89 protein-coding genes and 2 pseudogenes (2 of these 91 only partly in view) are annotated in these 115,343 nt (G+C 37.1%); 40 read left to right on the top strand and 51 right to left on the bottom strand.

Annotated elements, in window-relative coordinates; all coding sequences use genetic code 11:
- From FB2170_RS13505 to FB2170_RS13470, 8 genes and pseudogenes are all read right to left on the bottom strand, one after another.
- A pseudogene (locus FB2170_RS13505) lies at positions 1-662 on the bottom strand (DNA translocase FtsK 4TM domain-containing protein); it reaches 1,716 nt to the left of the window's first position.
- Positions 663-724: 62 nt separating this feature from the next.
- Positions 725-1,090 carry a diacylglycerol kinase gene (locus FB2170_RS13500; protein WP_013307131.1) on the bottom strand — a complete coding sequence of 122 codons (366 nt, stop codon included), beginning with the start codon at positions 1,088-1,090 and terminating at the stop codon, positions 725-727.
- A complete protein-coding gene (gene tpx / locus FB2170_RS13495; protein ID WP_013307130.1) occupies positions 1,083-1,589 on the bottom strand; it encodes a thiol peroxidase in 507 nt (168 codons plus the stop codon). The genes FB2170_RS13500 and tpx overlap by 8 nt, the downstream gene beginning before the upstream one ends.
- Positions 1,590-1,708: 119 nt before the next feature.
- The gene (locus FB2170_RS13490) at positions 1,709-1,966 is read right to left on the bottom strand and encodes a DUF6952 family protein (RefSeq protein WP_013307129.1); all 258 of its coding nucleotides are present in this window, start codon (positions 1,964-1,966) and stop codon (positions 1,709-1,711) included.
- Positions 1,947-2,261, bottom strand: a complete 315-nt coding sequence (locus tag FB2170_RS13485; protein ID WP_013307128.1) for a thioredoxin family protein — start codon at positions 2,259-2,261, stop codon at positions 1,947-1,949. Before FB2170_RS13485 ends, FB2170_RS13490 begins: the two co-directional genes overlap by 20 nt.
- A gap of 81 nt (positions 2,262-2,342) precedes the next feature.
- Positions 2,343-2,987: a peroxiredoxin gene (locus FB2170_RS13480; RefSeq protein WP_013307127.1), complete on the bottom strand. Its 645-nt coding sequence runs from the start codon at positions 2,985-2,987 to the stop codon at positions 2,343-2,345.
- Between the two features lie 242 nt (positions 2,988-3,229).
- Positions 3,230-4,711 carry a Na+/H+ antiporter NhaC gene (gene nhaC / locus FB2170_RS13475; protein ID WP_013307126.1) on the bottom strand — a complete coding sequence of 494 codons (1,482 nt, stop codon included), beginning with the start codon at positions 4,709-4,711 and terminating at the stop codon, positions 3,230-3,232.
- Positions 4,712-4,783: 72 nt separating this feature from the next.
- Positions 4,784-6,004 carry an aminotransferase class I/II-fold pyridoxal phosphate-dependent enzyme gene (locus FB2170_RS13470; protein WP_013307125.1) on the bottom strand — a complete coding sequence of 407 codons (1,221 nt, stop codon included), beginning with the start codon at positions 6,002-6,004 and terminating at the stop codon, positions 4,784-4,786.
- Between the two features lie 155 nt (positions 6,005-6,159).
- On the opposite strand from FB2170_RS13470, the gene FB2170_RS13465 reads away from it, so the two are divergent.
- Positions 6,160-6,618, top strand: a complete 459-nt coding sequence (locus FB2170_RS13465; protein WP_013307124.1) for an Lrp/AsnC family transcriptional regulator — start codon at positions 6,160-6,162, stop codon at positions 6,616-6,618.
- A 49-nt stretch (positions 6,619-6,667) separates the two neighbouring features.
- The gene (gene lpdA, locus FB2170_RS13460; RefSeq protein WP_013307123.1) at positions 6,668-8,074 is read left to right on the top strand and encodes a dihydrolipoyl dehydrogenase; all 1,407 of its coding nucleotides are present in this window, start codon (positions 6,668-6,670) and stop codon (positions 8,072-8,074) included.
- Between the two features lie 70 nt (positions 8,075-8,144).
- Here the strand turns inward: lpdA and FB2170_RS13455 are convergent, their stop codons facing one another.
- Entirely contained in the window at positions 8,145-9,326 is a 1,182-nt protein-coding gene (locus FB2170_RS13455; protein ID WP_013307122.1) for an acyltransferase family protein, read from the bottom strand.
- 164 nt (positions 9,327-9,490) lie between these two features.
- On the opposite strand from FB2170_RS13455, the gene FB2170_RS13450 reads away from it, so the two are divergent.
- The 14 genes and pseudogenes from FB2170_RS13450 (at position 9,491) to FB2170_RS13385 (ending at position 32,324) form a co-directional block, all read left to right on the top strand.
- Positions 9,491-10,024, top strand: a complete 534-nt coding sequence (locus FB2170_RS13450; protein ID WP_013307121.1) for an NADPH-dependent FMN reductase — start codon at positions 9,491-9,493, stop codon at positions 10,022-10,024.
- Between the two features lie 4 nt (positions 10,025-10,028).
- Positions 10,029-11,336: an anthranilate synthase component I family protein gene (locus FB2170_RS13445; protein WP_013307120.1), complete on the top strand. Its 1,308-nt coding sequence runs from the start codon at positions 10,029-10,031 to the stop codon at positions 11,334-11,336.
- 29 nt (positions 11,337-11,365) lie between these two features.
- Complete coding sequence (locus FB2170_RS13440; RefSeq protein WP_013307119.1) at positions 11,366-12,190, top strand: alpha/beta hydrolase; 825 nt, start codon at positions 11,366-11,368, stop codon at positions 12,188-12,190.
- Between the two features lie 13 nt (positions 12,191-12,203).
- Positions 12,204-13,508, top strand: a complete 1,305-nt coding sequence (gene tilS / locus FB2170_RS13435) for a tRNA lysidine(34) synthetase TilS (protein WP_013307118.1) — start codon at positions 12,204-12,206, stop codon at positions 13,506-13,508.
- Positions 13,508-15,483: pseudogene (locus FB2170_RS13430) on the top strand (cytochrome c biogenesis protein CcdA). The gene tilS and the pseudogene FB2170_RS13430 overlap by 1 nt, the downstream one beginning before the upstream one ends.
- 98 nt (positions 15,484-15,581) lie before the next feature.
- A complete protein-coding gene (locus FB2170_RS13425) occupies positions 15,582-17,972 on the top strand; it encodes a penicillin acylase family protein (RefSeq protein ID WP_013307117.1) in 2,391 nt (796 codons plus the stop codon).
- 221 nt (positions 17,973-18,193) lie between these two features.
- Positions 18,194-18,961 carry a hypothetical protein gene (locus FB2170_RS13420; RefSeq protein ID WP_013307116.1) on the top strand — a complete coding sequence of 256 codons (768 nt, stop codon included), beginning with the start codon at positions 18,194-18,196 and terminating at the stop codon, positions 18,959-18,961.
- Complete coding sequence (locus tag FB2170_RS13415; RefSeq protein WP_013307115.1) at positions 18,958-21,699, top strand: carboxypeptidase-like regulatory domain-containing protein; 2,742 nt, start codon at positions 18,958-18,960, stop codon at positions 21,697-21,699. The genes FB2170_RS13420 and FB2170_RS13415 overlap by 4 nt, the downstream gene beginning before the upstream one ends.
- An 11-nt stretch (positions 21,700-21,710) precedes the next feature.
- The gene (locus FB2170_RS13410; protein ID WP_041632868.1) at positions 21,711-22,889 is read left to right on the top strand and encodes a DUF4249 domain-containing protein; all 1,179 of its coding nucleotides are present in this window, start codon (positions 21,711-21,713) and stop codon (positions 22,887-22,889) included.
- A gap of 12 nt (positions 22,890-22,901) precedes the next feature.
- Entirely contained in the window at positions 22,902-24,683 is a 1,782-nt protein-coding gene (locus FB2170_RS13405; RefSeq protein ID WP_013307113.1) for a hypothetical protein, read from the top strand.
- A 170-nt stretch (positions 24,684-24,853) separates the two neighbouring features.
- A complete protein-coding gene (locus FB2170_RS13400) occupies positions 24,854-27,631 on the top strand; it encodes a TonB-dependent receptor (protein ID WP_237701134.1) in 2,778 nt (925 codons plus the stop codon).
- Between the two features lie 21 nt (positions 27,632-27,652).
- The gene (locus FB2170_RS13395) at positions 27,653-28,936 is read left to right on the top strand and encodes a DUF4249 domain-containing protein (protein ID WP_158306096.1); all 1,284 of its coding nucleotides are present in this window, start codon (positions 27,653-27,655) and stop codon (positions 28,934-28,936) included.
- Between the two features lie 13 nt (positions 28,937-28,949).
- Positions 28,950-30,716: a hypothetical protein gene (locus FB2170_RS13390; protein WP_013307110.1), complete on the top strand. Its 1,767-nt coding sequence runs from the start codon at positions 28,950-28,952 to the stop codon at positions 30,714-30,716.
- A gap of 72 nt (positions 30,717-30,788) precedes the next feature.
- Entirely contained in the window at positions 30,789-32,324 is a 1,536-nt protein-coding gene (locus tag FB2170_RS13385) for a YifB family Mg chelatase-like AAA ATPase (RefSeq protein ID WP_013307109.1), read from the top strand.
- Between the two features lie 110 nt (positions 32,325-32,434).
- Here the strand turns inward: FB2170_RS13385 and FB2170_RS13380 are convergent, their stop codons facing one another.
- The 3 genes from FB2170_RS13380 to FB2170_RS17075 all read right to left on the bottom strand — a co-directional run bounded on the left by FB2170_RS13380 (position 32,435) and on the right by FB2170_RS17075 (position 34,727).
- Positions 32,435-32,974 (bottom strand): DUF4440 domain-containing protein, encoded by a 540-nt coding sequence (locus FB2170_RS13380; protein ID WP_013307108.1) that lies wholly within the window; start codon positions 32,972-32,974, stop codon positions 32,435-32,437.
- Between the two features lie 268 nt (positions 32,975-33,242).
- Positions 33,243-33,986 carry a DUF6090 family protein gene (locus FB2170_RS13375; protein ID WP_013307107.1) on the bottom strand — a complete coding sequence of 248 codons (744 nt, stop codon included), beginning with the start codon at positions 33,984-33,986 and terminating at the stop codon, positions 33,243-33,245.
- Positions 33,987-34,727: a DUF6090 family protein gene (locus FB2170_RS17075; RefSeq protein ID WP_013307106.1), complete on the bottom strand. Its 741-nt coding sequence runs from the start codon at positions 34,725-34,727 to the stop codon at positions 33,987-33,989. It abuts the gene before it with no gap.
- Between the two features lie 226 nt (positions 34,728-34,953).
- Here FB2170_RS17075 and FB2170_RS13365 point away from each other — a divergent pair, with 226 nt between their 5' ends.
- Positions 34,954-35,820: a DUF2911 domain-containing protein gene (locus tag FB2170_RS13365; protein WP_158306095.1), complete on the top strand. Its 867-nt coding sequence runs from the start codon at positions 34,954-34,956 to the stop codon at positions 35,818-35,820.
- Positions 35,821-36,106: 286 nt separating this feature from the next.
- Here FB2170_RS13365 and FB2170_RS13360 read toward each other — a convergent pair whose 3' ends face one another.
- The 3 genes from FB2170_RS13360 to FB2170_RS13350 all read right to left on the bottom strand — a co-directional run bounded on the left by FB2170_RS13360 (position 36,107) and on the right by FB2170_RS13350 (position 38,333).
- Positions 36,107-37,222, bottom strand: coding sequence for a pyridoxal phosphate-dependent aminotransferase (locus tag FB2170_RS13360; RefSeq protein WP_013307104.1), 1,116 nt, complete (start codon positions 37,220-37,222; stop codon positions 36,107-36,109).
- Between the two features lie 65 nt (positions 37,223-37,287).
- Entirely contained in the window at positions 37,288-37,851 is a 564-nt protein-coding gene (locus FB2170_RS13355) for a hypothetical protein (protein WP_148232112.1), read from the bottom strand.
- Between the two features lie 38 nt (positions 37,852-37,889).
- The gene (locus FB2170_RS13350; RefSeq protein ID WP_041632865.1) at positions 37,890-38,333 is read right to left on the bottom strand and encodes a hypothetical protein; all 444 of its coding nucleotides are present in this window, start codon (positions 38,331-38,333) and stop codon (positions 37,890-37,892) included.
- A gap of 242 nt (positions 38,334-38,575) precedes the next feature.
- Between FB2170_RS13350 and FB2170_RS13345 the strand changes: the two genes are divergently transcribed.
- From FB2170_RS13345 to FB2170_RS13325, 5 genes are read left to right on the top strand one after another with little or no spacing between them, the layout of a single operon-like run.
- A complete protein-coding gene (locus FB2170_RS13345; RefSeq protein WP_013307101.1) occupies positions 38,576-39,676 on the top strand; it encodes a DUF2891 domain-containing protein in 1,101 nt (366 codons plus the stop codon).
- 1 nt (position 39,677) lies between these two features.
- Positions 39,678-40,871 (top strand): Nramp family divalent metal transporter, encoded by a 1,194-nt coding sequence (locus FB2170_RS13340; protein ID WP_013307100.1) that lies wholly within the window; start codon positions 39,678-39,680, stop codon positions 40,869-40,871.
- Positions 40,872-41,615: a 5-oxoprolinase subunit PxpA gene (gene pxpA / locus FB2170_RS13335; RefSeq protein WP_013307099.1), complete on the top strand. Its 744-nt coding sequence runs from the start codon at positions 40,872-40,874 to the stop codon at positions 41,613-41,615.
- A complete protein-coding gene (gene pxpB, locus FB2170_RS13330) occupies positions 41,612-42,349 on the top strand; it encodes a 5-oxoprolinase subunit PxpB (protein ID WP_013307098.1) in 738 nt (245 codons plus the stop codon). Before pxpA ends, pxpB begins: the two co-directional genes overlap by 4 nt.
- Positions 42,342-43,181 (top strand): biotin-dependent carboxyltransferase family protein, encoded by an 840-nt coding sequence (locus tag FB2170_RS13325; protein ID WP_013307097.1) that lies wholly within the window; start codon positions 42,342-42,344, stop codon positions 43,179-43,181. The genes pxpB and FB2170_RS13325 overlap by 8 nt, the downstream gene beginning before the upstream one ends.
- Here FB2170_RS13325 and FB2170_RS13320 read toward each other — a convergent pair.
- From FB2170_RS13320 to FB2170_RS13285, 8 genes are all read right to left on the bottom strand, one after another.
- Positions 43,178-43,906: a nitroreductase family protein gene (locus FB2170_RS13320; protein WP_013307096.1), complete on the bottom strand. Its 729-nt coding sequence runs from the start codon at positions 43,904-43,906 to the stop codon at positions 43,178-43,180. The two genes, FB2170_RS13325 and FB2170_RS13320, sit on opposite strands and share 4 nt — an antisense overlap.
- Positions 43,907-43,910: 4 nt before the next feature.
- Positions 43,911-45,275: an aldehyde dehydrogenase gene (locus FB2170_RS13315; protein WP_013307095.1), complete on the bottom strand. Its 1,365-nt coding sequence runs from the start codon at positions 45,273-45,275 to the stop codon at positions 43,911-43,913.
- Positions 45,276-45,376: 101 nt separating this feature from the next.
- Positions 45,377-46,282, bottom strand: a complete 906-nt coding sequence (locus FB2170_RS13310) for a PKD domain-containing protein (protein WP_013307094.1) — start codon at positions 46,280-46,282, stop codon at positions 45,377-45,379.
- Positions 46,283-46,309: 27 nt separating this feature from the next.
- Complete coding sequence (locus FB2170_RS13305) at positions 46,310-47,782, bottom strand: SusD/RagB family nutrient-binding outer membrane lipoprotein (protein ID WP_013307093.1); 1,473 nt, start codon at positions 47,780-47,782, stop codon at positions 46,310-46,312.
- 11 nt (positions 47,783-47,793) lie between these two features.
- Complete coding sequence (locus FB2170_RS13300) at positions 47,794-50,880, bottom strand: SusC/RagA family TonB-linked outer membrane protein (protein WP_013307092.1); 3,087 nt, start codon at positions 50,878-50,880, stop codon at positions 47,794-47,796.
- A gap of 38 nt (positions 50,881-50,918) precedes the next feature.
- Positions 50,919-52,427: a parallel beta-helix domain-containing protein gene (locus tag FB2170_RS13295; RefSeq protein ID WP_013307091.1), complete on the bottom strand. Its 1,509-nt coding sequence runs from the start codon at positions 52,425-52,427 to the stop codon at positions 50,919-50,921.
- Positions 52,428-52,445: 18 nt separating this feature from the next.
- Positions 52,446-53,633 (bottom strand): cytochrome-c peroxidase, encoded by a 1,188-nt coding sequence (locus FB2170_RS13290; RefSeq protein WP_013307090.1) that lies wholly within the window; start codon positions 53,631-53,633, stop codon positions 52,446-52,448.
- 169 nt (positions 53,634-53,802) lie between these two features.
- A complete protein-coding gene (locus FB2170_RS13285) occupies positions 53,803-54,654 on the bottom strand; it encodes a LytTR family DNA-binding domain-containing protein (protein WP_013307089.1) in 852 nt (283 codons plus the stop codon).
- A 561-nt stretch (positions 54,655-55,215) separates the two neighbouring features.
- Here FB2170_RS13285 and ilvD point away from each other — a divergent pair.
- From ilvD to FB2170_RS13255, 6 genes are all read left to right on the top strand, one after another.
- Positions 55,216-56,892, top strand: a complete 1,677-nt coding sequence (gene ilvD / locus FB2170_RS13280; RefSeq protein WP_013307087.1) for a dihydroxy-acid dehydratase — start codon at positions 55,216-55,218, stop codon at positions 56,890-56,892.
- A gap of 75 nt (positions 56,893-56,967) precedes the next feature.
- Positions 56,968-58,701, top strand: coding sequence for a biosynthetic-type acetolactate synthase large subunit (ilvB, locus tag FB2170_RS13275; protein WP_013307086.1), 1,734 nt, complete (start codon positions 56,968-56,970; stop codon positions 58,699-58,701).
- Between the two features lie 71 nt (positions 58,702-58,772).
- Positions 58,773-59,303, top strand: coding sequence for an acetolactate synthase small subunit (gene ilvN, locus FB2170_RS13270; RefSeq protein WP_041633234.1), 531 nt, complete (start codon positions 58,773-58,775; stop codon positions 59,301-59,303).
- Between the two features lie 26 nt (positions 59,304-59,329).
- Positions 59,330-60,805, top strand: a complete 1,476-nt coding sequence (gene ilvC / locus FB2170_RS13265; RefSeq protein ID WP_013307084.1) for a ketol-acid reductoisomerase — start codon at positions 59,330-59,332, stop codon at positions 60,803-60,805.
- A 64-nt stretch (positions 60,806-60,869) separates the two neighbouring features.
- Positions 60,870-62,120, top strand: a complete 1,251-nt coding sequence (gene ilvA / locus FB2170_RS13260) for a threonine ammonia-lyase IlvA (RefSeq protein ID WP_013307083.1) — start codon at positions 60,870-60,872, stop codon at positions 62,118-62,120.
- A 125-nt stretch (positions 62,121-62,245) separates the two neighbouring features.
- Entirely contained in the window at positions 62,246-63,823 is a 1,578-nt protein-coding gene (locus tag FB2170_RS13255; protein WP_013307082.1) for an NADP-dependent glyceraldehyde-3-phosphate dehydrogenase, read from the top strand.
- 194 nt (positions 63,824-64,017) lie between these two features.
- On the opposite strand, the gene FB2170_RS13250 is transcribed toward FB2170_RS13255, so the two are convergent.
- The 7 genes from FB2170_RS13250 to FB2170_RS13220 all read right to left on the bottom strand — a co-directional run bounded on the left by FB2170_RS13250 (position 64,018) and on the right by FB2170_RS13220 (position 73,110).
- A complete protein-coding gene (locus FB2170_RS13250) occupies positions 64,018-65,031 on the bottom strand; it encodes a DUF2806 domain-containing protein (RefSeq protein WP_013307081.1) in 1,014 nt (337 codons plus the stop codon).
- Positions 65,032-65,295: 264 nt separating this feature from the next.
- Positions 65,296-66,453, bottom strand: coding sequence for a CotH kinase family protein (locus tag FB2170_RS13245; RefSeq protein WP_013307080.1), 1,158 nt, complete (start codon positions 66,451-66,453; stop codon positions 65,296-65,298).
- A gap of 203 nt (positions 66,454-66,656) precedes the next feature.
- On the bottom strand, positions 66,657-67,712 hold the full coding sequence (gene leuB, locus FB2170_RS13240; RefSeq protein WP_013307079.1) for a 3-isopropylmalate dehydrogenase: 1,056 nt from the start codon (positions 67,710-67,712) through the stop codon (positions 66,657-66,659).
- Positions 67,713-67,733: 21 nt separating this feature from the next.
- Positions 67,734-69,248: an alpha-isopropylmalate synthase regulatory domain-containing protein gene (locus FB2170_RS13235; RefSeq protein ID WP_041632862.1), complete on the bottom strand. Its 1,515-nt coding sequence runs from the start codon at positions 69,246-69,248 to the stop codon at positions 67,734-67,736.
- A 21-nt stretch (positions 69,249-69,269) separates the two neighbouring features.
- Positions 69,270-69,866 (bottom strand): 3-isopropylmalate dehydratase small subunit, encoded by a 597-nt coding sequence (gene leuD, locus FB2170_RS13230; RefSeq protein ID WP_013307077.1) that lies wholly within the window; start codon positions 69,864-69,866, stop codon positions 69,270-69,272.
- Positions 69,867-69,962: 96 nt separating this feature from the next.
- Positions 69,963-71,366, bottom strand: coding sequence for a 3-isopropylmalate dehydratase large subunit (leuC, locus tag FB2170_RS13225; protein WP_013307076.1), 1,404 nt, complete (start codon positions 71,364-71,366; stop codon positions 69,963-69,965).
- 157 nt (positions 71,367-71,523) lie between these two features.
- Entirely contained in the window at positions 71,524-73,110 is a 1,587-nt protein-coding gene (locus FB2170_RS13220) for a serine hydrolase domain-containing protein (protein ID WP_041632861.1), read from the bottom strand.
- Positions 73,111-73,280: 170 nt separating this feature from the next.
- On the opposite strand from FB2170_RS13220, the gene FB2170_RS13215 reads away from it, so the two are divergent.
- Complete coding sequence (locus FB2170_RS13215; RefSeq protein WP_041632860.1) at positions 73,281-74,390, top strand: DUF2911 domain-containing protein; 1,110 nt, start codon at positions 73,281-73,283, stop codon at positions 74,388-74,390.
- Between the two features lie 55 nt (positions 74,391-74,445).
- On the opposite strand, the gene recG is transcribed toward FB2170_RS13215, so the two are convergent.
- A complete protein-coding gene (gene recG, locus FB2170_RS13210; RefSeq protein WP_013307073.1) occupies positions 74,446-76,551 on the bottom strand; it encodes an ATP-dependent DNA helicase RecG in 2,106 nt (701 codons plus the stop codon).
- An 81-nt stretch (positions 76,552-76,632) separates the two neighbouring features.
- Between recG and FB2170_RS13205 the strand changes: the two genes are divergently transcribed.
- Together FB2170_RS13205 and FB2170_RS13200 are read left to right on the top strand one after the other, a co-directional pair.
- Positions 76,633-78,723 carry a M1 family metallopeptidase gene (locus FB2170_RS13205; protein ID WP_013307072.1) on the top strand — a complete coding sequence of 697 codons (2,091 nt, stop codon included), beginning with the start codon at positions 76,633-76,635 and terminating at the stop codon, positions 78,721-78,723.
- A complete protein-coding gene (locus FB2170_RS13200) occupies positions 78,720-79,634 on the top strand; it encodes a patatin family protein (protein ID WP_013307071.1) in 915 nt (304 codons plus the stop codon). The genes FB2170_RS13205 and FB2170_RS13200 overlap by 4 nt, the downstream gene beginning before the upstream one ends.
- 35 nt (positions 79,635-79,669) lie before the next feature.
- Here the strand turns inward: FB2170_RS13200 and FB2170_RS13195 are convergent, their stop codons facing one another.
- The 5 genes from FB2170_RS13195 to FB2170_RS13175 form a co-directional block, all read right to left on the bottom strand.
- Positions 79,670-80,188, bottom strand: coding sequence for a hypothetical protein (locus FB2170_RS13195; RefSeq protein ID WP_013307070.1), 519 nt, complete (start codon positions 80,186-80,188; stop codon positions 79,670-79,672).
- 83 nt (positions 80,189-80,271) lie between these two features.
- Positions 80,272-81,048, bottom strand: a complete 777-nt coding sequence (locus FB2170_RS13190; RefSeq protein ID WP_013307069.1) for a hypothetical protein — start codon at positions 81,046-81,048, stop codon at positions 80,272-80,274.
- Positions 81,049-81,101: 53 nt separating this feature from the next.
- Positions 81,102-82,676, bottom strand: coding sequence for an FMN-binding glutamate synthase family protein (locus FB2170_RS13185; protein WP_013307068.1), 1,575 nt, complete (start codon positions 82,674-82,676; stop codon positions 81,102-81,104).
- Positions 82,677-82,764: 88 nt separating this feature from the next.
- The gene (locus tag FB2170_RS13180) at positions 82,765-84,039 is read right to left on the bottom strand and encodes an amidohydrolase (protein ID WP_013307067.1); all 1,275 of its coding nucleotides are present in this window, start codon (positions 84,037-84,039) and stop codon (positions 82,765-82,767) included.
- 11 nt (positions 84,040-84,050) lie between these two features.
- Positions 84,051-84,593 carry a DsrE family protein gene (locus FB2170_RS13175; protein ID WP_013307066.1) on the bottom strand — a complete coding sequence of 181 codons (543 nt, stop codon included), beginning with the start codon at positions 84,591-84,593 and terminating at the stop codon, positions 84,051-84,053.
- A 129-nt stretch (positions 84,594-84,722) separates the two neighbouring features.
- On the opposite strand from FB2170_RS13175, the gene FB2170_RS13170 reads away from it, so the two are divergent.
- Both FB2170_RS13170 and FB2170_RS13165 read left to right on the top strand, forming a co-directional pair.
- Positions 84,723-87,053, top strand: a complete 2,331-nt coding sequence (locus FB2170_RS13170; protein WP_041633232.1) for an ATP-dependent helicase — start codon at positions 84,723-84,725, stop codon at positions 87,051-87,053.
- Positions 87,054-87,063: 10 nt separating this feature from the next.
- On the top strand, positions 87,064-87,684 hold the full coding sequence (locus FB2170_RS13165; RefSeq protein ID WP_013307064.1) for an L-threonylcarbamoyladenylate synthase: 621 nt from the start codon (positions 87,064-87,066) through the stop codon (positions 87,682-87,684).
- Between the two features lie 59 nt (positions 87,685-87,743).
- On the opposite strand, the gene FB2170_RS13160 is transcribed toward FB2170_RS13165, so the two are convergent.
- From FB2170_RS13160 to FB2170_RS13150, 3 genes are all read right to left on the bottom strand, one after another.
- Positions 87,744-88,595 (bottom strand): OmpA family protein, encoded by an 852-nt coding sequence (locus tag FB2170_RS13160; RefSeq protein WP_013307063.1) that lies wholly within the window; start codon positions 88,593-88,595, stop codon positions 87,744-87,746.
- Positions 88,596-88,702: 107 nt separating this feature from the next.
- Positions 88,703-89,704, bottom strand: coding sequence for a glycosyltransferase family 2 protein (locus tag FB2170_RS13155; RefSeq protein ID WP_013307062.1), 1,002 nt, complete (start codon positions 89,702-89,704; stop codon positions 88,703-88,705).
- A gap of 12 nt (positions 89,705-89,716) precedes the next feature.
- Entirely contained in the window at positions 89,717-90,163 is a 447-nt protein-coding gene (locus FB2170_RS13150) for a type I restriction enzyme HsdR N-terminal domain-containing protein (RefSeq protein ID WP_013307061.1), read from the bottom strand.
- A 26-nt stretch (positions 90,164-90,189) separates the two neighbouring features.
- On the opposite strand from FB2170_RS13150, the gene holA reads away from it, so the two are divergent.
- Positions 90,190-91,191 carry a DNA polymerase III subunit delta gene (gene holA, locus FB2170_RS13145; RefSeq protein ID WP_013307060.1) on the top strand — a complete coding sequence of 334 codons (1,002 nt, stop codon included), beginning with the start codon at positions 90,190-90,192 and terminating at the stop codon, positions 91,189-91,191.
- Here holA and FB2170_RS13140 read toward each other — a convergent pair whose 3' ends face one another.
- The gene (locus FB2170_RS13140; RefSeq protein ID WP_013307059.1) at positions 91,192-91,704 is read right to left on the bottom strand and encodes a DoxX family protein; all 513 of its coding nucleotides are present in this window, start codon (positions 91,702-91,704) and stop codon (positions 91,192-91,194) included.
- On the opposite strand from FB2170_RS13140, the gene FB2170_RS13135 reads away from it, so the two are divergent.
- Positions 91,703-94,483: a M16 family metallopeptidase gene (locus FB2170_RS13135; protein ID WP_013307058.1), complete on the top strand. Its 2,781-nt coding sequence runs from the start codon at positions 91,703-91,705 to the stop codon at positions 94,481-94,483. The genes FB2170_RS13140 and FB2170_RS13135 overlap by 2 nt on opposite strands.
- A gap of 57 nt (positions 94,484-94,540) precedes the next feature.
- On the opposite strand, the gene FB2170_RS13130 is transcribed toward FB2170_RS13135, so the two are convergent.
- The 4 genes from FB2170_RS13130 to uvrA all read right to left on the bottom strand — a co-directional run bounded on the left by FB2170_RS13130 (position 94,541) and on the right by uvrA (position 103,563).
- On the bottom strand, positions 94,541-96,952 hold the full coding sequence (locus FB2170_RS13130; protein WP_013307057.1) for a thiamine pyrophosphate-dependent enzyme: 2,412 nt from the start codon (positions 96,950-96,952) through the stop codon (positions 94,541-94,543).
- A 162-nt stretch (positions 96,953-97,114) separates the two neighbouring features.
- Positions 97,115-99,955, bottom strand: a complete 2,841-nt coding sequence (locus tag FB2170_RS13125; RefSeq protein ID WP_013307056.1) for an aminopeptidase N — start codon at positions 99,953-99,955, stop codon at positions 97,115-97,117.
- 9 nt (positions 99,956-99,964) lie between these two features.
- Positions 99,965-100,651, bottom strand: a complete 687-nt coding sequence (locus tag FB2170_RS13120) for a TIGR00730 family Rossman fold protein (protein WP_013307055.1) — start codon at positions 100,649-100,651, stop codon at positions 99,965-99,967.
- Positions 100,652-100,725: 74 nt separating this feature from the next.
- Complete coding sequence (uvrA, locus tag FB2170_RS13115; RefSeq protein WP_013307054.1) at positions 100,726-103,563, bottom strand: excinuclease ABC subunit UvrA; 2,838 nt, start codon at positions 103,561-103,563, stop codon at positions 100,726-100,728.
- Positions 103,564-103,676: 113 nt separating this feature from the next.
- Between uvrA and FB2170_RS13110 the strand changes: the two genes are divergently transcribed.
- Positions 103,677-104,204: a hypothetical protein gene (locus FB2170_RS13110; RefSeq protein ID WP_013307053.1), complete on the top strand. Its 528-nt coding sequence runs from the start codon at positions 103,677-103,679 to the stop codon at positions 104,202-104,204.
- Positions 104,205-104,208: 4 nt separating this feature from the next.
- On the opposite strand, the gene FB2170_RS13105 is transcribed toward FB2170_RS13110, so the two are convergent.
- Positions 104,209-104,868: a TIGR03915 family putative DNA repair protein gene (locus tag FB2170_RS13105; protein WP_013307052.1), complete on the bottom strand. Its 660-nt coding sequence runs from the start codon at positions 104,866-104,868 to the stop codon at positions 104,209-104,211.
- Positions 104,869-104,874: 6 nt separating this feature from the next.
- On the bottom strand, positions 104,875-105,060 hold the full coding sequence (locus FB2170_RS13100; RefSeq protein WP_013307051.1) for a hypothetical protein: 186 nt from the start codon (positions 105,058-105,060) through the stop codon (positions 104,875-104,877).
- A gap of 97 nt (positions 105,061-105,157) precedes the next feature.
- Between FB2170_RS13100 and FB2170_RS13095 the strand changes: the two genes are divergently transcribed.
- Complete coding sequence (locus tag FB2170_RS13095; protein ID WP_041633229.1) at positions 105,158-105,922, top strand: XRE family transcriptional regulator; 765 nt, start codon at positions 105,158-105,160, stop codon at positions 105,920-105,922.
- Here the strand turns inward: FB2170_RS13095 and FB2170_RS13090 are convergent.
- A complete protein-coding gene (locus FB2170_RS13090; protein ID WP_041632859.1) occupies positions 105,919-106,344 on the bottom strand; it encodes a GNAT family N-acetyltransferase in 426 nt (141 codons plus the stop codon). The two genes, FB2170_RS13095 and FB2170_RS13090, sit on opposite strands and share 4 nt — an antisense overlap.
- A 153-nt stretch (positions 106,345-106,497) precedes the next feature.
- Between FB2170_RS13090 and FB2170_RS13085 the strand changes: the two genes are divergently transcribed.
- A complete protein-coding gene (locus FB2170_RS13085; RefSeq protein ID WP_013307048.1) occupies positions 106,498-107,520 on the top strand; it encodes a substrate-binding periplasmic protein in 1,023 nt (340 codons plus the stop codon).
- 93 nt (positions 107,521-107,613) lie between these two features.
- Here FB2170_RS13085 and FB2170_RS13080 read toward each other — a convergent pair whose 3' ends face one another.
- The 4 genes from FB2170_RS13080 to FB2170_RS13065 all read right to left on the bottom strand — a co-directional run bounded on the left by FB2170_RS13080 (position 107,614) and on the right by FB2170_RS13065 (position 113,360).
- A complete protein-coding gene (locus FB2170_RS13080) occupies positions 107,614-109,404 on the bottom strand; it encodes a serine hydrolase (RefSeq protein WP_013307047.1) in 1,791 nt (596 codons plus the stop codon).
- Positions 109,405-109,542: 138 nt separating this feature from the next.
- Positions 109,543-110,391, bottom strand: a complete 849-nt coding sequence (locus FB2170_RS13075; protein ID WP_013307046.1) for a DNA alkylation repair protein — start codon at positions 110,389-110,391, stop codon at positions 109,543-109,545.
- A 96-nt stretch (positions 110,392-110,487) separates the two neighbouring features.
- Positions 110,488-111,165, bottom strand: coding sequence for a lysoplasmalogenase (locus tag FB2170_RS13070; protein WP_013307045.1), 678 nt, complete (start codon positions 111,163-111,165; stop codon positions 110,488-110,490).
- Positions 111,165-113,360, bottom strand: coding sequence for an amino acid permease (locus tag FB2170_RS13065; RefSeq protein WP_013307044.1), 2,196 nt, complete (start codon positions 113,358-113,360; stop codon positions 111,165-111,167). The genes FB2170_RS13070 and FB2170_RS13065 overlap by 1 nt, the downstream gene beginning before the upstream one ends.
- A gap of 185 nt (positions 113,361-113,545) precedes the next feature.
- On the opposite strand from FB2170_RS13065, the gene FB2170_RS13060 reads away from it, so the two are divergent.
- Both FB2170_RS13060 and FB2170_RS13055 read left to right on the top strand, forming a co-directional pair.
- A complete protein-coding gene (locus tag FB2170_RS13060; protein ID WP_013307043.1) occupies positions 113,546-114,859 on the top strand; it encodes a Gfo/Idh/MocA family protein in 1,314 nt (437 codons plus the stop codon).
- 13 nt (positions 114,860-114,872) lie between these two features.
- On the top strand, positions 114,873-115,343 hold the 5' portion of the coding sequence (locus FB2170_RS13055; protein WP_041632857.1) for a DUF1080 domain-containing protein. It continues 285 nt past the right edge of the window; the window shows 471 of its 756 coding nt (coding positions 1-471); the start codon lies at positions 114,873-114,875; the stop codon falls past the right edge of the window.

Raw genomic sequence — 115,343 nt, 5'->3', positions numbered from 1 at the left:
GAATTATCCTCTTTATCAAATTCAATGGTAGAACCTATGTCTGCAGATTTCTTCTTGAATTCAGAAGCAATAGATTCTTTTTTAGTTTTGAAAAATTCAAAAATAGCATCTGGTGTAAATTGAAATAATCTAACCAATATGAAAATCAAACCAAATAAGAGTAGCAGTAAAACACCTATTTTGCCAGCATAATCCTGTAGAAAATCATTCATTTCATAACCTACAAGGCCACCTAATAGGGGTTTATCGATGGCAAAGAAACCTAAGGTAATAGATATCCAAATTAAAAACACAAGTCCCCAGATCCACTTTTTAAGTAAACCTTGTTTTGTTAGACTTAGAAACATATAAAGGCCCGTGTAGAACAATAAAAAAGGAAAGATAAGAGAGGCCAATCCAAAACCTTTGTACATAAAGAAATGACTTACACTCGCACCAAACTTATTTAATAGGTTTTTGGCTTGTTCATTGCGATTGGCGAATTCAGATAATAAGCTTTGATCATCTTGCCAAGTAAAGTAAAAGGAGATAAAAGAAAAGAACAAAGCGACACTAAAAAGCATCAAAAGGCTTCCTAGTATAATTTTGTTTTGTTTGGATAATTTTAAAGAAAACCCCTTTTTTGTGGTCTTGGATCTTGACTTTCTCCTTTTTTTTGCCATTAATTGATGAATTCTAGGGGCAAAAATACAAATTTACTATCTATGCCAAAGTCATGAATGTTTTAAAAAATCTTGGGTATATAGATGATGAGGCCAATTATGCTTGCAGCTATCGATACCAGCATTACGGCTCCCGCGGAAATATCTTTTATAAAACCGATTTTTTCTTCGAATTCTGGGTGCACGAAATCACATAACTTTTCAATTGCCGTATTTAGACCTTCGATGCCCATTACCATGGCAATGGCAAAAATCTGGACAATCCATTCAGCAGTGGATATATCAAAATAGAATCCGCCGGCGGTAACTATCAAAGCAATAAAAACTTGAATTTTTATACTTGCTTCGGTTCTAACTAAGAGAATTGCTCCTTTTAGGGCATAGCCCACACCGCGGATTCTATTTTGTAAAAAAGATTCCTTAGGCATCCATCAATGCTTCTAGAGCAGCTTTGTAGTTCGGCTCTTCAACGGTTTCAGTCACCTGCTCTGTATACACTACATTGCCATTTTCATTCACAACCACCACTGATCTTGAAAGTAGACCTTGCAATGGGCCATCTGTTAATTCAACTTGATATGATTTGCCAAAATTACCATCTTTATAATCTGATAGCATTACCACATTTTCAATTCCTTCAGCGCCACAGAAACGAGTTTGCGCAAATGGTAAATCTTTTGAAATGCAGAGAACAATTGTGTTTTCCAATTCGGCAGCTTCTTCATTGAATTGCCTTACAGAAGCAGCACAAGTACCAGTGTCGATACTTGGGAATATATTTAGAACCAATTTTCTACCTTCATAATCAGATAAAGACCGTGAAGATAAATCAGTCATTGTAAGATCAAACGCAGGTGCAGAACTCCCAACTGATGGTAAGTTGCCTATTGTATGTATTTCATTTCCTTTAAGTGTAACGGTAGCCATAATGTTCAGTTTTAAATGAAATGTGAAATTAAAAAATTTAAGATTGATATGTGAAGATTATCCAATAAAAAAGTCCATACTTTTTGGGTATGGGACTTTCTTAACTTTTAAACGATTGGTTAAGAATCAATAGATCCTACAACCCGTTGCATAAATTCCTTCAATGCATCTTTCTTGTTCTTTCCATCTTTTATGGCTTTATTGACTTCAAGTGCACCGTACATGTTGGAAATTAATTCTCCAATAACATCCAGTTCCTCATCTTTTAAAGACGGCACTTCGGTGAGGGCTTCCAAAGTCTCAACTGTCTCAATGATGAAGTCCTCATCATTCTCTTCTATAAAACCTGTTAGGTGTTTAATTACTGGTAACTTCACTGATCAATTCTTTTAAAACATCATATTTGTTAGTCTGGACTTGATTTTTGAATTCTCCGCCCGTGAAAATGGCAAATGTTGGAAGATTATCCACTTTGGCCAATTTTCTGGATTCTGAAAATTTCTCAGCATCCGCCAACACGAAAGTCATATCTTTATTCAAAGTTGACTCTTTTTTGAATTTGGGTTTCATGATTCGACAATTACCACACCAAGATGCTGAATATTGTACTATTACGTTTTTATTTTCAGCAATGATTTCATTCAAATTATCTTTTTCTAATTCTAGAAGCATACTATTTGATTTTAACGGATGAAAGAATAGGGAATTGGCAATCGATTATATGAACCAACCGATTGCCAAACCGCTTTATTGTTAATTGGAATGTGTAGCTAAATAATCAGCAACACCTTTCCTATCGGCGGTCATTGCATCTTTACCTTCTTCCCAGTTGGCTGGGCAAACCTCTCCTTTTTCTTGAACGTGTGTATACGCATCGATCAAGCGCATATATTCGTTTACATTTCTTCCAAGTGGCATATGGTTGATGCCCTCATGAAAAACTGTTCCTTCTTCATCAATCAAATAAGTTGCGCGATAAGTAACATTATCACCATCGACAGTTACAACACCTGTTTCCTCATCATATCTTTCATTAGTGATATCCAAAATGCCCAAAGTAGAAGCAAGGTTTCTATTGCTATCTGCCAATAGGGGATAGGTGACACCTTCAATACCTCCATTATCCTTGGCTGTGTTCAACCATGCAAAGTGAACTTCAGCTGTATCACAAGACGCACCGATTACTATGGTATTTCTATTTTCAAATTCTTTTAAGGAAGCTTGGAAAGCACGTAACTCGGTAGGACAAACGAATGTGAAATCCTTTGGATACCAAAAAAGCAATACTTTTTTGTTATTCTTTTGGGCTTCTTCCAAAACATTAAGTTTAAAAGTATCTCCCATTTCATTCATTGCGTTAACCTCTAGGTTTGGAAATTTTTTCCCTACAAATGCCATATATTATTTTATTTAAAGTTTATTAATTCTAACACAAAATTACACCACAAAAGATATATAATGGTAAGTGTTAATTAGTAAATTCAATGGATATATAACTATTGTAAATACTTAAAAAGAAAAGTGGTTTTCTTTGTGAAAATAGAAAATAGAACTAAAGAAAAATGTTTGGCTGATAAAATATCGCAGCTATAGTTGTCAATTTAATAACTTCGGATTTTAAACAAAATATGAAATCAGATTTATGCTTCTTTGACGAGCTGTTTGATTTTTATATTCAGAGCAGCAAAAAGTAAAGTCATGAACGGACTTAACCAGTTAAATATGGCATAGAGGAAGTAGTCAGCTACACTAACACCGAGCACTCCGCTGTGGTATGCTCCACAAGTGTTCCAAGGAATCAACACTGAAGTGACTGTACCCGAATCTTCAAGTGTACGGCTCAAATTTTCTGGGGCAAGACCTCTATCCGCGTAAGCTTGTGAGAACATTTTTCCTGGAACCACTATTGCCAAATATTGATCAGAAGCTGTAACATTCAATGCAAGGCAACTCCCCACCGTACTTGCAAAAAGTCCAAAGGTTGTTTTTGCCATACTCAAAAGCGATTTTGTAATTCTGGACAATGCACCTATGCCATCCATAATACCACCAAAAACCATAGCACATACAATAAGCCATATAGTACTTAACATACCCTCCATTCCCTTTCCGGTAAACAGGTCGTTCAATGCAGGATTATCTGTTGCTATTTGTGTTTTTACAGTAATTGCTCTTAAAATACCTTTGTAACCTGATTCAAAGTTTAATTCTTTGGTTCCCGTAAGTCCCGCAACAATTTCAGGTTGAAATATCAAAGCAAATACCGCTCCCAATAAAGTGCCTATAAGCAATGCCGCCAAAGGTGGCGTTTTCTTAATAATCAATAATATTACCACAACCGGGACAATGAACAACCAGCCATTAACATTAAAGGTGGTATCTATTGAATTCAAGATGGACTGTGTATCTGCTGTTCCTGAACTTTCTATCGTAAAACCCAATATTATGAAAACAATCAAGGTGACTGAAATTGTTGGAATGGTAGTGATTGACATATATTTTATATGATCAAACAATTCACCACCCGCCATGGCAGGCGCTAGATTTGTTGTATCACTCATTGGTGATAATTTATCACCAAAATACGCTCCTGAAAGTACCGCACCTGCGGTCATTCCGAGTGAAATACCCAATGCTTCCCCTATACCGATCAGTGCGATTCCCACTGTTGCAGCCGTTGTCCAGCTACTGCCTGTCGCTATTGAAATAATGGCACAAATAACCACACATGCGGCTAAAAATATAGTTGGATTTAGGATTTGCAATCCGTAATAAATCATGGCCGGAATGATTCCACTAACAAGCCAGGTACCAGCCAAGGCACCTACCATTAATAAAATCAATAAAGCTCCCGTGGTCGATTTTACGTTTTCGGCCACTTCAGCCAGCATTTGTTTATAAGAAACTTTTTTTGAGAAACCAACTATTGCCGCCACGGCACCACCAAGTAAAAGAATAAACTGGTTAGATCCACCAATGGCTTCATCTCCAAAAACATAAACGTTATATGCAAGCATTCCAACAAGTGCAAAAACTGGGATTAATGCTTCCCAGATACTTAGCTCCTTATTTTCAACAATATGCTCGTTTTGTCTATGGGCATTGGGTTTTAGTTTTGGCATTGGTTCAATTTTGGTTTGTTCGTAATATTACGATTTTACCAACAGTCCTGCAAACCTCCCAATTAATCAAGACTAAAGTGCGGATGCCTTGCTATTTAGAATATTTAGTTCAAACATGCATTCTTTCATAATTTCATAAGTTCGGTGTATATCGTTATCCAATCCAATAGAAAAACGAATTAATCCATCCGTAAGCCCCATTTCCTCTTGTTCCTCCAGCGGGATTTCAGAAGAAGTTGATGTTCCAGGAGCACTGAAGAGTGTTTTATAAAAACCTAGACTAACAGCCAAATAACCCAATTTTTTCTTTTGCATGAGCTCCATTAGAGCGTTTGCATTTTCCAAAGAACCAACATCAATAGTCAATAACCCACCGTAGCCGTACTCATGGTTCATAAGTCTTTTTATAGTTTCATGGCCAGGGTGCGATTTTAGTCCTGGGTAAACAACCCTTAAACCATCTTTTTCAAAATTTTGAGCTAAATACTGGGCATTTTCACTGTGCTTCTTCATACGAATATGCAGAGTGCGCATGTTTTTTAAGATTGATGCCGCCCTAAGGCTATCCAAGGTACTGCCAAGGAGCATTCCAGCACCGTTGTTTACATCTTTTAACCCCAAACAAAAATCAGTAGTACTACATACCACTCCAGCAACGCAATCACTTGTACCATTAATGAATTTGGTAAGACTATGAATAACTATTTCTGCTCCAAGTTTGGCTGGGGAAATTGACAAGGGAGAGAACGTATTGTCAACAACCAATGGAATACCATGTTTCTTTGCTAATTTAGATAAAGCCTCAAGGTCGGCGATTTCCAAAAGCGGATTACTTACCGATTCGCAATAGATCATTTTAGTTTTAGAGGTAATGGCTTTTTCAACAGACTCAACCTTAGTTATATCTACAAAAGAGGTCTTGATGTTGAATTTTTTCAGAAAGTTTTTCATAAAAGCATAGGTGCCACCATAAATCGTGCGGCTACTTACTATATGGTCATCAGAATCACAAAGTTGCATAATAACTGCGGATATGGCGCCCATTCCACTTGCGGTAACATTTGCCGTTTCAGTACCCTCCAAGGCTGCTAAGGCTTCACCCAAATATAAATTTGAGGGAGAAGAATGCCTGGTGTATAAATAGCAACCTTCTGTGTTCCCTTCAAAAGTGTCGAACATTGTTTTGGCCGATAAAAATGTATAGGTTGATGAATCAGAAATGGATGGATTTACACCTCCATATTCTCCAAAATATTGAAGATCCTGTAAGTTATCTGACGCTTTATTCTTCATAATACTTATGTTTTACACACTAAAATTAATAATTGGTTGTTTTATAATCAATATTAATTAGATAATATAGACAATAAATCTAAAATTATAATATATTGTAGATTATTAAACTAAAAGAGTTATTTAATGTTCATTAACAGCGAAAGATATTCAGTATGGGTTTTGATGAAATAGATATTAAACTATTGACCTTTTTACAGGAGGATAGTAAGAAGACAACCAAGGAATATGCAAATTACTTAAATCTTTCTGTAACAGCGGTTTACGAGCGTATAAAAAGATTGGAAAAAACCAATGTGATTACCAATTATGTTGCTTTGGTAGATAAGAAGAAAGTTGATAAGGCATTCGTGGTTCTTTGCCATGTTAAATTGATTCAGCATGCCAAAGAGTACGTTTTACAATTCGAGAAAGAGGTGCTTAAGTTACAGGAGGTTGTGGAGTGTTACCATACCAGTGGGGACTATGACTATATTTTAAAGATATATGTAAGAGATATGCAGGCCTACAGAGATTTTATGGTCACCAAACTTACTGCATTGAATCACATTGGGAGTACCCAAAGTTCATTTGTAATAAATGAAGTCAAGCATACTACCAGAATACCTATTTAAAACCGGAAAATAATACTAATTTTGTGGGTCAATAAAATCAATTGTTACTATGACTCAATATGATGTAGCCGTAATTGGCTCAGGACCCGGCGGATATGTTGCCGCAATTCGTTGTGCCCAATTAGGAATGAAAACTGCTATCATTGAAAAATACAGCACATTAGGCGGTACATGTCTTAATGTTGGTTGTATTCCTTCCAAAGCTTTGTTGGATTCTTCACATCATTACGAAGATGCGGTTAAACATTTTGAAGACCATGGTATTGAAATTCCTGGGGAAATAAAGGTGAATCTTCAAAAAATGATTGCCCGTAAACAGGGTGTGGTCGATATGACCACCAAGGGAATCCAATTTTTGATGGATAAAAATAAAATTGATGTTTATGAGGGTCTTGGAAGCTTTAAAGATGCAACCCATATAAACATTGCAAAAAATGATGGTGAGACTGAAACTATTGAGGCCAAGAAAACAATAATTGCGACTGGGTCAAAACCGTCGACCTTGCCATTTATTACATTGGATAAAGAGAGGGTGATAACTTCTACTGAGGCATTGAAGCTTAATGAGATACCAAAACATATGATTGTTATTGGTGGTGGTGTTATAGGGTTAGAGCTAGGCCAGGTTTACAAACGTCTTGGAGCGGATGTTTCGGTTGTTGAATTTATGGATAGAATTATTCCGACAATGGATGCTGGTTTGTCCAAGGAATTAATGAAGAGCATGAAAAAGCAAAAGGTGAAGTTCCACCTTTCCCATAAAGTTAAATCTGTTGAAAGAAAAGGTGACGAGGTAATAGTTAAGGCCGATAATAAAAAAGGGGAAGAAGTTACCTTAAAAGGTGATTATTGCTTGGTTTCTGTTGGGCGACGTCCTTTTACCGATGGATTGAATGCCGAGGCTGCCGGAGTTAAATTGGATGATAGGGGTCGAGTAGAGGTAAACAATCACTTGCAAACCAACGTGCCCAATATTTTTGCAATTGGTGATGTGGTTCGCGGTGCAATGCTGGCGCATAAAGCAGAGGAAGAAGGTACGATGGTTGCTGAGTATATGGCTGGCCAAAAACCTCATATAGATTATAATCTTATTCCTGGAGTTGTTTACACGTGGCCAGAAGTTGCTGCCGTTGGTAAAACTGAAGAAGAATTGAAAGAAGCAGGAATTAACTATAAGACAGGGCAGTTTCCAATGCGCGCGTTAGGACGTTCACGAGCAAGTATGGATGTTGATGGATTTGTGAAAATCCTTGCTGATGCTACTACAGATGAAGTTTTGGGAGTTCATATGATCGGTGCTCGCTGTGCCGATTTGATAAGTGAAGCTGTTACAGCGATGGAGTTCCGTGCTTCTGCGGAAGATATTGCAAGAATGAGCCATGCACACCCAACGTATTCAGAGGCTGTAAAAGAAGCTGCACTCGCAGCAACTGAAAATAGGGCATTACATATTTAAGATATGTATTACGCATAACGAAAACCCCGTATCCTTGGATACGGGGTTTTTTTTATTTCCAGTAGTTCGTTTATTTAACTATGCCCAGCAGACGTATAAATTTAACCACAAGTTCCTTTATTGACTTTTGAAGATATACGAACAAGGGCTCGAGGTTTTGGATGATGAATTTAGATCCTGTCGTAAAAGAACTTTTAATTGCTATTTTATTCTTATCATACTGTAGTGCTGCAAAAGAACAAACAATCATGAAAGCCATAGCCCCAAAAATTGCTACTTGAGGGTTTAATTCATGATTAAAGAAACGGTATAGTCCCAATCCAGTAAAACTCCCATATAATATGATGAAATGGATAATATAGATAGACAATGTACTTTGACCTATTTTTAAAACTGTTGAGTTGGTCATAAAGCTTCGAAATAACATGAATACTGCGAATACCAAAAAGACATCTCCTAATCGAATGAACAAGAAATTGTTCATAGCAATTGATTCAAATACTTGAATTCCTGTTAATCCTGAAAGCTCTAAAAGGAAACTTGAGGAAAAGAAAATCAATGTCAATCCAACTAAAAGACAGAGCGTAATGGCGTATTCATAAAGATATTTGTGATTCTTGTAACGAGTAAACAACACCGCCATGAAGGCACCAAAAGTTGTATAGCCAAACCAAGGAATTATGGTGAAAACTGAGCCGTTGGTTTTTGTGAAATAATTGGCAATTGCCTGGGGTAGTAGCCCAAAAGACCACTCATTGTAAACCGGTTCAAAAAGAAAAAGAACAGCGGTTGCCATAATCAACAAAGAAGGTAATGCAGATTTTGAAATTTTTTGTGACAACAAATAAATTCCTATTATCCCCAGCAGAGAAAGCCCGATACAATGTAAGACATCAACCAAATAAAAGGCATCATATACATGACCTTTTAAGATGCCAAACAGGTTTGTTCGTAACAAATAACCAATGAATATAAGTTGCAAACCTCTTTTAATACCTTTCTTAACTCTAGGGTTTTTCAATCCATTTTGCGGAACCCGTATAAGTAAAAAGGTGAATATAAATCCCGATACCGTAAAGAATACAGGTGCGGTAATTCCCCTAAAATATTTCCAGATACTAAAAGTGAGGTTCGAATTATCTCTAAAAGCCGTATCCAACAACCCATCAATAAAATGACCTTGCAACATCATGAGAATAGCCCATGCTCGCATAGCATCAATAAAAAATAATCTGGCTGTTTTCTTTTTCAAAGGTTGTTTAAGTTTCTAATTGAATTTTATTCAAACATCTATCAAGTTGTATATACCTGAAAAACAATACGTTTGGATGTTTTGCGCTGCAAAATTATATAAAATACTCGCATAACGAGGTATTTTAGGGTATTTTCGTTGAACACAACCCATTAAACGTAATTATGGCTTCTATATTGGCTTTTGCAGGAAGCAATTCCTCGACATCTGTAAACTTCAAATTGGTGAAATATACCACATCGTTGGTCGATGGTCATGATATTGAACTTTTAAATATGGCGAACCAAACATTTCCTATGTATGGAGAAGATCGTGAAAAGCAATTGGGGTTTCCAGAAGCCTTGGAAGAACTTAAGAAAAAGATTGTGGACTGTAATGCTTTGATACTAGCGGTAAATGAGCACAATAGTGGGCCTTCTGCCTATTTTAAAAATGTTTTGGATTGGTTGTCCAGGGCAGATAGAAACTATTTAGAAAACACCAAGATGTTTTTGTTATCCACATCACCAGGCAAGAGAGGGGCGATAAGCGCCCTTGAATATGTAATGGATGCGTTGCCAAGAGTTGGAGGGGAAATCAGTGCTACATTTACACTACCTTCTTTTTACGATAATTTTGTTGAGGAGAAAGGTATAACTAACAATGAACTGAAAGAAGCGCACATTACCTCTTTGGAAAAATTCATCTCTGAATTATAATAAATTGCGCACAAAACTTTCTTTTGAGGTAGCCAATATATTTGTTTTCAAAGAACAGCTTCTCAATTGGTCACAGCAATATCATGAAACGGTTTGGTTAGATAGTAACTCCCACACAGAATCGTATAGTTCTTTTGATGCAATTTTGGCAGTTGATGCTTTGACCGTTTTACAGACTGATACTGAAAACGCTTTTGAAAATCTAAAGGAATACCAGTCCGAAACGAAAGATTGGATCTTTGGATATCTTACTTATGATCTAAAAAATGATGTAGAAGTTTTGTCATCCACTAATTACGATGGACTTAATTTTCCTGAGCTCTTTTTTTTTCAACCTAAAAAGATTATTAGAGTAAAAGGCAATCAGGTAGAATTTATCTATTTGAATATGGTCAATGATGAGATAGAGGGGGATTTTATTACCATCGAAAATCATACTTCAAATTACATTGAATCTGACCTGGTCACCCATGACATCCGTATTAAAATGAGAATTTTCAAGGATGAATATTTTCGAGGAGCTGAGGAAATGCTAAAACGTATTCATCGTGGTGATATATATGAAGCTAACTTCTGTCAAGAATTTTATGCAGAACGTACGGTTATTGATCCGTTGAGAACTTATGAAAATCTCAACGCTATTTCAAATGCTCCTTTCTCAACGTTCTTAAAACTGGACGACAAATACCTAATGTGTACCTCACCGGAACGCTATTTACGAAAACAGGGAAACAAAATTATTTCACAACCTATTAAAGGCACAGCAAAGAGATCTAGTAATGTTATAGAGGACGAAGAGCTAAAGGATGCACTTAAAACCAACCCTAAGGAACGTTCTGAGAACATTATGATTGTAGATTTGGTCCGAAATGATTTATCTAAAAGCGCATTAAAAGGTTCAGTAAAAGTTGAGGAGCTATGTGAGATTTATTCTTATGAACAGGTACATCAAATGGTATCAACAGTTGCAAGTCAGGTTTCTGAAAACAAAAACCCAGTTGAAATAATAAAAGAAACTTTCCCTATGGGAAGTATGACCGGAGCACCTAAAGTTTCGGCAATGCAGATAATTGAAGAGATTGAATCTTTTAAGCGAGGGCTTTACAGTGGTGCAGTTGGCTACTTTACACCTGACAATGATTTTGATTTTAATGTGGTCATTAGAAGTATTTTATATAATCAAAGCAACAAATATGTTTCCTATGCTGTTGGTAGTGCCTTAACCTCGAAGGCTTCACCTGAGTTTGAATATGAGGAGTGTTTGCTAAAGGCGAAGGCTATGCGAGAGGTTTTGGAAAGCTCAAACAGTTGAAAGCTTGATTTAAAAATTAAATTTGAAATATGAAATTCCAACGAATTGATTTAGAATTTAATACTACAAAAATCCACGCGGGATACTTTCAACCTGATGAAACCAAAGGTGTTGTAATATTGGTACATGGCTTCGGGGAGCATTCTGGGCGCTATGAAGAATATGTTATCCCAATGTTGCTAAAAACAGGATTTGCAGTGGTTGTTTATGACAATTTTGGTCATGGCCAGACCGAAGGTAATAAAGGGCACTGCCCTAGTTATATGGCTTTATTGCAATTATTGGGTTTAGTACAGGAAAAAGCCAATTCTCTATTCCCTAATAAAGCACAATTTTTATACGGTCATAGTATGGGTGGTAATTTGGTTTTAAACCATGCGCTGAGGAATAAAACCAATATAAAAGGCATTATTGCAACGAGTCCGTATTTGAGGTTGGCGTTTCAACCTCCGAAATGGAAAATGATTCTCGGAAAAGCTATGCTAAACGTTTGGCCTTCTTTGACATTACCGTCTGGCTTGGATCCAAGCGGAATTTCAAGAATACCGATGGAAGTTGAAAAATATAAGTCAGACCCGTTGGTTCATGACAAAGTAAGCCCTATGTTTTCTTTTCCAATTATTGACGCAGGGGAATGGGCAATTCAAAACGCTTCAAACTTAAATTCCAATACCCTTTTGTTACACGGCACAGGGGATCCTATTATAGATTTTACGGGTACTGAGGAATTTCATGAAAATTGTGAGGTCACGACCTTAAAACTAATTGATGAAGGGTATCATGAACTGCACAATGATATTTGTCGGGAAGAAGTGCTGAATGTAATTCAGAATTGGCTGAGGCAACAACTTTAAGTATTTTTGCATTGTGCTGAATGAATTTAGAGAACATATTGAAAACCACTTTCCAGAATTACTTCAAAGTAGATTTTTATTGGCCTGTAGTGGTGGATTGGACAGCGTAGTTTTAGCTCATCTATGCTCAGAGCTTGGACTGGATTTTTCATTGGCACATTGTAATTTCAAGCTACGTGATATTGAAAGTGATAAGGACGAAAGATTTGTCAAGGAATTGGCAGAGATTTTGAAGGTGCCTTGTTTTGTAATATGTTTTGACACCCTTGAATATGCTAACGAGCAAGGTGTATCAATTCAGATGGCTGCTAGAAAAATGCGTTACGAGTGGTTTAAGAGCCTAAAGAAGCAACATAGTATTAAAACTTTAGTGACCGCACATCATGCAGATGATAATATAGAGACATTCCTAATAAATCTTTCGCGAGGAACCGGAATAAAAGGGTTAACGGGAATTCCGTCTAAAACAAACGAAATATCAAGACCGCTGCTTGCATTTTCAAGACTGCAGATCATGGAGTACGCCAAACAGAGTAATATCGAATGGCGTGAGGATCAAAGCAATAAAGAAACTAAGTACCTTCGTAATAAGATAAGGCATGAAATTGTGCCACGATTAAAAGAACTCCACCCTACTTTCAGTAACAATTTTCGTATTACCCAAAAGTATTTGAGGCAGGCTTCAGACATTTCCGATGGTCATTTAAACCAAGTTAAGGCGAAGCTCTTTACGATTGAAGGAGAACTTATTCGTATTCCCATTGAGCCTTTGAAGGTCTTAAAGCCCTTGGATGCTTATTTATATGGACTTTTTAATGAATATGGGTTTACAGAGTGGGAAGATGTGAAACTTCTTTTAAATGCAATGAGTGGCAAGACCATTTATTCCAAAACCCATAGATTGGTAAAAGATAGGGATGAACTTTTGCTAAGTGGCTCCATGGATAAGGTTGAATTCAATTACGAAATTGATGAATCTACGGATCATATTGACGTACCTATAAGTTTATCAATTGTTAGTGTCAACAATATTGAAGAGACCAACGCTAGTGTACTATATGTAGATAAAGAAACGTTAAAGTATCCATTGGTGTTAAGAAAATGGCAAAAAGGCGACTATTTTTATCCTTTTGGCATGGTTGGTCGAAAAAAAGTGTCCAAGTACTTTAAAGACGAGAAGCTGAGCCTCATTGAAAAGGATAGCCAGTGGTTGTTATGTTCATCGCAGGATATAATTTGGGTAGTTGGGAGACGGGCCGATGATCGGTTTAGAGTTACCAGTAAAACAAAGAAAGCAGTAAAAATAATATTGAATTAATGAAGCATCTTTTTGTATTTATAATATTGATATTCAGTAGTATATCTATGTTTTCTCAGGATGATGACAACCCAGTGTTGTGGTCGCAAGAAGTCAATGAGATTTCTGAAACCGAATATGAACTTGTCATACGGGGAAAGATATTTGAAGGGTGGCATGTGTATTCTCAATTTACAGCAGACGGTGGTTCTTTGCCCAGTGAGTTCACTTACGAAAAGAATGGGGTTGATTATGAATTGGTCGGTGGTACCCAAGAAAGTCAGACCCAAACGGAATACAGCGATATTTTTGAGGTTGACGAAACGTTTTTTAAAAAGAACGTGGTTTTTAAGCAACGTGTTAAATTGTTGAATACAGAGGTACGTCAAATAGACGTTAACCTTTTTTATCAAGTATGTAAGGAAGTCTGTATCGCGGTTGATAAAGATTTTCACTTTGCTCTGGATGGCGGCGAGGCCGTAACAGTGATTAAGACAGTGACGATCGAAGCTTGGCAATGGGTGATGCGTTAAAAATAAACCTTAAGAACAAAGAGATTTTAAATACCGGTAATGAAAGTTCAAATGGTAAGTCATCATTGTGGGTTGTATTTGGACTAGGCTTTTTAGGGGGATTAATTGCTTTATTGACACCCTGTGTTTTTCCCATGATTCCTTTGACGGTTTCTTTCTTTACCAAACAAACGGGAAATAAGTCGAAGGGTATTTTCAATGCTATTTTATATGGTTTCTTTATTGTATTAATATACTTTTTGTTGAGCCTTCCCTTTCATATTTTCGATTCGGTCGACTCGCAGATATTGAATACCATTGCGACCAATATTTGGCTGAATTTGTTCTTTTTCATCATATTCGTGTTTTTTGCTTTTTCCTTTTTTGGGTATTACGAATTGACCTTACCCAGTTCTTGGGCAAATAAAATGGATGCTGCCTCGACGAAGGTAGGAGGGGGCATAGGCATCTTTTTTATGGCGGTTACTCTGGCCATAGTTTCATTTTCCTGTACAGGTCCCATATTAGGTGGTTTGTTGGGTAGTACGACTTTAGCTGAAGGAGAAGTGGCCTATAACCTCTCAGCTGGTATGACAGGCTTTGGAGTAGCTTTGGCATTGCCCTTTGCCTTATTCGCGATGTTCCCAGCTTGGTTAAATTCCCTCCCTAAATCAGGTGGGTGGATGACCACCGTTAAAGTAGTGCTGGGGTTCTTGGAATTGGCACTTGCATTCAAGTTCCTTTCCAATGCCGATTTGGTTGGCAATTGGGGTATTTTCAAAAGAGAGATTTTCTTGGGTATTTGGATTTTACTTTTTGTGCTGCTCACGCTCTATCTTTTCGGTGTTTTTAGATTTAAACACGATGGGCCTAAACAAAAGTTGTCTGCGGGTAGAAAAATTACGGGAATTGTAAGCTTTGCCTTTACTATATATTTAGTTCTAGGACTTACCAACATAACTAATCTTAAGTTGTTGAGTGGTTTTCCACCACCGGATTTTTATAGTGTCTTTGAGACGGAAAGTGATTGCCCATTGGGGATCGATTGTTATAAAGATTTTGAAGAAGGTGTCACCTATGCAAAATCTGTCAATAAACCCATTCTTCTCGATTTTACCGGTTGGGCCTGTGTTAATTGCCGAAAGATGGAGGAAAATGTATGGAGCGAATCTGATATTTATCCATTGCTAAAAGAAGATTATGTACTGATTTCACTTTATATAGATGATCGTAAAGAACTTTCATCAGAAGAACAATTTGATTTTAAATTCGATTCAGGTCGTGTCAAGAGTATTAAGACCATAGGGGAGAAGTGGGGTACTTTCCAGACAATAAATTTTAATTCGGCTTCACAACCCTATTATGTGCTGTTATCACCTGATTTAGAGGTGTTGAACAGTGCAATGCAAAGTGCGGACAGTGAAGAATATAGAAATTGGTTAATGAAGGGGTTAGAGAATTATAATAATTTATCAATAAAATGATAAGGGTCAAACACGGACTAACAATAAAAGCACCTTTCGAGGTGCTTTTTTTATCTTTCAAATAGTTCTATCTTTCGATTTGAACCCAAACCAAAAGAATGAAGAAGTTTAAGAAAATTGGACTGATCCTGTTAGTAATATTGGCAATTGTTGTTGTAATTGCAGGTGTTTCAATAAATAGTTTGGCACCGACTTATGAAGGCCAGAAAGACCTTAGCGGTTTATCAAGTGAATCTGAGGTATATTTTGATACCTATGGTGTTCCCCACATTTATGCCCAGAACGAGACAGATGCCTTTAGGACCCTTGGATATGTTCATGCACAAGACCGTTTATGGCAAATGGAGGTATTACGAAGAATTGGGACAGGAAGGCTATCGGAAGTGTTTGGCAGCAAAATGTTGAATACAGATAAGTTCTTTTTATCGCTTGGGATTGATGAAGCTACGAAAACAACTGTATCCCAATTAAATGAAAATAGTCCAATGGTTAGGTTATCGCAAGCCTATTTAGATGGTGTTAACGAATTCGTTAGAGAAGGTGCGACACCTGTTGAGTTTTATTTAACTGGTCTAGAAAAAGAACCCTTCGAATTAGAGGATATTTATAATACGGTGGGTTACATGGCTTTTAGTTTTGCGATGGCACACAAAACCGACCCATTAATTTCGAATATAAAAGATAAACTTGGCGCAGCATATTTGGAGGATTTGGAAATTGATGTTGATACCAAAACCGAATGGATACAAAATCATAAAGAACAAAAATCTGATTCTATACTTAACGATATTACTGCTATGGTCTCAGATGCCCTTGGTGAGCTGTCCTTACCTTTATTTGAAGGAAGTAATAGTTGGGTTATAGCACCAGAGAAGACAAAAAACGGGAAAGTGATTTTTGCGAATGATCCTCATATTGGATTCTCACAACCTTCTGTATGGTATGAAGCCCATATCAGTACACCTAACTATGAAAAATATGGCTATCATCTTGGTGGGGTGCCATTTCCGTTGCTTGCGCATGATCGTAAATTGGCCTACGGAATGACAATGTTCGAAAATGATGATGTTGATTTCTTTTATGAGGAAACACATCCAACCGAAAAAGAAAAATATAAGGGTAAAAATGGATGGGCTGCTTATGAAACGGTAACAAAAAAAATTAAGATAAAAGATTCCATTGAATATGAATTTAGCTATAAAAAAACTGAACATGGACCAATATTAAATGGAATCGCCGATCAAATAAAGGGAGAAAGGCCAATCTCGATGTGGTGGGTTTACACGCAAAGAGAGAACAATGTAATGGATGCTTTGTATGGTATTTCACATGCTTTAAATATTGATGAGTTTAAAAGTGAATTGCCAAAGATTCATGCTCCTGGTCTGAATATCATGTATGGCGATGCTGAAGGTAATGTAGCTTGGTGGGCAACTGCGCAATTGTATAAAGATGATAATAGTGCCAATACTAAGGTTGTCTTAAAAGATAGCTCTGATTTGAACGCTCCTGAACGTTATTTGGACTTTTCGGAGAATCCTCAAGCAATAAATCCGCCTTGGAAGTATGTATATTCAGCGAATAACCAACCTGATTCTATTTCAGGTATACAATATCCAGGTTATTATTTACCAGAGAATAGAGCAAAACGTATTGTGAATCTTTTAGAACCCAAAAATGATTGGGCAAAAGAGGATGTTGAAGAAATGATTACAGATGTTACATCGGCTGTAAACCCGAATGTGGTAGATGATTTGAGTAAGTTGATCGATGTTAAGTCCCTTTCTGAGGATTACATATTAAAACTGGATAAACTCAAGGCATGGAATGGAGAGTACAAATTAAATAATGTTGAACCCGCGATTTACCATCGTTGGATTTTCTTCTTCTTAAAGAATACTTTTTCCGATGAATTGGGCCAGGAAATGTTTAAGCAACTGCTTTCTACACATTTACATAAAAGAATGATTGCACCTATGGCAACTAAGGCAGAATCAGTTTGGTGGGATAACACATTGACCGAAGATAAGATTGAATCAAAATCACAAATTGTGAATGGATCTTTTATTGAAGCCTTGGAATCTTTAGAAAAGGATTATGGCCCCAATTTAAATGATTGGACTTGGGACAAAGTGCATACTATAGAGCACCCTCACCCAATTGGTCAGGTGGCAGCTCTACGTTCTTTTTTTAATGTTGGACCATATCCCATTCATGGTACACGTGAGGTCATTAATAATTTGGCCTTCCCATATGATGAAACTGGAATGTACAAAGTGTCCGCAGGCCCCTCTACAAGAAGGGTAATCGACTTTTCAGATGTTGAGAACAGTATGAGCATCTTGCCTACAGGTCAATCTGGCAACCCATTTAGTGAGCACTATGAAGATCAGGCAGAAATGTATGTAAATGGCAAATTTAGAAAGATGTTGTTGAATGAAAAGGAAATCAAGGAAACCTCAAAATCCCTCCTAACATTCAAACCTTAGAGAAATGGTTCTAAAAGGAATACTAAACAACCACAAATAATTCAAAATATATCCTGGTTGGATGAACTGCAAAAGTCTTTTATTCATGACCAATGTATGGGCTAAACTTACTAAGGGTGCCATGAGGTTTTAATAAAACCTTTTTGTTGAATAAATCTTATTTTAATTCTATAATATGTACCTTGTAAAAGGTCGTCTACAAGCGCAATACATTTGTAAGAATGCAGTTCATCAATCTGTTCAAAAAAAGTATAAATAGAAATATTAAATGCAAGGAAAATGCAGTGCTATGTGTATTCCTGTTCTGTAGTTCATTTGTAATATCCCAATCTCAAATACAAGAAACTGATGGTTACTTATGGTTCGATAGGGCTGTAGATGCAAAGAGGACAAATCTTTTCAATGGGGTCATCGAGGTCGAGAAATATAGAATGAACAATGGTAAACATAAGTTTTTCATGAATAGAAGTTTCCATCTCAGCACACTTTATTACGAAGGACAGCCTTATCATTTGGTTAAGTTGAAATATGACCTTTATGAAGATGTGGTACTTGTTAATGGGCGCAAAACATTAAGACTTGAAAATGATAAAATAAATAAGTTCATTATTGGAAAAATCACATTTGTTAAGTTAAATACTTATGGTAACAACGATCAAAGTTTGCATGGTTTTTTCGAAGTTTTAAACGATTACGGTCAATTAAAACTATATAAAAAGCATAGAAAAGATAAATTGGATCGTTTAGGTGACAGATGGGTTTACCATGATTTCATTGATGATAACAGTTATTATGTGATGTACGACCACGTCTATTATAGAGTGGAGAAGAAAAAAGATATTATTGACATTTTTCCGAAGTACAAAAGACAATTAAATACACATTCCAAAAAATCTTCTGGTCGAATGGAGCAAGAGGATTATTTATTGTTTTTATTGGAACATGTGAATAGGTTAGTATCCACAGAGCAGACCCTTGAATTGAAATGAAGAATTATATCTATATCATTTTATTAATAGGGTTTCAAGTAGCCAAAGCTCAAGACGCTCCTGTCAAAATATCGATAAATTTTGAAAATATCACCCTAAATGATGCTTTGAACAACCTTGAGGAGCTTACTGGTTTTCAATTCTATTATGTAGATACTTGGATAGAAAATCAAACCGTGACAAAGAACTATGAAAATGTCATCATTGAGGATTTACTAAAGGATCTTTTTAAGGATGCAGTGATTAATTTTTATATAACCTCTGAAAACAAGATTGTATTGACTCGCAATGTGCTCATTTATGATGATTTACTTAAGAATTTTAGGGCCAATGAAGAAGAGGGTTCATTTGTAACTGAAGTAGAACCTAGACCAGCGCCTATTTTTGTTATGGAACGCAAAGGAACCCAGAACATTGAAACCTCTAGGGTAGGAAAAGAGGATCCAAATAATAAAACAAGAAAGTTTTTACTTAGTGGCTATGCCCAGAATACGCGAACCAATGAAAAGATTATTAATCTGGCCATTGTTGTCAAAGGAAGTGATATTGGTACTATGACTGACGCTAATGGTTTTTATTCACTGGAACTCCCTGCGGGCTATAATCAATTAGAACTTAGCACTCTTGGTATTGAGAAATTGGTGCGGAATGTAATTATTTTCAACGACGGTAACTTGAATTTTGAATTGAACGAAAGTTTAGAAGTTTTGGATGAGGTAATTGTTGAGGCAGATGCAGCAAAAAATGTTGATAGGGCCATTACTGGAGTAGCTCAGATTGAGGTAAAAAAAATAAAGACCATTCCATTGGTTTTAGGCGAACGAGACATTCTTAAGGTAGCAACTACCTTACCAGGGATTACAACGGCAGGGGAAGGGGCCTCGGGCTTTAATGTGCGAGGGGGAAAAACCGATCAAAATTTGATTCTCTTGGACAATGCCTTGATATACAACCCCGCTCACTTTTTTGGAATTTTTTCAGCTTTAAACCCCTTTACCACAGGTAGTGTAAATATTTATAAAGGAAGCATCCCTGCAGAATATGGGGGTCGATTATCTTCGGTTTTTGATATCAATACCAAGGACGGAAACAAGGAAAAGTTTGGTGGTGAAGCTTCTTTAGGACCCGTTACCAGTAATCTCACCCTTGAAATCCCATTGATAAAAGATAAAGCCTCGTTATTGGTCGGGGCTAGGGCAACCTACTCAAAATGGATATTGCGCTCATTAAAAGACGCCTCGTTGAAAAAAAGCAATGCTTCATTTTACGATGGAATAGTCAAATATCACCATAATATAAACAAGAAAAATGATGTTCGATTAACAGGATATTATAGTAAAGATGCATTCAATATTACTTCAGATTCATTATACGGGTATAGTAATGGATTGATTTCCCTGAGATGGGATCGTCGATTCAATAAAAAGCACAGTTCAAGCCTGTTGCTATCGAACAGCAATTATAAATTCAATATTGCATTTGATGACAATTCCCCCAACGATTTTGATTTAGGATATGATATTGATGAGACAGAGGTTAAACTCAAGTTTAGATACAACCATAGCGCTGCACATAATTTTGGGTATGGCCTTTCAAGTAAGTTATACAAGGTGAACCCTGGAAATTATAAATCAATAATAGAAGACATTACAATTCCAAAGGAAAAAGGACTTGAATCAGCCATATTTATTTCCGATGAATTTAAAATAAGCGAAAAGTTCTTGATGAATTTAGGTTTTAGATATTCAATGTTCACAGCACTGGGGGAAGGAATGCAACGTGTTTATGAAGAGGACGTGCCCAAATCTGAAAATACCTTGGTAGAAGTTCGTGACTACGACAAAAATGAAGCAATCAAAACATATGGCGGTCCGGAATTCAGATTGTCTACAAGATATTTCTTGGCCCCGGATTTGTCCGTTAAGGCAAGTTATGGGAACACATTTCAGTATATTCATACCTTATCAAACAACACCACTGTATCCCCAACAGATACCTGGAAACTATCAGATTTAAATATAAAGCCACAAAAGGCCAATCAGTTTTCTTTGGGAATATACAAGAATTATGATGGTAACTTGTTTGAGTTGAGTGCAGAGACCTATTACAAGAAATCTACCGATATTATTGACTATAAAGTTGGTTCTGAGCTTTTGCTCAACGAGGCAATAGAGACAGAGGTGTTCCAAGGAGAGGGGAAGTCTTATGGTATTGAGTTTCTACTCAAGAAAAATTCAGGAAAGCTTAATGGTTGGTTAGGCTACACTTATTCTCGATCACTGATTAAATTCGATAGTGATTTTAGGGACGAACAGATTAATAACGGGGAATATTTCCCTGCTAATTTTGATAAACCCCATGACATAAGCTTGGTCACCAATTATAAACTAAGCAAACGCTATAGCTTCTCTGCCAATTTTGTTTATCAAACAGGAAGGCCTATAACCTATCCGATAGGTAATTATGTCTACAGAGGGGAAGAATTTGTGGTTTATAGTGATCGTAATAAATTCAGGATACCGGATTATTATCGTTTGGATATTAGCTTTAATGTTGAGGGTAACCATAAGATAAAAAAGTTCGCCCATAGTTTTTGGAACATTTCAGTATATAATGTATTGGGCAGGAATAACCCATATTCGGTATTTTTCGTCACAGAAAATAGGCGGGTAAGGGCTTATAAAAGTTCCATATTCTCTATTCCTGTTCCTACTATAACCTATAATTTTAAATTCTAATATAAAATAAAATGTCAAGGCTCTGCCCATTAAATACAACTGTTAAACATTATGCCCAAATGTTGGTGTTATGCTTGCTGGTATATGGGTGTGTAGAACCTTTTGAGGCCACAACACAGTTGTTTGAGAAGATTATGGTAATCGATGCGACAATTACTGATGAGGTCAAGAATCAGGAAATTCACTTGAGCAGCACATTTCAATTTGAGGAATTTGTTCGAGCACCGGAAGAAGGGGCCGCAATCAAGGTAGTTGATGGTTCTATGGTAGAATATCCTTTTCAGGAGGTATTGCCAGGCAAGTATGTTTCAACTTTTGCTTTTGGTGCCCAACCAGGAGTATCATATCAATTGCTCATTACCACAACTGATGGCAGAAATTATACTTCAGATCCTACAATGGCACCACCTTCAGACCCATTTTTTGATTTGAAGGCAACAAAAACCTTCAATGATGTTGGGGAAGAGGGGATGTCAATAAATGTGGTTTACCCTCCGAACAATGAAACAAAGTATTACAGATATGAATATGAAGAAATGTATAAAATCATTGCTCCCAAATGGACGGATGTTACGTTACAATGGATAAATGAATTTGAAACCATACAAGTACCTAAGGATCCCCCCGGAGGAAGAGTTTGCTATAAATCAGACGAATCCAACACCATTATTTTTAATAGTACAAAGAGCAGCGATTTAGAAGAATCGCTTGAATACCCAATTCGTTTCATTAATAACAATGATTATTTTACACTATTACATCGCTATGGTATTTGGGTAAAACAGTTCGCAATTACTAGAGCGACACATACCTATTTAGAAACATTGAAAGATTTTTCAGGGCAGGATAATATTTTATCACAGACACAACCTGGTTTTTTTAGTGGTAATGTCTACTCGGAAGATTATCCAGATGAAAAGGTATTGGGTTACTTTGATGTTACTTCCGTAACCACCAAAAGTTTGTTTTTTAATTATAGGGATTTTTACCCGAACGAACCCCTTCCGCGCTTTATAGATGCTTGTGCTGAAACTTCCCCGGATCCTGCTCTACTTCGCAAATTATTAGATGATGGGACAGTAATGTTTTATCTAACAGATGGTTTTCAAAACCATTTTGTGGTCAATAGGGTATGTGGGGATTGTACCGTATTGGGACAATCAGAGGTTCCCGAATTTTGGATTGATTAATGATTATGAAAAATGAGTTTAACTAAAATAAGGTTATTAGCGGTATTGTTGTTGGGTACATTGGTACTTCATGCACAGGCCGTGGTCAAAAACAGTGAACACATTAATGGGTACAATGCACTACATGGGGAGACGGTTTATATTCATCATAACGCAAGTTTATTATTGGCTGGGGAACAGTTATATTATTCAATATATTGCTTGGATGTCGACTCGAAATTGCTAAGTTCTTTAAGCAAAATTGCCTACGTTGAACTTGTTGGTGCCAATGGAGAGCATATTTTTAGACATAAAATAATGCTAAAATCGGGCGTTGGCCAGGGAGATTTTTTTATCCCTACATCAGTTCCCACTGGGAATTACAAGTTACTGGGATATACCTTATGGATGAAGAACGGTAGTACCGACTATTTCTTTAAAAGCGATATCAATATTGTTAATCCCTTTCATAAAAACCAAGATTTAATTTCGGAACAAATAAAATCATCTGAGGTCGATTCTACCATCAATGATCCAATCAATGATGGTAAGAAAGACTCCAGGACTGATTTTGATAAAATTAATATCAAAACGGACAGAGCAACCGTTAGTAGACGGGCAAAGGTACGGCTTACAATACAGAACCTTGATGATACTGGAGGGTATGGAAATTATTCTATTTCAGTCCGAAAGAAAGATGGGATTACCGCTCCCGTACCGATGAGTGCAGAAATGTTCTTGAAAAGTATTTCTAGGTTGGGCCCCAATTCACCAATTGGCAACGATTCCATTTATTTACCGGAGTTAAGAGGGGAAATCCTTTTTGGCAAGGTCATATCCAAAACGACCGATGTTTCTGTCAGTAATCAAAAAGTGGCTTTATCGATACCAGGAAAAGATTATGTGATTAAAATTGCAAAAACAAATGAAGATGGTATGTTTTACTTTAATTTGGATAAAGTATCCGACCAAAGTTCTGCTCATATCCAGATTTTAAGCGAGGATGGAAATAAGAATAAAATAATAATGGGGAATAACCAATCCCCGTCAGTACCAAGTTTTAAGTTCAATAGTTTGGAATTTTCCCCTCAAATGGCAGAATTACTCGTAGAGCGAAGTATACATAATCAGATAGAAAACGCTTTTTTAGACGTAAAATCAGATACTTTTAGTCCCATCTACAATACAAAGCAATTTTATCAAAAATATAATCAGGTATACGATCTTGACGATTATACGCGGTTTAACACTATTAAAGAGGTTATACTAGAAGTGGTGGATAATGTCAAGACAACTAAAAGTTCTAACGGTGAATCAGAGTTACAAATCAAAGGGTATGAGAATATTTCAGGAATAAGGATACAGCCTATGGTCATGGTAGACGGACTTTTGCTTCAAGATCATACAGGTATATTGGAATATGATGCCCGAAAGGTTAAGAAAATAAGTGTAATGAGTCGTAATCTAAAAATGGGCCCCCAATCATATAGTGGCGTGATTGCCTTTGAAACCTTAGATGGCTCGTTTCCCTCATTATACCAAAACGAGGAGATAGGCGCCTATGAAATGTTCGGTCCATTAAGGCAAAAAAGCTACTTTCATCAGGAATATGTAGAGGGGGTGAATACGAGTATTGACCATTTGCCCGATTTTAGGTACCAATTACTATGGATTCCAATGATTGAACTCAAGGAAAACTCCAAAATAATAGATTTTTATACTTCCGATGTTAATGGTGTTTTTGAAATTTGTGTTGAGGGGATTACTGAGGATGGAATACCTATTTCTTTAAAGACAGATTTTAGGGTGAAATAAAACGAGAAGATGGTTAAGGCCATAATCGCTGTGCGAAATCAACTTTTTGAGTATTGTCATTTATTCCCTATTTTAGATAACCAATAGCTCATTCAAATCTTTAAAACTCAACAACAAAAAAACTTGTCTTTGTCTGATTTCCATACGAAGTAGCTTAAGATTAATTAATGATGAAAAGGGTCATATTTGTCTTCTATTTGTTTTTCTTAGGTAATCTTGCAATGGCTCAGCAGGATACTACCAAAATTTCCATTTCCTTCAATGAAATCAGTATTGAATCAGTTTTTGCTAAAATTGAAGAATCTACCCATTATCAATTTTATTATTTGAACGATTGGTTGGTCGATAAGTCAGCCTCAGGTAATTTTAAAGAAGCCACACTAAATCAAATCCTTGATAAGCTCTTCAAAGACACTTCTTTAAATTTTTATGTACTAAACGATAAAAAGGTTATCCTGAGTAAGAACAACATTATTTACGATGAATTACCGGGAGGTTTCTTCAAAAAGGGAATACAGGATACATTGATTACTATCTCAGAAGCACCCCAGGAAAATATATTCACCCCTGTTTTTTATGGGCAGAATAGTACAGATGAAATACTTGAGGTTGAAACTGTACGCATTGGTAAGGAAAGTTTACGAAATGGGCAAAAAAACTACCGTCTTTCTGGATATATAAAGAATTTAGAGACGGGAAGACCAATTAGGGATTTGACCTTGCTTGTGAGGAATGGAAAAATAGGAACCGTAACCAATGTTGATGGTTATTACGAAATTGATTTGCCACCAGGGTTGAATATTTTAGAAACCAAAGCGCTTGGAGTCAAAAGTCAACAAAAGAGAGTAATCATCTATAGCGATGGGCAATTGGATTTTGATTTAGAGGAAGGAATAGAACAGTTGGATGAAGTTGTGGTTGAGGCTGATCAAAGAAAAAATGTAGAAGAAGAAATTACTGGAACAACTATTATTGTTGCAGAAGAGAGTAAAGACATTCCGCTGGTTTTAGGTGAGCGAAACATTCTTTCTGTAGCCACCAAACTTCCAGGAATAACTAATGCAGGGGAAGGAGCTACAGGCTTAAATGTAAGAGGGGGTAAAACAGACCAAAATCTGGTTTTATTGGATAATTCGGTGATATATAACCCTACTCATTTCTTTGGAATTTTTCAGGCACTTAATCCGTTTGTTACCAAAGGTGTCCAAATTTATAAAGGAAATATTCCTGTTGAATTTGGGGGCAGGCTGTCATCCGTTTTCGATATATCGACGATTGATGGTAATAAGGAGAAGTTTACCGGTGAAGCTTCTATAGGCCCTGTAACGAGTAATATTGCTTTGCAAATTCCCATAGTTGAGGAAAAATCTTCATTGGTCATTGGGGGACGGGGAGCATATTCCGATTGGATACTTCGTTCCCTTGAAAATGAAGACCTTAAAAATAGTGAAGCATCTTTCTACGATGTGATTGCAAATTATACCCATGAGATAGACGAAAATAATAGTATCAAAGCTACTGGGCATTATAGTAAAGACAGTTTTAGTATTACAACAGATTCTCTTCACCAATATAGTAATAGACTGTTTTCTTTGGAATGGAACCATAGATTTAATGAGAAAAATAGCGGCCATTTGCTTTTTAACAATAGTGAATATGCTTTTGAAATTGACTATGATGGGTTATCGAATAACGATTTTAACCTGGGCTACAGTATTGATGAAACCGAGCTTAAGCTAAAACTTAATTATTTGCCAGATTCCCTTCATACTATTGATTACGGCCTATCTGCAAAATTGTATTCGATTAAACCAGGTTATATTGAACCTTTGGGCTCAGAGTCGGTAATAAATTCTTCATCAATCCCTAAGGAACGTGGTCTAGAGGCCGCCATTTTTTTAGGCGATAATTTTCAAGTAACAGAAAAATTGGGATTGAGTGCAGGTATTCGTTATTCACTTTTTGCTGCACTCGGTGAATCTGAACAAAGGAATTATATTGCTGATCAGCCAAAAAATGAGGGAACATTTCTTGGTACTACCAGCTACGGGAAAAATGAAGTAATAGAGACTTACGGTGGACCTGAAATAAGGGCATCTGCACGATATTTATTTACTCCTGACTTCTCGGTCAAGGCCAGTTATAATAGTATGTACCAATATATTCATACCTTGAGTAACACAACGACAGTTTCTCCAATTGATACATGGAAACTTTCCGATTCGAATATAGAACCACAAAAAGGCAGTCAATATTCCTTAGGGTTCTTCAAGAATTTTGACGACAATAATTATGAATTGAGCCTTGAAGGATATTATAAAAAATCCACTGATATTCTCGATTTTAAAACTGGAGCTCAACTTTTGTTGAATGACCAAATAGAGACTGAGGTTCTTCAAGGGGAAGGAAGAGCTTATGGGTTGGAGTTCCTTTTAAGAAAAAACAGTGGTAGAATCAACGGTTGGTTGGGTTATACCTATTCACGGTCAGAGATTAGATTTGATGGGCAGTTTGCCGAAGAAAGAATAAATGAAGGTGCCTATTTCCCTTCCAATTATGATAAGCCGCATGACCTTAGTCTGGTAGCTAATTATAAATTCACCAGGCGTTATAGTGCCTCAGTTAATTTCTCATATCAAACGGGAAGGCCCATTACTTATCCTATTGGCCAATATAATTTCAGGGATTCGGAATATGTGTTTTATAGTAACAGAAACGAATTTCGTATTCCTGATTACTATAGATTGGATATCGGAATTAATATAGAAGGAAATCATAAAATCAAAAAGTTTGCCCACAGCTTTTGGAATGTTTCTGTTTACAACGTATTGGGTAGGGCCAATCCTTATTCAGTATTTTTTGTCTCGGAGCAGGGAGAGGTAAAGGCTTATAAAAGTTCAATTTTTTCCATACCAATTCCTTCAATAACATATAATTTTAAATTCTAGATGATTTTCAACTACAAAAATATGGGTAAACAAAAACGAACGGTCACTGCTGATAAGGTTTGTGGCGTAGTTCGATTTGTGTGCGTGTTTATTATTGTAGGTTGGTTTAATGCTTGCGTAGAGTCTATTGATTTTGTTATCCCCAACCGAAAAAATTTAGTGGTAGACGCATTATTGACGAACGAAATAAAGCATCAGGAAGTTAAATTATCTTATGCCTATAAATTAGAGAATGATAGTATTGCCAAGGCAAGTGGGGCGACCGTTACAATAGTAGATAATTTGCAGAATGAATATTTGTTTAATGAAACCGAGGAAGGTCATTATATTTCTAATAATGAGTTTGCTGCTCAAGCAGGTGTTGGATACCAACTAATGATTTCAACTAATGAAGGAAAAAAGTATAGCTCAAAAGTTGAGGCGTTTAATGGAGTTGCAAGTGTGAGTAATTTATGGGCAGATAAAAGTGAAAATTTCAATGGTGATGCTGGTATACTTATCTCTGTAGACGGAAGTAGTGATACATCAGCTCTTTTTAGATACGAATATGAAGAAACATACAAAATTGTAGCACCTAAGTATATTGGTTTGGATTTTGAGTTGACCAATTATGACCCATGCAGTTGGCCTTTAACATATGATCTTGATATTGTAGTTAGAGATGACCAACAGCAGATTTGTTATGGGAACAGAAAATCAAATCAAATCATATTGGGTAGCACTGCTCAACAGAGCCAAAATAATTTTGAAAAACATCCTATAAAATTTATTTCTGCAGATGATTTTGCAATTTCACATAGGTATAGTATTCTGGTTAAACAGTATGTTCAATCCGTTGATGCATATAACTATTTCAGTACATTAAAAGATATTTCCACTTCTGAAAACTTGTTTTCTGATAGTCAGCCAGGATTTTTGGAAGGTAATATGATGGCAGAAGATTCCGAAAATAACTTGGTTCTTGGATATTTTGAGGTTGCCTCAGTATCATCAAAACGTTTATTTTTTAATTACGAGGATTATTTCCCCGATGCTGAACTGCCAGATTATCCGATAGATTGTGAGAACAATTTTATTCAACCAGAAATTGAGCATGATGTTCTGTGTAATGATAATGCAGACTTTCCACATCGGAGTTGCGGGCGTTCGTTACTTCAATTAATTGATGAAAACCTAGTTGCGTACGTAACAGAGGTAGTGGGGCCATTTGAGGAATGTGAAGGACCGTACGTTGCCGTGCCAAGGGTTTGCGGGGATTGTACTGAACTGGGGAGTAATATAGTACCAGATTTTTGGATTGAGTAATATGATATTAAGAATGAGCACCAAAAACATCTTATTATTTTTTATTGCAGGGCTAATGGCCTGTATTGTCAATGGTCAATCTGAATCTCTTTCTATATATGATAAGTACCAGGGCAATGACAGCGAAAAGGTATATGTAGGTGTTAATACTACCTTATTATTTACAGGAGAATATTTATACTACGCGGTTTTTTGTCTTAACGATAAAACCAAGCAACCGAGTGATATTAGTAGCTTGGCTTATGTGCATTTGGTCTCTGAGGACGGCACAACAGTTTTTAAGCATAAAATTGGCCTAAAAAATAGTAAAGGCCAAGGAGAGTTTTTTGTTCCTACTTCAGTGCCATCCGGTAATTATAGGCTTATTGGATTTACAAAATGGATGCTCAACGGTAGTCAGGATCTTTTTTTTCATGAGGATATAAGCATTATAAACCCATATCAAAGTAACCAGAGCGCAATACTTGATAGTGGCATGAAATCAAATGAGTATGTAAGCACATACTCTTCGGATGAGAGAGCGGAAAAGGACAAAAGATTTGTTTTGGAAACTGATAAAAGGGAGTATGCAAAGCGGGCCAAGGTAACATTGAACATTAAAAATTTCAGAGGTGCATCGGGTTATGGTAATTACCTTCTTTCAGTTCGAAGAAAATCGGAGTTCAAAACACAATTATTGGGAAAAGACCCAATAAAGTTTATTGAACAGTATAGCGTGTTGACCCAGGGAAAATTACCTAAGTACCAAAACATAAATCATCTTCCAGAGGTGCTAGGGGAGCGTGTTTTAGGCAAAGTCATCTCGAGTAGTCCAGATATTGGTATAGCAGATAGAATAGTGGCAATTTCAATTCCCGGAGATGATTTTCAGTTGAAAGCAGCAATTACAGATGAGGACGGGGAGTTTTATATTGACGTATTTCAAAAATATACCAAACCACTGATTATCGCTCAGCTAATTGATGGTGATAGGGAAGGGCTGAAAGTTCAAATTACAGAGGAACCATCGTTTAAATTTGTGGACCTTAAATTTAAAAAATTCAGTATTGACTCAACAATGAAGAAGTCGATATTGAAAAGAAGCATTCATAACCAAATAGAAAATGCTTATTTCGAAGCACGACCTGATACACTTATTACCAGCGAATCCGATAATCCTTTTTGGGGAAGTGAAGTAGAAGAGTATAATTTAGATGATTATACGAGATTTCCGACCTTAATTGAAACTATGGTTGAAATTATGCCTTTTGCTTCTATTAGAAGGGACGGTCCCGATAATTTCATCTTTAATGTTAGGTTGTTCGACACCTATGAAGGCCCAGAACAAGGAGCCCTGGTTTTTATTGATGGGATGTTGATAACAAGCCATAAACGAATTGTAGAGCTAGATTCTAAAATTATTGAACAAATAATGGTGGTAAGGGACAAGTTTGAACTTGCGGGTAAAGGTTATCGAGGATTAATCAATATAAAAACGTTTAACAAGGATTATTTCGAAACGACCAACGAGGATTATTTGACAAAACTTCAGCTTAGACCACCTGGTAAAAACAAAAAATATTTTAAACAACACTATGGTTTGGGGCAGGAAAATGACAATAATAATGTTCCAGATTATCGATATCAATTACTATGGGAACCCAATGTAAAACTTGAGGGTTCAGGGGATAAGTTCGATTTCTTCACTTCAGATGTGCCGGGCATTTATGAAATTAAGTTAGAAGGCTTTTCAATTTACGGGAGGCCGGTTTCACTACATAATACAATTACTGTCGAGTAATTTTTTATTTGACATCGCTCTTCAAATCATAAAATCTTTACTTACATTTAAGCCTACAGAATTAATAGAAGTATGCTTACAAAAGTTTTTGGTAGTGCCGTCTTTGGCGTTGAGGCCACAACAATCACGGTTGAGGTTAATGTAGACAAGGGAGTGGGGTATCATCTGGTAGGTCTTCCTGACAATGCCATCAAAGAGAGTAACTATCGTATTGCAGCTGCCCTCCTTAACAATGGTTATAAAATACCTGGGAAAAAAATCACTATTAATATGGCTCCGGCTGATTTAAGAAAGGAAGGCTCTGCCTATGATCTAACACTGGCCTTGGGCATTTTAACTGCTTCAGGGCAAATACAATCAGAAAACTTGGAGAAGTACGTTATTATGGGAGAACTGTCCTTAGATGGTAGTTTACAGCCCATAAAAGGCGCTCTTCCCATTGCCGTGAAGGCCCGTGAAGAGGGTTTTACTGGTTTCATATTGCCAAAAGACAATGCCAAGGAAGCAGCTATAGTTTCAGATTTAAAAGTATTTGGGGTAGAGAACATCAAAGAAGTCATAGATTTTTTTGATGTTGGGACTCAATTAGAAGAAACAATTGTTGATACACGAGCCGAATTTTATAAGAACCTTGATTTTCCTGAGTTTGATTTTTCTGATGTTAAAGGGCAAGAGAGTATTAAACGTTGTATGGAAATTGCCGCAGCTGGGGGACACAATATTATTCTGATTGGCCCGCCAGGTTCAGGAAAAACGATGTTGGCAAAACGCTTGCCTTCTATTTTACCGCCGATGACCTTGCATGAGGCACTTGAGACAACCAAAATTCATAGCGTGGTAGGCAAGATCAAGAATATGGGACTCATGAGTCAACGCCCCTTTAGGTCACCACATCATACCATTTCTGATGTTGCTTTGGTTGGTGGAGGTGCATATCCGCAACCAGGTGAGATTTCTTTATCTCATAATGGGGTACTTTTTTTGGATGAACTCCCAGAGTTTAAAAGAGGTGTGTTGGAAGTAATGAGGCAACCTTTGGAAGATAGAGAGGTTACTATTTCAAGAGCCCGTTTTACAGTGACTTATCCCAGTAGTTTTATGTTGGTCGCTAGTATGAACCCGAGTCCCAGTGGCTATTTCAACGACCCTGATGCACCAGTAACATCTTCTCCGGCTGAGATGCAGCGCTATTTAGGAAAAATCTCCGGGCCTTTATTGGACCGGATCGATATTCATATCGAAGTAACACCTGTTCCCTTTGAGAAACTCTCTGAAGAGCGTAAAGGGGAGGGCAGTGTTGAAATTCGCAATAGGGTAACTGCAGCTCGGGAATTACAGACAGAGCGATTTAAGGAATTGGAGAATGTGCATTACAATGCGCAAATGAACACAAAGCAGATTCGTGAGCATTGTAAAATAAATGAAGCATCAAAAGCACTGTTGAAAAACGCTATGGAAAGACTAAATTTTTCTGCACGAGCTTATGACCGTATTTTAAAAGTTGCTCGAACAATCGCAGATTTAGAGAACACCAAAGAAGTCTCAGGAAACCATATAAGCGAAGCCATTCAATATCGTAGTTTGGATAGAGAAGGGTGGTTGGGGTAGTGGGATTTTTGAAATTAAAACCATGAGCTATAAATGCTGATTTTTAATTGTTGAATGCTAATACCTAAATGAGCCTTACTACCTGTTTTTAAAGAGTTACGTACCGATAATTATTCCAATAATTCCCATTCCTCTTCAGTTGCCTTAGATTTCTGATATTCCATTATCATCATCCAAGCGTTATCACGTTTGACGAGTAAGGCCTCAAAATGTATGAATTGCTTCGGATTGACTTCACCACTGTTATTATTTGATTGAAAGACAAAAATTCCCATTTCATGTGCAGTGGTTTCGTCACCTACGCGCTGTGAGAACCTGAATTCTACACTATTCTCTGTCTTACCTGCTTTGGTGTCAATAAAGTCTTGTTTCCAGTTTGCCAAAGCTTTGGTAATTGACATAGATGTTTTGTTTTCTCCGGTAGTAAACACAACAACCGCATCGTCATGGTAGGTGGCCTTGTAGCCCTCAAAATCACCCTCACTTACAGTTCTCGAAAGCTCGGTCCAGAAGTTGTCCAGTTCCACTAGGCGTAACGAATCATTTGAAGTTTCTATTTTACTGTTTATGTCGTTTTTATGATTACTCGAATTAGCAATTGCAACGCTTATTGTAAGCATTACGGTAATAAAAATCGTAAATTTTTTCATATGTGTGTTTCAATTTATGTAACTAAATATATGCTTTACCAAGATACTGAATTATTCAATTCATGTTTCATGATATAAATAAACAGTTTGATTTCATACTAAGAACTTGTAAAGTGTTATCGTCACTTTTAATGGTGTATTCAGAATTACACATTCGGGTGTATAGCGAAGTGATTCTATATTGTAGTTTGGATAGAGAAGGGTGGTCGGGGTGAAAGTTTTAATTCTCATGTTGCCACCAGCTGCAAAATAGCGGTATCGAAGATCATCATTTGGTCATTTCTTTTAGTTCTTGATCAATTTTTGATAATATATCATCTTGTTGGGCTTTAACACCTTTTTCGGTCCAATATAAAAGTAAAGCAGCTTCCTTTGCAATAAGAAGAAATGAGTTTTCGTTCTTTAAATTCTTGAAAATGGCATCGGTGTTTGCCTCAAACTTACTATTATGTTTTGGGTCAAATTCGAAGAATGGGTAATTTTCGGTTAAAATAGGTAATATGTTTTTGTTGTACAGGTCGTCCTGACTCCTATAAAGATCATCATATTTATTAATTGCTGTACCCCAATAACGAATGGCCTGGATAACGGAATCGTTTTCAATCAAATTGATTTTTCCTGACGAGATAACCGATTCAATAATATTTTTTACAGGCTCATATTTCCAGTCTGACCCCAAATCTGAAACCAGGGCTTTTAATGAATCTGCACTCAAATTTTTAGTTGTTTCAAACCCATCTATAAATCCTTCGACTGCGTTTAGCCTTGTTCGATGAAATTCGATACTTGTTTCAACTAAATCATTGTTAGCTTCAAATTCATGTTTTAATTGTAATAGAATTTTATGGGCTTCTTTTTGGTTTTGCTTTTCCTCATTCCATGTATTGATATTCAAAGCAATCAATATCCCAATGACGACCAAGACAATTTCGCCAATGGCATAAAGGAGATATTTACTGAACTTATTTTCAGTAAGTAATTTTTGACGAATTTTACGGAAGAATTTTATCATTTAGTGTTCCTTTTCAGATAATTCCAAATTTATAAAACGTAGAATATCCTCATGATCTTCTTGTAAGGCATTGCACCAAACCACAATAAACTCTTGTTGGTCACGGATTAATCTAATAATATTCTCATTTTTTAGATTTGTAAAAATACCTTCAGGGTCCCCTTTGAAATTACTCACACCTTTATTAGGTTCAAAATTTCTAATTGGGTATTTTTCATTTACCTCATCCCACATTTCATCTTTTCGTTTTTCTAGGCTAGAAAAAATATTATTATATTTTTTTATGGCATACATCCAGGTATTTAGATTATCAGTGAGCGAATCATTATTGATAAGTGCTATTTTTCCAGAGGCTAAGGCAGAAGTTGTAATGCTTTGACGTGGTTCAAATTTCCAATCGGCAAAAAGCTGTATTACTTGATTTGCAATGGTGTCAGATGGAATTTTGTGGTTAGGGTCAAAAAGGGCTTCAATCTTTACTGCCGCTTCATGTTGTTGTTGGTGATAATGAATGGAGGCGTCAAGTTCAGTTTTGTTTGTTTCAAATTCCGCTTGTAGCTTTTTGAGAATTTTTACTGATTCTGCATTGTCTTTCTTTTCCTCATTCCAATTATTGATCTGAAGCGCAATTAAAATTCCAACAACAACAAGAACAATTTCTCCAATGGCATACAATAGGTACTTGCTGAACTTATTTTCAACAAGTAACCTTTGTCTAATTTTTCGAAAGAATTTAATCATCTTAAGTTGTGGTTGGTAGTTATTGTGTTAATTTACTGAATAATTACTTAGGATAGCAGTATTCTTTGATAATCAAGAACTTACTTGTCTTCATTTGAAATATTGTATACTTACACATTCAGGTGTATCACCGAAGTGATTCAATATCGTAGTTTGAACAGAGAAGGTTGGTTAGGTTAAAAACAAAAATGGAGCTAGCTTGAACAAAATAAACTTGCACATGATTATGAATAAGCAAAAGATTTTTTTTAAGTATATCTTATCTTTTCTAATATTGACTTTTGGTACTCAAATTTTAGCTGCACAACAATTGATGATTCCCAGGGCAAGCCCAAAAGCATCGCTTAGTCAGAGTATAGGTGTTTGTTCCATTTCTGTTGATTATGGTAGACCAAGTGTTCGCGGAAGAAAGATTTTTAATGGCATGGTGCCCTATGGCAAAGTTTGGCGCGCCGGCGCCAATGAAGCTACTGCGGTTTCTTTTAATCACAACATTGTTATTGGGAACTCTGAAATAAAAGCGGGAAAATATGGCCTGTTTATGATACCAAATAAAGAAACGTGGACAGTTATTTTGAATAAGGATTGGCAACAATGGGGCGCCTATAATTATAATTCAAAAGATGATATCTTCAGAATTGAGATTGAACCGATAATAAGCCCTCATACCGAATTATGTACTTACTCTTTTGTCAATATAACTAAAGAAGAAGGTGTTTTGAGAATGGAATGGGAAAAGGTTCGAGTAGACATTGCAATTAAGACCGCTACAAATGACCATACACTTCAAGAAATTGATATGGTATTAAACAAAGTAAAAGAAAATTGGTATAGTTTTTCAGCGGCGGCTCAATATCATTTTTATGAATTGAAAGATACGGACAAAGCTCTAGAATATATTGATGTTGCTATCGCTTTAAATGCTCCAAACCCTTCGCCATGGATGTTGAAGTCACAGATTATGGCTTCATTGGAAAGATATCCTGAGGCTATTGAATTGGCTGAAAAAGCCATTAGAGTTTGCAAAGACCACAATTTTTTATTTGAGGTTCATGAAAATGAGGAAAATATCCAGTTGTGGAAAAACAAATAATTATTTAGATATAAACAATAGAACATAAATCGCCCATAAGAAGCATACGGCGCAAAAGACATATAATAAGTAGGAATTTGTTGTTTTCTTGCTCATTAGTTTGGGGTTTGATATATAAAGAACAGAAATATTAATCACAAACTGTTTAAAGTACGAGCAAGGGAACAAATATTCGGTAGAATGAAAAATTTCGGTTAAAAAAGCGTGTTTAACCTATAAATCGAGATACTCTTGGGGCCTTTAGAACCCTAAAAGTGTGCCCTTTATCGATGGCATGTCATGCGAATTACCCAATAATTTTCTTCAAAGCTGTTGTAAAACGCTTTACATCTTCCATTTTACCGGTACTGATTCTTGCCCAATCGTAGAATGGTGGAAATGGCCTGCCGATCAATACACCCTCCTTTTGGAATGTAGTGAGCATGTCATTGATATGCCTACCAGTCTTAAAAAAAATAAAGTTTGTATGGGATTTAATATATTCTAGACCTAGCTCATCCAAGGTCTCGTAGATATGGGTTTTGCCTTCAACATTGTTCAATAGACTGAATTTGTAAAATTCATCATCTTTTATAGCTGTTTTAGCAGCTTCAATGGCCAAAGTATTGGTATTTGCCATTACACTCGCTTTTAGTTTCGTGGCAATATCTGGTCTGGCTATGAGATAACCAACGCGTAAACCGGCCAGACCATATACTTTTGAAAAAGTCTTTGATACAATAACGTTACGCCCTGCTTTTACCAACTCAATCATTGATGGGTAATCGGGTTCCATAATAAAATCATAGTATGCCTCATCACTAAAAATCACTGCTTTCTTATCATGGGATTTACAAAAATCAATGAGTTTATTTCTATCCAATAAGGTCCCTGTAGGATTATTCGGATTGCAAATAAAAATTAGTTTGGTTTTTGAATTTATTTTGGAAGCCATGGCATCTAAGTCGTGTTCCATTTTGGCATTTACTGGCACCCTATGAACTTTAGAGCCAAATGTCTCGGCATATCTTAGCATTGACTGAAAAGTTGGGTCTGCCGCAATAAGTTCGCCTTCGCCAAACCCTCCGAAGGTCAAACCTGCTGCTTTCAAACCTTCTGTGGATCCACCAGTGATTACGACATGATTTTTGTCTACTCCTTCTTTTGCGGCAATCATTTTGACCAAAGAAGCCAAAGTTCTAAATGGGTATCGACATCCAACATCAAAATTGTCAGCAATTGTTTTGCGAACTAGGGGTGAAGGCCCGTAAGGGTTTTCATTGGCATTAAGTCTTGCCACATCACCTTCGTATAAGAATTGTTTTGAATTTTCGAAGGCCATTACATCAAAACCTCCTAAAAGGGCAAAACTGCCGGAAAGACCAACAGTTTTAAGCCAATTTCTTCTATCTAAATTTCTCATTGATTATTCTTTGAGAAATAAGATACGAATTATAATAACTTGTAAGGTAATCTAAGTAAATCTTCCTACAACTGATACTCTTCACTACTCTGGTCTTCACCAATCATTTTATCAGTGGTGAATGTATCTTTCAAAATATAGGCAACAATGATTAGTATTCCTGAAACGAGTAAATGAATGGCAAATTCCCAATTAAGAATCTTCAAAAGACTACCTGCAATAATTGCGAGGGTACCAGCCACCATAGCTAAATTCCATACTAGTTGAATAGTACTGTTTTTTGATCTTCGTTCATCATCTAGAAAATATGCCGTGCCTTCCATTATAAACCAAAGGACAAATGAAACTGCTATGATTACCTGAAAGATAATGGTATATGGGAAATCCATAATATTAAAAACACCGTTCGTTGTCCAGAAAAACACTAGAACCATTTTAACATAATCTAAAAATTTTCTTGATGGCTTTTTAACAAACCTAACAAAATAAAGAGTTCCTATAGAAGCAAACGCTAACAACATAATTTGGGAGGCAAGAGGCCAAGCCATAATCTTCATCAACATGCCCACTAGCAAAACTACTAATGATACCCTCAATGGCATCGTCAGAATTTTTTTATATGCGCTCATAACTGTCTGTTTTTAATCGTTTTAGGAAGATATAACGGCTAGAGTACCTTAATATTGGCTTTCAAGCCCTCCATTATTCCAAGTATATTGTTTACGGTCTCTTTTAAATAATGCTTTATCAGTACATGGGGTATTCTAATTGTGGTAAATCCGTTTTTAAAAGAGTGCATTGTTCTTTCGAGATCATTTATTGCTTGTTCATGGGTAAGCATATGATATTCCGAATCGATTTCAATGTTTAATTTCACTCTAGAGATGGCAATATCAACAGATTTTTTTCCGTCCCACCATTCCAGCATCGAGTGTACTCCGGCCTCTTTTAAGCCATAATACAATTGTATGGCCTCAATAGGTGTATTGTTCTGCTCGATTAATTTTACCATTCGGGTATGGTGTGGTTCACATAGTTCAAGTCCAAGATTGTCCATCGAAGTTTTGTGTCCTAAATAGTCGAGTTTTCTGTTACATTCTAAACATGTCATTTAACTAGGTTGATTTTGATTTGGGACTATTATAACCCTGTAGTTTTGGGAATAGTATGTAACATCGATGTATGACACCCAACTTTTAGACGAACTGCATTTTTTTAGATGAAATGCATTTGAAAGTGTTAAAAGTGTTGTGAAAAGAAGGGTTGGAAAAAATTCTTTTTCAAGTTAATATGAGCTATGAACTTTTGAAGATTTATATTTATAAGGTTTAAGGTAAAAAACTAAATAACGTTATGTTTAAGAATTTACTCCAATTTCTTTTCTTGTGTTTATTGGCTCTAGGATGTAAAGAAGAACAGAATCCGAAAGGAACGAATACGGAATTACAAGAAGCCCCTCAATTAACTTTGGACGAAGCAAATAGATTGGCGAGTTTACCTTTTGGTTGTATTCAAGTAGAATATCCAAATAAACTAGGACAAAGTCTACATGATTCTACACATATTAAACCTCCAAAGGAGTTACATCCTGCATTTTATGGTTGTTACGATTGGCATTCTTCTGTACATGGACATTGGTCTTTGGTTTCTCTGTTAAAACAATTTTCAAGCCTTGATAACAATGTTTTGATAAGAAATATGTTGATGGACAATATTTCAAAAGAACATATAGAAACAGAAATTGCTTATTTCAAAATGACGGGGAATAAATCTTATGAAAGAACATACGGATGGGCCTGGCTATTGAAATTGGCAGAGGAACTTCACACTTGGGATGACCCAATGGCCAAAGAATTGGAAACTAACCTCGAACCGTTGACCCATTTGATTATCGAGGGATATATGGAATTTCTACCAAAATTAAATTATCCCATACGAGTAGGTGAACATAGCAATACTGCTTTTGGATTGTCATTGGCATGGGATTATGCAAGAACAACTGGCCATATAGAACTTCAAAAGGTAATAGAAACTAGTGTAGAGCGCTTTTATATGAATGATGAGGGATGTCCTTTAAGTTGGGAACCGAGTGGTTTTGATTTTTTATCGCCATGTCTTGAAGAGGCTAACTTGGTACGAAAGGTGGTTGCCCCAGTTGTTTTTAAAACATGGTTCAATAAGTTTTTACCTCAATTGGCAGATGCCAATTTTGTTTTGGATCCAGGAGAAGTGTCAGATCGGACAGATGGTAAGTTAGTACATATAGATGGTCTCAATTTTAGCAGGGCGTGGTGTTTATACGGCATTGCGAAGGCATTACCTGAATATAAACATCTTGCGAACATAGCCAATGAGCATGTTGTCTATTCTCTTCCCAGTATTGTTGACGGAAACTACGAAGGAACTCATTGGTTAGGTTCTTTTGCTATTAATGCGTTAAATAACACCAAATAGTATGTTCAAAAAAATTGGCCCTGGTGTATTGGTTGCTGCTGCATTCATTGGTCCAGGAACTGTAACTGCTTGTACTTTGGCAGGTGTGGGTTTTGGTTATGCATTGTTATGGGCAATGCTATTATCCATATTGGCTACGGTTGTTCTTCAGGAGATGTCGGCTCGTTTAGGTGTTGTCACGCAAAAAGGGCTGGCAGATGCCATAAAACAAGAATTGAAAACACCTTTGCTTCGTTATTTTATGATAGGTATTGTGCTGGCGGCCATTGTCATTGGAAATGCCGCTTATGAGGCCGGTAATATTGGTGGAGCTACTTTGGGTATGCAGGCTCTTTTTGGCACTTCGTATTCAGGTTTTTATCCATTGATTATAGGGTTTTTGGCATTTCTATTACTCTACCTTGGAAACTATAAGACTTTGGAGAAAGTATTTGTAACCTTGGTAATCTTGATGAGTATCTCATTTTTAATGACAGCGATTATAACCAAACCTAACATAAGTGAAGTTTTAAAAGGAATGTTGATACCTAATATTCCCGAACAAAGCTTACTCACGATTATAGCTTTGGTCGGTACTACGGTAGTACCTTATAATCTTTTTCTTCATGCAAGTCTTGTGAGTGAAAAGTGGAAATCGAAAGATGATTTGCCAGTTGCCAGAAAAGATACGATGATATCAATCGTCGTAGGTGGCATGGTATCAATGTCTATTATGGTTGCTGCAGCGGCGATTCCTGGGAATGAGGTAACGAATGTCATGGATTTGGCAAAAGGATTAGAACCACTTTATGGCGATAGCGCCAAGTATTTTATGGGTATTGGCTTATTGGCAGCGGGAATCACTTCGGCAATAACGGCACCTTTAGCCGCCGCGTATGTGGTCAACAGTTGTTTCGGATGGAAAGCTGGTCTAAAGGATATTAAATTTAGAATTGTTTGGATTTCGATTTTAGGGTTGGGTATTTTTTTCCTGTCGTTCGGAATCAAACCAATTGAAATAATCAAATTTGCTCAGGTTGCCAATGGCATATTACTTCCGGTTATCGCCATTTTTCTCTTGTGGGTTGTGAATAAATCTTCTGTAATGGGTAGCTTCAAAAACACAAAAACACAGAATATTTTAGGGTTCGTTATTATTGTACTTGCGGTTGTTTTGGGAGCAAAAAGTATCTTTAAGGTAATTGGTATTTTTTAAATGAAAAAGTTTCATGTTGATATAAATTGTGATGTGGGTGAAGGAGTAGGTAATGAAGAAAGTTTATTGCCTTTAATTTCATCCTGTAATATTGCCTGTGGAGGACATACTGGTAATTATGAATCTATGACCCATGTTGTGAAACTGGCCAAAGAATATAATGTTTTGGTTGGTGCTCACCCTTCTTATCCTGACAAAGAGAATTTTGGAAGGGTTACTATGAAGGTTGAGCATAATGATTTAATCGACAGTATAAAACGACAAATTTATGACCTAGAAAAAATTCTGAGGACAAACCAAATGGAATTACACCATATAAAACCACATGGTGCTTTATACAATGATCTTGCTAAGAGCGAAGCTTTATCAGAAGTGTTTCTTAGGGCCATTGATTCTTACAAAAATTCGGTATTTCTTTACTTACCGCCAAATTCAATTATTAAAAGAATGGCTCAGAGTCGTGGATTTAGAATCAAAAATGAGGCATTTGCAGATAGAAGTTACCACCAAGATTTAAGTTTAGTGTCAAGAAAGCTTCCGAATGCAGTACTCAATAATCCGAAAGAAGTTTTAACACATTTGGTGAAAATGGTAAAGAAAGACAAGGTTTTAACCATTGACGACAAGGAAATATCCATTAAAGCTGACACCTATTGTTTACATGGGGATACACCCAATGCATTACAAATTTTAATGTACCTTGTCCAAGAATTGCCCAAACAACAAATTCAGATTCTAAAGTGACAAATTATCCCATCTCTATTCGCCCTTTTGGTGCACACGCAGTTTTAGTTGAATGGCCAAAAGAAGTTCACGAAGCCATACTGAATGATATTCTACTTTTTACTTCCTATTTAAAGTCACAATGTCTTGACCAAAAAGAATGGGAAATGGTTTCTGCCTATAATTCGCTCACTTTGATTCAGAGAAAAAGTAGAGTGAATTTTGAACCTTTCAAAAGCCAATTACAGAAATGGTATTCGAAACGTGAAGGTATTGCACAAAATGAAAAGTATTTATGGAGATTACCTGTTTGTTACGATTTGGATTTTGCCATAGATTTAGAAGAAGTTGCCCAATCTTTAGGAAAAACAACGGCAGAAGTAGTAAAAATGCATACAACACATGAGTATACAGTGTTCGGCATAGGGTTTTTACCTGGTTTTATGTATTTAGGCGGGTTGCCAAAGACTTTGGAAGTTCCTAGAAGACCAGAACCTAGGTCAAAAGTTGAAAAAGGTGCTGTTGGTTTGGCGGGTAAGCAAACGGGAATATATCCTCAGGAATCCCCTGGGGGATGGAATATAATCGGTAATTGTTCAGTCCCAATATTCGATGCCAATAGAGATGAGCCTTGTTTTGTAAATGTTGGAGATAAAATTCAGTTTTATTCCATTTCTAGGGCAGAATACAAACTACATAAGATTGAAGGTGAAGTAGGAATATATCAATTTGAAAAAATTAAGATAAATGCTTAAGGTGTTAAAATCAGGTTTTTATACCACACTTCAAGACATGGGTCGTTTTGGGTATCGCCATAAGGGCGTACCAGTTTCGGGAGTAATGGATGTCAGCGTGGTAAAAAATGCCAATAGACTATTGGAGAATGATACTAATGCATCGGTTTTGGAAATAACTATGACCGGGCCTACACTTCAGTTTGAGGAAAACACTTTTATAGCTTTAGGTGGTGCTGAATTGTCTGCTACACTAAACAATGAACCTATAAGCAACTACAAGGTTTATAAAATTAATGCAGGAGATATTCTTTCATATGGTAGATTAACGCAAGGTTTCAGAGGTTATTTAGCAATAAAGGAAGGATTTAAATCAAAGAGAGTTTTAGCAAGTCAGTCACAGTATTTTCCAATTACTTCTTCAGGTAATTTAATCGATAAAGAAGAATTGGAATACGAGGAAGTAGGATTTTTTGAACCAAAAATATCAGAGCTCAAAACAGAATCTCTATTAGGTGAAACCATACTCGAAGTGTCTAAGGGGCCAGAATATGGGTTATTGGTGGATGAACATATGGAAAAGTTATTTTTCAAAGAATTCTCAGTGGCTAAAGAATACAGTAGAATGGGATACCAGTTCGAAGAAAAAATCAATGGGCATAAAATGTCTATGTTGACATCGGCCACATTGCCAGGAACGGTTCAATTAACGCCTTCAGGAAAATTAATAATATTAATGAAGGATGGGCAAACCACTGGGGGTTACCCAAGAATATTGCAACTTTCTGATAAGGCTATCTCTATCTTGGCCCAAAAGAAATTTGGTGATAGGGTTTCTTTTAAACTTGTTTAGACTTTCTTGTAAACTTCTTCAAACGGAATTCTGAATCTTGGCCCGTAGACTCCTTTTTCATCACGAACACCACATCCAATAACCATATTTATCTCTGCTCCCCATGGTAAGTCCAAAATCTTTTTGACCCTCCCAGTATCACTACCTTCCATGGGGCATGTGTCATAATCCATGGCGGCCATTGAAATCATAAAATTCTGCGCTGCCAACCCAGCACTTTTATGTGCCACTATACGTACATCAGAATTTCTAACTTGTTTGTAAATTGGCCTAAACAAGCCAATTACTTGAAAAAAGAGATACTTAAGTAAACCAAATATTCCAAAAAAGTCACTGTAAAGGGTAGGAATAAGCTTTCCATAATAATTCAAAACGAATTTTTCCCTGGTAGTGTATTCTCCTTTTGATTTGTTTCCAAACCCCTTTTTTAGATACTCAAGATTGGCTTTACTTCTTTTGCGCCACAAATCCTTCCTGGCGACCACAACGACTAGCTGTTTAGCGGTTTTTGCTGCAGGTTGATCAAAACAGGCTTTTGCCAAGGCTTTGAGTTTGGCCTTATCGGTAACATGATAAAATTCCCATAACTGTAAATTGCTACTAGTAGGGGCTAAGGATGCATTGACTAGGCACTGACGTACTTTTTCATCATCCAATTCAATATCTTCTTTATAAATGCGTACAGAGCGTCTGTAATGAATTGCTTCAGTAACTGTTTTTTCCATTTGGCTAAAATAAGTGTTTTACCTTCTTAACCAGCTTCATTGGCAAATTATAAGGTGGATAGCGCAACGGGGCATCCAACCAATTTGCTTTTTTAATAATGGCCTTTTGGTGTGAAAAAATATCAAAAGATGTTCTGCCGTGATATGCTCCCATTCCACTGGCACCAACGCCGCCAAAAGGAAGTTTTTTATTGGTGATTTGAATTACAGTGTCGTTTATGGCGCCACCTCCAAAGCTATAATTATTGATAATTCTTTTTTGAAATTTTTTATTGTTAGAAAAAACATAAGTTGCCAAAGGCTTTCCGTAGTTCATAATATACTTATGAATATCATCTTCGGTTTCGTACGCAATAATCGGTAAAATGGGACCGAATATTTCCCCATGCATTAGGGTACTGTCCAGCTTTGGTTCATTGACCAAAGTAGGAGATAAATAGTTGTCCTCATCGTTGGTATTGCCTCCAAAAATGATTTCTTCGCCTTCTAACATCTTCTTAAGCCCGTTGTAATGTTTTTGATTTACGGTACGGGAAAAATCGGGTGAATCCTCTATGTTTTCACCATAGCCTTTAGTAATGTTTTGCTTCAAGGCATCAATCAACTTTTCTTTTACACTTTTATGAACCAAAATGTAATCAGAAGCAATACAAGTTTGCCCTGCATTTATGAATTTACCCCAGACGATCCGCTTTGCGGCCAACGAAATAGAAGCAGATTCATCTACAATGCAAGGGTTTTTACCTCCAAGTTCCAAAGTTACCGGGGTTAAATGCTTGGCGGCACTTTCGTAAACGATTCTGCCCACATTAGTACTTCCTGTGAAGAAAATATAATCCCATTTTTGAGCTAATAGATTTTGCGAAACCTCAATTCCTCCTTCAACAACAGCTGCGTGTTCTTTGGGAAAGACAGCTTCAATAATTTCAGCGGTTATTTTGGAAGTGTTTGGTGTTGCTTCAGAGGGTTTTATTACGACAGTGTTCCCAGCTGCTATGGCACCAATAAGAGGGGCAAGGGCTAATTGAAAAGGATAGTTCCAGGGAGCTATTATTAAAACAGCTCCATATGGTTCGCTATAAATCCAATCAGAAGATGGCCAATTCATTAAAGTGGCCGATTTTCTTTGTGGTCGTGCCCATAATTCAAGATTCTTGAGTACCAATTTTAATTCGGCCAACACAAATTGTGTTTCAGTGGCCAAAGTTTCAAACTTAGGTTTTTTAAAATCAGCGTAGACAGCATCGCAAATAGCATCCTCTCTAGAGATGATTTCTTTCTGTAACTTTTTTAAGGCTTTTTTCCTGAATGAAACATCCTTTGTTTGCTGGGTCATAAAAAACTCACGCTGTCTTTTCAATATATCCATGGTAATTCTAGGCTTTCGTAATTATGTCATAAAAATATCCCCAAACTAACACATTTGGGGATATAATTGTAATTAATCAAAACAAATCAATTTTATTGCTCTTAAAGTGATTCAAAGGTCAAATGAAAGAACAAGGTTGGTACATCATAAAAGGCTTCCTCTGTATGTATACCCATAGCAACATTCATGGTTGTTTCTGTAAGTTCTTTAATGATTACAATGTTACTTGTTTCTTTATACCCAAGGTATTCTCCTAGAATTAGCTGTTGCTTTCCTGTAAAAGTTACAGTTACTGGGCCCACTCCTGGATACAGGGTATCTACAGTGAAATCTTCTTCATTAAGTTCCCAAGTCGCATCCGTTGCCGGCGTATAAATTGCTTGCGCCAATGGTACATTAGCAAGATCAGCTGAAACTCCAGTTATATTTGCTCCATGAAAAGCACTCGCATGAATAATTCCCATTAAACTTTGGCCATCAATATTATCCACTTTATAGGAACCGTCATGAACAAAAGTAAAAGTATCTTCATAGGCAGAACCTAATCCAACGGCGGCCAGTAGATTATCAAAAGAAGCAATTAAAAGCCCTAAATCATTTTCAATGATTCCAGCACCTTCTTTACCTGCAGTGTATGCACTCTTTAATTTCCATGATTTTCCTTCAGGTCTACCTAAACCACCTGTTAATAGAATTTCAAAAGATGGTAGTATGGTAACTTGTTTGGTTTCGGTAAAAGTACCATTGTCACCACTAGCGGTCATTGTAACATCATAGGTTCCTGGACTGGAAAATGCATATATAGGGTCTTCTTCAGAACTTGTAGAACCATCCCCAAAGTCCCAAGAAATAGCTGTAGCATTTTCAATTGTACCATTAAAGGTAACCTGGGTGTCTTCAACCAAAAACTGAAAATCTGCCAAGGGTGTCAACGGCTCATCATCTTCACTGCAATTGACCAGAGCGATGGAGAGGATGAAAAGGCTTAATATCTTAATATATTTCATTTTGTATATTTTTTTGAATTATTGCTTTTAGTTTTTATCCCACCAAACAGGTGTATCAATTTTATTGGCACCTTGTCTTGAAATTGCTTCTTGCGCATTTGCACTATTTGAGCCCAATTCAAAAGATGAATACAGGAATCTTGTAGGCATTATGCCATTTGTAACTCCTTGATGCAATTCAGGATCGGTTCTAACCGGAATCATAGGATATCCAGTTCGTCTAATATGGCTCCAAGACTCAAAGTAGTTAGGGGTAAGGGCCAACCACATTTGTGTTCCTATTTGCTCTTCATCATTTACACCTGTCAAAGTTGCTGCTGGCGACCCTAAAAAGGTGTCGATATCAGTTTGGTCAACTTCCCATTGCTTTAATGAGGTTTCAATTCCCATTCTATACGAATTGTTCGCTGCAGCCGGATCACTGTCATATGCCAAAGCTGCTTCGGCTCTTAACAACCAAGTTTCAGCAGCAGTAATCATGTATAATTTACTTTCGGAGGATGATAGTGCAAGACCCATATCTGATTGATTTGCAAAATCTGAAGCTCCAAAGGCCAAATCTGTGAGTCCGTTTACCATGCCAGAATATTGGCCATTTGCATCTTGACTTACAAATACAGATAATCGAGGATCGGAAGTTCCTTCTAATTGATCGATCAACATTGTAGACATTTTTATTGAGGGGAAACCAGTTCTTCGGCCAAACCAAGCATTTCCTGTACCTTCTGTCTCAATCATAGATGCGTCATGGGAAGGGTCTTCCATCAAGGGGTCAGCAAGACATTGTGCAACAGTTGATTGGGATAGCGCATTATCAGCATAACGTAAACGCATTCCCAATCTCAATCTAACACTATTGGCAAACCTTACCCATTTATCAAGGTCATTGTCAAATATAGGGTCAGAACCAGGATAACCCATTGCAGGATCAGCTGATTTTAGAATGCCGATGCTATTCGTTAATCTTATGATCATGTCTTTATAGATACTCTCTTGAGTATCATACTTAGGCTGAAGGATATCTTCTGACTTTCCTTTTCCACCTTCGGTATAAGGTACATCACCAAACGCATCGGTAATCTTGGCATACCCCAGAACAGCTATAATATTGGCCATGGCATTGCGTACATTATTTTGAGTACCATCTGTTGTAGTTATCTGCAATACTTCTTCTATATGTCGAATAGTACCACTATAACCACTACTTAGAATGCTGTTGTAATCCCCATCATGACCATCACCGTATTGATCTGGTGCGCGCCATGTACTACCTGCTACATAATAATGCGCATGCATGCCGGCAAAGTGTGATGATCCGTTATCCGTTGTTCCTTGAAAAAGACTTCTAACGGCCTTCGTGAATAAGGCTGAGTCATCAATCGTAGTTACTGCATTTGGGTTATCATATAAATCCTCTAAATGCTTTTCGCATGAAATAAACAGTATTCCTACCATTGCGATAACTACTGTATTTCTAATTATGTTATTTATGTTTTTCATAGTCATCTCTATTAAAAGTTGATTTTTAAGTTAACACCGTAACTTCTAGTAGACGGTAGTGATGAATGTTCAAAGGCCGTACTTGTGGGCCCACTGCTATAACTTGCTTCAGGATCAATATCACCTGCTGCATTGTAAATAAAGAATAAGTTTCTTCCTACGGCAGATAAGCTGGCAGATTGAATAAATGTACCTTTTAACATGGTCTGTGGAAAGGCATAAGTCAATGCTACTTCTCGGAGTTTTACGTTGCTAGCATCCATTATTAAATCAGTAGCAACTTGATTTGAAAAGATATCAGTGAATTGCTTCAACATGGCATTACCTGCAATGTCATTGACAAAACCAGTATGTTCATTTATACCATCTTCGATGATTCCTGTTTCTCTACCTACAAGGCTTCGAGCGTCTGTTCCAAAGAACATACGGTATCCTCGTCCATAGGAATAGTATTCGCCACCTTGTTGAATACTCACCAATGTACTTAATGACAAATTCTTATATCTGAATTTACTCGTGATACCACCGTACCAATCTGGATTAATATTTCCTAGAGCAACACGGTCACCTCGCTTAGCATAACCATCATCTCCTATTATCTTTCGACCAAAGTTGTCTCTTAAGAAATCGTTACCATAAATAGTACCGAACTCTTGTCCTGGTCTGGCTTCTACTGAGGCTGTCCATAAAGAACCAAGTGAGATATTTTCTAATCCTTCATTCAATGAAATTACCTTGGAATTACTTTTGGTGAAATTAAGACCCAAATCCCAGGTAAAATCTTCAGAATCGAATGGGATTAAATTCAATTGGGCTTCATACCCTTTGTTTTGAATCTTACCCGCGTTTATGACTTTGGAAGAATACCCTGTGGTTCCTGATAAAGGAACAGCCATAATCTGATTCGTCGTGTTAGTCTCATAATAGGTGGCATCAAGGGTTATACGATTATTAAGGAAACCTAAATCAACACCAACTTCCCAAGATTCCGATGTTTCTGGTTTCAAGTCAAAGGAAGGAAGACTTCCTGATATTGAAGCTACAGTATAAGGTAGTGTAACAGTTTGATTCACATTATAGACAGCTTGTGTTCTATAAGGTCCAGTATCATTACCTACTTTGGCAAATGAACCTCTCAACTTGCCTTGACTCAGAATATTTGGACTGATGCCCAACATTTTTGAGAAAAGAATACTCATGTTTTCTGAATGGTACCAATAAGAATTATTGGCTTTCGGTAAAGCTGAAGAATTATCATTTCTAATGGTAGCGTCAAAATATAAATAACCACCATAGCTAAATTGGCCTAGTCCATAAAAAGAATAAATTCCTTTTTTAGAAGTACCCTCATTGCTAAATGAATTTTTGTAATTACTGATTCTATAAAAATCACCAACCTTCTCATCATTCCCCCAAATGTTTCTATAACTACTAAATTCATTTCTATAGGTTGAACCAACACTTGTTGTTATTTTAAAATCGGAAATGTTAGTGGAGTAGGTGGCAAGAATATCAGAATTCCATATTCTACTTTTACCACTATCATGATTGTAAGAACCTAAACCATTGCTAATGGCCTTGGCTCCACCTGCTCCCCAATTGGTGAAATCGTAGACTATATAGTCCATACCTGACTTGGCGGTAACATTAAACTTACTGCCAATATCCCAATTTGCTGATAGAAAACCTTGAAAACGATCTTTCTCATCAAGATTGCCAGCATTCTCTAATGCCCAATATGGGTTATTAAATGTGTTATCTAAATTCCATTTAATTTCTTCACCACTCGCATTTATAGTATTGTTGGCAACATTTTCCAAGCGAATATCACGGGGCATTAAGGAAAGTTGTAGTGCTGTGTTTCCGGCACCTTCTGCCAATTGTGGTCTATTACGAACCTTTGAGGTCAAATAGGTCATTTTACCATCAACACTAAATTTATCACTTAGTTTGGTTGTCCCTCTAATACTGAAAGTTTGTTTTGCCAAAGTATTGTTGCTAACGATTCCTTGACCATCTTCATCTGTAATCGCTACTCTAAAAGACCCTTTGTCCGATCGTCCTTCAAAAGCAACCGTATTTGACATTGTAAAACCTGTTTGATAGAAATCTTTATACGTGTTCTTACTAGGGTTAGGGGAGTAGGTATCTTGTTGACCCAACCAATTGGTGTAGGCCTGTCCTTCCATTTTTGGACCCCAACTCCATGAGAAAGGATAGTCAAGAACTGGTCTACCGTCAGCGTTGATCGGAGCAAAGTCTCCAAAGGCACCAGCACCATATTCGTTTTGAAAATCCGGTGTTAAAGCTACATCGGTAAAAGAGAATGAAGAATTCAGAGAAATTCCAATTCCGTCTTTTTTTGTACCGGTTTTGGTAGTAACCAATATTACCCCGTTCATACCCAACGAACCATATGCAGCCGCCGCACCAGCACCTTTAAGTACACTGATAGAAGCAACGTCGTCCGGGTTTATATCTGATAAGGCATCACCACGGTCAATACCGCCGCCGCCGCCAGCTCCACCTGATCCATTGCTGATAGGAATACCATCAACAACTACCAAAGGTCTGTTTGAACCACTAATTGTGGTTATACCTCTTAAAAGTACTCTACTGGATCCATCGACACCTGTGTTTGATTGTGTAATCTGTAAACCAGATACTTTACCTGAAAGTGAATTCATCACGTTGTTCTCACGAGCAACATTCACTTCTTCCGAAGAAACCTGTGATATGGAATAGCCCAATGATTCTTTGTCTCTTTGAATGTTCAGCGCAGTAACCACAACTTCATCAAGACCTTGGGCATCAACTTCAAGGGAAACATTGATTGTTGATTGACCAGCAACCTGAATCTCTTGTGTTTTGTAACCAAGATAGGAAAACACCAATATGGCATTACTTTCAATCCTGTTAAAAGAAAAGTTTCCATCAAAATCTGTCGAAGCACCCGTACTGGTTCCTTTAACCAATACACTAACTCCCAGAAGTGGTATGTCGGTGCCTTCTTCGAGTACAGTACCCGAAACGGTTTGTTGAGCGTAAGCCGAAATTGAAAAGCCAATCGCGACTAAAATTAGAAACAGTTTTTTCATATAGTTTGAGTTAAGTTGTTGTTAATTGTTAATAGTGTTTATTCCTTAAGTGCTAAGATGTATTCTGCAACTGCCATTTTTGCCTCATCTGACAAATAATCCTGAGGTGGCATTTCGGGATATTCCTCCCTTAAGTTTTTTGGATTGTTAATGTAATCCACAATACCCTGCGGATTGTTATGATGAATCGCCTGAAGTATTTCTGTTGGTGGTCCGATCAATCTTGTGCCGAAAGCATGACAACCTGCACAAACACCGTAATAGGTTAATTCTCCTAATTCTTCTTTGCCCACAGATCTGGGGGGAACTGGGCCTGGAGTCATATAAGTTAAAATATCTTTTGTGTCTGTAATCTGAGCAATACCATAGTCACCCAATCCGAATGTACGATATCTGTTCTTATCTCTGATTGTACTTCCGGTTCCTCCACCATAAGCGAATATGTCCGGACCTTTAGAATCCATTTGGGTGAGCATGATTGCTTTTATTTCACCTGTAGGTTCATTTCCATTATCGAACATGATGTTGTCAAGAATAACAACCCGATCAGGATTTCCTTCCGAATTTGGATCGTTAGCTCTTGGGGCACCTGTTGCTAAATCTACGATTGTAATACCCGTATTGTTATTTCCGGTGATGATATTGTTTTCAACTATGACATCGTCCGCAGCCATAATAAGGATTCCTGTTCCAGCAGGTATTCCCGCAACGGTTGAGCCAGGTGCACCGAAATTCTCATGATTATTGTTGACCACAAAGTTGTTTCGCAAAATAACATCGAAGGTTGTTTTAATTGGAAGGCCTGGAGTAACAAATGCCAATAAACCACCTGTATTATTGTGGGCGTAATTGTTTTCTACTAGACAATGTCTTGAGTTTTCAATTTCAATCCCAGCTACATTATCAAAAACTTCATTGTGCAAAACATCAACATTATCGCACATACCCACATAAATGGCAGCATCCTCAATTTCACTTAATACATTGTGCTCTATAAGACCGTTTTTACCGTATTGAGGAAATATTCCATAGACACCAGTATCAATGACCCAGTTATTTCGGATAACAAAATTGTTACCAGCTTGGCCCATTACACCATTGCCTTTATAATTGATGATTTTAAAGTTTTCGATCAATATTCCATTTCCAGAATATAAAAAGGCATCATTTATTTCTTTCTTCCCGTCGAGGGTGGGCCACTCACCATTTATTACAACTCCTTGAAGACTAATATCGTCTTTGTCCACGTATACGTTCTCCGAATAAGTGCCAGGATAAACGCGAATCAAATCGCCTGGATTTGCTTCTTTCACAGCATCTTGAATTGAACCTCCATTCTTGACCTCAATGATTTTTCCAGTGAATTCCTTACTGGATGCAACTTGAGTGCTATCTGTTGTTATACCAACGTTTCTATATTTCATTGTTGAAGGTATAGGTACGGTCTCCACACTTTTTTGTCCAAAAAATGTCTTTCCTAAGAATACCCCAGCAGCCAATAGAACGATGGCTCCAAGAATTTTTAATAAAGGTGATTTTTTCTTCATTTTCTAAATTGATTATGGTTAAATAGATGCTTTTAATCCAGATGGTAATTCTGTAGGCACCTTGGGCGTAAATGATTCGTCTGTTAAGGTTCCTAGAAAATCTACCAATCTATCTAATTCGTAGTCAGTTAAATTAGGTTCCCATATATGCCAATGAATTAGCAGATTCTCACCTTCTGGTACGGCATGACCTCTTCCGTCTGTATAAAATTGTACTGTTTCTCGAAGTGTTTTAAATCTGCCGGAGTGCATATATGGTGCTGTCTTGGCAATATTTCTTAAGCTGGGAACCTTAAACGCTCCTCTCAAGGATTTGTCGTTAAAAGGAAACTCCGCACCTGGGTCCAAAGGTAAGCCGTCAGGTTCGGGGGTACCAATAACGGCAAATTGCTGGTTAGTGAATAATGGCGGTGTGTGGCATTCCGCACACCTAGCAACGAAAGACCTAAAAACGTTTAATCCTTCAATTTCATTTTGATTTAATGCCCCATGATAGCCATGAGCATATTGATCGTATTTACTGTTCAATGACACCAATGACGATTGAAAAGCTGTTATGGCTCTTAGAATTTCAGTAAGCTCAATAGGGTCATTTCCATTTCTATTGTCAAAAGCTTCTGCGAATAGTTTTCGATAGTTTTCGATTCCGTTAATGGTCCTAATAAGATTTTCAGGGGTATTTCCCATTTCTTCTTCAGAAAAAAGGGGTCCTTGCATTTGTTCTTCCAAGGTCACTGCCCGGCCATCCCAAAATAGTTTCTTAAGGTAACCGACATTCCAAAGGGATGGGGCTCCTCTTTTTAGTATATGATCGTTTATACCTTCACTAACGGCTAATCCGTCACTTAAGCCTTTATTAGGGTCATGGCAAGTGGCACATGAAACTGTTTGGTCAGCGGAAAGAACGGGGTCAAAAAACAAATATCTGCCTAGGTCTATTTCTTGGGGAGAAAAACCATCACGGATTTCCGGTAAAGCAGATTTTAAACCACCAACGCCTGCATCGTTTGTTACAGCATATTGATTATACAAGTTCTTCGAGATACACTGGTTGTTCTCATTCAGTTTGAACCCTGGTGGGCATTTGGAATTTAAAAGAGGTATGGCTGAATAAGATGAAGACACGTTACCTGAATAAAGAATCAATATCATCACAAATAATGCAACTCCATATAAGCTAGATTTTATGATGTTTTTTTTAATCATAGAGATATCTCCAATTCATTTATTCTTATCAAAAAAGAACTGTTTCTGTATCAATTACGGTAACCGTTAATATGAAAACTTAAAGTCGGGGTATTTACAAATAAAAAGAGTTGACTCCCTCATGCGCAACATTCAGAGGGTTTTGTGATGAATTAATGCTATGTTGTGACTAATGGGATACTTTTTGTTTCAAAGCCTCTTCGAAAGAAGCCTTAAAACCAGAGGAGACAGGTATTATGACATCAGGGATATGTTGCACGATTATTTCGTAACTTTTTTTGGTTTTTTTTAAAGAGGAAATATGCCTGACATTTACAAGGTAAGACCGATGTACTTTAACTACATTGGTATTGGCAATTTTTTTTTCCAACTCCTTTAATCTTTCGCGAACCAGTTCTTTTGTGGGGCTTCCTCCTTTTAAGTAATAAAGCTCTAAGTAATTACCGGCAGATTTCACATAAAGCAACTCATGGTATTTAATCGCAAGAATTACTTTGTCATTTTCGCCTGTAATGGTCAGTAACTTATCTCCAGGATTGGGGAAAACACCTGAAATGTTCTTTTCTTTTTCTTTAATGGCGGATAATTTCTCTTTGAATGCTAAGTATAAAACTATCAGGACGTAAGGTACGGTTGCTACTAAACTAACAATCCATATAGTATGTAAATAATCATACAGATTGTCATTTAGAGTTTGAAACGGAATGGCATACATAAGATGTAGAATTGTGGCCATTAAAAGCATCTCAAACAAACCCCAAAGAATAAGACTGTATACCTTGAATGTTTTTAATCCAAATATAGGTCTAAGAACATATTGCGAAACGGAAATTACGGTAATCCCAAGTAAAACATATTTCCAATAGAAATTATTTTCCCATTGATTAATGTTAAAAGGACTATAGACACTAAGAAAAAAAGCGGAATATAAACCAATAAAGACAACAAGTATTGCTTTATTGACCGGGCCATTCAGCAAGGTGAAATCTTGTCTTAAAAATTGATTTATTTCCTTTAACATTAGTTTGCTCTATTCAATTTGTCGACGACCACACCCATGAATTAATGTGGCTTGAATACAAGTAAACAAGTTAAAAAAATATCCTTCAAAAACGGAATAAAAATCAAGTTTGTCACATAAAAAACTAGAGTCGTTGATATTCAAAATATTAGGGGTTACTATGTGAATTGTATTTGAATGGATTTTTTAAGTTCAAAAAAAAGTTCTATCATTGTTCTAATGAAATTAAGAAACAATTTAGTCAACATTATTCTTATTGTCCCAGCATTGGGGTGATATAGATTTCTATTGACTTGAGAAGCCTGTATCAGAAATATTTGATACAGGCTTTTTTGTTGGGTTTGATTTTGAAAAAAAAGTGCTATGAACCAGAGATTCAAGAGTATTGAATATGGTATAAAATGATGTTTTAAAGTGCTGTAAAACAATTAATTAGATAAATATGGACGTACTTGAATTTAGAGTGCCGCTAAATGTTAAAAAAATAGGACATATTAAACATATATATTTGATTGACAAATTATGTCTAATAGAAAGTATTGAATTATAAGAACCCTTTTAATGGAATTGAATAAATACAGTAAAAACGTTACCCAAGACCCCACACAACCAGCTGCTCAAGCAATGTTGTATGCCATAGGTTTTAAAGATGAAGATTTTAAAAAACCATTAGTTGGTATCGCAAGTACGGGATATGAGGGCAACCCTTGTAACATGCATTTGAATGATTTGGCCAAATTGGTCAAGGACGGCGTGAATTCAAAGGAAACGGTTGGTTTGATTTTCAATACAATTGGGGTGAGTGATGGAATATCCATGGGAACTCCTGGAATGCGTTTTTCATTACCATCAAGGGATATTATTGCCGATTCAATGGAAACGGTTGTCCAAGGAATGTCGTATGACGCCTTGGTAACGGTGGTAGGCTGTGATAAAAATATGCCGGGAGCATTAATGGCCATGTTAAGATTGAATAGGCCATCAATATTGGTATACGGCGGTACAATTGCCTCTGGATGTCATAATGATAGAAAATTGGATATTGTTTCTGCTTTTGAAGCTTGGGGAGAAAAAGTGGCTGGTACCATGGAGGAGTCTGAGTATAAAAGTATAATAAGGAAAGCGATTCCTGGGGCAGGTGCTTGTGGTGGTATGTACACGGCAAATACCATGGCTTCAGCCATTGAAGCTTTGGGAATGTCATTGCCTTATAATTCTTCCAACCCTGCAGACAATTATCTCAAAGAGAATGAATGTATTGAAGCAGGTAAGCAAATGCGCGTACTTATTGAGAAAGATATTAAACCACTGGACATTGTAACTCGTAAGTCATTGGAAAATGCGATTCGTTTAGTTACTATCATGGGTGGCTCAACAAATGCAGTATTACATTTCTTGGCAATTGCTAGAGCCGCAGATATAGAATTTACACTACAAGATTTTCAACATATTAGTGATACAACACCTTTTATTGCAGATTTAAAGCCAAGTGGCAAATATTTAATGGAAGATGTGCACCGTGTAGGTGGTATACCGGCTGTATTGAAATATTTATTGAAAAACGGACTTTTACATGGGGATTGTTTAACGGTTACTGGCAAGACATTGGCTGAAAATCTTGAAAATGTCCCAGATTTAGAAGAGGGGCAAGATGTAATTATGCCTTTGGACAAACCAATAAAAGCAACCGGACATTTACGCATGCTTTATGGGAATCTGGCAGAAAATGGTTCAGTTGCAAAAATTACGGGAAAAGAAGGTTTGGTGTTTAAAGGAACTGCCAAAGTGTTTAATAGCGAGTATGACGCCAATGATGGTATTCGAACTGGATTGGTGAAAAAGGGTGATGTTGTTGTAATTCGATATGAAGGGCCTAAAGGAGGTCCTGGAATGCCAGAAATGTTGAAACCAACAGCAGCAATTATGGGAGCTGGTTTAGGAAAAGAAGTAGCCTTGATTACAGATGGTCGTTTTTCAGGAGGAACACACGGTTTTGTAGTAGGACATATTTCACCCGAAGCTCAAGAAGGTGGTACAATTGGTTTGGTTAAAAATGGTGACATAATTACCATTGATGCTGAAACTAATTCAATCAATGTTGCTGTTTCTGATGAAGAATTGGCAAAACGAAAGACCGAATGGGTACAACCAGAATTAAAATTCAAAAAGGGCGTGCTTTATAAATATGCGCGTTCGGTTTCATCTGCTGCGGAAGGTTGCGTAACGGATGAGTTTTAAAATATAATTGTTATTGTCCTTTTAAATTAAGGATGGGAGGTGTTTGAAAATAGCACCCAAATTGTTTAAATAGTTATGGAGACATTAAAGGAAAAAAAGAATAAAACCGAGAAAGCAGCCACGATAAGGATAAGTGGAGCAGAAGCAATAATTCACTGTTTATTGGCTGAAGGGGTCGATATACTCTATGGTTACCCTGGTGGGGCTATTATGCCTGTGTATGATGAGCTATATAAGTTTCAGGATAAGTTAACCCATATTTTAACCCGTCATGAACAAGGTGCTACCCATGCTGCACAGGGTTATGCAAGAGTTTCTGGTAAAGTAGGGGTTGCTATGGCAACTTCTGGCCCTGGAGCAACTAATTTGGTGACAGGTTTGGCTGATGCTCAAATCGATTCTACACCAATGGTCTGCATCACTGGGCAGGTGCCAAGACATTTATTAGGCTCGGATGCATTTCAAGAAACAGATATTATTGGAATTTCAACTCCAGTTACTAAGTGGAACCATCAAGTTACCAAAGTTGAGGAAATCCCAGAGGTAATGGCAAAAGCTTTTTACATCGCAAAATCGGGTCGACCAGGTCCGGTATTGATTGATATTACCAAAAATGCGCAATTTGATGAATTGGACTTCAGCTATGAGCATTGCACAGGTGTTCGCAGTTACAAGCCTGTTCCTGAACCCAACATAGATGCTATTGACGCTGCAGCGGCTTTGATTAATTCTGCCAAGAAACCAATGATTGTTTTCGGCCAAGGGGTAATATTAGGTCATGCAGAGGAAGAATTAAAGAAATTGATAGAAAAAGCAGGGATACCTGCCGCCTGGACTATTTTAGGGTTATCTGCACTTGATTCCGACCATCAATTGAATGTTGGTATGGTGGGTATGCATGGCAATTATGCGCCCAATATTCTAACCAACGAATGTGATGTTCTAATTGCTATAGGAATGCGGTTTGATGACAGGGTAACAGGTAGTTTGGATACTTATGCGAAACAGGCGAAAGTCATCCATTTTGAGATAGACCCGGCTGAGATTAATAAGAATGTCCCTGTAGATGTTGCTGTATTAGGCGATTCAAAAGAAACACTTGGTCTATTATTACCCAAGATTGATAAAAACAGCCACGAATCATGGCATAATGAGTTCAAGAAAAGGTACCAGATAGAGTTTGATGCGGTTATTGAGAAAGAATTGCACCCAACCAAGGAAGGTATGACCATGGCCGAGGTAATCAATGAGATTAATGAGGCTTCAGGACACAAAGCGGTTATAGTAAGTGATGTTGGTCAACATCAGATGATTGCTTGTAGGTACTCAAAATTCAAACAATCCAAGAGTAATATTACCTCTGGAGGATTGGGTACCATGGGGTTTGCATTGCCTGCGGCAATTGGCGCTAAAATGGGTGCTATGGAAAGGGAAGTTGTAGCTGTTATTGGTGACGGAGGTTACCAAATGACAATTCAAGAGTTGGGAACGATATTTCAAAACAAAACCCCAGTAAAAATAGTTGTGCTGAATAATGACCATTTAGGTATGGTACGCCAATGGCAAGAATTATTCTTTGAAAGTAGATATGCTTCAACGGTAATGAGTAATCCTAATTTTGTGAAGATTGCTGAAGGTTATGATATAACAGCTAAAAAAGTTACCGAGCGCAAGGATTTAAAAGCTAGTGTAGAAGAAATGATGGCCTCGAAAGATGCTTATTTCTTGGAAGTAGCTGTTGAAAAAGAAGATAACGTTTTCCCTATGATTCCATCTGGGGCTTCGGTATCGGATATTAGATTAAAGTAAGAAAGAATTAACAATAAAATCTACCCAGAAGTATTCTTCAAGTGTATAGAATGAATACTGGGAATGGACTTATGGAAAAGCAATGGTTTACAATATCGGTTTATGCTGAAAACAATGTTGGATTGTTAAACAGGATATCAGGAATATTCTTAAAGCGACACATTAATATAGAGAGTCTAAATGTCTCAAAATCAGAAATTGGACAAGTATCAAAATTTACAATAGTTGTAAATACCGCGGAGGACTGGACCCGTAAAATCGTGCAGCAAATAGAGAAGCAGATTGAAGTGATAAAGGCTTTTTATCATGATGATGACGACATCATTTATCAAGAATCCGCTTTGTTCAAAATCGCTTCCCATTTACTTTTTGATGAGCGACAAATACAAAATATAATCAAGGAGAGCAATTCGCAGATTGTGACAGTCTCTAGAGACTTTTTTGTCTTGGCAAAAACAGGACGAAGACATGAAATTGATGAAATGCACGATGATCTTGAACCTTATGGCATAATGCAATTTGTTCGATCAGGGCGTTTGGCCGTTTCAAAAGCTGAAATGCCAATAAGCACTATGTTAAATGAATTTCACTTAGATAAATAATCAAATACTAAAAACGAGAATATAAAATGACAAATTATTTTAATACACTATCATTACGTGATCGATTAACGCAGCTGGGAAAATGTAGGTTCATGGATTCTTCTGAATTTTCTGATGGTGTTACCGCTTTGAAAGGAAAAAAAATAGTTATTGTTGGTTGTGGCGCTCAGGGCCTTAACCAAGGGTTGAACATGAGAGATTCAGGTCTTGATATCGCCTATACCTTGCGAGAAGCAGCAATAAAAGAGAAAAGACAATCTTATAAAAACGCAACCGAGAATGGTTTCACCGTAGGTACTTATGAGGAATTGGTTCCTTCTGCAGATTTGGTTATCAATCTAACTCCGGATAAACAGCACACTAATGTGGTAAGCGCCGTGATGCCATTAATGAAAGATGGGGCCACACTGTCCTATTCGCATGGTTTTAATATTGTAGAAGAAGGTATGCAAGTAAGAAAAGATCTTACTGTAATCATGGTTGCTCCTAAAAGCCCAGGTTCTGAGGTACGTGAGGAATATAAAAGAGGATTTGGAGTACCAACATTAATTGCGGTACACCCAGACAATGACCCTCAAGGAAAAGGTTTAGAGCAAGCTAAAGCATATGCAGCGGGCACAGGCGGACACAAAGCTGGTGTCTTGGAATCTTCTTTCGTAGCTGAAGTAAAATCAGATTTAATGGGAGAACAGACCATTTTATGTGGACTGCTTCAAACAGGTTCAATTCTTTGTTTCGATAAAATGATTGAAAAAGGAATTGATGCTGGTTATGCATCAAAACTAATTCAGTACGGTTGGGAAACTGTTACTGAAGGTTTAAAATATGGTGGAATCACCAACATGATGGATCGTTTATCAAATCCTGCGAAAATCAAGGCATTTGAACTTTCCGAAGAACTTAAAGATATTATGCGTCCCTTGTTCCATAAGCACATGGATGATATCATGAGTGGCCATTTCTCAAAAACCATGATGGAAGATTGGGCCAATGATGATAAAAACCTATTAAGTTGGAGAGCTGCAACTGGTGAAACTGCTTTTGAAAAGACACCAGCTGGTGATATGAACATCAGTGAGCAAGAGTTTTATGACAATGGTGTTTTGATGGTAGCCATGGTTCGCGCTGGTGTTGAATTGGCATACGAATCTATGACCGAATCTGGAATAATTGGTGAATCTGCATATTATGAATCATTGCACGAAACCCCATTGATTGCGAACACGATCGCTAGAAAGAAATTATTTGAAATGAACCGTGTTATCTCTGATACAGCTGAATATGGTTGTTATCTTTTTGATCATGCCTGTAAGCCTTTATTGGGTGATTTCATGAAAGGTATTGATACTGATGTTATAGGTACCCATTTTGGAGAAGGAAAAGACAATGGAGTAGATAATGCCAAATTAATCACTGTTAATAAGGCATTGAGGGATCATGATGTTGAGATTGTTGGGGCACGTCTTCGTGCGTCGATGACTGCAATGAAGCCAATAGTCTAATAAAAATCAATTTTTAATTGACCTGTTAGGCTCTTTGGCCTAACAGGTTTTTTTATCTTTAACCATGGCGTATTTTCCAGATTTAGACGATGTTAAAAAGGCTGAAAAGACCATTCGGCAAGTAGCTGATGTTACTCCATTGTCCAAGAGCATACGATTGTCCAAGAAATACAACGCTAATGTTCTTTTAAAAAGAGAGGATCTACATAGGGTTCGCTCGTATAAGATACGGGGTGCATTCAATAAGATAAGTTCGCTTTCAAAAGAAGAGTTGTCAAAAGGGGTTGTATGTGCCAGTGCAGGCAATCACGCACAGGGTGTGGCCTTTGCCTGTAACCATTTAAGAATAAAAGGAACGGTGTATATGCCATCGGTTACGCCGAGACAGAAAATTGAGCAAACCAAAATGTTTGGCGGTGACTTTATAACTGTTGTGCTTGAAGGAGATACTTTTGACGATTCTTCTAAGGCCGCTTTGCTATTTTGTGAGGAACAACAGAAGACTTTTGTACATCCATTTGATGATGAAAAGGTTATAGAAGGACAGGCTACCATTGGTTTGGAGCTTTTAGATCAGACCACTGAACCCATAGATTACATATTTGTTGCTATTGGTGGTGGTGGACTCGCTTCAGGACTCTGCGCGGTTTTCGAAAAGTTGTCATCCAATACCAAAATTATTGGTGTAGAGCCAGAAGGTGCTCCATCAATGAAAGTTTCAATCGAAAAAGGCAAAAATACCCGATTGGAACAAATTGACAAGTTTATTGACGGTGCTGCAGTTCAAAGGGTAGGAGATTTGCCATTTACCATTTGTCAAGAGCATTTAGACCAAATGAAAACTGTTCCCGAGGGCAAGGTTTGTCAATCTATTTTAGACCTCTATAATAGAGATGCAATAGTCGTTGAGCCTGCAGGTGCTTTGACCGTTGCCTGCTTGGATGGTTTTACAGATGAAATCAAAGACAAGAATATTGTTTGTATTGTAAGTGGAGGTAACAATGATATAACCCGTACAGCTGAGATTAAGGAACGGGCATTGTTGTATGGTCAATTAAAACACTATTTTATTGTTCGTTTTCCACAGCGTCCTGGTGCATTAAAACAGTTCGTGGCAGAGATATTGGGTCCAAATGATGATATTACCCATTTCGAGTATTCCAAAAAATCAAGCAGGGAAAATGCTCCTGCAATAGTGGGAATAGAATTAAAAAGTGCTACAGACCTTCAACCTCTGATTCAGCGAATGAAAGCCAATAACTTTTATGGCGACTATTTAAATGATAAACCAGATCTATTCCAGTATTTGGTTTAGTATTTACGCATTTTCAAACACATTACGTATAATTTGTTAACTCTAACGTTTTCATAGTTAGCAGTGTTATTGAAAATGAATTATAAGGCCTAATTTTGTTCTAACATTCTAAAATAAGGTCAATCATGACAATACCAGAGATATATAAAATCACAAATACCATAGATCAGACAGCATATCTTATTGATGGGGAATTAAAAACTTGGAAAGGAAAGTCCACCGAAGTGTATTCCACTATTTCGTCCACAAAGGATTATAAACCTACTTTATTGGGAAGTATCCCAGATATGGGCGAAAAAGAGGCTTTAGAGGCATTGAAAGGTGCAACAGATGCCTATAACAAGGGTCAAGGAGCTTGGCCTACCATGCAAGTAAAAGACCGTATTGAATGCATGGAGATCTTTGTTGAGAAAATGAAGACCAAACGGGACGAAGTAGTTAAGCTGTTGATGTGGGAGATTGGAAAATCATTACCTGATTCACAAAAGGAATTTGATCGTACAATCGAATATATCTACGATACCATTGAAGATTGCAAACAATTGGACCGTGATGCGGCCAAGTTTGAAAAAAACGATGGTGTTTATGCCCATATAAAAAGGGGGCCTTTAGGTGTTGTTTTGTGTTTAGGGCCTTATAACTATCCTTTGAATGAGACATTTGCTTTGTTGATTCCTGCGATTATCATGGGGAATACTACGGTATTTAAGCCAGCAAAACATGGGGTGTTATTGATTACACCACTGTTGGATGCATTTCAGAGTAGTTTTCCCAAGGGAGTGGTTAATATTTTGTTTGGTCGTGGTAGGGCTGTAGCGGCCCCGATTATGCAAACAGGAAAGATTGATGCATTGGCACTGATAGGGAACAGTAAATCGGCCAATGCATTGCAAGAGCAGCATCCAAAAAGTAACCGATTGCGATTGGTACTTGGGCTTGAGGCCAAGAACCCGGCAATAATTTTGCCAGATGCTGATTTAGGTTTGACCGTTCAGGAGTGTTTGGCAGGTACTTTGTCTTTTAACGGGCAACGTTGTACAGCTTTAAAAGTAATTTATGCCCATGAGAATATTGTGGATGGTTTCAATAGTCAATTTGCAGAACAGGTAGATACCCTAAAATTTGGAAATCCCTGGGATAAAGGAGCAAAGCTCACCCCATTACCAGAACCAGGAAAATCAGATTACATTCAAGAACTTATTGATGATGCAGTTTCTAAAGGGGCGAAGATTTTGAATAAAAAAGGAGGAAAACGCTTTGATAATTTCATTTGGCCAGCAGTATTATATCCTGTTACAAAAGATATGCGGGTATATCAAGAAGAACAATTTGGCCCTGTAATACCCATTGTACCGTTTAAGGATATTGAGGAGCCTTTGGATGATATGGCGGATAGTAATTACGGGCAACAGGTGAGTCTCTTTGGGAAAGATGTGTATGCCTTGGCTCCGTTGATTGATTCTTTGGTGAACTTGGTGTGCCGGGTTAATTTGAACAGTTCCTGTCAACGTGGTCCAGACGTCTATCCATTCACGGGAAGAAAAGATTCTGCCCAATCAACCCTGAGCGTGCATGACGCCTTGCGCTCATTTTCTATACGGACCTTTGTTGCTTTTAAAGACAATGAATTGAATAATGAGACCATTGAAAAACTCTTAGAAACCAAGCTTTCCAATTTTGTGAGTACTGACTATATATTGTAGTTACAAAACTTTAAAAGAAGTAAATTTTCTGATTTTTGATATTTGGGTTAAGTTCGATGCTTTCGTTATCGTGTTTGTGTAAGAATAGTTGCGTGTGTTAGCACGAGCTTTCGCGAGTACAAAACCAACTTGAAAATCCGCAAGGATTTTCCAAAAAGGCGAGAACAAGCAATTATTTTTACACGGTGTTGGCGTTAGTTATTTTTTTGTTCATTCTTTTTTCTTTCCTGTTCTTCTTTTGCTTTTTTCGCTTCCAATTCCTTGTCTGTTAATGGAACTTCCATCATCGGTGTATGTTTAACTCTTCCGTCAGCCTGTTGTTCAATAATCGCAGCATACTTTATAGATACTCCTTCTCTCCGTAATTTTGAAGCAAGTAACTTAACATATTCTAAATCCGAATTTGATTCTACCAATTTGAGTAATTCTTGTCCGATTTTGGTGAATACTAATATTTGTAATTGCTGTTCAGGTATGTTAGGTGATTTTTCTACAGCTATAATTGTTTTACTGATTACAAAATATTGCAAATCAGTATTTCCCTTTGTAGCGTGAACTTTAAATTGCAAATCGTTCGCAGTTAAAAGTCCCAATTCTTCTAAAAGAAGCCTTTCGTGAAAATTAACTTTGTATGTATCTTCTAATAAAGGCTCATTTTTGAAATTAAGCATAAAAGAAACACCATTAGAACTAACGGATAAATTCGCAAATTTTATAAAAGTATCTGCTTCTTTTTTAGAGAGGTTTTTTAGTAATTCTAAAGTTCTTAATGAATATGAATTAGGATTTTTAATTTCTCCAGCTAAAATTCTACCCCAAATTTCCTGCATTTCTTCATCGGAAACATCTTCGGCAATATTAAAAAATCTTTTAGACCAATCTTTGCTTACAGGTTCTTCAGACACATTGGATTCTTGCTGTAATTGTTTAGCGGCAATTTCAGCAATTTGGTCTATGTTATTTTGTCTCTCAAGTTCTTTGAAAAGTATTCTTTCTTGAATCCTCAAATATGTTTCGGCTTCATTTTCTTTTCCTTCTGCTAAAGCTTTGGATTTCGCATTTTCAATCATTCCGATTTCGTAAGCTTTTGCATCAGCTTCTTTTCGTATCGACCTTGGTTTATATAATGTACCGATTCCTTTACTTATTACATCAATAAGTTTTTCTATCGGTTTCCCTTCTAATTTTATTAAATTAAATTCAGGCATAGTATGTTTTTTTTAATTAACGCCAACGCTTAGTTAAAATGAGTTTTAATTCCTTTTAACGGTTGATAACGAAGTTCGGGGATTTTTAATTTATAATCAAGCTTGTTGCCTATACTATTGCTACAAGCTGTAAACAAATTACTACAAAAAAAGTCAACGATTTTACCTGGGTAGCTACTGTCAAATTCTAAAAACTAGATAATGGCCTTTAAAAGCCATTAACAAAGTCATCTATATATGTTGCTCTATTCTCAATCCAGCGTTTCAGTTCATTTGCACCCGCATCGTTTGCCTCCCATACACCAAAATCCCTAACTTTTGCTTCTTGAATGTAAGGGCATATTCATCTATATAGGCTAGCAACTCTGTAAGGTGATTGTCTTTAAAAGCCGTCCAATGTTCCTTCATCAATAATTCAATTCTGGGGTCGGACATCAATCTTGAAAAGAACTGGGTGCCACTGGACGAAGATGACCAAAATAAAGGCCTGTCAAAAACACTAAAATGTTGAAATGTGCCTTCAAAAGCAAAGCCCCAATCAAAATCCCATATTGGCCCCATGGTAAATTTTCCCATACTTGTTTTATACAGGTAGGTACTTTTAGGGTGATTGATTTCTTCATTACCGGTAAGCATATACACAATCAAATATTTGGCAATAGAAACATCATCTATATAATCAAGATATTCATTATTTGGAAAATCCGCTTGAGCAACCAATGTTTCCAATGTTTCAAATTCACTTTGAATAGATGTCAATTTAACGGCATCGATCATTTTCGGATATTTTACAGTCACTGGTAAATCGTAAGCACTTGATCTGAACTGCCATTCTTCATCATAATTGGTGTCTAAATTCAGCAATAGACCATCTTCACCAACATCAACACGATTGGGTTTTACTTCTATTTGCTCCGTTAGCATGTATAACCCTTGGTATTCATTGTTTATGGTTACTTCAACAGGTGTAATAGTATTCGTAAAAGGCATTTCAAGCAATTGTCCAATTTTCATGCCCACGGCATTCAATAAATGAGTGCCATCGAGATAGTTGGACAATAGCACCCAATCTTTTTCAGGTGCCAACCCTAAAATGGACTCTTCACTGCTCAATTTTATTTTGTACGGTTTTTTTGGGTAGCCCCAAGTCGAATTGCCCCTGCCTCTTATTTGGGCATCGATTGTTAAATCATTATTTGTTGATTGCGCATTTACTTTCAGAACCCCATCAACATAAACACTTTTAGAAACAATGGGAACGCTTCCGTTTGTGTTAAACTCAATCTGAGGAAAGTTTACATCTTCTTCTGCCTTTGGTTCTTGCGTTAGAACGGTATCATCTTTAGAGCAACTTTCTGTGATAACAACACAGATCATTAAAAAGAAATAAATAAAAGTTGGTTGCCTAAATAATTGACGCATAGTTTTGTAATTGGCTAGTAAGATAATATAAAAGTTGTTTATATCTGTATATGATCAGGTTAGGGAATTTGTATAACTACTAGGTTTTGAAATATAATTGTGGATTTATCCTAGATTCTAAAACAATACTGTGCAAAAAGCCCTGACGGATTTGTCAGGGCTTTTGGTTATTATCTAAAATATTGAGTAGAATCTTTTATGTTTTAAACATTCGCAGCCAGCCAATCACCAACCTCACTGGTTTTGTGTGCTATACCATCTTCGGACAAGTCTTCGGTAACAATACCCTCCGCCAATGATTTGTTTACAACATCGCGAATGGCCTGAGCTTCATCAGCTAGATCAAAATCCTCAAATAGCATAGCAACGGAAAGTACGGTCGCTAAGGGGTTTGCAATGTCCTTTCCTGCAGCTTGCGGATATGAGCCGTGAATGGGTTCGTATAAGCCTACTTTACTACCTATTGATGAAGAGGGCATTAATCCCATTGAACCTGATATTACAGAAGCCTCATCAGTTAATATGTCCCCAAAAAGGTTTGCGGTAATCATAACGTCATAATCACTAGGCCATTGAACCAAACGCATTGCAACGGCATCAACAAATTCATAGGACACCTCAACTTCAGGATAGTCTTTTTCCATGGCTTGGACTGTTTCTCTCCACAAACGGGAGGCTTCCAATACATTGGCCTTGTCAACACAGCAAAGTCTTTTAGAGCGCTTCATGGCCATCTCAAAACCTTTTTTTGCTAAACGTTGTATTTCAAACCGTTGGTAGGTCATGGTGTCGTATGCTGTATCGCCATTATCTTTTCTTCCACGCTCACCAAAATAAACGCCACCGGTCAATTCCCTAAGAATGATTAGATCAGTACCTTCAATACGTTCACGCTTTAACGGTGATTTGTCAATCAATGAAGGAAAAGTAAATGTTGGTCGTACATTGGCGAACAATCCCAATTTCTGTCTCATTTTCAATAAACCTTGTTCAGGTCTTACTTTGGCCGATGGATCATTATCAAAACGTGGATGACCAATTGCACCGAATAATACAGCATCAGCATTTGCACATATTTCGTGTGTTTCATCAGGATAAGGCTCACCAACAGCATCAATGGCCGCAGCACCAGTCAAAGCGGGTGTCCAATTTATTTCATGATCGAATTTTTTTGCAACTGCATTAGATACTTTTACTGCTTGATCTATTACCTCAGGACCAATTCCGTCTCCTGCCAAAAGGGCTATATTCAATTTCATTTAACTGTATTCTATTAATTATTAAATAATGTTCAACATTTTTTCTGTCGCCTTGATAGCCGATACTGTTTGGTCAGAGTCCAATCCTCTAGAGGTAAACTCTTTTTCTTCCAACTTCCAAGTGATTATTGTTTCACAGAGGGCATCGGAGCTACTTCCGGGTGGTATGCGAACGGCATAATCGGTTAAAACGGGCAATTCAATTTTTCTTGAGTTGTAAATTTTACGTAAGGCATTCATAAAGGCATCGTACTGCCCATCCCCTGAAGCGTTTTCTTCAAAAATCTCCCCATTTATTTCCAATGATAGGGTGGTGGAAGGCTGCAAGCCTTTTGCATGGGTCAATACATAGGATTTAACAAATACTTTTTGTTGGAAATCAGAATCCAGAACATCCGAAATAATATAAGGAAGGTCATCTTTTGTCACCTGTTCTTTCTTATCACCAAGTTCAATTATCCTCGCAGTTACTTTCTTTAACTCGTCATCATTGAGCGTCAATCCCAGCTCCTGTAAATTCTTTTGAATATTGGCTTTTCCGGATAATTTACCAAGTGCATATTTACGTTTTCTACCAAAACGTTCTGGCATTAAATCGCTAAAGTAAAGGTTATTTTTACTATCTCCATCTGCATGTATGCCAGCTGTTTGTGTAAAAACATTGTCACCAACAATAGGCTTGTTTGCGGGGATGCCAAATCCTGTAAAGGCAGACACCAATTTACTCACCTTATGCAGTGATGATTCGTTTACTGCTATATCAACTTCTGGTAAAAAATCATTTATCACAGCGACTGCGCTCGCCATAGGTGCGTTACCGGCACGTTCACCCATTCCATTTACAGTAAGATGTAAACCGTGTACACCTGCTCTAACAGCTTCCATAACATTTGCCACTCCAAGATCGTAATCATTATGTCCGTGAAAGTCAAAATGTGAATCTGGATAACGCTGGACTATTTCTGAAAGAAAGTCAAAAGTCTCTGAATAGGTGAGTACCCCTAGTGTATCCGGTAACAAGATTCGCTCTACGGGTTGTTTTGTGAGAAAGTCCAAATACTGAAAAACGTATTCCTTGGAATTACGCATACCGTTACTCCAATCTTCAAGATATACATTGGTCTTAATGCCTTGTGCTTGTGCTAGTTCAATGGTTTTGGCTATCTCATTAAAATGCTGCTCAGGAGTTTTCTTAAGTTGATGTGTTAAGTGGTTCAATGATCCTTTGGTGAGTAAATTTTGAACCTTGGCGCCTGCCTTTTTCATCCATTCCAAGGAAACTCCGCCATCAACAAAGGTCAATATCTCCACGCGGTCCAAATACCTTTGTTCAGTTGCCCATTGGGTAATTTCCTGTACAGCTTTCAATTCACCTTCTGAAACTCTGGCTGAAGCAATTTCAATACGGTCAACTTTGAGCTCATCCAATAATAGTTTGGCAAGCGTAAGTTTTTCGGATACAGAGAAAGAAACTCCCGAGGTCTGTTCACCATCGCGGAGTGTAGTGTCCATTATTTCAATCCGTCTCTTATCCATAGGTATTCTTGACTTAAACTATTATAATGGTGTGTCTTGGGCGTATTCGCTTATTTTACCCTTGATGTTCAAAAGGTAATCTATATCATCAAAGCCGTTGGTCATGTTGGCTTTCTTATAATCATTGATATCAAAACTTTCCTTTTCACCAGTAGCCAATATAGTTACGGATTGATCCTTAAGATTAACTTCTAATTGGGCTTCTGGGTCAGCTTCAATAGCAGTAAAAATTTTATGTAGAAAATCTGCACTGACCTGAACAGGTAAAACACCAATATTCAGACAGTTGTTTCTAAATATATCGGCAAAGAAACTGGAAACCACACAGCGGAATCCGTAATCATAAACGGCCCATGCGGCATGTTCCCTAGAAGATCCAGAACCGAAGTTCTTGCCACCTACTAATATTTTACCACTGTAGATAGGGTTATTTAGAACAAAGTCTTTCTTTGGTGTGTCATCACCATTGTAACGCCAATCCCTAAAAAGATTATCACCAAATCCTTTTCTTTCTGTTGCTTTTAAAAAGCGAGCTGGAATAATTTGGTCTGTATCCACATTTTCTATGGGAAGTGGTACTGCCGAAGAAGTTAGTATGTTGAATTTATCGTATGCCATTTTATTATTTGTTGTTCGTTCTTAGTTGTTCTTTGATGGATTTTTACTCTTAGATATTGATAATTTATCAATTCTAACCAATTAACCATCAACTATTTAATTCATTAATTCCCTTGGGTCGGTAACCTTTCCGGTAACGGCTGCTGCTGCTGCAACTAACGGACTGGCCAAAAGAGTTCTAGACCCTGGACCTTGTCTGCCTTCAAAGTTTCTGTTAGAAGTACTTACTGCATATTTTCCAGCAGGCACCTTATCATCGTTCATGGCCAAACATGCAGAGCAACCAGGTTCTCTTAGTTCAAAACCAGCTTCGTTCAAAACATCCAACAAGCCTTCTTCCTTTATTGCTGCTTCAACCTGATGAGATCCCGGAACCAACCAGGCTGTAACATTTTGTGCCTTTTTTCTTCCTTTTATTAATGAAGTAAAAGCCCTAAAATCCTCTATGCGGCCATTAGTGCAACTTCCAAGGAAAACAAAATCAATATCCTTGCCCATCATACTTTCACCTTCATTGAAATCCATATACTGCAAAGATTTTTTATAAGTGGCTTGGCCACCTTCTACGGCATCAGCTAGAGGAATATCATTTGAAATACCGATACCCATGCCCGGATTTGTACCGTAAGTGATCATAGGTTCAATGTCGGCAGCGTCAAAGGTTATTTCCTTGTCAAATTGAGCTCCTTCATCGGTGTATAGTGTTTCCCAATATGCCTTGGCCTTATCAAGAGCGACACCTTTTGGTGAAAACTCACGCCCTTGTACATAATCAAATGTCTTTTCATCAGGGGCTATCATTCCACCACGTGCGCCCATTTCAATACTAAGGTTGCAGACCGTCATTCTTCCTTCCATGGTCATATCCCTAAACACCTGACCAGCATACTCAACGAAATAACCCGTAGCTCCTGAAGTTGTTAATTGTGAGATAATATACAAGGCAACATCTTTAGGGGTAACCCCTTTACCCAATGCGCCCTCAACATTAATACGCATACTCTTAGGTTTTGCCTGCATTATACATTGCGTGGCCAAAACCATTTCAACCTCAGAGGTTCCAATTCCAAAGGCAATAGCCCCAAAAGCGCCATGGGTAGAAGTATGTGAATCACCACATACTATGGTAGCACCTGGCTGTGTGATTCCGTATTCCGGACCTACAACATGAACAATACCATTTTTCTCATGCCCCAATCCCCAATAGGAGATTCCGTATTCTTTGGAGTTTTCTTCCAAAGCTTTAAGCTGGTTTGCAGAAAGCGGATCCTCAACTGGCAAATGTTGATTTATAGTCGGGGTATTATGGTCTGCGGTCGCGAATGTTTTTTCAGGATGCAGTACTTTAATCCCTCTACTTTTCAATCCTAAAAATGCCACGGGACTTGTTACTTCATGTACCATATGACGGTCTATGAACAATACATCTGGGCCGTTTTCAATTTGTTGCACAACATGCGAATCCCAAACCTTATCAAATAGTGTCTTCTTTGAACTCATAATTCTTTTTATTCTAAGCTAACAAAACTATTAAAACCAATGGTTTTAGGAAATTAATGCACTTAAAAATTACGATGTTCAAACGCAATTATTTTTTCAACAACAGAAGGAGACAAAATCCATTTACACGAAAAGGAATAAGTCAGATGTCCTTTAGCTATTCGCTTTTACGGGATTTAAAAGAAACATCCAATCTTTGAACCATAGGTGTTTTTTCTGGAGTCAGTGTAAAGAACACATTTATATCACCATTTTCGCAGCTTATTTTAAAATCTCCTCGTAATTGATTTCGAGGAGAAATCTTCAAAACATTTATAAAGCCTCCTGCAGAATCCAAAACATCTTGGATTTCTTTGATACGCATTTCTTTAGAAGTATCTAGGAAAAAATTCTCGGCAAATATTTTCCCATCTAGATTGGCTTTTCCTGTTTGGAAGAGGTTAGCGATTTCTCCCTTTCTTTTTTCCAAGATATCAGATGCAGGAAGTTTGCGGGACTGTAAATCCAATTTCTCAAACAACATTTTTTCTATGGTATCGTAGGGAATAGGTGTTGTATATGTTAAATTGCCAAATGCCATGATTCCAATACCATATTCAGGAAAGAAAGCATAATTACTCCCAAAACCAGGTAATGCCCCGCCATGTGAAATACGTTTTCTTCGTTTACAATCCATTGAAATTCCAAGCCCAAATCCATAGCCTATCATACTTGCACAAGACTTATTATCCCAATCCTTGTTCCAAGAATTTAAAAAATTAAATTGAGGAGTATGCATTTCCCTTAAAGAACTACGCTTGATAGGACCCGTGTCGTCATCGCTTCTTGCTGGCCAAGCAGATAAATGAAAACTAACATATTTGTTAAAATCTTCGATGGATGTGATTAATCCTCCCATTGCACCGTATGCACCATCGTGAAGCATTGGTTCCTTTTTCCAAGTTTCATCTTCCCATCTATATCCAATCGCCAATTGTTCTTGCGGAACATTTGAATATTCCCAAAATGTATTGTTCATCCCTAAGGGAAGAAAAATATGCTTCTTTATATATTCTTGATATGGAATTCCAGAAATTGATGTAATGATTTTCCCGAGCATGGCATATCCTGTATTGCTGTATTCAAATTGGGAGGAGGAAACCTTGGAAATCGATAGCCCTTTGGAAATCAAATCTATAAAAGCTTCATCTGAAAGTGCAAGCTGGCGGTCTCCCCAGGGATTGTCCTCTGGAAATCCAGCTGTCATTGTCAATAAATTTTCAATATCAATCAATGGAGAATCCTCGGTAAGATATTCTAACTTTCCTAACTCCGGAATATATTTTGATACTGGGTCATTTAAAGATAATTTCTGTTCATCCCTTAATTTCAAAATAGCCATGGCCGTAAAACTCTTTGACATAGAGGCTATCCGAAAAGATGTACTAGTTGACGCTGCAATATTGTTTTTTATTTGGGACAATCCTGTTGCCGAGGCTATTACGAGAGAATCATCAACAACAATACCATAGGCAATTCCTGGTATTTTTTTTGTTTTTGAGTGTTCAATAAATATTTGCTCCAATTCAGATTCGATTCCTTTTATTTTTGAGATTCTTTGGTCATTCAAGAAAACAGGCTCTTTATAAGTGCTTGACACTAACTTTCCCTCTGGATGCTTTATAGCAGCAGTTTGATTTGTATTTCTACAAGATATCAGAAGTACAATGCTAGATAACAAAAGAATTACCGACGTATTTTTCATTTGGTTTTGTTTATGGTATTAAATTATAAAAACAAAGACAACTTTTTTTTGAAATTGTCACACTTATTTAAATGTTAGTTTAACATGTGCTGTTAGCACTTTAACACAATTGTAACTTTATGGGGCTTTATCTATATATACCTTGTAACGGAACAACTAAAATCAATCAAATGAAAAAAATGTACTTAAAATATGCATTAGGCATGTCATTCATGATGCTATTTTGTTTTGTTAATGTTTCCGCTCAATTGGATTTACCAAGAGGAAGCCAAATGGCAAAGGTTTCGCAAAGAGTCGGAATAACCGATATTTCAATCGAATATTCACGCCCTAGTGTTAATGATCGGGAAGTTTGGGGAAAGTTAGTGCCTTATGGAATGAACAACCTTGGATTTGGAACGGCCAAAGAATCTCCTTGGAGAGCAGGGGCAAATGAGAATACGATCATCAAATTTGATGATGATGTGAAGGTAGAAGGAAAAGATTTGGCAGCAGGAAAATATGGATTGCATATGGTCATTCATGAAGATAATAAAGCAACGATTATTTTCTCCAAGAATTACAAGGCGTGGGGCAGTTATTTCTATGAGCCTTCGGCGGATGCTTTGCAAGTTGATGTGAATATGACCAATGCACCGCATACAGAGCAATTAACTTTTGATTTCTACGATGTTTCGGCCAATTCGGCCATAGCCAGTTTAAGCTGGGGGGAAAAGAAGATCCCTTTTAAAATTGAAGTAGATGTGGCCAATGTTGTATTGGCTGATATTCGTACCAAACTTGAAAATTCGCCAGGTTTTACTAGACAAACGTGGGAACAAGCGGCAAATTTCTCTTTGAATAATGGTGGTGATTTGGATGAGGCTCTTCGCTGGATTGATGCCACTATTGCTGGACAGTTTTTTAGCCAGAAAACCTTTAATAATCTGGGAATCAAATCAAGGATTTTAGCAAAGCAAGGGAAAACCGGTGAAGCATCTACCGTTATGGATGAAGCCATGGAATATGCTACCATTTTTGAAACTCATGGATACGGGCGTCAGTTGATTGGTCAAGGAAATAAAGAAAAAGCCATGAAGATCTTTAAAATGAATGCCAAAAAGAACAAAGGTCAATGGCCTGTGGACTTCGGATTGGCAAGAGGTTATTCTGCCCTTGGTAATTATAAAACAGCACTAAAACATTTACAAATTGCAGCCAAAAGAGCACCGGACCAGCCAAACAAAGATGCTATAGCAGGTTTTTTGGAGAAACTTAAAAAAGGTGAAGACATCAATTAAAAAGCGAATTGCATGAAAAGTTGAACCCTGATGGTAATCGTCAGGGTTTTTAATTTCAACTTATGTAATTCCAGATGTTTTTATGCTTAATGAGTTGAGCGTAGGAATGTCGAATTACCAAATGTTCTTGTTTTTCCAAACTCGGGTCTTCTTTTAAAATTTTCATAGCATACCAACGTGCTGTCTTAAGAATATCATTGTCCTTGACTATGTCAGCGATTTTAAGGTTTAAAACGCCGCTTTGTTGTGTTCCCATAATATCTCCAGGCCCACGAAGTTTTAAGTCTACCTCTGCAATCTCAAAACCGTCATTGGTCCTGACCATGGTTTCTAAACGGGTTTTGGCTTCTGATGACAGTTTAAAACTGGTCATCAAAATACAATAACTTTGATCTGCGCCACGACCAACGCGCCCACGCAATTGATGCAATTGGGACAACCCAAAACGTTCCGCACTTTCAATGATCATTACCGAAGCATTGGGAACGTTAACACCAACTTCAATAACGGTAGTGGCAACCATTATTTGGGTTTCACCTTTTACAAAACGTTCCATCTCATAGTCCTTATCGGCGGGTTTCATTTTGCCATGAACAATGGAAATCTGGTAATCGGGTAGCGGGAAATCCCTCGCAATACTTTCATAACCATCCATTAAATCTTTGTAATCCAATGCCTCTGATTCTTGTATTAATGGATATACCACATATATCTGGCGCCCTTTTTTTATTTCATCCTTGATGAACCCAAAAACCTTCAATCTATTGGAATCATATCTATGTACTGTTTTTATAGCCTTTCTGCCTGGCGGTAACTCATCAATTACTGAAATATCCAAATCACCATATAGACTCATGGCCAAGGTTCTAGGAATTGGTGTCGCCGTCATTACCAGAATGTGTGGTGGCACTTCATTTTTATGCCAAAGTTTGGAACGTTGGGCAACTCCAAACCGATGTTGTTCATCAACAATAGCTAGACCAAGGTTTTTATATTTCACCTTATCTTCCAATAGAGCATGGGTGCCAATAAGAATATGAAGCTCCCCATTTTCAAGTTGCTCATGGATTATGGTTCTAGCAGATTTTTTTATTGAACCTGTAAGTAGAGCTATGTTTACTCCGATATCTTGCAATTGTTCTTTAATGCCATTAAAATGCTGGTTAGCAAGAATTTCTGTAGGCGCCATCAAACAGGCTTGGTAACCATTATCGATGGCCAGTAGCATGGTCATTAAGGCAACAATGGTTTTACCGGAGCCCACATCTCCTTGCAGTAGCCTATTCATTTGTGCGTTGCTGCCCATATCGGCCCTTATTTCCTTTATTACTCTTTTTTGGGCCGTGGTCAATTCAAAAGGCAAATGATTTTTAAAGAATTCATTGAAAAGCTCTCCCACTTGATCAAAGTTGAAGCCTTTGATTTTTTGTTTGCGCAGCATATTTTTGGAAATCAATTGTAGCTGTATATAGAACAATTCCTCGAACTTTAATCTAAACTGCGCTTTGGCTAAGAACTCTTGATTTTTTGGAAAATGAATATTGAAAAGGGCTTCGCTTTTTGATATCAATTTTAAATCATGTAAAAGCCCATCGGAAAGTGTCTCCATAAACTTTCCTTTAGTTTCAACAAATAGTTGTTGTAAGAGTTTATTGATAACACGATTGGTGATTCCACTATTACCCAATTTCTCAGTAGACGGATAAACAGGTTGCATCAATACCTTGAGTCCTTGTTCATGCTCTGTCAGCAATTCCATTTCGGGGTGTGGCATTGAAAATTTGCCACTGTACCAATTACATTTTCCGAAAATCACATAGGGTGTGTTCAGTTTTAGATTTTCCCGAATCCATTTTTGACCACGAAACCATACCAATTCCATTTCTCCTGTTTCGTCTATAAATGTGGCCACCAAACGCTTTCCTTTTTTTTGCTCAACGGTTTTTATACGAATGATTTTGCCTTTTATCTGAACATCGGCATTACTACGTTGTAATTGACCAATTTTATAGTATTGGGTTTTATCGATATATCTATTTGGGAAAAGATTCAGTAAGTCTTGATAGGTAGATATGCCAAGCTCACCTTGTAATGTTTGTGCCCGATTTGGGCCAACACCTTTGAGGTATGTAATGGGAGTTTGAAGGTAATTGGCATTCATTCGATAAAAATAGGGGATACCCTATTCAAGTGCAACAAACTAAAATGCTAAATTTGGTGTGGACTTTGATGTCTTATACCTATGAAAAGAGTTTTACTTTTTATTTTCCTGTTTGTGTCCCTGCAGATTTTCGCTCAGCATCAGGATAAGGTAGATTTTTTAAGTGCCAAAGTTCTGATTGTACCGGATGCAGAAAAGAATCAAATTTGGGGAAATGTCACTTATGAATTTGAGGTACTGGAGAAGGTAGATTCTGTTTTTTTAGATGCTAGAAATATGGAGTTCTTTTCAGTATTAATTAACCATAAAAATGTGCCTCATTCAATTAATAAAAATAGGGTTACAATCAATAAAAGGTTTAAAAAAGGAAAGTATTATACGATTACTCTTGAGTATATAGCAAAACCAAAACAAACTGTTTATTTTTTAGGTTGGGATGATGAAGTTTCTGGAAATGAACAAATCTGGACCCAAGGTCAAGGAAAATATACGAGTCATTGGTTACCAAGTTTCGACGATATGATTGAAAAAGTAGCGTTTGATCTAAGTATTACATTTGATAAAGAATATCCGGTCATAGCTAATGGCAGCCTAAAAGGTATTGAAGATCAAGAGCCTCAAGCCCTAATGTGGAGTTATGACATGCAAAAGCCCATGAGCAGTTACTTATTGGCCTTTGTCATTGGTGAATATAGAAAGCAAGAATTGACCTCAACTAGTGGGATTCCCATTGAAAACTATTATTACCCAAAGGACAGTTCGCGAGTGGAACCGACTTATCGTTTTACAAAGGAAATTTTTGATTTTCTAGAGAAGGAGATTGGTATTCCCTATCCTTGGCAGAATTACAAACAGGTCCCTGTGCACGATTTCCTATATGCCGGAATGGAGAATACAGGAACAACCATTTTTTCGGGTGGGTACGTTATTGATTCAACAGCTTTTATTGATAAGAATTATGTGAACGTGAATGCCCATGAAATGGCACACCAGTGGTTCGGGAATTTGGTGACTGAAAAAGATGGGAACCACCATTGGCTTCATGAGGGTTTTGCAACTTACTACGCCTATTTAGCTGAACGAGAACTATTTGGTGATGAACATTATTATTGGAAGCTGTATGATACAGCAAATCAATTGAATGAACTGTCAGAAGGTGGAAAAGGAGAAGCCCTGACCAACCCAAAGGCAAGTAGCCTAACTTTTTACGAAAAAGGCGCTTGGGCACTCGTTATGTTGAGAGAACAGGTGGGGGGTGTGGCATTTAAAAAGGGAATACAGGGTTATTTAGATAATTTTCAATTCAAGAATGTAACTATTGCTGATTTTTTAAATGAAATTGGGAAGTCAAGTGGGCAGGATCTTACAGATTTTAGGGATAATTGGCTTGAAAAAACTTCTTTTAGAACCAAGGAAGTAAATAAGTATTTATCCGCTAGTTCAAAGAGAATAAAAGATATAATTGATCTCGAAGTTAGATTAAGCAAGTTGCCTGAAGAGCAGGACAGTATTTTGAGGTTGTTTTGGAATAAACATAAATCTGAATCTTATAGAAGTAGATTGATTCACAAGTACTTTGATAAATTGGATCAAGAAACAATGATAGAAGCCTTGAATGATTCATTAATCAGAGTTAGACAGGCCGTAGCCATCAACCTAAAGCAAGTCCCAGTTGGTTTGAAATCGGATTTTGAAACGCTATTAAAAGATCAAAGCTATATAAACAAAGAATATGCATTGTTGAAATTATGGTCTTCTTTCCCTGAGGAACGATCAAAATATTTAGATGAAACGAAGGGTGCCATTGGCCTACCAAATAAAAACATAAGATTGTTATGGTTAACCCTGGCCATACTCACAACTGATTATGAGCAAAACACTACTAGGAATTACATAGATGAACTCATGGGTTATACTTCTTCAATTCATTCTTGGGAAATACGAATGGGTGCTTTTCAGTATTTATTTGAAGCACTAGGCCTTAATCATACTGGTTTGAAAAATCTTTTTGAAGCAACAACCCATCATAGTTGGCAATTTAAAAAGTATGCCCGATCTTTGTTAGACGAACTTTTAAAAGATTCTGATTATTTGGTGCAAATCAGGAAAATTTCAAAAGAACTCAATGAAGTTGAACTTCGTTATCTTAGAACTAAAATAAAAATAGAATGAGGGCATTGGTCATTTCGGGAGGTGGAAGTAAAGGAGCTTTTGCAGGAGGGGTTGCCCAATATCTTATGCAAGAAGTAGGGCACAAGTACGATATTTTCATTGGCACATCAACAGGTAGCTTATTGATTTCCCATCTTGCCTTAGGGAAAATCGATAAAATCAAAAATATATATTCCTCAGTAAATCAAGATAGTATTTTTAGCAATTGCCCATTTACGGTCAAGAAAAAGTACGGTATCGATATTATTTCCATGAACCACTGGAATATAATGAAGAACTTGTTTAATGGTAAAAAAACTTTTGGGGAAAGTGAGAATCTTCGCGAGTTGATTTATGATAGTATTACCAGAGAAGAGTTCGTTAAACTAAAGAACGGACCAATAGATGTTGTAGTTACCGTTTCTAACTTATCATTGAATCAAGTTGAATACAAGTCCATTAACGACTGTACATATGAAGAATTCTGTGATTGGATTTGGATATCATCAAACTATACTCCTTTTATGAGTCTTGTGCGTAAAAATGGATGCGAATATGCCGACGGGGGATTAGGGAGCCTGGTCCCAATTGAAGAGGCGATACAAAGAGGTGCTACTGAAGTGGATGTGGTTGTACTAAGAACTGAGGTAAGCCATTATAACAGAATGCCGTCCAAAAATCCTTTTGAATTGATTACCAACATGATGGCATTTATTTTGGACCGAATTGAAAATCAAAACATTAGGATAGGAAAGCTAGCAGCAACGCAGAATGATGCAATAATAAACCTCTATTATACCCCAACGGTACTAACTACCAATTCTTTGATTTTCAATAAAGAAAAAATGACCCTGTGGTGGAAAAAAGGCTATTTGTATGCGAAGAATAAGGATAAGGAAAGTATGCCAATAGAACCACAATTACAGGAATAGGCCTATTTTTTCAGCTAAGCATTGTTTCAATTTATCTACCAAAGACTTCCGATTTCCTTTTTTACAAAGGCCAATGCAGTAGCCGAGGGTGATTGTTTGTCCATTGTCTCACTTAGAACATCCTCCCGAAGTTTATCAGCAGAATCAGTTTCGCTCATGGCTACTTTTCGAATCATTTGAATAGTTGCACTTTTGGCTGCTTTAATAATGTTCCAACAATCGTCGGATAAGTAGATTTGCTGCGATAGGTTGTGCTCAAACTCGTTTTCAATGGTTTTTATCAACAGATTTTCATAATCGCTTTTATTTGCAGATTTTGGAGCAACACGAACCACTAAACTGGGAATTGCAATACGTTCCAAGAAAAGTGCCATTCGCTCATATGCCTGTAAACGTATTGGGAGCGTATTTTGTTGGGAGTCTTTATGTAAAAGAAAACGCCTTCTACCTTCTTCATTGTTTGTATGCATTCTGAAAAAATAAAAAGCAATAGCACCTGTTACTACTGATGGTAATAAGTAAGCGAATAATTGAAAGATTTGATCTCCTGACATTTTAATTGGTATTTAGTTTGGTTTACGCAATTAGAACGCATGTTTTTTTGAAAAAGTATTTGTTAATTCAATTAGCTCTGATTTTAATTTGAAGCTTTAATACTCTCCTTTGCCATATCGTAAAATTGACTGTAATTAGGATGAAGAACTAGCGTAATTCCCTCTTTAAAATCACCATCTTTTCCTAATGAATCAATTCGACTTGGGTCAATCGAGAATTGACCTTGCAAGATATCACCAATTGCTGAAGCTTGATTGGCAGCCAAGACCAATTCTCCGGTCATACTTAAACCTTTTATGGTTAAAGAAACTTTAGGATTAGCATTAAGAATTCCTGCGATTTTTTCGAGCCATGCTGAACCTTCAGTTGTGACATCAGTACCCGTAGTGTTTCCAAAAAGAGACTCTAATTTAGCTGCAACAATCACAGAACCGTTACTAACTCCAATTTTGGTATTTTCACCTAAGGTTTGTTTCGCATTGGTCAACACAACTAGAGCCGTTGAATCATTTGAGGCCAGAGCATCGTTTATTGTTTTTAATTGATTTTCTTTTTCTGCGATTTTGGCCAAGGCTTTGTTCAAATTCTCGGAATTTGTATTTGAAATTGAAGCAAAACTATTTAGGTTCTTTAACAAAGTAGAATTGGCATCTTGCAATTCTTGCACTTGCTTTTCAAAAGATTCAGCCCGTGCCATTCCGATTTTTTCATTCTTTTTTGCCTCTGTCACAACAGCCTTGGTTGAATCCAATTCCATCTTTAGGGCATCAATTTCTGCTAGTAGGTCACTCTTTCGTTGAGCATGTAAAACGGTGGAAGTTATTGTAAGAAAAAGTATAGAGAGTAAAATTCGCTTCATAAATATTATTCGTTTTCTGTTTTTATTGTAAACTGTATTTTGACAAAATTAACCTATTCATGTATTTGTTTAAAATCCTTTCCGCCTAAATACCTACAATCATAAAGTTTTTGCATGTTGGTAAATGGAACTTTTCGCTTTTCATAACCATAAGTTGTCTGTAAATCTCCGTGAAGGTAATCATCATCAACATTAACTTGAATATCGTTCATTGTGAACTGGCACGGATGTTCGTATCCGGCAGCATGTGTTATTTCCAATAATTCCTTTCTAAAGGTTTTAAAATATTGGGCCAAACGGTCAGATTTTAGAGGAATATCAATTCCTTTTTGTAGCCATTTGCTTTGGGTGGCTATTCCGGTTGGACAGCGGTTTGTATGACATATCTGTGCTTGAATACATCCTATGCTCATCATTGCTTCACGGGCAACATTTATGCAATCAATACCCATAGCAAATGCCATTGCCGCTTTGGCAGGAAACCCCAGTTTACCACTTCCTATGAAAACAACCCTATTTGTAAGCTTTTTATCCTGAAATAATTTATATAGACAAGAAAAACCATATACCCAAGGCAAGGAAACATGGTCGGCAAAACTTGGTGGTGCAGCACCTGTGCCACCTTCACCGCCATCAACAGTTATAAAATCCGGACCTTTTCCGGTTTTAAGCATTAATTCAGCTAGTTCTTCCCATTGGTCCAATTTACCAATAGCTCCTTTGATACCTACAGGTAATCCAGTTTGTTCGGCAATATCCTCAATGAGCTGCATCAATTCAGGAATGGTGTCAAAGGCTTTATGGGTAGCAGGGGAGAGGACATCCTTACCTATTTCAACACCTCTTATTTCAGCTATTTGTTTGGTTATTTTTGCTCCAGGTAAAACACCTCCTTTACCAGGCTTGGCACCCTGGGACAATTTAATCTCGATAGCCTTGATACAAGGATTCTCATCAACAAGGATTTTCATTTTTTCCATTGAAAAATTTCCGTCTTTAGAACGAACACCGAAATACCCTGTCCCAAAATGAAAAATAACATCACCTCCTTTTTGGTGGTAAGGTGAGAGGCCACCTTCACCGGTATTATGATAAGCACCCGCTTTTTCCACACCTTTGTTCAAGGCTTCCACAGCGGCAGCGGAAAGAGAACCAAAACTCATCGCAGACACATTTATTGCAGAAGCTGGCCTATACGGTTTTTCACGTTTATTATAACTTCCAATAACTTTTGCACAGGGAACAAACGTTTTGTCTTTGATATTAGGGTGATTAGCACCGATTTTGAATGCCATCATCTGGTTCTTTACAAAAATATGCTGATGGGCGTAAATATCGCGATCTGTACCAAAGCCCTCATAATTGTTTTCTTTTTTGGCAGAAGCATAAATCCATCCCCTCTCAATTCGATTGAAAGGCAATTCCTCTCTGTTATTGGCAACAAAATATTGTCTCATTTCAGGCCCTATGCTTTCAAGCCAATATCGTAAATGACCAACAATCGGGAAATTATGCGAAATCGTATGGGATTTTTGAAAAAAGATATCTCTGATTGCTATGATAATAAGAAATATTAATATCCATCCCCACCAAGCTATACTTCCTAAAATGTCAAGAAAAGCATTCATGTAAAAATTTTAATTATTCTTATAAAAGTAAAAAGTTGAAGGCAAATTACAATTCACCTTCAACTTTCAAATGAATATTATCAATAATTTATTGATTCAAATAGTCTAAACTTAATTCTGTAAGTGTTTTTACTCCTAGTAATAGTCCGCTGTCATCAATTAAGAAATCTGGAGTGTGATGTGGAAACGGAGTAGTGTTACCGGGCGTCATTCCTCCTAGAAAGAAATAGAAGCCAGGTATTTTCTCCTGAAAGAATGAGAAATCCTCGGCTCCCGTAGTTGCTTTTATAAGCTTTACTTTATCGGGCCCGGCCACTCTTTGGATACTTGGCAACATTTGTTCTACTAATCTCTCATCATTGTAAGTAATGGGATAACCCAGCCTAAAAGATAAATTGGCTTCCCCACCATAGGCTTTAGCAATAGTGGCTACCATCTCCTTCATTCGTCTTTGAATCATTTCTTTCATTCCGTTATCCAAAGTGCGAAGGGTTCCTATCATATCTACAGATTCAGGAATAATATTGGAACGCACACCACCTGAAATTTTCCCAATGGAAATAACGGCCGCTTCATTTGTTAGTTTGGCTTCTCTACTGATAATAGTCTGTAGTCCATCAATAATCTTTGCACTTATTAAAATAGGGTCAACACCCGACCATGGCTGTGAACCATGGGTTTGTTTCCCTTTTACCTTGATATCAAAACTATTAACTGCCGCCATAGTTCCGCCAGGTTTATAACCAATATAGCCCACGGGAGTTGCCGAGTTTATATGTAAACCAAAAATGGCATCGACTTTTGGGTTCTCCAACACTCCTTCTTTAACCATTAGTTCAGCGCCACCTTCTTCTCCAGGAGGTGCACCTTCCTCTGCAGGTTGAAATATGAATTTCACGGTTCCTTTAATTTTATCCTTGTTTTTTGAAAGCACTTCTGCAACACCCATTAAAATGGCAATATGGGTATCATGTCCGCAGGCGTGCATAACTCCAACTTTTTCTCCTAAAAATTCGGAGGTTACAGTTGATTTATATGGTAAATCATTTCGTTCATATACAGGAAGGGCATCAATATCTGCCCTTAGGGCAACTACTTTGCCAGATTGCTTTCCTTTTAAGATACCAACAACCCCTGTATGGGCAACCCCTGTTTGTACTTCAATTCCCAAAGATTTCAGATGTTCGGCAATCTTTTCCGCAGTTTTGAATTCTCGATTGGACAATTCTGGGTTTTGATGAAAATATCTTCTCCATTCAACAACATTGCTTTCGATAGCAGAAAAATCCTTGTCAAGGCCATAACCCTGCGCCATGGCAAAGCTTCCAAAAAGGAGCAGGACCATGCTAACATATTTACTCATAAGTATTTAATTTAAAATTTAATCAGTCTGTAATCTTTATCTTGAAAGTGAATCAATGCGGTCATGGCAGATAGTGACATTTGAACTCCGTCAATTAATTCTTCTTTTGGAAAACCCCTTGATATAGATGATTGTCCACAAAAAATAACCTGTCCACCAGCATTCATTAAAGCGTTTATTAAATCATAATTTGGATTCTGGACTCCAAATCTTTTGTTATATGCCTCATTGCTAATAATGTCCTTTGAAGCTTTATTATGAACAACCAGAACAAATTTCAAATTACTTAACGGCACTCCACTCTGCGCATGCATATTCAAAAAACGAGCGGCCGTTTCTATAGATGAATTTATTTTAGAAGTGTCAGTAGGCGAGTTCATAATGTCAAAGACTGCCTTATATTCTTTGGAAGGGTCTACTTTGAATTCAGGATTTGTTATTTCCCACACCTGACCAAAATCAGTAATTATAGGCCCTGCTTTTTTTTCTTGGGCGGATATTGTCAAACAAAAAACAATGGTAATTAACAGTGTAGACTTAATGGATAGAGACATTCTTGAATATTATCCTTTAAATATATTCAAATTCCCCTTATTATCGATTCACATTGTTCATAATTATTAAGTGATGATTTTAGGATGCGCTGAATATTGGCTAAATTCACGGTCCAAAAAATAATTGTATTGAAGAATTTTCTTGATGAATTAAATGATGCTCAAAAAGCACCGGTCCTACACAAAGACGGACCATTAATGGTAATTGCTGGCGCTGGTTCAGGAAAAACCAGGGTGTTGACCTATCGTATTGCCCATTTGATGGCACAGGGGGTTGATTCATTCAATATTCTTGCGCTGACCTTCACTAATAAGGCAGCCCGTGAAATGAAAAAGCGAATTGCAGAGATTGTGGGTTCTTCAGAAGCGAAAAACCTTTGGATGGGTACTTTCCATTCAGTTTTTGCAAAACTCTTGAGGTTTGATGGTGATAAATTGGGTTATCCAAGCAATTTTACAATTTATGATACCCAGGACTCTCAACGCTTGATAGCGTCTATTATCAAGGAAATGGGTCTTGACAAGGATATTTATAAATACAAGCAAGTACAGAATCGTATATCGTCCTATAAAAACAGTTTGATTACCGTTAAGGCATATATGCAAAATCCAGAATTGGTTGAAGCGGATGCCATGGCTAAAAGACCTAGGTTAGGGGAAATTTACCAGCACTATGTAGATCGCTGCTTTAAAGCAGGTGCAATGGATTTTGACGACCTATTATTGCGCACGAATGAATTATTGAACCGCCACCCTGAAGTATTAATGAAATATCAGGATAGGTTTAGATATATACTAGTAGATGAGTACCAAGATACCAACCATTCCCAATATTTGATTGTCAAGGCTCTTGCAGATCGTTATCATAACATTTGTGTTGTTGGCGATGATGCGCAGAGTATTTATTCTTTCAGAGGAGCGAACATTAGTAACATTCTTAATTTTCAACGTGATTATGAAAATGTGGGCATGTATAGGCTGGAGCAAAATTATCGCTCAACTAAGAATATTGTAAATGCCGCTAACTCTATAATAGCGAAGAACAAGAACCAATTGGAGAAGGTGGTATGGACTGAAAATGACGATGGGCCAGCGATCAAAGTACATAGAAGTATTACTGATGCCGAAGAGGGTAGGTTCGTGGCAGGTTCAATTTTTGAGAACAAAATGCAAAACCAGTTACTCAATGGTGAATTTGCGATTTTGTATAGAACCAATTCCCAGTCCAGGGCAATGGAAGACGCCTTACGAAAGCGTGATATTCCTTATCGTATTTATGGTGGATTATCTTTTTACCAGCGCAAGGAAATAAAAGATGTACTTTCTTATTTACGTTTGGTGATTAATACCAAGGATGAAGAAGCGTTAAAACGGGTTATTAATTTTCCTGCAAGGGGTATAGGTCAAACAACGGTAGATAAACTTGTTGTGGCCGCAAATCATTACGGTAGATCTATATTCGAGGTAATCGAAAACCTAGATCGTATTAATCTTAAAATCAACTCTGGCACAAAGCGGAAACTGGAAGATTTTGTGACAATGATAAAGAGTTTTCAAATCATGGGTGAAAGTAATGATGCTTTTACTTTGGCCGAACATGTTGCGAAAAAATCTGGAATTTTACTTGAATTCAAAAAAGATGGTACTCCTGAAGGTATTGGACGAATGGAGAACGTTGAAGAATTGCTCAATGGTATTAAGGATTTTGTTGAAGGACAAAAAGAATTGGCAGATGCCACTGGTAATATTTCAGAATTTCTTGAAGATGTGGCTCTGGCAACAGATATGGACAAGGATATGGGGGATGATGACCGAGTGGCGTTAATGACCATTCATTTGGCAAAAGGATTAGAGTTTCCATATGTATACATCGTGGGTATGGAAGAGGATCTTTTTCCGTCGGCAATGAGCATGAACACACGTAGTGAATTGGAAGAGGAACGCAGATTGTTTTATGTTGCTTTAACACGAGCAGAGAAACAAGCTTATCTTACTTATACCCAGAATAGATATCGATGGGGTAAATTAATAGATGCAGAACCAAGTCGTTTTATAGAGGAAATAGATAAAAAATATATTGAAAATCTAACCCCTATAGACAATTCTTACCGGTATAAATCTTTGATTGATACTGATATTTTTGGTGACGTGGATAAAAGCAAGCTGCGACAAATAAAGCCAAAAAAAGGCACTCCTCCAGTGGCTGGCAGGCCTAGTGAGTCTCAACTGCGAAAACTAAGAAAATTGAAACCAGAGTTGTCAAAGCCTATCGGAAATACAAATACCATTGATCCCAACCTTGCGGAGGGTAGTCTTGTAAACCATACCAGATTTGGTAGGGGAGTGGTTATAAAAATAGAAGGTTTGGGAAATGATAAAAAAGCTGAAATCCAATTTGATAAAGGTGATATTAAGAAATTGTTATTACGTTTTGCTAAATTGGAAATAATTTCTTCCTAAAAAAGAAAATTTGGCCGAGTTTATAAAAATATATCAAGAGAACCCTAATCCAAAAGCGATTTCAAGAGTGGTACAATCGCTTAGAAAAGGAGGTTTAATAATATACCCTACAGATACGGTATATAGTTTGGGCTGTGATATTACCAATACCCGTGCATTGGAAAAATTGGCGCGAATCAAAGGAATCAAACTTGAAAAGGCAAATTGGTCCTTTGTTTGTGCGGATTTAAGTAATCTTTCAGACTATGTTCGTCAGATTGATACCTCTGTATTCAAAATATTAAAAAGGGCACTTCCTGGACCTTATACCTTTATTCTTCCAGGCAGTAATAGTTTACCTAAGGTTTTTAAAAAGAAAAAGACTATTGGTATTAGGGTGCCAAATAATTCAATTCCTAAAACATTGGTTCAAGAGCTTGGAAACCCTATTGTATCTACGTCTATACATGATGAAGATGAAGTGTTGGAATATACTACCGACCCAGAGCTTATTCATGAAAAATGGGGTAATATTGTTGATGTAGTTATTGATGGAGGTTATGGTGGCAATATTGCCTCAACAGTAATTGATCTTTCACAAGACGAAGTAGAGGTTGTACGTGAAGGCAAGGGGGCAATAGATATCTTCTAAAAAAGGATAAAAAAAACCGCACTTAAAAAAGTGCGGTTTCAAATTTCTAATATTTCTTATTAGTTATTGATAGCAGGATCTTTCATGCCCTCTTCAATCATACTATAGAACTGATCTATTTTCGGTAATACAACGATTCTAGTTCTTCTATTCTTGGATTTTTGAGTTTGTGATACTGGAACGAACTCGGCTCTACCTGCCGCAGTCATACGCTTAGGGTCTACACCATAATCATTCTGTAAAATTCGAACAACAGCAGTAGCTCTTTTAGCACTTAAATCCCAGTTATCCAATAAAACTCCTTTTCTGTAAGGAACATCATCAGTGTGTCCTTCAACCATAAATTCAAAATCAGGCTTGTTGTTAACTACTTTGGCAACTTTACCTAAAATTTCTTTGGCTCTACTTGTTATATTGTAGCTTCCACTACTAAACAATAACTTATCCGAGATAGAAACAAAAACAACACCTTTTTCAACACTGATTTCGATATCCTCATCATCTAAATTGCCAAGAACACCTTTTAAGCTCTGAACCAATGAAAGGTTAACAGAATCTCGGCGGGTTATTGCGTTTTGCAACTTTCTTATTGTAAGGTCTTTTTCTTGTAGACTCTCTAAAGATTTTTCAAGGTTCTCAGCACCCTTAGTAGTAAGTGTAGTCAAATTACCCATGTTGTTGATCAACTCTTGGTTATTGGCCTTTAAAAATGCATTTTGATCTTCTAAAGTCTGTAATCTCGAAGTTGCGGTTGCTTTGTCTTCCAAACAACTGTTCAATTTAACTGTTGCAGAATTCAATAAATCTTGAGCCTCTTTATGTTGGGCCTCTAAATCAGCATATTTCTTTTGTGATACGCATGAGGACAATAACATTGTCACTCCCAAACAACCTAAAATAATTTTTTTCATAATAATGTGATGTATATATAACTTGTGATAATAATAAAAACCAGTAATTAACTCTAATCAATCTGTAAAATTATACAATTAGAATCCTTGGTATTCTGCAAAATTAGTTAATCTTTTACTAAAATGTTAAAATTCTTTATTCCATCTACGTAATGAGACCAAACAATGGATTTTATTAAGCCGTATTTTTTTATAAAGTTACTCTTTTCTCGTTTTTTGTACATTTTTCCAAATTGGGCATAAAAGTTCAAATGGGCTTTTATTATAGCAAAACAATGCTTAGCCCTAAACTGGAAAATAAATCGAATCCCGGCAATACCGTCAAGGACCAACCTTAGAAAAATTATTAAAAATGCTTTTCGTCTAGGTAGGTTCTTTGTAATTGAAAATAGTGAATTTCTAAAATTTAAATATGTTTTTTTAGGATTCATATTACTTAGGGTAGAGCCTCCTAAATGATAAACCTTGGACAGGCCTACGTAGTAGACTTTATGTCCTGCATTTTTTGCTCTCCAGCAAAGATCAATTTCTTCCTGGTGGGCAAAATAATCTTCATCAAACCCATTCAGGTTCCAGTAAACCTCACTTTTTATGAACATGCAGGCCCCGGTTGCCCAAAAAATCTCCCTGATATCATCATACTGACCTGAATCTTTTTCCAGTTCCTGAAAAATACGACCCCTGCAAAAAGGGTAGCCTAATTCATCAATAAAACCACCAGCTGCTCCCGCGTATTCAAAATGATCCTTACGTAAAAGGTCCAGTATTTTTGGTTGTACTATAGATATAGTGCTGTTCTCGGCAAAGGTTTCTTTGATTGGGGTCAACCAATTTTCAGTGACCTTTACATCGGAATTCAAGAGACAATAAATGTCTGCTTCAACATGCTTTAAGGCGTCATTGTAACCTTTGGCGAAGCCGCCATTTTGTTCGTTTTCAATAATCTTTATCGAAGGGTGGTTTTTTTTGACAAAAGCAATGGAGCCATCGGTTGAAGCATTATCTGCCAAATAGATATCAGCGTCTTTGGAGTACTTCATCACAGAGGGCAGGTATCTTTCCAAAAGAACCTCTCCATTCCAATTAAGTATAACAACTGCTATTTTCAAAACGCTTGCAAATTAACGGCTAAAATCAGGAACTTGTTCTAAAAAATGATATTTTTCTTCGCTATAGTCCATTTTACAAAAATAGTGATCAAGACCATTGGTTACCATTAGATATTCTGCTCCCAATCGCATATTATATTGTGCAATCTGATCAAAAGTCTTTTGGTTGATTTTTATATTTGGTGCTTTGCATTCTACCAAGACCCTTATACCTCCATCAACATCAAAGACTACGATATCATAGCGTTTGACCACTTTGTTTACTTTGAGTTGTTTCTCCACGTTAATATGACTTTTGGGATATTTTTTTTCATGGATTAAAAACTTAATGGCATGTTGTCTTACCCATTCCTCAGGTTGGAGTACCACAAATTTTTTGCGGATTTCATCAAATATCCAGACTTTATTTTCGCTATTTTTGAGACGAAAATCATATGCTGGAAAATTAAGATCTTGCATACTGCAAATTTGATGATTTTTTTTGGATGGATGAAGTAAAACAAATAGTCGCCAATATTAAAAAAGGAAATATAAAACCGATATATTTCTTACATGGAGAAGAGCCATATTATATTGATCGAATTGCCGAGTTTATTGAAAAGAATGTGCTAACCGAGGAAGAGAGAGGGTTTAACCAAATGGTGCTTTATGGTAAAGAAGCTACCATTGATGATATTGTTAGTAACGCCAAGCGTTACCCCATGATGGCCGAACGACAAGTGGTCATTATTAAGGAAGCACAAGAGCTCTCGCGAACAATAGAACAATTGGTGAGCTATGCTGAAAAGCCTCAACCTACTACCGTATTAGTGTTTTGCTACAAGTATAAAAAGCTTGATAAACGAAAAAAATTATATAAAACAATCAACAAATCCGGAGTTCTGTTCGAGAGCAAAAAGCTCTATGAGAATCAAGTGTCTGAATGGTTGAGAAAAGTTCTTCATGGTAAGGATTATAGTATTTCACATAAGGCTGCCACTCTTTTAGTAGAGTATTTGGGAACTGATTTAAGTCGAATCAGTAAAGAATTGGATAAACTGACCTTGGTATTGCAAAAAGGTAGTCAAATAACTCCAGCAGATATTGAGGAACATATTGGCATAAGTAAGGATTACAATAATTTTGAACTTAAGAAGGCGATCGGGGAAAGAAATATATTAAAGGCCACTAAAATAATCAACTACTTCGCTCAAAACCCAAAAGACAATCCGTTTGTACTTACAATTACCCTGCTTCATAGTTTTTTTTCACAGTTGTTGCAGTATCATGGTTTAAATGACCACTCACCAAAAAATGTAGCTAGTGCTTTAAGGATAAACCCTTATTTCGTGGGTGAGTACCAAGTCGCTGCAAAAAACTATCCAATGAAGAAAGTAAGTACCATTGTTTCCCATTTAAGAGAAATGGATTTGAAAGGCAAAGGGGTAGGAGCTGCGGGTGTTCCGCAATCAGATCTTTTAAAGGAGCTGCTAGCGAAGATTTTCTAATTATTTCTTATCAATACTGAATTTTCCGGGACCCAATAAAATTATCACAACAAAAATGGCCAAAAACATTAAGGCTTTTTCTTTAGTGCCAAAAGGATCCGCAGAGTGGACTATGAAACCAGCCACTAGCATTGTAATGGCAGGTGGAACAGCCATCCATCTCGTTTTAAATCCAATAATTATTAATATTGGACAGACAAATTCGCCGAGCACAGCTAAAAATAAAGATGGCGCGGGCCCTAAACCAATAGGGTCACCAAATTCTATATTACCACTTATTAATTTTTGAAATTTTGGAAGGCCATGTGTTAATAGCATTGCCGATGGCACAATTCTCAATAGTGCCAAACCAATATTAGTTTGTAGGTTATTTTTCATTCTAGTAAAATTTGAAGCAACTAAAAATACCAAATTTTTAATTAACCAAAAAATTGGCTGAAAGTTGATATAAATTCTAGTAAGTACTATATTTAATATCTTAATTTTCATTAATCTAAATAAATCATCAATCATGAAAAAAATTGTATTTCTCTTACTAGGATTTCTTTTTATCACCCAAAGCCAGATAGCTCAAAGCTTTGAGTTTAAGGCAGACCAAATAGACATTCCGTACGAACGATTTGTCTTACCAAACGGACTGACGTTGTTGGTTCATGAAGATCATAAGGCACCAATTGCAGCTGTAAACGTCTGGTATCATGTTGGATCAAAGAACGAGAAGCTGGGAAAAAGCGGTTTCGCTCACTTATTTGAACATTTGATGTTCAACGGGAGCGAGAATTTCAATGACGATTATTTTCAGGCTTTAGAACGAATCGGGGGCACCGATTTAAATGGAACAACCAATACTGATAGAACAAATTATTTTCAAAACGTGCCTATTTCCGCACTGGATCAGGTGCTATTTTTAGAATCTGATCGAATGGGTCATTTGTTGGGAGCAGTTGATCAAGAATTGCTGGATGAACAGCGAGGTGTAGTACAAAATGAAAAGCGTCAAGGTGAAAATCAGCCATACGGTAAACAATGGGATTTATTGACAAAAGCTATGTATCCAAAAGGACATCCATATTCATGGACTGTTATTGGCGAGATGGAAGATTTGAACGCCGCTTCTTTAGAGGATGTTCATGAGTGGTTTAAAGCCTATTACGGGGCAGCAAATGCCGTTGTTGCTGTTGCAGGTGATATTGATCCACAAGAAGTTTATAAGAAAGTTTTGAACTACTTTGGTGATATACCTGCAGGGCCAACGATTGAAAGGCAAGAGGTGAACATCCCCGTGCACAACGGTGACACTTATCAGGTATATCAGGATAGAGTGCCAGAGACTAGAATATTATTTGCTTGGAACACACCGCAATTTGGTCATAAGGAAGACATTCATTTTGATTTGATTTCTTCGATCTTGACAAGTGGTAAGAATTCTAGGTTATACAAAAAATTGGTTTATGAGGATCAAACCGCCAGCTCAGTGGTTTCTTTCCAAGCTTCTAGTGAGATAGCAAGTAACTTTGTTACTTGGGCTAATGTAAAGCCAGGTGTTGACGCAGAAAAAGTTAAAATGCAACTTCAGTCAGAGATTGATAAACTTATCAGTGAGGGACCTACTGAAGCAGAGTTAAAAAGGGTGAAAGCGGCTTATTTTTCAAGTTTTATAAAAGGTTTGGAGCGCATTGGAGGTTTTGGCGGTGTTTCTGATATTTTGGCTTCAAATGAAACGTATCATGAAAATGCATCATATTTTAAAACACAATTAAAATACGTAGAAGATGCTACGATTGATGATTTAAAGGCTACGGCCCAAAAATGGTTGACAGGTGGAAAGCACACATTGGTATGTAACCCTTTTCCAGAGTATAGTGTTGAGAAGTCTACAGTTGACCGTTCCAAATTACCAGAACTTGGAACGCCCAAAACGTCCAAATTTCCGGACATAGAAAGAGAAAAGTTAAAAAACGGATTAAACATTGTTTTAGCCAAAAGAAAAGGCGTGTCTACTGTGGTAATGCGTTTAATGGTTGATGCAGGTTACAAAACTGACCATTTGGCCAGTCCAGGTACAGCCGCTTTGTCAATGAATCTTCTTGATGAAGGCACAAAGGATTTGACCTCCTTGGAAATTAATGAACAATTACAACTTTTAGGAGCCAGTATAAGCACCTTTTCCAATCCAGATAATTCTACTGTTTATATGAATACCTTGAAGCCAAGCTTGGATGCCAGTATGGATTTATTTGCGGAAGTTATTCTTAATCCAGCCTTTCCACAGAAAGAATTTGACAGGCTTAAAACAGAACAAATAAATACCATCAAGAAAGAAAAGTCACAACCATTCTCTATGGGCCTTCGAGTAATGAACAAGTTTTTATATGGTGAAGGACACCCGTACAGTAATCCCTATACCGGCAGCGGTTATGAGAACACGGTGCAAGAACTTTCAAGAGAGGATGTGGTTAAGTTTTATGATTCTTGGATGAAACCCAATAATGCGACTATCGTCGTTACCGGTGATGTAGAAATGTCCGAATTAAAATCAAAGCTCCAAAAGAAATTAGGGAAATGGAAAAAAGGTAATGTTCCTGAAATTGCCTTCTCTGCCCCTAAAACAAATGCTAAAAACACCCTGTATTTAATTGATAGACCAGAATCTTTACAATCTGTGATAATAGCTGGACATTTAACGGCTAAATATGGTGATTTGCCCGAAATTGCCTTAGAACAAATGGTAAATATTCTTGGAGGAGAGTTTACTTCAAGAATAAATATGAATTTGAGGGAAGACAAGCATTGGTCTTATGGAGCTGGAGGTTTAGTTTTGGGAGCTAAGGAAGAACGTCCGTTTATCGTATACGCTCCTGTCCAAACAGATAAATCATCTGAATCGGTAACAGAGATACGAAAAGAAATAGCAGAGTTTGTTTCAAGCAACCCCGCCACGAAAGAAGAATTGGATAAGGTAAAGACCAATCAAGTATTAAAACTGCCAGGACAATGGGAAACAAACAGCGCAGTAAATAGTTCTGTTTCAAATCTTGTGCGTTTTAATCTTCCAGATGATTATTATCAAAAATATGATGAGAATGTCCGCAACCTATCAATCAGTGATATTAAGAAAGTTAGTAAAACTGTGGTTAAACCTGATGCTGTTAATTGGTTTATGGTAGGGGATAGGGCCAAAATCGCTAGCAAATTGGATGAGCTTGGTTTTGATAATATTATTGAAATAGATGCCGATGGAAATCCGCTTGAACCGGCAATTGAAGAACCGAAAAAGGAAATAAAGAATTAAAAAAAGAAAAGCCTCGCTAATTAGCGAGGCTTTTTTATGCTTACGAGGATATTCCGGTTATCGTAGTTTTGGATAATCAATTGGGTTGACCTCATTCATAATTTCATAGACTTTCTCAAAAATGTCCTCCGCATTGGGTTTAGAAAAATAATCACCATCAGTGCCATAGGCAGGTCTATGGGCTTTGCCTGTAAGTGTATAAGGAGCACTGTCCAAATATTTATAAGCGCCTTGGTTTTCTACAATTTCATTTATCAAGTAAGCTGAACATCCACCTGGAACATCTTCATCAATCACCAACAATCTATTTGTTTTTTCTATACTTTTTAAAGTGTCATTATTAATATCAAAAGGCAGGAGGGTCTGTGCATCGATGACTTCAGCATCAATACCAACTTCTATCAACTCTTTAGCCACACGTAAGACAATTCTCAAAGTAGAGCCATATGAAACTAACGTAATATCAGAGCCTTTTTTTAAGGTTTCAACTACCCCTATAGGTGTACAGAATTCACCTAGGTTTTCAGGTTTTTTTTCTTTAAGACGATAGCCGTTTAAACTTTCTATGACCAAGGCCGGTTCATCACTTTTCATTAAAGTATTGTAAAAACCAGCGGCTTGCGTCATGTTTCTAGGGGCTAAAATATACATACCCCTCAAAAGATGAATAAGTCCTCCCATTTGAGAGCCTGAATGCCAAATACCTTCAAGTCTATGCCCCCTTGTTCTAACTATCAAAGGTGCCTTTTGTTTACCAAAAGTTCTATAGCGCATAGTGGCTAAATCATCGGTCAACGGGGCCATTGCGTAGAAAATATAATCAAGATATTGAATCTCGGCTATAGGGCGTAAACCTCGAAGAGCCATCCCTATACCTTGACCAATAATAGTAGCTTCCCGAATACCGGTATCTGCAACACGTATTTCTCCATACTTACTTTGAAGTCCTTCAAGACCTTGGTTAACGTCACCAATATTACCGCTATCCTCTCCAAAGACCAATGCTTCAGGATAAGCTTCAAATAGTTTATCGAAATTGTCCCTTAGAATAATACGACCGTCAACCTCTTCAGTCTCTTTATTGAATGTTGGTTTTACCTCTTGAATATTAGTTGCCTTCGTCGGATTTTCACTATATAAATGCCGGCTGAACTTAGGTTTCATATTATCCAAAAATTGGTTCACCCAATTTATTAACGCAGTTTTTTCGTTTGAATCTTCCCCTATAACGTATCTCAAGGCCTTACGGGAAATAACCGCCAAATCCTTCTTGACCGGTTCTTCTATTGCAATAAGGTCATTTTTAAGCTTGGCGATAAACCGCTTGTTGGCACTTTTAGTGGCAACGTTGTTCAAGAGGCCAATTAAAGTTTTTTTCATGACTTTATGCTCTCTTAAAAACTCTGCCCACGCTTCTTTTTTAGCGGTTCTAACCTTTATTCTTACATCACGTTCTAACTGTATGAGCTCATCTTCAGTTGAAATACCAGAATCCAATATCCATTCCCTGAAGCGCACATTACAATCATTTTCACGTTCCCACTGTAAACGTTCTTGACTTTTGTATCGTTCATGAGAACCAGATGATGAATGACCTTGGGGTTGGGTAAGTTCTGTTACGTGAATTAACACGGGAATATGTTTGTCCCTTGCAATATCAGAAGCATTTTCATATACATGCATCAGCGCTGTATAATCCCAGCCTTTAACTTTCAAGATTTCATACCCATCATGGTTCTCATCTCGCTGAAAACCGCTGAGCATTTTTGAGATATCTTCTTTCGTCGTGTGATATTTTGCAGGTACAGAAATGCCATATTCATCATCCCAGACACTAACTACCATTGGTACTTGAAGAACACCTCCAGCGTTTATGGTTTCTAAAAACAGTCCTTCACTTGTGCTCGCATTACCAATCGTACCCCAAGCAACTTCATTACCTTTATTTGAGAATTTATCAGAACTTAAGTCTGGTAAGTTTCTATATACTTTTGATGCTTGTGCCAAACCCAATAATCGCGGCATTTGACCAGCTGTACATGAAATATCGGCACTACTGTTCTTTTGTTTTGTTAGATCTTTCCATGAGCCATCTTCGTTAAGGCTATACGTTATAAAATGCCCGCCCATTTGTCTACCACCGCTCATTGGCTCTTTTTCCAAATCAGCGGTCGCATATAATCCATGAAAAAATTCCTTTGGACTTAAAAAACCTAGGGCCATCATGAAGGTTTGATCCCTATAATATCCACTTCTGAAATCTCCATCTCTAAAGGACTTGGCCATAGCCAACTGAGGAAGTTCTTTACCATCACCGAAAATACCAAATTTGGCCTTCCCTGTAAGCACTTCTTTTCGGCCCATTAGGCTGCAAGTTCTACTTAGTATTGCAATCTCATAGTCATGTAGAATCTGTTTCCTAAAATCCTCAAAAGAAATGTCTGTACTGGTTCTTGGGGATATGTCCATTGAGTGTCGTTTGGTTTTTACAAAAGTACCAAACAGTAGTGGATTTTACAATGCAGAAAATGGTTAAAATATTTAATTATTGTTAAATATTTCGTTAATAAGGCTATAATATTTCATTAAAAAAAGAAATATCACCCTTTTTGTTGAGAATATTTCAATGCGCTAGAACCACTTTCGTGTGAACAGTCCTGTTAATGTCTTAGGGCTAAGTGTAACTATGAACCTAATCTTTTCCTCGTAATTAGGCTGTGAGACTTCCCATCCATTATTGGAGTATAAGGGGAAATACAATTCAAAGTAATCGGTAACCAGGTTTAGTCGCACCCCTGAATCATAGACAAGGCGTTCTTTTTCTCCTTTTCTTTTCATAAAACCAAAGTCACCATAAAACTCAACCCAGCGCCAAACATTTAGGCTGGTGTTCACGGTGGCCATCCAATTGTTGGAAAATGGATTGTCCAATTTTGATTTAAAGCCACCTTCGGCTATTATAATTTGCTGACTATATAAACCCGATTCCTCAGATCTTCCCAGATAATTGTAGTCAAAAAGATAATCATTGGGTCTATCCAAAGCGAAGTCAAAAAAATTGATATTTGGGTCAATTTTATTACTCAAGAACTTACCCGCGAAGAATCTAAAATTAAATTGACGATTGTTTTCAAAGAGCTTTCGGTATTCCAATTCAAAAGTCAACTTACTAAAGTCTCCACTATATTGGGCGTCTGCAAACCAAGATACATAATCGATGATTCCATTGTTTCTATGCGTGAATCTTGCGTTCAATACGCTGTAATCTGGATCCGTCTCTATGGCTCCTAGCGTTGGATCTTGATCTCTAATTACATTGACGTACCGAAGACTTACGAAGTCTCGCTTATTTGATCTTAGGTTTTCTGGTCTCCACCCAAAACCGATAGAAGGGGTTATAGTGGAATATCTTGAATTTTTCTGATAGTGGGCTGTTGAGCCTCTTAGGCCGTAATTGGCCACATAAAGTCCACTTTTGCTTAAATATTTACGATAGTTTAATTTGCCGTAACCAACGAACGATTTTTCTTTTATGGCATAGGACGGCGCAAAATCATAAACGAAGGGTTTTTCAAGAAAGGTTTTATTGTAGATCCGCATTCCTGGTGACCAACCATCATAAATATTGAAATTTAGAACCGGAACATAAAAAACCTGATTGTAATATGGGTTTTCGGCATCTTTGAAAAAACGTAACTGCAATTTTTTGTTACCTGAAAAGAAGCCTTTCAAGGATTTCCAATTATCACGCTGATTAAACTCCGGTATTTTGTGATCATAGTTAAGTACCATTCTATCCTCTTGTCCTCTTGGAATAGTAAATGTCTTTTCCCTGGGGATATTAGAAAACCAATACTTTGAAACAACAGAATCTTTCTTAAGACCAAAAATAGAAATAGGGACATTGGTGCCTTCTTTATTTTTTATGGTTATCTGTAAAGAATCTTCAGATTTCTTAATTTTTTTAATCTTAAAATCTATTTTCCGTGCTGTAGATAAATATTCATTGAAAAACCAATCGATATCAATATCAGTGGATCGCTTTAGAATTGACTCAAAGTCCAAAACCTTGGCTGAGTTCAAAGAGTAGTGTTTATAATATGTCTTTATACTTGTGTCAATCTTATCTTTTCCAATATAACTGGCCAAATAGGATAGCCCCATACCAGCCTTGTATTTATTTGCTATTTTTTGGTTGAACTTAATCAATGAATCGTTTGGAGTTCTAAGCGCTTGATCCAAGTTTTTTCGTGCCGTGAGCATATAGAGGAATGGGTATTGCTCGTTGAAGTCCATCTTGGCAATGTTGAATCCGCGGATCCCCCAAATTTTGGATAGTTTTCCCAATAACTTTTGATCCGGATAAAATTCATCCACATAGGCAATCATCAAATAGTTCGCGATGGCATCCTTGAGCCATTGTTCCTTTCTAGGATCCAGATACAATGTCTCTTCAAGGAATTTGTTCAGGGCTGTTTTTAGGAATTTCATTTCAAATTGAAACTGCTCCTCATAAGGTCGAATAAAAGAAGGGAGTTGATTTAATCCATACAATGGGCTTTTATCATAATCTTTTTTACTGACCAATAACTGAGAGTGAGGATATTCACCAAGTTTCTCAAATATGAACTTCGATATTTTATTGATTGAAATACCTTGGGCAATTTGGTCATATTTTGTGGCGTTAATATCAGTGACCATGGTCATATGCGGTGTAACATGGGTCATGAATTTCTTAAAAGGACTAAGAAGAATTTCACAATTCTTTTGTTGCACGGCCTCCAATTGGGCTTGCTGACCACCAGGAAAACTGGAGCTACCTAAATTTCTAAAGTTTGTAGTTAAAAACAAATGTTCAGGATACATGAAGTTCACAGTGGTTCGAGTGATATCTGTGTATTGATCCTCTAGGTTTTTGTTGGAATATAAATGCCACTTACCATCAAAAACGGCGGGTGTTAAATACCAATCTTTTAAATAATATTCGTTTTTATTGTTGTAGCCGAATGGAGTATATTTATTAGGAGGGAGTTTTACGGTATAGGTAATAAATAACTGTACACTTTTGCCTGGAGCAAGAGATTTATTGAGTTCAATTTTAATAAGATCCCGCTCTGATGTTCGTTCCCAATTAAGCCCTCTATATTCGTCATCAACAGCACTTAGAATGTTTGTTTTGCCCCGTTCTTCATCTTTGGCAAGATGTAGACTTTTTTTAAACTCTTCGGCAAATCGTTGCGCTAATCCTGTATTTTTAGTTGAATAGGCATGGGCCCAATCGTTGAAATACAAAATATCTAGATGGTATCTAGAAGTGTTCTTATAAATGAATTCTTGCTGTATGTTTAATTCCTTAGAATCATCATTTAAGGTAACTGTAAGCGTATTTTTATGTTGGGAATGACAAAGATGTCCGCCCAATAAAAAGGCAAATACCCCGATAATAACATAACAATATAGTTTCTTTTTCAAAGAATGATTTTAGAAATTTGGACTTAAAGATCGGCCTTTATAGAATGAATCCAATATGTCAACAACTTCACCTTCCGTATCTGCCATTTTGATTAAATCTAGATCTTCTGGGCTTATATTACCTTCTTTAAGCATAATGTCCTTAACCCAATCAATTAGCCCAGCCCAGAACCTTGACCCAACAAGGATAATAGGGAATTTTTCAATTTTGTTTGTCTGTATTAAGGTGATTGCCTCAAAAAGCTCATCCAAAGTTCCAAACCCACCGGGCATTACTACAAACCCTTGGGAATATTTTACGAACATTACTTTACGAACGAAAAAATAATCAAAATCAAGACTTTTGTCACCGTCAATATAAGGATTGTCATGTTGCTCAAAAGGGAGGTCAATATTCAAACCAACTGAAGTACCACCTGCCAAATGGGCTCCACGATTACCAGCTTCCATAATACCAGGGCCTCCACCAGTGATGATACCATAACCTGCTTCAGAGATGCTCTTGGCAATAGATACAGCCATTTCGTAATATTCCATATTCTCTTTTGTTCTAGCCGAACCAAATATGGAAACGCATGGCCCAATAGCACTCATCTTTTCGAAGCCGTTAACGAATTCGCCCATAATCTTGAAAAGTGCCCAAGAATCATTGGTTTTTATCTCGTTCCATCCCTTATGATGCTGTTCTTTTCTCATGTTTTATTTTCTTAGATTGGGACTGATCATACTTCCCAATGAATTATTGTTATTTCTAGTTACTAATCTAATCCTTAGATTAAACCCAGTTCTTTTCTTAAAAATTGTGCTGTATAGCTCTTTTTGTCTTTACATACTTGTTCAGGTGATCCCTTTGCCACAACCATGCCACCGCCACGACCACCTTCGTAGCCGATATCTATTATATAGTCTACCAATTTAATCACATCCAAATTATGCTCAATAACCAAGACCGTGTTTCCTTTAACGACTAATTTATTCAAAACCTCCATGAGTACCCTTATGTCCTCGAAGTGCAACCCAGTGGTAGGTTCGTCCAAGATATAAAAAGTATTTCCGGTATCCCGTTTAGAAAGCTCGGTGGCCAATTTTATACGTTGGGCTTCACCGCCCGAAAGGGTGGTAGATTGCTGGCCTAGAGAAATATAACCCAAGCCAACATCTTGTATGGTTTTTAATTTTCTGTGGATTTTAGGTATCAATTCAAAAAACGAAACCGCATCATCAATGGTCATTTCCAAAACATCTGAAATTGACTTTCCTTTATATCTAATTTCCAGTGTCTCTCTATTAAAACGTTTACCGTTACATGTTTCACATTCCACATAAACGTCTGGAAGAAAATTCATTTCAATTACTCGGAGCCCACCACCCTGACAGGTTTCACATCTTCCTCCTTTCACATTAAAACTAAAACGGCCAGGTTTGTATCCTCGAATAGCCGCCTCTGGGGTCTTTGTGAACAATGAACGTATTTCACTAAAAACACCAGTATAAGTTGCGGGATTGGATCTTGGTGTTCTACCTATTGGAGATTGGTTAATATCAATAACCTTGTCAATATGTTCAAGTCCTTTTATAGATTTATAAGGCATGGGTTTACGAACACCATTAAAGTAATGTGCATTCATAATAGGGTAGAGGGTTTCATTGATTAATGTGGATTTTCCACTCCCCGACACACCAGTTACTCCTATCATTTTACCCAACGGTATATCTATTGAAACATTTTTCAAATTGTTTCCTGTGCACCCGGTTAGTGTAATTTTTTTTCCGTTACCTTTCCTTCGCTTTTTGGGAACGGCTATTTCTTTAACCCCAGTTATATAATCTGCGGTCAAGGTATGATGGGATTTTAACTCATCTGGAGTGCCTTCGGAAATAATTTCACCACCATGGTGACCTGCTTTGGGTCCAATATCTATTACATGATCCGCCCGTTCAATCATATCACGATCATGCTCAACCACAATGATAGAGTTGCCAATGTCACGCAAAGCTTCCAAAGAACCAATAAGGCGATTGTTGTCTCGTTGGTGAAGCCCAATGCTTGGCTCATCCAATATGTACAATACCCCAACCAGTTGTGTTCCAATCTGTGTAGCTAAACGTATACGCTGGGCCTCGCCACCAGAAAGTGATTTTGAACTACGGTTTAATGAGAGGTAGTCTAATCCAACATCCAACAAGAATCGAATCCTGGTCTTGATTTCCTTAATTATTTCCTCTGCTATCTTTAGTTGATTGCCATCTAACTTGTTCTCTAATCCCTCAAAGAAATCAGCCACTTCGGCGATATCCATATGGGATAAATCGGCAATATTCTTTTCATCTATTTTGAAGTTAAGTGATTCCTGTCGCAATCGCGAACCATTGCATGTTGGGCAAGTTATTCTATCCATATATTCCTTGGCCCATCTTTTAATAGAGGTAGAGGCTGCTTCCTCAAACTGGCTTTTAATGAAGTTGGATATTCCTTCATAATCAATCTTATAATTACGTTTGACCCCAAGGGTTTTTGATTCTATTTCAAAACTATCTTTTCCTCCCTTAAGCAATACTTCAATCGCTTCTACAGGAATTTTGTTTATAGGATCGGTAAGTTGAAATTCATACCGTTGTGCTATGTTTTCAATCTGTTTGAAAGCCCAGGACTTTTTATACTCCCCTAACGGTGCAATACCTCCCGCCTGAATTGAAAGTTTTTTGTTAGGAAAAATCTTCAACTCATTAACCTCGTATACATGACCCAAGCCATTACAGCTTTTACACATGCCCTTGGGTGAATTAAAAGAAAACGTGTTTGGTTCAGGAGTAGGATAAGAGATTCCTGTCGTAGGGCACATAAGATCTCGACTAAAATATCGAGGTTCGTTATTACCCTCTTCCAAAACCATGAGTACATTATTACCACTATACATAGCGGTATTTATGGTTTCAGTTAGTCTTTTATCATGATCTGCGGAATGCGTGACTTTTAAACGATCAATAACAATTTCAATATCGTGGGTCTTATATCTATCGACTTTCATCCCTTTTACGATATCCTTGACCTCACCATCAACACGGACTTTCACAAACCCTTGTTTGGCAATTTGCTCAAAAAGTTCACGATAATGGCCCTTTCTGGATTTAATAATAGGTGAGAGGATACTTATCTTCTTGTCAATATAGTCAGTCTTGATGAGTAGCTTTATTTGCTCATCACTATAACTGACCATTTTTTCACCCGTATTGTAGCTGTAGGCATCACCAGCACGCGCAAACAATAACCTTAAAAAATCATAAATCTCAGTAATCGTTCCTACAGTGGATCGTGGTGATTTTGAAGTGGTCTTCTGCTCTATTGCAATAACTGGGGAAAGCCCATCAATTTTATCAACATCAGGACGTTCAAGTCCGCCCAAAAATTGTCGAGCATATGCCGAAAAAGTCTCTATATATCTGCGTTGGCCTTCGGCGTAAATAGTATCAAATGCGAGTGATGACTTACCGCTTCCAGATAAACCGGTGATAACCACCAATTTTTCCCTAGGAATGGTAACATCAATATTTTTGAGATTATGAACGCGTGCGCCTTTAACCTCAATATTTTCTTCGTAATTGATCATTTTTTCAAAGCAAAGTTGCAAAGTTACGTTTTTGGCATGTAAAAAGGAAGCTGCCTGAGTTTTGATTTATCATTGTTGAAAGCTAATTTTGAAAACAAATTAAAAGCAGTCATATGAAATTACTTGGTATAGGTTCACGCATAGCACATCCTGAATTGGGAAAAGGAGTTGTGACCAATTTAACCTCAAAGCAATATTGGGTAACTTTCATAGATGGAGGATTAGAAACTATAGCTATTGATACAGAATTTGAAGTCATAGAAGCGGTGGAGGATGAAGTTGACACCGTAAGTTTTTCTGATGTAGAGATGTCTCTGATTTCTATATTAAAGAGGTGGAGCGATACCAATAATGCAACTGCCATTGCCAGTAAATGGAAAGGCGGTACATTGACCATGTCTCCTGGAGAAGCCAATCTTTCTGATAAGGAAATACCCATAGATACTTTTTTCCATAAAATAGTCATGGTTCGTGATCGAATTCGTGTTATGGAACAAAAAATAAACGCTAGCAAAAACCTGAACGATCAGGAAAAAATTGATTTGCAACAGTATATTACCCGAATCTATGGTAGTCTTACCACCTTTAATGTACTCTTTCAAAACAAGAGCGACCACTTTATAGGTGATAAATCAAAATAAATCCTTACACCGCGAATCTATACTCATTTTGTGAAAAAGTGTTTGACAATGCACTTGATTTCATATACCAGCTTTTTGTCTCCGAATTGATAATTTCCACAGAACTTAAATTATAATACAATCCGTAATTACGCTTGCGATCAAAGATGATCCATTGGTGTTTTGAATGTTTGAATCTAAAAAATCTTGAAATTAGTGGCAGAACATTGTAACCCGGCTCAATTTCAACTATATGAATACGGTCATTATTGTTTTCAAATTCAATTTCCGCCTCCATCAGATGCTTTTCCTTACTGACCATTTTTGCGAGCTGAACAATTTTATGTTCCAAATTCACTGATTGCTCAACTCCTTCCGAAGACATTGTTCTAAACAACCCTTGAACATAGTTGTATAGCATATACTCTATGCCATCTGCTTCACTTAAAAATGCAAAATAAACATTCCTAATAATGGTATTACCTTTCTTTTCTATTTGGGTCCAAACCTCTTTTGCCTTTGAAATCTGGGTAACAACCATTTTTGATTCAACAAACAGTCCATTTTGGGTAGTATTTAATTTCTGAAAATCGCTAACTACCATATTTTCTTTTAAGGCAACATAAAGTGAAGTTAAATACCCATTAAAACTTCCATCGTAAATCAAAACCTTTGAATTTTCCATAATAACTTAGAATAAACTTAATTGTACACTTGGTCTAACGTTAAGATCTTTCTCAACCCTTTGAGCATCCAATAGGGCGGATGATTTTTGCTTTCTCCTTCTATTGGTAAACATTCTATTTTCATGAATACGATCTCTGGTTCCAGCCAAAGCAAAAAAACTGAGTCTATCCTGTATTGTTTTATTTGTCATCCTATTTAGTATATAATCCAAATATATGGATATATTCCTAATTATGGAAATATTCCTAATTTATTTTGGAAATAATCCAAATTACGTATATTTGAATATGGAAAATGAACTAACATTAAAAAGATTTACCGAGGTTCGAAGAGATTTGGGGTTTACCCAGGCTGAATTCGCCAAGATTTTGGGTATCTCCAGTACTACTGCAGATATTGAAAGGGGGCGCACCAAATTATCTGGAAAGGTGGTCGCTGAGCTTTTAAAGCAGTTTAAAATAAATCCACTCTGGTTGTTCGGTGAAAGTGATTCACAATATTTAGAGACTTCAAAAACCAGTGTTATTCCAAAAGTGGTGACCGTCGATTCTACAGATAATGAGAATATGGTTTTGGTGAATGCCAAAGCAGCTGCTGGTTATCCGCAAAATATTCAGGATACGAGCTGGTATAAGCAATTACCTGCTTTTGATATACCCTTACCTGAATTCAGAAATACTACCTATAGGGGCTTTCAAGTAGAAGGAGATAGTATGCTGCCCAATTTAAGGCCAGGGGAGTGGGTATTGGCAAAGGCTGTTGAGGATATAGAACATGTAAGTGCCAATAAAATGTATGTTGTTGTTTTGCAGGACGCGGTATTGGTTAAGAAGATTGAAAAAACACCTAACTCCGCCAATATCACTTTAATATCACTAAATGAAACCTATCCACCTTATGAAATTAAACCACAGCAGATACAAGAAATTTGGCAGGTGAACAGTAAGATTACATTTGGTGTAGATGCAACTACAGAAAAAGGCTTGTTACGGCAATTGCAAGAATCAATGGAAGAATTAAAAAGCCAGTTTAATCAGGTCAAAGGGGATTAAAGCTTTAAAATATACATGCCACTTTCTTTTTGGTTAAAACCAAGACTTTTATACAGTGAAATTGCTGGTTTTCTATGATGACCACTAAAAAGAAGAATCTCCGATAACCTTATTTTTTCACTTTCATCAATTAGTATTTCCATAAGTTTTCTGCCAATTCCTTTTCCGCGCATTGTGTTCGAGACAACCACGTCTTCTACCAAGCCCTTATGACCGGAAATGACCTTGTAAGTTGCTAATGAAGCCATACCAATCAACTTTTCATTTTCCCAGCAGCAAGCGCAGATAAAATCGTTGCCTTGTGAAAGAACATCTTTAATGTTTTGTTGTTTGATATCTGAATTTAATTGTTCGAAAAGACTTTTGATTTCTTTTTCAAAAGATACATTGATATCCTCTTTGGTTAGAATTCTATAATTCATGGTAAATGGTATTTGATATGGTAAAAGTATTGAATTTACCTTGCTTGATTTGGTTTTGGAATACAGAATTTTCAATTCATTATTAATTGTATTTTTGACTTAATGAACAGAACTATACTTTTCTTACTGCTTATTTTTTCTACAAGTCTCACAATGGGACAGGTAGCGCAAGACACGATTAAGGTGGGTTATACCTCAGCACCTCCGTTCATTATTGAATTTGAAGACCGTTTAGAGGGAATAAACATTTGGTTATGGGAAAAAGTGGCCAATGACCTTAATATGGAATTCACCTATGAGAAAATGGAGTTCAAAGGAATGCTCAATGCACTTGAAAATGGTGCAATTGATATGAGTATAAACCCACTTACCATTACAAGTGAGCGAAGTAAGAAAATGGAGTTTACAGATTCTTTCTATGCCTCGAACTCTACTATCGCAATTGCCGAAGCATCTACTCTGCAAAAGTTCAAGAGCTTCGTTTTTGGTTTTTTTAATGTGAATTTCCTAAAAGGTTTTTTTCTTTTGCTGTTCATAATTCTTCTTTTTGGTGTGTTGGCGTGGTTTTTTGAACGTAATAAGAACAAAGAGCAATTTAGAACCGGTTTCAATGGTATATGGGATGGTATCTGGTGGTCTGCAGTAACCCTTACCACTGTAGGTTATGGTGATAAAGCACCTAAAAGTAAATTGGGAAAAGTAACATCGTTAGTGTTGATGTTTGGGGGATTGTTGTTTATTAGTGGGTTAACGGCAAGTATTGCATCAAGTTTAACTATAAACCAGTTGAACAGTAACCCGGATAGTTTTAATGAATTCAAGAATAAAACGGTGGGTTCTATTAAAAACTCTAGTAGTAATGAGTTTTTAAAAAATCATTTCTTTAAGGAAATAAAAGTTTACGACGGGGTAGTACCAAGTTTGAAAGAATTGAATAACAATAAGATTGATGCGGTTATTTATGACGAACCAATTTTAAAATACCGAATTCAGCAAGACTCCACCTTGAACAAACTATCAGTCTTACCAATTAAATTTGACGTTCAATTTTACGCCTTTGGTTTAACAAAGAACAACATTGAACTTGAACAACGTATTTCGCAAAAAATATTGGAGATTATTGAAAGTCAGGAATGGCAAATAATTCTGAATGAATATGGCCTAAGTGAAATTTAGGCCATAATCCAAGATTACCTTCTATTCAGGCTTTAGAGAACCGGACTAGGGTTTTTCATAGGGTTATTAGTGTGCCTTCGTATTTTATTTGAACTAGTTCTTTAATTTTAGTCCGATTGTTTCCTGCCCACCCTGTAGTAAGGTCATGCTTACGACCTCTCCGTCTTCGTTTGTATTGAACGTAACTTGGGCTTCTACAACTTTCAAATAAAAGACATTTTCAGATCTAGGGTAAATTTCGAATTCACCTTGACCTGTTGCTTGAGCTTTCAACTGACTTCCGTCTCTCGAAACAGCTATCACAAATTCCGGAGCCAGTTCATAGCTGCCAACATAGCTCTGTAAAACTTTTTCTTCAATAATAACCTCCTTGAATAGGCCTTCTGTATTTACCCCTAAGTCCTTCAATACTTTAATACCTCCTTCATTAGCGGGATTGAGTTCTACTGATTTCAGATAATTCTCTATGGCCTTTTCTTTTTCACCACGCTTTAAAAGAGCTTCCCCATAGCTATCATATACATTAGAAGATTTTGGAAAGGCATTAATATTTGTTTTAAATATGGCAACAGCAAAATCAACTTTGTCCTTACCCAAATAATGATAGCCTAATTGATTCAATTGATCCTCTGAAAAATTGTACTCATTGGCTTCATTTTTCTTTAAGTCTATATACTGGGATTCTATGTTATCGATACCTTCTGTGTCAATAATACTTTTTAATCTAGTGGCAATAGAAGGAACTATATTACAACGATTACCCATTGATTCCCCTGTTTTCCAATAGATCCAATCGCAATATATTTGACTGTATATATTATAGCCTGCACCTCCATTTGTAATCATAATTAAACCATCATTGGTTACCGGATTTACACGTAAAAAGGCATGCCACCCTGAATTAGCTCCACCATGTCCGGCTAAAGTCATTGAAGTTCCTTTAATTGTTTCAACCTGATACCCTAAACCGTAACTTTCGTTTGAATTTGGAGCAGCTGTCATCATTAGTTGTAGATTCGACGCAGATAAAATTTGTTGATGCTGCTTATTGCTTTTATTCGCATAAAGACTTGCTAATGCAAATTTTGTAAAATCGTTAATTGTGGTATGCAATCCTGCTGCTGCTTGAGCTGTAAACAATTCAAAGTCTATGACTTCACCAAAACTGTTGTGCTCTAAAGATGAAGAATTCAATATTTTTTCATCTATGGTATAACTACTACTGGTCATTCCTAGAGGATTTAATATTTCTGATTGCATATAATTTTCAAATTTTTGCTTGGTAACTTCTTCAACAATTAATTGTAGAATAGAAAAACCACCTCCTGAATATTTCCATTTCGTTCCTGGTTCCATAATTATCTCAACACGTCCAGGACCATTGTTTTTTCCATCTAAAGATTCTTCAATAGTGGGTAAATCATCTTTTGGAGACCAACCTGGGTATCCATGTAATGATAAACCAGCTGTATGACTTAAAAGTCTTCTAATCGTGACTTTATCTGAATCAAATTCAGATTTTGGCAATTGCCATCTAGTAAGATATTTTTCAGCTGGAGCATCAAGGTCAATTTTACCTTCTTGCACTAGTTTCATTACTCCCCAAGCAGCAATGGTTTTAGAAATAGACCCAATATTAAAACCTGTTGTGTTTGTCACTTGAGTCCCTTTATCAATATTGGAAAAGCCATATCCTTTTTGTAGGATGATCTCGCCATTTTCTATAATGGCAATTGCTGTTCCAGGAACAATGAAGTCATTTAATAATTGAGGAATTTTTTGATCTAATTCGTTTACGAATTGATCAATTTCTTTTTTTTCTTTTTGAGCACTGATCGTAAAGGAAAGTAGAAGGGCTAAAAGTAATGTAAGTAGCTTATTCATTTTATTAGTTTTATTTATGACGACCAGAAAGTTTAATTGTTACTCTTTTGAAAATATTTCTACTTAGTTTTAAATTACCGGCAAGTATTAATGAATGGTGTGTTTTCCAAAGGCTATGCACTGTACTTCTTGTTGAAGTCAGTTTTTCTTTGCTAAAGCTCTAATTTTTAAAGCATCCTTGTTTCCCTTCTTAGCTGGATGCCTAAGTGCGTGTCTAATTACCCACTTAAGTTCGTTTGATAAATCACTTAGCCATGACTCACACATGATTAGGGCTATTTCCAAGTTGTCTTTCGCAATGTCGCCAACGTGATTTGCAACACTTCTTCTTACATATAAATCAGGGTCGTTCTTCAATTCTTCGAGTATTCTGAATGAGGGACTTGGGTCAATCACTAAAGACTGTATTTTCTTTGCCCATGGTAACCTGGGCCTTGTACCCTCTGAACACAATCTGCGCACATGTGGATTGGAATTGTAAATCCATTCATTCAATACTCCAAATGTCCTTTCTGGTCGAGTAATAAGGAATTCACGAATTGAAAATTCTGATGAAAACCTTTTCGTCAGTTCATATTGGGCTTTCATAGAAACGTCAAAAGGATCTATGTTCTTGTTATAGTCTATATCGAGACCATACAATGCAACAAATGAGACATGAGGCATATAGAATAGTCCGGATAATCCAAGTTTATCAGTACGTTCAAGAGGTGGTGTTAATGACTTAATAAGAATTGAAATTGCCTTTGTATAGTTGTTGGGCAAATGATTTCTCATAGCAGCTGCAATCATACTTCCTCTTTCTTTGAGCGTAAGAGGTTCGATTTTCTGTATAACATTTTCAATGAAGTCATCTTTCATAAAAGGACTATATACTGCTTGTAAGTTATTAGCTAACTGCGTTACCGCTAGTCTGTCAAGAACCAGCTTCAAAGGGACTCCCTTTTGAATGGAATGAGGGGTTTCTGGCAATGCGATTTTCTTCATTTTACAATTGTTGTAGTCAATTTAGGAATATTCTTATGTTTCTAAGCGATCAAACCACTAATGGTATATTATTCGTTTGCAAACCTTTAGAAAGAGTTATAGATGCATCTCTTTCCTTAAACTTTTATAATATAACCCAAGAGTAATACCAATTTGTGCAAGGTAATAGGTGGGTAATATCATAAAATCAAGGGAATTGTACTTTACAAATTCCTTTAAGGATATAATAGTGTCTGAAAACAAGACCAATGCTATTCCAATAACAAAGGGCCATTTAACTTTTGGACAAGCTTTAATACCAAATGCAGCTCCTACCGACACGCAGGAAACAACCAAATAGAACAAGACGATAAGCGCCAATAATTTATCTGGAATGCTAGGATATAAGGCTAAAAAATAGAAAATCAAAAAGGCAATTAGAATGCCCACAGTTAATCCCCGTTTAATTATACCGTTAAGCACCGAAAACAATAAGTATCCAATGTGGGCCAATAAGTAAAAGGCAATTCCGATCATGAACATTGAGCTGTTGCCGTTCATACTGGAAAGGAAACAATCCCCCACCATAGATGCCCCAAATGCTATTGCAACTACCCATACGTCTAAAACCTTATTCAAGTGATGTTTGTGTGCATACATTAGGGCTATGATACCAAGACCGGCCACACCGATTTTAAAATAAATAATATCGGTTGCAATAGCAATACCAGCTACAACCAATTGCATTAACAGCAGTATTGCAAACCAAGGCTTTATTAGATGTTTGTCATTCATTATTCTTGTTCAGTTTCATTCTGAATGAGGTCCAAATCCAACTCATTAAAATTATTGGCTGCTTTGACAAGTAGGGTAGAACCAATAGTTTCAAATAGGTGGTTTGTTTTTAGGACAAACTCTGCCTGCTTTTCAATCCTATAATTTGGGATACCAACTAAGGTCAAGTTGGTACTACTGGATTCCTCTGAGATAATATCATAGAAAGGTTTTTGCTCAACCGCATTGTTGATGATTTTGATTTCTACATTAACCCTGAGGTCATCAACCAGTCGGGCGATTTTATTTCGTATCAATTCAATATCAACATTGTTATTGTTCACGAACAGCACACGAATGCTGGTATTGTTCCATTTTGGGAATGCAATGATGAAACGGGCAATATTAAGCATCATTTCAGCATTTTTACTATCGGTTTCTCGCCACCAAAGATCTACGGTTTGATAGTTACCAAATTTGGCATTTCTATCAAAATCCAAGTACAAAAGGTTATAGTCCAGATACAAGAGAGTTTCAGTCATTTTTGCGTACTCCGTTGAACTTTCCAATCCTTTGGGCCATCCCATCATTATGGTATTTGGCTCAACTCCAGAAAAACCAAATGTTGAAGCGATATTCGTGATGCCGGTATAAATATTGTCAACCTTGATTTGACGCCCAAAAATCCCAAGTTCCTTAAAATTATCATCTCTGACCGTTTGCTCAGCCTTACGTAAAGGAACATCATTATCCTTGTCTAGAATCAGTTTAAAATTGGTGACTATACCGGTTCTTCCTGATACGGTTTTGCTCAACTCCAATAAATAGGATTGGTGGTCACTTTTTCCACTGAAAAGAATAATATTGGGATTCCAGTTCGAATTTTCGTCATCTTTTTCATCAATCTTCTTAAGTCCCTTGTTCACGACATTCTCCCAAACGCTACGCCAGACATCGTTAGATTGAATTTTAACCTCTTTTCTCTGTAGGCCAAAGTAAAGCGCCGTAATTACAGCCAACGCTGCCATCATTGCAATCATATCAAGTTTGAACATCACCACAAAACATGCGATGAAACCCAGTAGGCCAATCCAGCTTTTGATTTTGAACGAGGGCTGAAAATCGGGATTTGCCCAGCTTTCCAAGAAGTATGAAATATTTATAAATCCGTAGGCAGTTAAATAGAACATAGAGACTACTCTGGCAATAACATCCAATTCTCCAATTAATATACCTGCTTCGGCAATTAGAAATACCAAGAAAAGTGCATTGATTGGTTCATTGTTCACCCCTCTACCTTTACCAAAAATCTTTGGAGTTACTTTGTCGTTAGACATTGCCTGTAAAATTCTAGGGCCACCAAGAATACCGCCTAAAGCAGAGGACAACGTTGCTCCCCAAATACCTGCGACAACTGCTGGGGCAAATAGGGCGATTTTCATTAGGATGTTATAATCTGTTATTAATTGTTCGGAATCAATGGCGAAGGCCATAAAAACCGCAAGTACAATGTAGACAACTAGCCCAGTACCTATTGCCGCCAGGGTCCCAACAGGAATCGAACGTTTAGAATCCTCAAGGTCCCCACTCATGGCTATACCTGCGGTAAAACCAGTAACGGCAGGAAAGAAGACTGCGAATACGACTTCTAAAGATACCGACCCCTCTGAAGAAAACATTGCTACCGATTGAGGGGCAAATTCAGTAGTACCTAAAAAAATTGAAATAAGTGAAACAATTATAGCCGCAAGAATGAAGAACTGGGTTTTTAGAGCGAGCGAAGTGCTTATCAACGCCAAAACGGTCAAGGAACATAGGGCAATGGTTCCTGTTAAACGAAAATCATTGACGGACATCCCAAATCCAAAAAACGAATTGAAACTTTCGGCGAAACCTATTAAATAAAGTGCGACGGAAAAAGCAGTACCCACGTAGAGGGCAATTCCGATAGACCCTCCTATGGGAATTCCCATACTTCTAGATAGCACATAATAAATTCCTCCGGCACCAATTTTTTTGTCGGTTGCCACTGAAGATACGCTTAAACCTGTGGTAACGGCAATTATATGGGCAATGATGATTATGGCTATGGCCCCAAATAGGCCAGCATTACCAACCACCCATCCTAGACGCATGTACATGATGACACCAAGAATAGTCAGTATAGATGGTGTAAAAACACCGGCAAATGTGCCAAACTTCTTTTTTTCTGCCATTGGTTAGGTTACTTAGTTGGTATTTTCACCAAAAAACAAGTAAGATAAATAAACTTTTCATGTCAAAAAGAGTGTTGTCAAAGTTTATTTTGACGTATTATATAAAACAACTTCTTAATATATTTACATATGTCTTATTTCAGTATCTTTAAAAGCTTAGAAGACAATATTCAATAATTTATAATATGACCGATCAATTAAAAAAATCGCTTTCAGGTGAGAGTCGTAGAACCTTTATCAAGAAATCAGGAATGGCATTGGCTGGTAGTACCCTTGTGTATCCAACCGGCGTTTTAAGTGCAACTGGACTTTCCAAAGAACCGCTCTTAAAAGTCGGATTAATAGGCTGTGGTGGTCGAGGCACTGGTGCAGCAGTTCAAGCATTACAAGCAGACCCAAATACCATTTTAACGGCTATGGGAGATGTTTTTGAAGATCGTTTGGAAGGAGCTTATAACGAGATCATCAAGATTTCTGGTGATCAGGTAAAAGTTGAAAAGGCTCAAAAGTTCATTGGTTTTGATGCATATCAAAAAGTAATTGATTCTGGGGTCGATGTTGTATTGCTAACAACCCCTCCTGGATTTAGACCAGATCATTTAATGGCTGCGATTAATGCTGGCAAACATGCTTTTTGTGAAAAACCAGTAGCAGTCGATGCCCCTGGTGTACGTAAGGTACTTGCAGCGGCCAAAATGGCGAAAGAGAAGAAACTTTCGGTGGTTTCAGGTTTTTGCTTTAGATATGATAATGCCAAGAGGGCAACGTTTGGAAAGGTTTTAAACGGGGATATTGGGGATATCAAAACAATTACTACATTTCGTGGTGGGGGAGAGCTTTGGTATAAGGAGCGACAGCCAGATTGGTCCGAAATGACCCATCAAATGCGAAATTGGTACTACTATAACTGGCTTTCAGGGGATTTCATAGTGGAGATGGCCGTGCATAGTCTGGATTTGATGTCATGGGCCATGGGCGATGTCATGCCAATCAGTGCAGTGGGTACCGGCGGAAGACAAGCTCGGACGGATAAACGCTATGGTAATATATATGACCATTTTGCAGTGGAATTTGACTATGCGAATGGGGCAAAAGGATATCACTTTACCAGGCAGCAAGCAGACACCTCGCATCGTAACAGTGTTGATATTTTTGGTACCGATGGGAATGCAATCATTAATATTGGACGACAGTATGAGGTAAATGGGCCGCAAAATTGGAAATTCGATGGAGAGCGAAACAATATGTATCAAACAGAGCATGACGAACTTTTTGCTGCTATTCGTAGCGGTAAGCCCATAAACGATGGTGAATATATGGCGAATAGTACTATGTTGGGCATTTGGGCCAGAATGGCCGCCTACACAGGACAAACAATAAGCTGGGAGCAGGCAATAAATTCCAAAGAATCGTTGGGACCACAAAACAAGGATTATGCTTGGGATTATGTTTGGGAGATGCCACCAATCGCTGTGCCGGGTAAAACAAAGTTTATCTAACCAATTAATTTATATGAAAAATTATATCAGTCTTGTAATAGTAGTATTTGTCCTGTTTTCCTGTACGATGAAAAGCCAAGATCAGCCGATTGTTTTTGGATCGGAAACAACCTTAAAGGCAATGACTTTTGATTCTGAAAATACCGAAGAATCGATTAAATGGGTGAATGTGAACACCGACCCCGATACATGGCGTACTGAAAATGATCTGCTTATCTGTAAAGGAATGCCTATAGGGGTAATGCGGTCTGAAAAACAATATGAGAACTTCATTTTACAAGTAGAATGGCGGCATATGGAAGCCGGAGGCAATTCTGGAGTCTTTGCATGGAGTGATGCCAAACCTGACCCAAAATCTGCTCTGCCTGGTGGTGTAGAAGTGCAGATGCTTGATTTAGAATGGGTGAGATTAAATACAAGAGATGGCAAAGTACCGCCAATCGCATATGTTCATGGTGAGTTATTTGGTGTTGGCGGCGTTGAA

The sequence above is a fragment of the Maribacter sp. HTCC2170 genome (genome assembly GCF_000153165.2).
Classification (GTDB): Bacteria; Bacteroidota; Bacteroidia; order Flavobacteriales; family Flavobacteriaceae; genus Maribacter_A.
This window is presented reverse-complemented; position numbering and strand designations above follow the sequence as displayed.

Bases quoted from the DNA above. Each gene is read 5' to 3' on its own strand.
- FB2170_RS17075 (WP_013307106.1), bottom strand. From the start codon at position 34,727: ATGATTAAATTCTTTCGAAAAATTAGACAAAGGTTACTTGTTGAAAAT.
- FB2170_RS13245 (WP_013307080.1), bottom strand. From the start codon at position 66,453: ATGCGTCAATTATTTAGGCAACCAACTTTTATTTATTTCTTTTTAATG.
- FB2170_RS13175 (WP_013307066.1), bottom strand. From the start codon at position 84,593: ATGTCTCTATCCATTAAGTCTACACTGTTAATTACCATTGTTTTTTGT.
- FB2170_RS13410 (WP_041632868.1), top strand. From the start codon at position 21,711: ATGTCAAGGCTCTGCCCATTAAATACAACTGTTAAACATTATGCCCAA.
- uvrA (WP_013307054.1), bottom strand. From the start codon at position 103,563: ATGATCAATTACGAAGAAAATATTGAGGTTAAAGGCGCACGCGTTCAT.
- FB2170_RS13465 (WP_013307124.1), top strand. From the start codon at position 6,160: ATGGGTTTTGATGAAATAGATATTAAACTATTGACCTTTTTACAGGAG.
- FB2170_RS13130 (WP_013307057.1), bottom strand. From the start codon at position 96,952: ATGGACATATCCCCAAGAACCAGTACAGACATTTCTTTTGAGGATTTT.
- FB2170_RS13065 (WP_013307044.1), bottom strand. From the start codon at position 113,360: ATGGCAGAAAAAAAGAAGTTTGGCACATTTGCCGGTGTTTTTACACCA.
- FB2170_RS13360 (WP_013307104.1), bottom strand. From the start codon at position 37,222: ATGAGAAATTTAGATAGAAGAAATTGGCTTAAAACTGTTGGTCTTTCC.
- FB2170_RS13425 (WP_013307117.1), top strand. From the start codon at position 15,582: ATGAAGAAGTTTAAGAAAATTGGACTGATCCTGTTAGTAATATTGGCA.
- FB2170_RS13325 (WP_013307097.1), top strand. From the start codon at position 42,342: ATGCTTAAGGTGTTAAAATCAGGTTTTTATACCACACTTCAAGACATG.
- holA (WP_013307060.1), top strand. From the start codon at position 90,190: ATGGATGAAGTAAAACAAATAGTCGCCAATATTAAAAAAGGAAATATA.
- FB2170_RS13305 (WP_013307093.1), bottom strand. From the start codon at position 47,782: ATGAAAAACATAAATAACATAATTAGAAATACAGTAGTTATCGCAATG.
- ilvB (WP_013307086.1), top strand. From the start codon at position 56,968: ATGGAGACATTAAAGGAAAAAAAGAATAAAACCGAGAAAGCAGCCACG.
- FB2170_RS13365 (WP_158306095.1), top strand. From the start codon at position 34,954: ATGAATAAGCAAAAGATTTTTTTTAAGTATATCTTATCTTTTCTAATA.
- FB2170_RS13105 (WP_013307052.1), bottom strand. From the start codon at position 104,868: ATGGAAAATTCAAAGGTTTTGATTTACGATGGAAGTTTTAATGGGTAT.
- leuC (WP_013307076.1), bottom strand. From the start codon at position 71,366: ATGAGTTCAAAGAAGACACTATTTGATAAGGTTTGGGATTCGCATGTT.
- FB2170_RS13300 (WP_013307092.1), bottom strand. From the start codon at position 50,880: ATGAAAAAACTGTTTCTAATTTTAGTCGCGATTGGCTTTTCAATTTCG.
- FB2170_RS13195 (WP_013307070.1), bottom strand. From the start codon at position 80,188: ATGTCAGGAGATCAAATCTTTCAATTATTCGCTTACTTATTACCATCA.
- lpdA (WP_013307123.1), top strand. From the start codon at position 6,668: ATGACTCAATATGATGTAGCCGTAATTGGCTCAGGACCCGGCGGATAT.
- FB2170_RS13085 (WP_013307048.1), top strand. From the start codon at position 106,498: ATGGGACAGGTAGCGCAAGACACGATTAAGGTGGGTTATACCTCAGCA.
- FB2170_RS13290 (WP_013307090.1), bottom strand. From the start codon at position 53,633: ATGATTAAAAAAAACATCATAAAATCTAGCTTATATGGAGTTGCATTA.
- FB2170_RS13355 (WP_148232112.1), bottom strand. From the start codon at position 37,851: ATGAGCGCATATAAAAAAATTCTGACGATGCCATTGAGGGTATCATTA.
- FB2170_RS13480 (WP_013307127.1), bottom strand. From the start codon at position 2,987: ATGGCATTTGTAGGGAAAAAATTTCCAAACCTAGAGGTTAACGCAATG.
- FB2170_RS13350 (WP_041632865.1), bottom strand. From the start codon at position 38,333: ATGACATGTTTAGAATGTAACAGAAAACTCGACTATTTAGGACACAAA.
- ilvA (WP_013307083.1), top strand. From the start codon at position 60,870: ATGGCGTATTTTCCAGATTTAGACGATGTTAAAAAGGCTGAAAAGACC.
- FB2170_RS13090 (WP_041632859.1), bottom strand. From the start codon at position 106,344: ATGAATTATAGAATTCTAACCAAAGAGGATATCAATGTATCTTTTGAA.
- FB2170_RS13310 (WP_013307094.1), bottom strand. From the start codon at position 46,282: ATGAAATATATTAAGATATTAAGCCTTTTCATCCTCTCCATCGCTCTG.
- FB2170_RS13385 (WP_013307109.1), top strand. From the start codon at position 30,789: ATGCTTACAAAAGTTTTTGGTAGTGCCGTCTTTGGCGTTGAGGCCACA.
- FB2170_RS13110 (WP_013307053.1), top strand. From the start codon at position 103,677: ATGAAATTACTTGGTATAGGTTCACGCATAGCACATCCTGAATTGGGA.
- pxpA (WP_013307099.1), top strand. From the start codon at position 40,872: ATGAAAAAGTTTCATGTTGATATAAATTGTGATGTGGGTGAAGGAGTA.
- FB2170_RS13255 (WP_013307082.1), top strand. From the start codon at position 62,246: ATGACAATACCAGAGATATATAAAATCACAAATACCATAGATCAGACA.
- FB2170_RS13500 (WP_013307131.1), bottom strand. From the start codon at position 1,090: ATGCCTAAGGAATCTTTTTTACAAAATAGAATCCGCGGTGTGGGCTAT.
- FB2170_RS13095 (WP_041633229.1), top strand. From the start codon at position 105,158: ATGGAAAATGAACTAACATTAAAAAGATTTACCGAGGTTCGAAGAGAT.
- ilvD (WP_013307087.1), top strand. From the start codon at position 55,216: ATGGAATTGAATAAATACAGTAAAAACGTTACCCAAGACCCCACACAA.
- FB2170_RS13345 (WP_013307101.1), top strand. From the start codon at position 38,576: ATGTTTAAGAATTTACTCCAATTTCTTTTCTTGTGTTTATTGGCTCTA.
- FB2170_RS13220 (WP_041632861.1), bottom strand. From the start codon at position 73,110: ATGAAAAATACGTCGGTAATTCTTTTGTTATCTAGCATTGTACTTCTG.
- FB2170_RS13440 (WP_013307119.1), top strand. From the start codon at position 11,366: ATGAAATTCCAACGAATTGATTTAGAATTTAATACTACAAAAATCCAC.
- FB2170_RS13135 (WP_013307058.1), top strand. From the start codon at position 91,703: ATGAAAAAAATTGTATTTCTCTTACTAGGATTTCTTTTTATCACCCAA.
- FB2170_RS13100 (WP_013307051.1), bottom strand. From the start codon at position 105,060: ATGACAAATAAAACAATACAGGATAGACTCAGTTTTTTTGCTTTGGCT.
- FB2170_RS13160 (WP_013307063.1), bottom strand. From the start codon at position 88,595: ATGAAAAAAATTATTTTAGGTTGTTTGGGAGTGACAATGTTATTGTCC.
- FB2170_RS13205 (WP_013307072.1), top strand. From the start codon at position 76,633: ATGAAAAGAGTTTTACTTTTTATTTTCCTGTTTGTGTCCCTGCAGATT.
- FB2170_RS13380 (WP_013307108.1), bottom strand. From the start codon at position 32,974: ATGAAAAAATTTACGATTTTTATTACCGTAATGCTTACAATAAGCGTT.
- FB2170_RS13470 (WP_013307125.1), bottom strand. From the start codon at position 6,004: ATGAAGAATAAAGCGTCAGATAACTTACAGGATCTTCAATATTTTGGA.
- leuD (WP_013307077.1), bottom strand. From the start codon at position 69,866: ATGGCATACGATAAATTCAACATACTAACTTCTTCGGCAGTACCACTT.
- FB2170_RS13400 (WP_237701134.1), top strand. From the start codon at position 24,854: ATGAAAAGGGTCATATTTGTCTTCTATTTGTTTTTCTTAGGTAATCTT.
- FB2170_RS13405 (WP_013307113.1), top strand. From the start codon at position 22,902: ATGAGTTTAACTAAAATAAGGTTATTAGCGGTATTGTTGTTGGGTACA.
- FB2170_RS13070 (WP_013307045.1), bottom strand. From the start codon at position 111,165: ATGAATGACAAACATCTAATAAAGCCTTGGTTTGCAATACTGCTGTTA.
- FB2170_RS13075 (WP_013307046.1), bottom strand. From the start codon at position 110,391: ATGAAGAAAATCGCATTGCCAGAAACCCCTCATTCCATTCAAAAGGGA.
- FB2170_RS13215 (WP_041632860.1), top strand. From the start codon at position 73,281: ATGAAAAAAATGTACTTAAAATATGCATTAGGCATGTCATTCATGATG.
- FB2170_RS13060 (WP_013307043.1), top strand. From the start codon at position 113,546: ATGACCGATCAATTAAAAAAATCGCTTTCAGGTGAGAGTCGTAGAACC.
- FB2170_RS13295 (WP_013307091.1), bottom strand. From the start codon at position 52,427: ATGAAGAAAAAATCACCTTTATTAAAAATTCTTGGAGCCATCGTTCTA.
- FB2170_RS13150 (WP_013307061.1), bottom strand. From the start codon at position 90,163: ATGCAAGATCTTAATTTTCCAGCATATGATTTTCGTCTCAAAAATAGC.
- ilvN (WP_041633234.1), top strand. From the start codon at position 58,773: ATGGAAAAGCAATGGTTTACAATATCGGTTTATGCTGAAAACAATGTT.
- recG (WP_013307073.1), bottom strand. From the start codon at position 76,551: ATGAATGCCAATTACCTTCAAACTCCCATTACATACCTCAAAGGTGTT.
- FB2170_RS13235 (WP_041632862.1), bottom strand. From the start codon at position 69,248: ATGGATAAGAGACGGATTGAAATAATGGACACTACACTCCGCGATGGT.
- FB2170_RS13315 (WP_013307095.1), bottom strand. From the start codon at position 45,275: ATGGATATATTGAAAAGACAGCGTGAGTTTTTTATGACCCAGCAAACA.
- FB2170_RS13340 (WP_013307100.1), top strand. From the start codon at position 39,678: ATGTTCAAAAAAATTGGCCCTGGTGTATTGGTTGCTGCTGCATTCATT.
- FB2170_RS13485 (WP_013307128.1), bottom strand. From the start codon at position 2,261: ATGCTTCTAGAATTAGAAAAAGATAATTTGAATGAAATCATTGCTGAA.
- FB2170_RS13395 (WP_158306096.1), top strand. From the start codon at position 27,653: ATGGGTAAACAAAAACGAACGGTCACTGCTGATAAGGTTTGTGGCGTA.
- FB2170_RS13185 (WP_013307068.1), bottom strand. From the start codon at position 82,676: ATGAATGCTTTTCTTGACATTTTAGGAAGTATAGCTTGGTGGGGATGG.
- FB2170_RS13415 (WP_013307115.1), top strand. From the start codon at position 18,958: ATGAAGAATTATATCTATATCATTTTATTAATAGGGTTTCAAGTAGCC.
- FB2170_RS13375 (WP_013307107.1), bottom strand. From the start codon at position 33,986: ATGATAAAATTCTTCCGTAAAATTCGTCAAAAATTACTTACTGAAAAT.
- FB2170_RS13180 (WP_013307067.1), bottom strand. From the start codon at position 84,039: ATGAGTAAATATGTTAGCATGGTCCTGCTCCTTTTTGGAAGCTTTGCC.
- ilvC (WP_013307084.1), top strand. From the start codon at position 59,330: ATGACAAATTATTTTAATACACTATCATTACGTGATCGATTAACGCAG.
- FB2170_RS13285 (WP_013307089.1), bottom strand. From the start codon at position 54,654: ATGTTAAAGGAAATAAATCAATTTTTAAGACAAGATTTCACCTTGCTG.
- FB2170_RS13200 (WP_013307071.1), top strand. From the start codon at position 78,720: ATGAGGGCATTGGTCATTTCGGGAGGTGGAAGTAAAGGAGCTTTTGCA.
- FB2170_RS13450 (WP_013307121.1), top strand. From the start codon at position 9,491: ATGGCTTCTATATTGGCTTTTGCAGGAAGCAATTCCTCGACATCTGTA.
- FB2170_RS13320 (WP_013307096.1), bottom strand. From the start codon at position 43,906: ATGGAAAAAACAGTTACTGAAGCAATTCATTACAGACGCTCTGTACGC.
- FB2170_RS13420 (WP_013307116.1), top strand. From the start codon at position 18,194: ATGCAGTTCATCAATCTGTTCAAAAAAAGTATAAATAGAAATATTAAA.
- FB2170_RS13250 (WP_013307081.1), bottom strand. From the start codon at position 65,031: ATGCCTGAATTTAATTTAATAAAATTAGAAGGGAAACCGATAGAAAAA.
- FB2170_RS13390 (WP_013307110.1), top strand. From the start codon at position 28,950: ATGAGCACCAAAAACATCTTATTATTTTTTATTGCAGGGCTAATGGCC.
- tpx (WP_013307130.1), bottom strand. From the start codon at position 1,589: ATGGCTACCGTTACACTTAAAGGAAATGAAATACATACAATAGGCAAC.
- FB2170_RS13190 (WP_013307069.1), bottom strand. From the start codon at position 81,048: ATGAAGCGAATTTTACTCTCTATACTTTTTCTTACAATAACTTCCACC.
- FB2170_RS13120 (WP_013307055.1), bottom strand. From the start codon at position 100,651: ATGAGAAAAGAACAGCATCATAAGGGATGGAACGAGATAAAAACCAAT.
- leuB (WP_013307079.1), bottom strand. From the start codon at position 67,712: ATGAAATTGAATATAGCCCTTTTGGCAGGAGACGGAATTGGTCCTGAG.
- nhaC (WP_013307126.1), bottom strand. From the start codon at position 4,711: ATGCCAAAACTAAAACCCAATGCCCATAGACAAAACGAGCATATTGTT.
- FB2170_RS13140 (WP_013307059.1), bottom strand. From the start codon at position 91,704: ATGATTGATGATTTATTTAGATTAATGAAAATTAAGATATTAAATATA.
- FB2170_RS13080 (WP_013307047.1), bottom strand. From the start codon at position 109,404: ATGAATAAGCTACTTACATTACTTTTAGCCCTTCTACTTTCCTTTACG.